We start from the raw sequence: 113386 nt of genomic DNA, 5'->3' as shown, positions 1-113386 counted from the left end.
CCGCTCCTGGCGCTCCATTCGCAGATCGACCCGCTTCTCGATCTCCTCCGGTGGACTGTCCGGCCATGTACTGCTGATCACGGCCCGCGCGTAGTCCCTGGTTTGCAGCGCGCCCGGGATCACATCGGCCTCCCACTCCTTGAGGCTCTCCGCATCCAGATCCAATTCGAGCAGTCCGCCGAAATCACCGAGCACGTCGTTGTAGGAGTGCCACCACCCTCGGCGGCGGGATTCACGAGCGAGCCTGGCCAGGGCGTTCGCCCTGGCCTCCTCCACCCCGAGGGCTTCGCACAGATCGAGGGTGTCGTCGCCGGTGATGCCGATGCGCATGTTCTCGATGCGCGACAGCTTCGTCGGGTCCCATCCGACCCGTTCGGCCGCCTCCTGCACCGACAGCTCGCGGCGCTCGCGTTCCCGTCGCAGCTCGGCCACCAGGCGCTGCCTACGGATCGGTGGCTGTGCCATGGCTACTCCATTCGAGTGTTTTACAGTACTGCGTTATCTGCACGTTTGCATATCCGCCAGGTGTGCTGACAGTATACGAGCTCAACGCTCCGTCAACCGAGGAGGGTGGCCATGTTCTACATGTGGATGTTGCTGATCTTCGCTGTCCCGTTCCTGGCGATCATCCCGTGGCACCGGGTCGGCGTGGCCCTGCGGATGTTCGGGTGGCACCGCGCTGACCCGCCACCGGGTCGGCACCGGATACGGCACGGTCGACGTCGTCGGGAGCTGCTGCTATGAGCGAGGAGTACCAGGTGCGGCTGCTGCCACCGAACCCCAACTCCGGCCCGCCCGTACCGAGCGCCGGGGACATCTGGTCCCGGCACCCCAGCTACACGGAGGCGCTGGCCGAACACGACCGGCTGCGCGACCGAGGCGTACCGCTGGTGATCGTGACCGACGAGTGGGGGCGGGAGATCCCCCGACGACACGAACAAGCGGGGGAGGGAGGTGGCGTGGTGATACTCCCCGAAGATGCGAGAGCCCTCGCCGCAGCCGACGACGCCATCAACGAACTCCTGGAGCGCCACCGCAGCCAAGACCAACGGATGCTGTCCCTGTTCTGCCAGGCGCTCAGCAACCTGCGCGTCGGGGCGCGGTACCTGGCCGAGACCGGCACCACTCGCGGGAGGGGACACGACCCGGGGAGCCGCTAGGTCCCGGAGGGGCCGACCGTGGTCCCTCCGGGATGGGCCCGGTCTCCAGCAGCCCGGCTACACGCGGCCCGCGGTGCGCTCCTTGCTTCCTACGGCGGCCACGCTCACGTGCCCGAGCAGCTGGTCCAGCGCGGCCTCCACGTCTTCCTTCCAGGACAGCCCGGCACGCAGCTCCAGCCGCAGCCTCGGCCAGCGAGCGTGGGCGTGGACGGTCTTGAACCCGACGCTGCGCAGGAAGTCGGCCGCGACCACGCAGGTGTGCTCCCGCTCGCCCGATGTGGTCTCCGGGTCCTCGTCCCCATAGGCCTCGATGGCGGTGACGCCCCGCCGCGTCAGGTCCTGGACCGCGGCCTGCACCAACATCCTGCCCAGACCCGCGCCACGGAACTCGGGCAACACGAAGAAGCTCGTCAGCATGATGGCGTCCGCGCTGACCGGCGCGGTCGGGAAGGCTGTCGAACGGGGCACCGCGCTCGGTGGGGCGTAGAGCACGAAGCCGACCGGAAGCTCCTCACTGTAGGCGATCCGGCCGCAAGAACCCCACTCCAGCAGCACGGCCGAGATCCAAGCCTCTTTCTCGACCTCGGTGTCGCCGTACTCCTCGACCTGTTCCTTCAGGTGCGGGGCCAGCTCCCAGTACACGCATCGCCTGCACCGCTGCGGCAGGTGCTCGAGGTTGTCGAGCGTGATCCCGACTACGTGTCGCGACACGTGACCTCCCAGGGACAGCCATCGGTCGACGTGCTGGCAGCCGCGCAGGCGCGTGGGTGCCGGGCGTCCTGCGGTGGGGCGCTACCGCCTCCCCGGCGAGCCGGGCCTCGCCGGGGAGGTCGCAGACACCGGGACACTGGCAGTCTCGCATACCACCGACCGGAAAGGGGCAGCGCAGGCTCACCCGCGGTGCGACTGTGACACGTGTCCGAGCTGACAGTACAAGCCTGCGGCTGGCCTGGTAGGCACTGGTTACACTCGAATGATGCGCCGCGCCGGTTGCACCGGCTGGCGTCCCCCAGACCCCAGATCGTGTGAAGAGTGCCACATGAACGCGTCCGGACACATCCAGCCCACCGAGGGCAACGATCCGAGCCATCACAACCTCGACCCCCACCTCGACCGTTACGCGGCGCGCACGGAGGGAATGACGGCCTCGGAGATCCGCGCGCTGTTCGCCGTGGCCAGCAGGCCGGAGGTGGTATCGCTCGCGGGAGGGATGCCCAACCTGACGGCGCTTCCCTTGGAATCGCTCGCCGCCCAGATGTCCGACCTCGTGCGCGAGGAAGGGCTCGTCGGGTTGCAGTACGGCTCGGCGCAAGGCGTACCCACGCTCCGTGAACAGATCTGCGAGATCATGGCGCTGGAGGGCATCTCCGCCCATCCGGACGACGTGGTGGTGACGGTCGGCTCGCAGATGGGGCTGGACATGGTGACCCGCCTGTTCTGTGACCCGGGCGACGTGGTCATCGCAGAAGGGCCCTCGTACGTGGGAGCCCTCGGCTCGTTCACCGCCTACCAGGCCGAGGTCGTGCACGTGGAGATGGACGACGACGGCCTGGTGCCCGAAGGTGTGGCCGAGGCGTTGGAACGCGTCGAGCGCGAAGGCAGGCGCGTGAAGTTCCTATACACGATCCCGAACTTCCACAACCCTGCCGGGGTCACCCTGGCGGTGAACCGCCGGGCGGAGATCCTGGAGATCTGCCGCAGGCACGGCGTGCTCGTGATCGAGGACAACCCCTACGGCCTGCTCGACTTCGGCGGCCAGATCTACCCTGCGCTGCGTGCCAGCGATCCCGACAATGTGGTCTACCTGGGCTCGTTCTCCAAGACCTTCGCCTCCGGGTTGCGTGTCGGATGGGTGCTGGCACCTCACGCGGTGCGGGAGAAACTCGTGCTGGCCGCCGAGTCGGCGACGCTGTGCCCCCCGACGCTGAACCAGCTCGTGGTCTCCCGCTACCTCACCAGCCACGACTGGATGGGGCAGATCAAGACCTTCCGGGAGAACTACCGCGAGCGCCGAGACGCCATCATCGGCGCGCTGGAACAGTACATGCCGCCCGGCTGCTCGTGGACCCACCCGTCAGGTGGGTTCTACGTCTGGCTGACCGTCCCTGAAGGCGTCGACGCCAAGGCGATGCTGCCCCGGGCGGTCACGGCACGGGTCGCGTACGCTTCGGGAACGGGCTTCTATGCCAACGGGCAGGGCAGCAGCCAGATGCGACTGTCTTACTGCTACCCGACTCCGGAACGCTTGAAGGAGGGTATCCGGAGACTGGCAGGCGTGCTCGAGTCTGAAATGGAGCTCGTCAACACGTTCGGTACCGTGCATGCCAGAACGAGCTCCGGCCCTGAAACCCCGTCGCCCGACACCGCGTAGCGTGGGCGGCGGCCCGGACAGCGGGCGCGGCGGCACGTCACAACACTGTCCAACTCAGATAGCGCATCCACCGGGAGACAGCACTATGGCCGAACGTACGGTAGCCGTGCTCGCAGGCGGCCTCTCGCATGAACGCGATGTATCGCTGCGCTCCGGGCGACGGCTGTCCGCTGCGCTGCGCTCCGAAGGCCTGCACGTCGAGGAGTGGGACACCGATGCGTCGCTGCTGCCGCGCCTGCGCGGCCAGCGTCCCGACGCCGCGATCGTCGCACTGCACGGGGGCGAGGGGGAGAACGGGTCGATCCAGGCCGTGCTGGAGATGCTGGGGGTGCCGTTCGTTGGGACTGGTGCGCACGCGTGCCGGCGAGCGTGGGACAAGCCGACCGCGAAAGCCGAGATCGCCGAGGCAGGCTACGCCACCCCGGACTGGGTCGTGCTGCCGCACAGCACCTTCCGCGAGCTCGGTGCGCAGGCCATGCTGGATGCCATCGTCGAGTGCCTCGGCCTGCCGCTGATCCTCAAACCGGATCAGGGCGGCTCCGCGCTGGGCACCCAGGTGGTCCGCGACGCGGCCGAGCTGTCCACCGCGATGGTGGGGTGCTTCGCTTACGCCGATGCTGTGCTGGCCGAGCGGTTCATCGAAGGCGTCGAGGTCGCCGTAACCGTGGTGGAGCGCGACGGCGAGCTGGAGGCCCTGCCCCCGGTCGAGATCGTGCCGGAGAACGGGGTCTACGACTACACCAGCCGCTACACCGCGGGCCTGACCGACTTCTTCGCCCCAGCCAGGCTGTCTGACGAGACTGCGGCCGGGGTGGCCGAGCTGGGTATCTCGGCACACAAGCTACTGGGCTTGCGCGACATCTCCCGTACCGATGCGATGATCGATTCCGAGGGCACCGTTCACTTCCTCGAAGTCAACATCTCCCCGGGACTGACCGAGACCTCCACCGTGCCGATGGCCATCGAGGCTTCCGGACGCACCCTCGGCTCCATCTACTCCGACCTCGTGGAGCACGTGACCAAGCGAGGCTGACCGAAGCCAGCCTCGCCGATCAATCATCACCGTGACGAATCGTCCTCGACCGGTGGGCTCTGCACACGGCGAGCCTGGCTGGCACTTTCCGGGTCCATAATCCCGACGATGCGCTCCAGATCATCGACCGAACCGAACTCGATGACGATCCGTCCCTTGCGCCTACCGAGATCCACCTTCACCTTCGTGTCGAAGTTGTCCGAGAGCCGGTCCGCCAGCTCCTGCAAGCCCGGTGCCTGCATCGGCTTGCGCGAGGGAGCCTTCTCCTCCTTCGACTCCGGCTCCGACTTGCTGAGCGTCACCGCTTCCTCGGTGGCGCGCACCGACAGGCCCTCGGCCACGATCCTGCCTGCCAGTTCCTCCTGCCGCTCGGGGTCCTCGATACCCAACAGCGCGCGGGCGTGACCGGATGAGAGCACCCCGGCTGCGACACGCCGCTGGACGGGGAGGGGGAGCCGGAGCAACCGGATCGTATTGGTGATCACCGGCCTGCTGCGACCGATACGGCTCGCCAGCTCCTCGTGGGTGACCTCGAATTCGTCGAGCAGCTGCTCGTAGGCGGCAGCTTCCTCGAGAGGGTTGAGCTGCACCCGGTGGATATTCTCGAGCAGGGCATCCCGCAGCATCGCGTCGTCGGCCGTCTGCCGGACGATCGCGGGCAGCTTCTCCAGCCCGGCCCGCTGTGCGGCACGCACCCGGCGCTCACCCATGACGATCTCGTAGGTGGGCTCGTCCGCTTCGGGTTGCAGCTGCCGCACCACGATCGGCTGCATCAACCCGAACTCGCGGATGGAGTGCTCCAGCTCGGCGAGCGCCTCCTCATCGAAGACCTGCCGTGGCTGCCGTGGGTTGGACGTGATCGCCGCGACGGGAATCTCGCGGTACACCGCGCCCGCGACCTCACCGCTGTGCGGCCGGACGGCACCGTTCGCCGCGAACCAGTCGCCGCCCTGGCCACCGTGATGCGTGGTCCGCTGCTGCCCGTTGGTCTCGCCGTCCTCCACGGGACCGGTCGGGATCAACGCGGCAAGTCCTCTCCCGAGACCACCCTTCCGTTCAGTCATCCTGTCTCCTTCAGGTCACCTACGATGGCGTTCACGCCTGGTGTGCAAGCCGAAGGACTCCTCGGGTACCGGATAGGTACCGAAGGCCCCCTTCGGCTCGCTGCCCGCTCATGAGGCTGCCACTCCGGCGCCGCGCTCGGCGAGCTCACGCGCGGCGTCGACGTAACTCATCGATCCCCGTGAACCGGGGTCGTACGCCAGGACGGTCTGACCGTAGCCAGGGGCCTCCGACACCTTCACGCTGCGCGGGATGACGGTGCGGAGCACGACCTCGCCGAAGTGCCTGCGAACCTCCTCGGCGACCTGGTCGGCGAGCTTGGTCCTGCCGTCATACATAGTCAGCACGATGGTGGAAACCACCAGCTGCGGGTTGAGGTGCGACTGCACGAGCTCGATGTTGCTCAGCAGCTGGCCCAGACCCTCGAGTGCGTAGTACTCACACTGGATGGGGATGAGGACCTCGTGAGCCGCGACCAACGCGTTGACGGTCAGCAATCCGAGCGAGGGCGGGCAGTCGATGAAGACGTAGTCGACATCCAGCTGGTCCAACGCCTGGGTCGTCAGCGCTTCCTTCAGACGCGACTCCCGGGACGCCATCGACACCAGCTCGATCTCGGAGCCGGCAAGGTCGATCGTGGCGGGGACGCAGCTGAGATTGGGGGACTGGTGGCTCTCGACCACGGTTTCGGCAAGGGGAACCTCGCCGATCAACAGGTCGTAGACCGACGGCGTTCCGGAGCGATGATCAACGGTGAGCGCTGTACTGGCGTTGCCTTGCGGGTCCAGATCGATGACGAGCACCTTGATGCCGTGCAGCGCGAGCGCGGCCGCCAGGTTCACCGCGCTGGTGGTCTTGCCAACCCCACCCTTCTGGTTCGCCACGGTGAAAACCCGGCGATGCCGTGGTCGGGGAAGGGTGTGCTCCTCCGGGTGCAGCAGACGCGCCGCACGTACGGCTTCCTCGCCAATCGGGGTCCAACCCGGCCTGTTGTCGGACTCGTCCGAAAGCATTGACGGGTTCACTTGTGTATTGCACCTCCCCGACGTACTCAGACGTCGCTCTCACGATTGCGTGCTGTTTCACGTGGAACATCCCGGCGCGCTGCTGAGCGTCGCGCCGGTCAAGAGTGCGCAGGACGTGAACGAGCACATGGTTCATCTTTCCATGTCACGAAGTCGGTGGTTGGCACTTGTGCCCTTCCTCGCACGGCGTGTCACGCGTTCCGTGTCGAGCGGCCACGCCGACCGCTCCTGCTGGCGCGCCCCCGATTGCCACCACCGCGCCTGGTAACCACAACCACCGTCGCGGTCTCGTCGACTCTATCGCTACCGCACTGCACGATGCGCGGGTCCACCCCTCCTGCGGCGGCCATCTCGTTGCGATCGCGTTCCAGCTCCTCGGCCGCACTCGCTCCCTTGAGCGCCAGCAGCGAGCCGCCCTCCCGAAGCAGGGGGAGGCACCACCGTGCGAGCTTACCGAGAGGGGCCACTGCACGCGCGGTCACCACGTCCGCGCCAACGATCCCCGAACTCTCCACGCGAGCGCGTACGACCTCGACGCGGCCCAATCCGAGCTCGGTAACCATCTCCTGGAGCCACTGCACGCGCCGGGCCATCGAGTCGAGCAGAGTGATCCTCAAGTCCGGCCGCGCCAACGCCAGGGGGATCCCAGGCAGCCCTGCCCCGGAACCCGCATCGACTACGAGCGCGTCTTTAGGAACGAGCTCAGCGATGAGCGCACTGTTGATGATGTGCCGATCCCAGAGCCGATCCAGTTCACGCGGACCGATCACACCCCGGGTGACACCGTGCTCATGCAGCAGCGCCACGAAGCGTTCGGCTTCATCCATCCGGCCCTCGAAGATGCGCCCGGCCACTTCTGGAGCGTCAGCGTGCACGATCCCTACTTCCCCTCGGCTCTCGGCTGCGGGTCCAGTATCCCGGCTGTCCGACATCGATCCCACACCCACCCGGTTTCACGTGAAACCGGGCCACACGTCGCTCACCTTCGCGCCTCCCGTTTCACGTGAAACCGGGTGACGCCGTCGGCGGCGTCGACCACGGCGAACTCATGCACGAAAAAGGGGCGACCCACCCGAAGGTGCGTCGCCCCTGCCGGAGTGCTCCGGCTAGTCGCTCTCGGCGTCCAGCGGGATCACCACAACCCGGCGCTTCGGCTCATCGCCTTCGCTCTCACTCGACACGCCATCCACTGCGGCGACCGCGTCGTGCACGACCTTCCGTTCGAACGGACTCATCGGCTGTAGCCGCTGACGCTCACCCTTCTCCAGCGCACGCCGCGCCGCGGACTCGCCGAGCTCACTCAGCTCGGCACGCCGGTTCGCTCGCCAACCGGCGATGTCTAACATCAACCGGCTCCGGGTGCCGGTTTCCTGCTGCACCGCCAGCCGGGTCAACTCCTGCAACGCCTCCAACACCGAACCGTGCGTGCCGACCAGCTTCTCGAGGTCGTCCCCGCCGTCGATGCTGACGATCGCGCGACCGCGCTCCACATCAAGATCGATATCGCCGTCGAAGTCGAGGAGGTCGAGCAGCCGCTCCAGATAGTCCCCGGCGATATCACCCTCCTGCACGAGGGCCTCCTCGTTCGTCGTCGGGGGAGCCACCTCGCTCTCATCCGTGGCCGCACTCGGCTCCTCAGCCTCGGCATCAACCGCCTGGACCGTATCCGACATCGCTGTGCTCCTTCCCAGGCCTGTGACCTACGCGCCTAGCTTGACGTTCAGCCGCGCTTGCGCCCCGACTTCTTCTTAGCCCCCTGGCCTGACGAGCCCGTGCCACCCGTCCCGTTCTTGCTCGGGTTGGGGCCGGAAGCCTTGCCCTGAGAACCGGTGGATCCGGCCTTGCCGTTACCTGCCGCGCTCGCGCCCTTGCCCGTCGAGTTCGCCTTCCCGCTGGAGCCTTTGTTGGCTTGCTTGCTACCGCTCGAGTCGGTGTTCGCTTTGGCGCCTTGTTTCCCAGCCTGCTTCGCCGAGCCGCCCGACCCCTTGGCGGCACCACTCTTTCCGGCGGCACCGCCCTTGGATCCCTTCGACCCCTTGGCGGCGGCGCCCCCCTGCTTGCCCGCAGCCTGCTTCTTCGGCTGCGATCGCTCGTCGCTTCCTTCGCCCGTCTCGCTGCCCGCGGCCTTCTCTTCGGAAGCAGTCTCCTTCTCACCCTCGGAGCCGCTGTCGGCCTGGCCGCCTGCCGCGCCACTCGACGCCGTCCCGGTCTTCTTCTTCGCCGGACGCTGGCCCGGCTTCGGCGCCAGGTCGCTGCGCTTCTGGGTTGCCGCCTGCTTCTTCTCCTCCTCCTCGCGGTCGATCCACCGGTACACCAGGCGCTGCTGCATCAGCGTCCAGGTGTTGTTCGCCAGGAAGTAGACGAGTAAGCCGAGCGGCAGGAAGGCGCCGAACACGAGTAAGCCGATGGGGAAGATGTACATCGTCAGCTTGTTCATGATCGCGGTCTGCTGCGTCGCAGCAGCGGGGTTCTGCCGCTGCACCGAGTGCCGCGCCGTCAAGTGCGTCAGGAACGCCGCCAGCACCATCATCGGTATCGCCACCGGGAGCGCCGCAGCGTGGAAGCCGGTATTGACCGCCTCGGCTCCGGTGCCGATGGTGGCCATCTCGGTGTTGTAGATGGCCTCACCGAGGTTGGACCCGAAGATGTCGGCCGCGATGTACTGGCTCACACCGTCAGCGCTGAAGAAGTAGTTCCCGGTCCCCTCGTGGTCACTGCTCGCGAACATCCGCAGCACGTGCACCAGACCGATGAACACCGGGATCTGCAGCAGGATCGGCAGGCAGCCGCCCAGCGGGTTGACGCCGTGCTCCCGCTGCAGCTTCTGCATCTCCATCGCCTGGCGCTGCCGGTCGTTGCTGTAGCGCTTCTGGATCTTCTTGATCTCCGGCGCGAAGTCCTGCATCTTGCGCATCGAGCGCACCTGGCTCACGAAAGGCTTGAACAGGATCGCGCGCACGGTGAACGTCAGGAAGACGATGCCCAGCACCCACGAAATGGCCTGCGTCTCACCTAGTACGAACCCGAATACCTTGTGCCAGAACCACAAGATGAACGAAACGGGATAGTAGATGAAGTCGAGCACTGGGCTTACTCCTCGTTTGCTCTATCAGGTCGCTGCGCACGCATCGAGAAGCGATCCGGGACAGGGTCCAGACCACCAGGGTGCCAGGGTGCGCACTTTCCGAGACGCCACAGGGTCAGCAACACACCCTTCGCCGCACCGTGTCGAGTCAACGCTTCCACCGCGTACGCGCTACAGCTGGGGTAGAAGCGGCAGCTCGGCGGCAGCAGCGGTGCCAGCACCCACCGGTACAGCCGTACTGGGAGCAACAACAGCCAGGCCACGGGACTCGGACGCCGATTCGCGCCGTCGGCACGTCGCCCGCCGTCGACGGCGGGGTCACTGCCCGGCTGCGGATTCGCCGCGCATCGCGGCGTCTGGCTGTCATTCACACGGGTCATCTATCGTCGTTACCTGCTTGCCGGCTCGGAATCAACCCCAAGCGGCGCAACGCACTGTCGGTATCCTTGGCGAGCTCACGGCTGGAGGCCGAAGCCGCCGCCGGTAGAGCTCTTATCACCAACGAACTGCCTTCCGGCAGCGTTCCAAGCCTCTCCGCCATGACATGACGCAACCTGCGGGTCACGCGATGCCGCACCACCGAGTTGCCCACAGCCTTGCTCACGACGAAGCCGACCTTCGGCGGGTGACCGCCGCTGCCGTCGCGGAAGGCGTGTACCACGAGTCGGCGCCTGCCTGCCTTGCTGCCGTTGCGCATGACGAACCGGTACTCGTCGCTTCGCCGCAGACGCGCCCACTTCGGTAACACGGTGCCCTCCCGAGGTGTCCTCCCGAAAGCGGCTCGGGAGACCGACACGCCAGCCGTTCGGTGATGTCGCGGCCTGCCGGACAGGCGGACCTCCCGGCTGGGTGCCCGAGATACTCACCGCCGGTACGGCAACTCAGGCGGACAGCCTGACGCGGCCCTTACGACGCCGCGCGGTGATCACGGCACGGCCGGCGCGCGTGTGCATCCGCTGACGGAATCCGTGCTTGCGCGCGCGTCGACGGTTGTTCGGCTGGAATGTGTGCTTACCCTTACTCACGGCTGCCCGCTCCTCAACTCCCAGTTGGTGAACTCAACTACGCTGGCTCACGCTGTGTCACAAGCTCTCGTCTCCGACCGCCACCACGCAGAGGCGGGCGGACGTGGGCACGCTGATGGCCCCGCATCGGCGGCAAAACCGAGGGGAGACCTTACGAGAGTACGCGTCCCGCCCTCGATCGTGTGCACCGGCCCCCACTAGGCCCACCGGTAATCATCCAGGTCCAGGCCACCTGACCGGGTGAGCACCTGCCATAACCGAGTGGCGACACGCCGTAGGCCGTGAAATCCTTGCCCGCATGCGAGTCTTGTGGCACTGCTCAGGCCTTGTTAGCGTGCTTCTTCTCGGGTGGACCAATCGAGCTGCGCCACAGTAAGCGCCCTGCGGCGGCATCACCGCACGTATGCGAAGCTTTCCGGCGCATCCTGGAACCGGTGGCGCCACGAACTGCGCGTGACCGTACATTAGTACACAGTTGTGGATAACTATGTGGACACCTCCCGTGTGAGTGACCACATACCGCTGTGACCGGGGGAGCTGACAGCGCGTCAGCCACGACTACTCAAAGGTCTCTCGAGGGGAGGGAAGCGGTACACGTGTCCGATAATCAGATCAACCTCGCTGAGGTATGGGAACAGGTCGTTCGGGAGCTGTCCACCGGAACGCTGTCCCCGCAACAACGTGCCTGGATGCGTGTCACCCGACCCATCGGTCTGCTCGATGGCACCGCGCTGCTGGCCGCGCCCAGCGACTTCGCCAAGGACGCCATCGAGCGAGCGCTCCGCGATCCCATCACCGAGGCGCTGTCCCGGCACGTCGGCCAGCCCGTCTCGCTGGCGGTGAAGGTCGACAACCTGGAGGAGAGCGACAGCATAGGTGCCGCATCAGCGCAGGCACCCCCGGCTCCCGCACCACGGACGGCGGTGAGCTCGGTGGGTTCGGGAAACTTCGAAGCCACCTTCCCGCCCTCCCACCACGCAGATGCGGTGGCCGCCAGCGGTGCGGCCGCGCCGTCCACCGCGACCTCGGCCGGAGCATCGACCACCACGTCGACTACCTCTGCGACGACCTCGACCGCCACACAGTCGCCCACGCAATCGACGGTGCACCCTGCCGCGCAGCTGAGCTCGGCAAGCAACCACGCCGACCCCGCCGAGCAGGACGACGAGAATCCGGACGAGGAAGTGGACGAGGAGGGCGAAGCGCTGGCCGCGGTCAACGACATCTGGCCGACCTTTTCCGGCAGGCCGGTTGCCGGGCAGCCCTACACTGCCCCCGCCCAACCGCAGACCTCCAAGACGCGGCTCAACGAGAAGTACACCTTCGACACCTTCGTCATCGGTGCCTCGAACCGCTTCGCGCACGCCGCAGCTGTGGCCGTGGCCGAGGCACCGTCGCGCGCGTACAACCCGCTGTTCATCTGGGGAGAGTCCGGGCTGGGCAAGACCCACCTGCTGCACGCTGTCGGCCACTACGCCCAGCGGCTCTTCCCCGGCATGCGGGTGCGATACGTCTCAACGGAGGAGTTCACCAACGACTTCATCAACTCGCTGCGAGACGACCGCAAGGTGGCGTTCCAGCGGCGGTACCGGGACATCGACATCCTGCTCGTCGACGACATCCAGTTCCTGGAAGGTAAGGAAGGGACTCAGGAAGAGTTCTTCCACACCTTCAACACGCTCCACAACGCGAACAAGCAGATCGTGGTCTCGTCCGACCGGCCGCCCAAGCACCTGGAGACGCTGGAGGACCGGCTGCGCACCCGCTTCGAGTGGGGGTTGATCACCGACATCCAGCCCCCCGAGCTGGAGACCCGCATCGCCATCCTGCGCAAGAAGGCGGCCCAGGACCGGCTGGCGGTTCCCGGAGACGTGCTGGAGTTCATCGCCACCCGCATCGAGGCCAACATCCGTGAGCTCGAGGGGGCGCTGATCCGGGTCACCGCGTTCGCCTCGCTCAACCAGCAGGCGGTGGATCTAGGACTGGCCGAGATCGTACTGCGCGATCTGATCCCTGACTCGCAACCACCGGAGATCGACGCGGCTACGATCATGGGCGTCACCGCGGAGTTCTTCGGCGTCAGCATCGAGGACATCTGCGGGCCGGGCAAGACCAAGGCGCTGGCCACCGCGCGGCAGATCTCGATGTACCTGTGCCGCGAGCTGACCGACATGTCCCTCCCGCGCATCGGGCAGACGTTCGGCGGACGCGACCACACGACGGTGATGCACGCAGACAAAAAGATCCGCAAGGAGATGGCCGAACGCAGGCGCATCTACGACCAGGTCCAAGAGCTCACCTCCCGCATCAAGCAGCGCGCCAAGCAGTAACCGGGCGGGCTGGGCGCGGCGACGCCCGCCCGTCCCGCCCGCGGAGCCCGCTCACGCTGTGGCAATCACCCCGCTCCACACCGCGCATGCTGAGCGTTACTGCGCCCAGCAGCGCCGACTACGCCGGGCCGCGGTCGCACGCGTCGACATATACCTCGACACGCCGACGCGTACCGTCACGCCACTCGCCTATACGAGTGATCCCTGTTACCCGTTTAGCTCGCGACCATCTTGGGTACGAATCGGCGCACATCTGGGGAGAACTCTGTGGATAACTGTGGATGACCGGTGGATCACCGTGGGGGTCGCTGAGTTCTCCACCGGAGGCCGTTGGTTGTCACCATATCCACCCCCAGGGAGTCCACACGGAGAAGCCCGTTACGAGCAGCGATAACGGGCTGTTGTCCACACAACCCACAACGCTTACTGCTGTTACGGTTTTCTCTGTTCTCAAGAAGTCCCTTGAACAACAACCCGGTGGATGTTGGGGACAACCGCTCCGCGAAACCCCGACGGTTCGAGCTGCCCCGGATGACGGCGCGCCGCGCGACGTTCTAACGTGGGTGCGCACACACATGGGTCGCGTCGAGCTTGCCTGCACGGGCTCCGGGCGGCCGTAGATCCATCCGGCCGCGGGCACGCCGTTCCAGCAGGACGCGCTCGCGGGCACTGGCTGGCTTCCGCTTCACCGAGTGGTCGGGCGCTGTTGAAAGGATTTGGGGCATGAAGATCCGGGTCGAGCGTGACGGTCTCGCCGATGCTGTTGCCTGGGTGGCGCGTAGCCTGCCGTCCCGCCCGCCGGTTCCGGTACTCGGCGGGGTGCTGCTCGACGCCGGGTCCGAAGCGGGAGGCGACTCGGACGCGCTGACCATCTCCGGATTCGATTACGAGGTTTCGGCCACCGCCGGCATCGCCGCCACCATCGCCGACGGCGGCCGGACGCTGGTGTCCGGCAGGCTGCTCGCCGACATCACTAAGGCGCTTCCGGCCCAGCCCGTCGACTTGTCTGTTGAGGGGTCACGCGTCACGATCACCTGCGGATCGGCGAAGTTCAGCCTCCCGACGATGCCCGTCGAGGACTACCCGCAGCTGCCGAACCAGCCGACGGTGGTCGGTGAGCTGGAAGGCGACGCGTTCAGCAGCGCGGTCGCGCAGGTCGCGGTCGCCGCCGGTAAAGACGACACGCTCCCCATGCTCACCGGGCTTCGGATCGAGATCTCCGGTGAGACCTTGACGATGGTCGCCACCGACCGGTTCCGGTTGGCGATGCGCGAATTCACCTGGCGACCGACCGCCGAAGGCGTCGAGGACACTGCCGTGCTAGTGCCCGCCCGTACGCTCGCCGAGGCCGCCAAGTCGCTCGGTTCCAGCGGCGCTACGCTCCAGCTCGCGCTCGCCAGCGGCGACGGGATGCTCGGGTTGGCAGGCTCCGGTCGATACACCACCACTCGACTGCTGGACGCCGAGTTCCCGCCGTACCGGCAACTGCTTCCCGATCAACACACCTCGCGGGCGGTGCTGGATGTGGCCATGCTCGCCGAGGCGATCAAGCGCGTTTCGCTGGTAGCCGAGCGTGGCGCGCAGGTCCGGATGGAGTTCGCCGACGAGTCGCTGCGGCTGTCCGCGGGCGGGGACGACGAGGGCAGCGCCGAGGAGGAGCTACCGGTCGCCTACGAGGGCGAGCCGGTGACGATCGCGTTCAATCCCGGTTACCTCACCGACGGTCTGGCGGCGCTGAACTCCGACCGTGTCGAGCTGACGTTCACGACGCCGAACCGTCCCGCGTTGATCAAACCGGCCGACGCCGAGGGCGCGGCGATTCCCGGATACATCTATCTGCTGATGCCGGTCCGACTTCCCGGTTAGACGCCGGATCCGGCGGGATTGTGGCGCCCGCGCGGCACCGCCGGTGCCCCATCCCGGTCCGGCACGTGTGTAAGGAGGGTTCGATGACGCAGCTCGGGCTGGTCGGCCTCGGTAAGATGGGGCATGCGATGCGCGGGAGGCTCCGTGCGGCAGGCCATGATGTGATCGGCTATGACCACGACAAGGCGGTCAGTGACACGGATTCCGTAGCCGATCTGGTGTCTCGTTTGGCGAATCCAAGGATCGTGTGGGTGATGGTCCCGCCTGGGGATCCGACAAGGGGTACCGTGGCCGAGCTGGCCGACCTGCTCACCGAGGGGGACCTGGTGATCGAGGGCGGCAACTCACGGTACGACGAGGACAAGGCGCACGCGGATCTGCTCGCCGGTAGCGGGATCGGCTATCTCGACGTGGGGGTCTCCGGTGGGGTGTGGGGAGGCGACGCAGGCTACGCGCTCATGGTCGGCGGCGAGTCCACCGATGTGCAGCGGGCGATGCCGGTCTTCGACGCGCTGCGACCGGAGGGGCCGAGGGCGGAGAGCTTCGTACACGCGGGCGGCGTGGGTGCCGGTCACTTCGCCAAGATGGTGCATAACGGCATCGAGTACGGCCTCATGCAGGCCTACGCAGAGGGATACGAGCTGCTGTGCTCGGCCGAGGCGATCACCGACGTGCCCGGCGTGCTCACCGCCTGGTCACGGGGAACAGTGGTCCGTTCCTGGCTGCTCGACCTGTTGATCCGCGCGGTCTCGGAGGAACCCGATCTGGGGTCGATCCGGGGGTACGTGAACGATTCCGGCGAAGGTCGCTGGACGGTGGAGGAGGCGATCAAACACTCCGTTGCCGCTCCGGTGATCACGGCGGCGCTGTACGCTCGCTTCGGCTCGCGCCAGGATGACTCACCCGCGATGAAAGCGGTAGCCGCATTGCGTAACCAGTTCGGTGGACACGCGGTGAGCACAGTGGACGGCCATGCACCTACGGCACCTACAGCTGACTGATTTCCGATCGTGGCAGCACGCTGACCTCGAACTCGGCGAGGGGCCGATCGTGTTGGTCGGGCCGAACGGCAGGGGCAAAACGAACATCCTCGAAGCCGTCGGTTACCTCGCTACCCTCGGTTCACACCGCGTCTCGGCAGACACCCCGCTCGTGCGGCACGAGTGCCAGCGCGCGTTGATCCGTGCGGCGGTGGTCAACGGCGATCGGGAACTCGTCGTCGAGCTGGAGATCAATCCGGGCAAGAGCAACCGGGCGCGGGTCAACCGCGGTGCTGCCGGGCGGCCGAGGGACATACTCGGGATCGTCCACACAGTACTCTTCGCGCCGGAGGACCTCGCCCTGGTCAAGGGGGATCCGGCGGTGCGGCGGGCATTCCTCGACGATCTCCTCGTCCAGCGCTCGCCGCGGTTCGCCGGGGTGCGTTCGGAGTATGACCGGGTGCTGCGCCAGCGCAATGCGTTGCTGAAGTCCACAGGGAAACGGTCGGGACGCCGGGCGGGCGACGATCCTTACGCGTTGAGCACGCTCGAGGTGTGGGACGGGCAGCTGGCGGAGCTGGGAGCGGAGCTGTTGGCCGCGCGGCTGGACCTGGTTGCCTCGCTGGCCCCGCACACCGCGGCGGCCTACGCGGGGATCGCCGGAACCGGCGGCGAGCAGGACCGCGTCGCCGGTATCAGCTACCGGTCCAGTCTTGGTGAGGCCATGCCCGCGGGCTACGGCAGCGCGGGCTACGGCAGCGAGGGCAGCCAGCGGGCGCAGCCGGAGGAGCTGGCCAAACTGCTGGCGGAGGCCATCGGCGAGCACCGCGACGCCGAGCTGGAACGAGGCGTCAGCCTCATCGGTCCACACCGTGACGACCTCGAACTGACGCTGGGGCAGGCACCGGCCAAGGGGTACGCGAGTCACGGTGAGTCGTGGTCGTTCGCCCTCGCGCTGCGACTGGCCTCCTACGAGCTGCTGCGCGCCGAAGGAAGCGAGCCGATCCTGCTGCTCGACGACGTGTTCGCCGAGCTCGATCGGCACCGGAGGGCGAGGCTGGCCGGGGTGGCATCGCGAGCCGAACAGGTGCTCGTGACGGCCGCTGTGGATGAGGACGTGCCGGTGGAACTCACCGGTGTCCGGTACACCATCGGCGAGGGGACGATCAGCCGTGAATGATGAAACCGGTAACTGGCTCGTTCCGGACGACCCAGGCGACGACCCGGCCGAGCGGGAACGCGCAGAGTCTCACCCAGTTGGGGATAAACCTGTGGATAGTGTGGATAACACGGTCGCGAGTTGTTTACCGAGAGCAACGCCACACCATGACCAGGGCCCTCTGCCCGGGGATCAAGCTGACCGGACGGGGGACGACATCCCCAACAACCCCCTTTCTGTGGATAACTCGTCGGAGGTTGTGGAAAGCGATCAGGGGAGCGGTCGCGATTTGGCTCGCGAGGCGCTGCGCGATGCCCAGCAGCGCGCGCGTGCACGTGGTACACGCCCCGGGCAGCGACGGTCGGAGCAGCAGGGCACACCGGGTGCGGACCGCTCCCGTGCACGCAGGCGCTGGTCGGCAGCTGGTACGGACGATCGCGATCCACAGCCGCTGGGGAAGCTGGCCGCGCGTGTGGCCAAGCAGCGTGGCTGGCACAACCGGCTGGCCAGCGGCAGGGTCTTCGGCCAGTGGGAGTCGCTGGTGGGAGCGGAGGTCGCCGAGCATGCCAAGCCGGTGGCGCTCAAGGATGGCGAGCTCACCGTGCAGGCCGGCTCCACGGCGTGGGCGACGCAGCTGCGGTTGTTGCAGAAGCAGCTACTGGCGAAGATCGCCGCCGGGGTGGGTGACGGGGTGGTCAAGCGGATGCGTATCCAGGGGCCGACCAAACCCAGTTGGCGGTATGGCCCCCGACACATCCCGGGCCGGGGGCCGCGGGATACGTACGGTTAATGGCTCGCCACCGCGCGTTCACACTGTGCCACCTGCCGGTGTGGTCTGCCCGGAATGCGCCGGACCAGCGCTCCCCCGGGTGTCCTTGCGGCGAGTGGATGCAAGGCGGCAAGTAGACTGGGCGAGGTCGAAGCGGGACAGGGCCAGGGGAGAGGTCCTCCCGGGTAAGCGTTCGCTCCAGGCGAGACAGGAGACGCCATAACGGTGGCAGGGAAGAAGAGTGACTACAGCGCTTCGTCCATCACGGTGCTCGAGGGCCTCGAAGCGGTACGCAAGCGGCCCGGCATGTACATCGGCTCGACCGGGGAACGCGGTCTCCACCACCTGATCTGGGAGGTTGTGGACAACGCTGTCGACGAGGCGATGGCGGGACACGCCACCCGGGTGGACGTCACCCTGCTCGCCAACGGTGGCGTGCGGGTCGCCGACGACGGTCGCGGTATCCCGGTGGAGGAACATCCCGTCGAGAAGCGCCCCGCGGTGGAGGTCGTGCTCAGCGTGCTGCACGCGGGCGGCAAGTTCGACGGCAAGTCCTACGCCGTCTCCGGCGGCCTGCACGGTGTCGGTGTCTCGGTGGTCAACGCGCTCTCCAGCGCGCTTACCGTGGAGATCCACCGTGGCGGCACGGTGTGGACGCAGCGCTACGAGAAGTCGCTGCCGGTGGAGCCGCCGCAGAAGCAGGGCAGTACCGACAAGACCGGAACCGTGCTGACGTTCTGGCCCGATGACGAGATTTTCGAGACCACCGAGTACAGCACCGAGACCGTCGCGCGCCGCCTGCAGGAGATGGCGTTCCTCAACAAGGGACTGACGATCACGCTGCGCGACGATCGGGTTCCCGACGAGAACGGCGAGGACGCCACCGGCCAGAAGGCCAGGCTGACCGAGGAGACCTACCACTACCCCGGTGGGCTGTCGGACTTCGTCAAGCACATCAACAGCACGCGCGAGCCCGTCCACCGCAACGTGATCTCGTTCGAGGCCGCTGGGGACGGCGTGCAGGTCGAGGTCGCGATGCAGTGGAACAGCGGTTTCACACCGTCGGTGTACACCTTCGCCAACACGATCAACACGCACGAGGGCGGTACCCACGAGGAGGGTTTCCGTGCCGCGCTGACCCGGGTGGTGAACAACTACGCCAGGGATCGCAAGCTGCTCAAGGAGAAGGACGCCAACCTCACCGGCGACGACGTTCGCGAAGGGCTGGCGGCGATCGTGTCGATCAAGCTCGCCGAGCCGCAGTTCGAGGGGCAGACCAAGACCAAGCTCGGCAACAGCGACGCCAAGACGTTCGTGCAAGCCACCACGCACGAGTGGTTGACCGACTGGTTCGACCGCAATCCGAGCGAAGCCAAGGCGATCATCTCCAAGGCGGTCTCCTCGGCGCATGCCCGGCTGGCGGCCCGTAGGGCCCGCGAGCTGGTGCGTCGCAAGGGTGCGATGGACGTGGGTGGGTTGCCCGGCAAGCTCAAGGACTGCCGGTCGACCAAGCCGGAGGAATGCGAGCTCTACATCGTGGAGGGTGACTCCGCGGGCGGGTCGGCCAAGGAAGGCCGCGACTCGCTGTACCAGGCGATCCTGCCGATCCGCGGGAAGATCATCAACGTGGAGAAGGCACGGATCGACAAGGTACTGAAAAACAACGAGGTGCAGAGCCTCATTACCGCGCTCGGTACCGGGATCCACGACGAGTTCGACATCGGCAAGCTGCGGTATCACAAGGTCGTGCTGATGTCGGATGCCGATGTCGACGGACAGCACATCCAGACCCTGTTGCTGACGCTGCTCTTCCGGTTCATGCGACCGCTGGTCGAGCACGGCTATGTGTACCTGGCCAAGCCGCCGCTCTACAAGATCAAGTGGCCGAGGGCGGAGCCCGAGTACGCCTACAGCGACCGCGAGCGCGACGGCCTGCTGCAAGCCGGTGCCGAGGCGGGTAGGAAGCTGCCGAAGGAGGACGCCATCCAGCGCTACAAGGGTCTCGGCGAGATGAACGCCGACGAGTTGTGGGAGACCACGATGGACCCGGCCAACCGGCTGCTCCGGCAGGTCACGCTGGATGATGCGGCTACGGCCGACGAACTTTTCTCGGTATTGATGGGCGAGGATGTGGAGGCTCGTCGAGCCTTCATCACCCGTAACGCCAAGGACGTTCGGTTCCTGGACGTATAGCGGCAATAACGAGTCAGCCGATTTGTCGACCTCGCGAGCGACACGGGTGCGGGTGATGGCAGACTGACCCTGAGGGTCACACTGGCGGGTGATGGTGTAGTGCGGTAGGCGCTACGTCAGTCAGCGAAGGGAGCTCAAGGCGTGGACGATCGGCCGCGATCGCGACGACCGTCACGCCCGTGGCTCAACCAAGAGTTGGAGACCACGCCCGCGATCCCCCGGGTGCATGGCTCGCCATCCTCACGCGGTGGTGGTTCCGGCGGGCGCTCCGGGCGCGACCGCCGGGGTGGGCCCGCCCTGCGGAGCGCCAAGGTCGCGCTCGCGCTCGTGTCACTGCTCGTGTTCGGCGTCACCGGCTATGCCTGGGCTTCGGTGCAGGGGCTGGGGCAAGGCATGACGATGGCGGATGTGATCCGCGACGGCGGCGACGGCGGCATGGACGGTCCGCGCGACATCCTGCTCGTCGGGCTCGGTGACCGTCGGGACGCCCAAGGCGAGGTGTTGCCCGCCGAGCTGCGGCAGGAGCTGAATATCGGCAGGGACGCCGGGCTCGGCCGGGCCGACACGATCATGCTGATCCGCATACCGGAGGACGGTGACGGCGCGGTCGGCTTCTCCATCCCCAGGGATTCGTACGTGGATATCCCGGGATTCGGTGAGCACAAGATCAATTCCGCGTACGCCAGGGGGAAGGCCGCGGAGCGGAAGCGGCTGGAGCACGAGGAGGGCGTCACCGACCAGAGCGAGCTGGAGGTGCTGTCCAACCAGGCGGGTGCGCGGACGCTGATCGAGAGCGTGGAGGCGCTCACCGGCATCACCATCAACAATTACGCCTCGCTGAACATGTTCGGCTTCTACGAGCTCACCAACGCCATCGGCGGCGTCGAGGTGTGTCTCAACAATGCCGTGCAGGAGCACAACTCGGGTGCCGATTTCGACGCGGGGGTGCAGACCGTCTCGGGGGTCGACGCGCTCGCGTTCGTGCGGCAGCGCCACGGCCTTCCCCGTGGTGATCTCGACAGGGTGGTTCGCCAGCAGGCCTTCCTCGCCGGGTTGGCGCGTCAGATGATCTCCGCGGGAACCCTCGCCAATCCCGGCAAGCTCAACGACCTCATCGATGCCGTGCAAGGCGCGATCGTGCTGGACCAGGACTGGGAGATCATGGACTTCGCGCAGCAGGTCAGCGGCATCAGTGGCGGGAACATCGAGTTTCACACCGTCCCGGTGCTCAGCGCCGCCCTCGACACCGCGGACGGCGCGGCCGTGCAGCTCGATGAACACCAGGTGCGGCAGTTCATCGCCGAACACTCCGGTGAGGGCCTGCCCGATCCGGAAGGCGGCGACCACGGGCAGCAGGACCCGCAGGATCCGCAGGCCAATGCGGGGATCACGGTCAATGTCATGAACACCACGACCACGCCCGGCCTCGCGTCCGAGGTGTCGGAAGCGCTCGTGCAGCAGGGATTCACGCAGGGCATGGTGAGCAACGCCGCGCGACGCGACGACACCGTGGTGCGGCACGCCTCGGGGGACGAGGAGCTCGGGCAGCGGGTGGCCGACGCGCTCGGTGCGCCCGCTCGGGTGGAACCGGATCCGAACCTGGCCGCTGGCCACGTCACCGTGTTGATCGGCGAGGACTACGCCGCCGCGGATCGACCGGGGCGTGTGGACGCGGGTGGCTCCTCGCCGGCGGGCCAGCAGCCGGGTCAGCAGCCGGACCTGCCCGGTGATGACCAGCCGGGCGCCCCGATGCCGGGTGACGACGTCTCCGGGGAGCAGGCCGAGGACGCTCCTACCGACCGGCGTGAGGAACCGATCACGGCGGACGGCATCCCGTGTGTGAACTAGTACGTCTCGTCGTCTGGCGCTGCCGTACCGTGACGATCACGATGATGCGCACGCATGAAGCGTCCTCCCGCGAGCCGGATCCGTCCCAGCTGACCAGCATCGATAGACTGTCCCGGTAAGCAGTGCCCAGCCGAGCGCACACAACCCCAGCCCTGGCGGGCTACTCATAGGTTGTCGTCGGTGGCCGCTGGCGCAGTGGCAGGCGACGACAGGCTGCAGGTGAGGCGCGTAGGTGCGGCGAATTGACGTGATGAGTAGCCCGACTATTGAACCGGACACTGGGTCGGAAGGAAAGTTCGCACCGTGACTGAAACCCTGCCTCCGGACGAGGACCGCATCGAGCCGGTCGACATCCAGCAGGAGATGCAGCGCTCCTACATCGACTACGCGATGAGCGTGATCGTCTCCCGCGCGTTACCCGACGTTCGTGACGGGCTCAAGCCCGTCCACCGCAGGGTGCTGTACTCGATGTTCGACAACGGCCTCCGGCCCGACCGGGGGTACGTGAAGTGCTCGCGCGTCGTCGGGGACGTGATGAGCAACTATCACCCGCACGGTGACTCGGCGATCTATGACACGCTGGTGCGCCTCGCCCAGTCGTGGTCCATGCGGTACCCGCTCGTCGACGGCCAGGGCAACTTCGGCTCCCCGGGCAACGATCCCGCTGCCGCCATGCGTTACACCGAGGCGCGGCTGGCCCCTCCCGCCATGGAGATGCTGCGGGACATCGAGGAAGACACCGTCGACTTCTCGCTCAACTACGACGGTCGGAGTCAGGAACCCGACGTCCTGCCAGCGCGGATCCCCAACCTGCTGGTCAACGGCAGCGGCGGTATCGCGGTGGGGATGGCGACCAACATCCCGCCGCACAATCTGCGCGAGGTCGCCGACGGGGTGATGTGGGCGCTGGACAACTGGGAAGCCACCGAGGAGGAGACCCTCGCCGCGATGCTGCAGCGGATCAAGGGCCCTGACTTCCCGACGAAGGGGCTGATCCTCGGCACGCAAGGTATCGAGGATGCCTACCGTACCGGCCGCGGCTCGGTGAAGATGCGGGCAGTCGTCGAGGTCGAGGAGGACAACAAGGGTAGGCCGATCCTGGTCATCAGCGAGCTGCCCTACCAAGTCAACCCGGACAATCTCATCGAGAACATCGCGAACCTGGTCCGCGACGGCAAGATCAACGGCATCACGGAGATCTCCGACGAGACCAACAGCAGGCGCGGCATGCGGATCGTGATCACGCTCAAGCGTGACTCGGTGCCGAAGGTGGTGCTGAACAACCTCTACAAGCACACCCAGCTCCAACAGAGCTTCGGCGTGAACATGCTCGCCATCGTCGACGACGTGCCACGCACGTTGCGGCTCGACCAGCTGGTGCGGCACTACGTCAAACACCAGGTCGAGGTCATCGTGCGGCGCACCCGGTACCGGTTGCGCAAGAAGGAGGAACGGGCCCACATCCTGCGCGGCCTCGTCAAGGCACTGGACATGCTCGACGAGGTGATCGCGCTGATCCGGCGTTCGCCCACCGCGGACGAGGCCCGGACCGGGCTGATGGAGCTGCTCGACGTCGATGAGCTGCAGGCCACGGCGATCCTGGACATGCAGCTGCGCAAGCTCGCCGCGCTGGAGCGCCAGAAGATCATCGATGAGCTCGCCGAGATCGAGCGGGAGATCGCCGACCTGAAGGACATCCTCGACCGTCCCGACCGGCAGCGGCAGATCGTCAAGGACGAGCTGGCCGAGATCGTGGAGAAGTACGGCGACGAGCGGCGAACGAAGATCATCCCCTATGACGGCGAGGTGTCAGTCGAAGACCTCATCGCCGTCGAGGACGTCGTGGTCACCATCACGCGCACGGGCTACGCCAAGCGCACCAAGACCGACCTGTACCGCAGCCAGAAGCGCGGCGGTAAGGGTGTGCAGGGCGCCACGCTTAAGCAGGACGACATCGTGCAGCACTTCTTCGTGTGCTCCACACACGACTGGATCCTGTTCTTCACCAATAAGGGACGCGTGTACCGCGCCAAGGCCTACGAGCTGCCGGAAGCCAATCGCAGCGCGCGTGGCCAGCACGTGGCCAATCTGCTGGCCTTCCAGCCCGACGAGCAGATCGCCCAGGTTATCCAGATCTCCAATTACGAGGCCGCGCCGTACCTGGTGCTGGCCACCAAGAAGGGGTTGGTGAAGAAGAGCAAGCTCACCGACTTCGACTCGAACCGCTCGGGTGGGCTGATCGGGATCAACCTGCGCGAGGGCGACGAGCTGGTCGGTGCGGTGCTGGCCGCCGCGGAGGATGACCTGTTGCTGGTGTCCTCGGACGGGCAGTCGATCCGGTTCCACGCCACCGACGAGGTGCTCCGGCCGATGGGGCGTGCGACCTCGGGTGTGCTGGGTATGCGGTTCAACGAGGGTGACGAGCTGCTCAGCATGGGCGTGGTGCAGGAGGGCACCTACCTGCTGGTCGCCACGGAAGGCGGGTACGCCAAGCGCACCTCGATCGAGGAGTACCCGGTGCAGGGCCGCGGTGGCAAGGGCGTGTTGACGCTCCAGTACGACCGCAAGCGGGGCAAGCTGATCGGGGCGTTGATCGTCAACGACGATGATGAGCTCTACGCGATCACCTCGACCGGCGGGGTGATCCGTACCCCGGCCAAGCAGGTACGCAAGGCGGGCAGGCAGACCAAGGGTGTTCGGCTCATCAACCTGGACGAGGGCACGACCCTGCAGGCGATCGCGCGCAACGCCGACGAACCGCCGGAGTCGGCATAGTGGTGGCATGCCGAGGCGCCCGCGAACTCATCCGACTCTCGGTATGGAGGTGACGGCGCGCTGTGACACCGGATAAGAACACCGGCCACGACGAACGGTCCGAGCTGGAACAAGAAACGTCCCAGCCGGGTGAGCAGGCGTTCGCTGACATTCCGCAGGAAGACACCACCGCGTTCCTGCCGCATGTCGGCGAGGAACGCTCCAGCGGGGACCTGTTCCGCAGCGGCGTTGACGAACCTGAACACGGTGGGCATGGTGAGTCTCGTAGCGGGTCGTTCCCGTATGCGACAGCGGATGCTGCGGAGCCCGCTCGTGCGTTCGGTTACGGGACAGGCGAGTCGGCGAGGTCCACCGGCGGTGCCGGGGAGAGCGCAACGAGGGAGCGGACGAGAGTGAGCGTGCCCGGTGCGCAATCTCAAAACCGGCCGGAGCCGTCCGCGTTGCGCAGGCCGGGGCGCGGGCCGCGGCGTGCCAGCCTCCAGGTGAAGCGGTTCGATCCGTGGTCCGTCCTCAAGCTCGCGATCGTTCTGGGGATCGCGATGTTCCTGGTGTGGATGGTCGCGGTCGGCCTGCTGTACACCGTGATGGACGGCATGGGGGTTTGGGACAGGGTCAACGGCACCTACGCCTCGCTGGTCGCCGGGGACCCGGTGGATGCCCCTGCCGACCCCCTCATCACCGCGGGACGGGTGTTCAGCGTGACTGCGATCGTCGGCATGGTCAATATCATCTTGATGTCGGCGCTGGCCACGGTGTGCGCGTTCATCTACAACATCTCGGCTGACCTGGCTGGCGGCTTGGAACTGACCCTCTCCGAGCGCGAGTGAACTCGCCGATCGGCCCCAACCCGGTGTCGAAGGGCCAGAGCAAGTCGGGTAGTCTAGGGAACCGCTGAGGGCCTATAGCTCAGACGGTTAGAGCGCTTCGCTGATAACGAAGAGGTCCCTGGTTCAAGTCCAGGTAGGCCCACAGAACGAAACACCGGGACACTGGCTCGCATGAGGGCCAGTGTCCCGGTGTTTCGTCGTTTCGAGGGGGCACTCGGGCAGCGATCAGGCAGCATCGCGGTATCCGGTGGCGGCGCCATCGCCGTCGTGCTCACCGGAGGTACGGCTTATCCTCGGTTGACGAGAACGCGAGTTGGTTGTGCACGGCCACCACACCGGGAATCTCTGCTGTGAGCTCCTCAGCCATGGTGACTTCGCTGCGCCGGTACAACACTCCCGACAACGTGACTTCGCCGTCGGCCACGTCGACCGAGAGTTCGTACGGCATCACCCACAGGGCGCGAACGAGCACCTCGCGGTTGATGGTCGACGCCAGCTGCGCGTCGCTCTGGGTGAAGACCCGCAGCACATCACGCCTGGCGAGGATGCCGATGAGGAAGTTGTCACCGTCGGTCACGAACAGTCGGCGGAGCTTGCCACGGTGTAGGTGGAGCGCGGCGTCGAGCAGGGAGCTGCTCGGGCTGATGGTTCTTACCGGCCTGGTCATGACATCGCCAACCGTTCGCGCGGACGCCTGCCGGAGACGCCGGGCAGCTTTGCCGCCGGTGGGACTGCCGGACGTGTGCTCGCGGCCACGTTCCAGTTCCTTCACGAGGAGGTCGGCTTCAGAAACGACGCCGATCAGCCGCCCACCGGGATCCACAACCGGAACGGCGCTGATGCGATGCTCAGCGAGTAACCGGACGGCGGCCTTGAACGGAGTGGCTCGATCGACGGAGATCACCTCGGTCGTCATGACGTCGGCGACAGCGAGGTCCGACATGACTACCTCCCTTGGTGGATATGCCCGCCATAGCAACAGCCTGACCGGCGGATCAAGCGTCACATCAGCGCCGAATGTCGTCAGTGTCCGGGACCAAGGGCCCGCCTGAACCGCGGACGCGCTCCGATGGTTCCAGCCACCCCGATGGCTGCTCAGCTGCCGGATGTCTCGGTGCTGGCAGAGTCATCGAGCGTGCGTTGTAACAACACGGTGTCCAACCACCGGCCGTGTTTGTATCCGACCCTGGTGAGGATGCCCGCGTCGTGGAAGCCGCAGCGGCGGTGGAGCGCGAGGGATGCTTCGATGGAGCTGGCGACCACCGCGATGACCTCCCGGATGCCGGCTCCGGCTGCACGTTCGAGCAGCTGTTCGAGGAGCGCCCGCCCGCAGCCGCGGCCGACGGCGCTCGGGGCGAGGTAGATGGAATCCTCCACGGTGTGGCGGTAGGCGGGCCGGAGGTTCCACGGGACGCAGTAGGCGTAGCCGAGGATCTCGTTCGCCGTTTCCTGGCCAGGGCCTTCCGCCACGAGGTAGGGGAGCCCCCTGTCGCGGACCGACGCGTACCGTCGCTGCCACTCGTGCGGCTCCGGTGGCACCTCCTCGAAGGTGGCCACGCTGTCATGGACGTAGCCGTTGTAGATCTCGCGTGTCGACGCGAGATCGTCGGGTGTGGCATCGCGGATCGTGACATTGTCGAGCATGACTCGATTATCCCGACCGTCACCCATCCGGTCGTCGCAGTGCCGCTGTGCACGCCGTCACCTGGCGTCCCCCTCGTGATCAGCGCAGAATCGAACTATCCGACAAAGCGCAGTGAGGTGGGAGTCATGAGGCCGCCGGAAGTGTGCATGGCCATTCAGGCGCCGCAACGGCGAGTATGGGCAGCGCTGACGGAACTCGACGAGTTAGAGGCTGTGCTCAGTGATGTCGACACCGTGGAGTTCCTGACCGAACCTGCCTTCAAGGTAGGAGCCCAGTGGCGCCAGTGCAGGCGGAGCGTACGCGGACCGACAAGCGAGATCGTCACGGTGACGGCTGTGCACGCTCCCGTCGCCTACAGCCTGCGAGGGGAGTGCCACGGCATGCAGTACACCAAGACGACCGAGCTGGTCGCCCTGTCCCCCGCACGGACCCAGGTCACGTCCCGGTTGGTGGTGCACCCGGCGAACTCGGCGGGTTTCGCGCGGCGGGGATTCGTCCGCGCGTTCGGCCGGGTCGAAACCAACCAGCTGGTGAAGCGCACTCGGAGTGAGCTGGGGGATATCGCCGAACGGGTGCGGCTCCACCACTGCTGACAGGCCATGACAGGCCGGGCAGTCGGGGAGGTCGAGCCAGGCAGGACTTACGCCCCGACATGGTGACGACCACCCCGTGCAGTAGGATGGCTTGGGTCATCGGCGCGGGTTCGAGGAGGCTTGGCAGATGAAGAAGATCGCGCTACTTGCCGCAGTGGTCGCTGGTGTCCTGTTCGCCATCAAGCGGAGCAAGGACGCCAAGGCGGAGGCCGAACTGTGGCGTGAGGCGACCGCCCCGTCGGGTGGCCCCACCGGAGCTATGAACGTCAACGGCGCGGGCCCTGCGGCTACGAGCAGCAGGGCGGACGCCGCACGGAACAACTGATCGCGCTGGGCCGTTCGCGGCCCACGCACACGGGGCTGTAGCTCAATTGGTAGAGCGCTGCTTTTGCAAGGCAGAGGTCAGGGGTTCGATTCCCCTCAGCTCCACTCTGTGTTGTGTCTCAGGACATCGGCCACGGCCGAACCCTTAATGTTTGGGGTTCGGCCGTTGGTGTTTGTTGGGGGCCGGGTGGTCGGCCGAGGGGCTGGTCGTCGACATCGTGATCGAGGGTGCGGTCGCGGGGGATCGTGCCGGTGGCGGCGGCCGATCTGCCCGCGGGCCGTGACCGCACAGGACGAACCCCATCTCCGTTCCCGACTATCCTGGCTCGTATGGCACCTCCGTCCACCCGCCTGCTTGTGCTGGGAGTCGTCCGGATGCTCCAGCCGGTGCACGGTTACGACGTGCGCCGCGAGCTGATGTCCTGGCGTGCCGAAGACTGGGCGAACATCGCACCAGGTTCCATCTACGGCGCGCTGAAGACCTTGGAGCGCGACAGGTTGATCGAGGTGGTCGATACCAAGCGCCAGGGAGCACGTCCTGCTCGCACGGTCTATCAGGTCACTGACGAGGGCGAGAAGGAATACCACGCCATGCTCCGCAACCTGTGGTGGGAGGCCAAAGCGGGGCCCCATCCGCTGCTACCGGCGGTGGTGCAGCTGCCGTTCTCCCAGCGAGATGATGTCGTCGCAGCACTGAAGGCCCGTATTCATCGGCTCGAAAGCGACCTGACGCTGGCCGAGCGTGACATCGCTCGGATCCTCGAGGGCAGCGGTGACCATCGCTACGACACTCCCTTTCACGCCGCTGAGGTGTCGCGGCTGTCGCATGCGCTCGCGGAGGCCGAGCTGCGATGGACCCGGGACCTGCTGCAGCGCATCGAGTCCGGCGACCTCGATCCCTGGGAGCGGGGCAGCCCGGCGTAACCGCCCTCGGTACGGCACGAGTCACCGCACCTCTCCTTGCCTCGCCAGCATCCCTGCTATATAGTCAACCTTGACCATAAACTCAAGCTTGACTATTCATGACTGGGGAAAGCGTGACTATATCACCACGATGTTGGGATGTGAGGAAGTGCTGTGACTGAGATGATCAAGGGCACCGGGCTGGTGAAGCGCTATGGCACGGTGACCGCACTGGACGGGATCGACCTGTCCGTGCCGGAAGGGACCGTGCTGGGCCTGCTCGGGCCGAACGGTGCGGGCAAGACCACCGCGGTGCGGACCTTCACGACTCTGCTGAAGCCCGACGCGGGCAGCGTCGAGGTGGCTGGTGTGGATGTGCTGGCCGACCCGTATGAGGCAAAGCACCGGATCGGCGTCGCCGGCCAGTACGCCGCGGTTGACGAGCACCTGACCGGGTTCGAGAACCTCGATATGATTGGCCGACTGTATCGGCTCGGTCGGCACCAGTCCCGCCAGCGTGCGCGTGACCTGCTGGCACGGTTCAACCTCGCCGACGCGGGCGACCGGCCGGTCAAGACGTACTCCGGCGGCATGCGCCGGCGCCTGGACCTGGCTGGTGCGATCGTGGCCGAGCCCAAGGTGCTGTTCCTCGACGAGCCCACCACCGGCTTGGACCCGCGCAGCCGAATCGACCTGTGGGAGGTCATCCGCAAGCTGGTGGCGCACGGCACGACGGTGCTGCTGACCACCCAGTACCTGGAGGAGGCCGACCGGCTGGCCGACGACATCGTGGTCATCGACCACGGCAAGGTCATCGCCAGCGGCACCGCCGGCCAGCTCAAGACCGAGGTCGGCGGCGAATGGCTCCAGGTGGTTGTCGAGCAGCGGTCACAGATCCCCGAAGCCGTACCGGCCCTGCGCATGGTGGCGACCGGCGAGGTGCACGTCGACGAGGACCTCCGCACGATCACCGCGCCGGTCGTTGGTGGCGCGAGCGCCCTGCGTGAGGCGCTGCGGCGGCTCGACACCACCGACGCGGAGGTGCTGGATATCGGCCTGCGCCGGCCAACCTTGGACGACGTCTTCCTTGCGCTGACCGGCCACGCTGCCGACGCTGCCTCAGGCAGCGACCGTCACGAGGAGGGGGCGCCCCGATGAATCTCACGTACGTGCTGGCCGACGGGTCGATCGCGGCCAAGCGCAACTTCATCAAGATCAAGCGAGTGCCCGAGGTACTCATCTGGGTACTGCTGTCGCCGATCATGTTCCTGCTGCTGTTTGCCTTCGTGTTCGGCAACGCGATCCCCATCGAGGGCATGGACTACCGCGAGTTCCTCATCGCCGGGATCTTCGCCCAATCAATCGTTTTCGGTGCCATGAACACCGGAACCGGTATCGCCGAGGACATGCAAAAGGGCATTATCGACCGGTTCCGGTCGTTGCCGATGTCGAACTCCGCGGTGCTGATCGGCCGAACCCTGTCCGACATGGTCTACAACGGATTGTCACTGGCCGTCATGGCGCTGACCGGGCTGTTGATCGGCTGGCAGATCCACTCGTCTCCGATCGACGCCGTGGCCGGATTCGCGCTGATCTTGCTGTTCGCGTATGCGGTGTCCTGGGTGTTCGCGTTGATCGGGTTGCTGGCGCCAAGCCCTGAGGTGGTGAACAATGGCTCGTTCATGGTGGTCATGCCGCTGACCTTCATCTCCAATGTGTTCATCCCGATCGAGACACTGCCGACTCCGTTACGAGTGTTTGCCGAGTGGAATCCGGTTTCGGGGGTGACGCAGGCCGCGCGCAACCTGTTCGGCAACACCAGCCCGCACGCACCCGGCTCCGATGCGTGGCCGATGCAGCACGCCGAGCTGTACACGCTGATATGGGTCGCGATCCTGCTCGTGGTCTTCGTGCCACTGGCTGTCGCGCGCTACCAGCGCGCCGCCAGCAGATGAGCACCCGTCAGCTGGCATCCGCGTTCGGTCATCCTCGTTGCTGCCTGCGATCTCTCAGGAGATCACGAACGGGTCGAACCTGTCATGGGTTCGACCCGTGTGGTTGTTCGGGACGTGGGGTCTGGCTGGGATCCACGGGGTTGGTCGTTGCGGGTGGGCCAAGGGTGCGCTCGCGGCGCCGGTGACGCGGAGGTGTCGGCCGGGGATGAGCATCAGCACGGGGGCCGGTGCCGGACCCGATCGCAACACCCGTTCAGTCGCTCGCGTCGCGGTCGGCGTGGCGACTGCTGCTGGTAAATCGTGCCTGCACGGCGGGATGGTCGAGTAGACGGGCCGGGTAGCCGGGGCCGGGGCGGGCGGATGTGAACTCGTGGCGCAGGGGCTGTCCGCAGGAGGAGCACACCACTTCGGCGTGGGTGTCGTGGCCGCAGGTGTGGTGGTGCAACACCACGGGGACACCGCCGTCGTCGGTGAGCCAGCGGTCGCCCCAGGCGTTGAGGGCGGCCAGGACGCTGAAGAAGTCACGTCCCTTGTCAGTTGGCAGGTACTCGTAGCGAGTCGGGTCGGTCTGGTAGGCGCGGCGGTGCAGGATTCTGGCTTCCTCCAGGCGTCGCAGCCGGTCGGTGAGGGTGTTGCGGGCGATGCCGAGCGTGTTGATGAAGCCGTCGAAGTGCGACTGCCCGTAGTAGACCTCGCGCAGCACCAGCAGTGTCCAGCCGTCGCCGAGGACATCCACCGTACGGGCGATCGAGCACGGCCAGTTATCGAACGAGGTTCGTCGCATGCCGCTCACCTTATCAGTTTCATCATACAACCCACTTGTCACGGCAGGCGTTCGAGGCTACCGTCCAGTAAGTCTCATGATGCAACTGAGGAGGTTCTCATGGTGGATCCAACGTCCGCGCGCGAGTCTGCGGTGACCGTTGAGCGCCAGGGGCGCGTGCTGTTGATGGGGTTGAACCGTCCGGCCAAGCGCAACGCGTTCACCCGGGCAATGCTCGCCGAGCTGGCGGAGGCTTACGGTCTGCTGGAGTCGGACGACGAGCTGTGGTGCGGTGTGCTTTACGCCCATGGTGATCACTTCACCGGCGGGCTGGACATGGTCGACGTGGGTGCCGAGCTGGCTTCGGGCGAGTTCCCGCTGCCCGAGGGCGGGCGTGACCCGTGGCGGCTGGACGGACCGTGGTCCAAACCCGTGGTCGCCGCCGCGCAGGGCTGGGTGATGACGCTCGGCATAGAACTGCTGCTGGCAGCTGACATCCGCGTCGCCGCGCGGGACGCGCGCTTCGCCCAGCTGGAGATCCGCCGGGGCATCTACCCGTTCGGCGGCGCGACAGTTCGATTCCCCGAGCAGGCTGGCTGGGGCAACGCGATGCGCTGGGTGCTCACCGGCGACGAGTTCGACGCTGCCGAAGCCCATCGGATTGGCCTGGTCCAGGAGGTCAGCGCCGACGTCGCCGCGGCGCTGGCGCGAGCCACCACGATTGCTACCACCATCGCCGAGAAATCTGCACCGCTGGGCGTGCGGACCACATTGCACTCCGCGCACCTGGCGCGCGAACACGGCGAGAACACCGCGATCGAACGGCTACGCCCCGACATCGCCGGCCTGCTGGCGACCGCCGATGGGGCCGAGGGTATCCAGTCCTTCATCGAACGCCGCGACGCCGTCTTCACCGGCCGCTGATCGCGCCCGATCCCGCCGGTCGGAGCAGCCGGTACGTCCGACCGCTCTCTTGTGCTGGCGCGCGCGACGGCCGAGGATCGAGACTCCCCTGTAGTTCTGGAGGCCGTAGCGATGCTGGCAGCGAAGCAGCATGAGTTGCCCTGGTACCGGCGCACCCCTGTGATCATCGTTTTCGTGGTCGTCGCGTTCGGTATCGGCGTCGGGTCCGGATCGGGCGAGGCAGATGACGCCGCGGAGTTCGAGCGTGAGATTGCCCAGCTGGCAGACGAGCGAGACGAACTCGAGACCGCGTTGGATCAACGACCGTCCGTTTCGGAAGTGGAACAGCTCGAAGAGCGCGTCGCCGAACTCGAAGGCAAGCTCGAACAGGCGAGGGACGAGGCCGATTCCGCTACGGAACCCGAACCGGAACCGGCGACCGGTTCGGCACCGGAAGGTGGCTGCGAGCAGGGGCAGGTGGACATCAACTCAGCGGGTATCCAGGAGTTGCAGCGCATCCACGAGATCGGTCCCGAACGGGCCGGGCAGATCGTCGATCTGCGGCCGTTCGGCTCGGTGGACGAGCTCACCCGGGTGAGCGGGATCGCCGAAGGACGGCTCGGCGGGATCAAGGCGCAAGGACTCGCGTGCGTCGGCTGACGGTCGTGTCCTACCGGGATGAACATCCGTCGAGGTGTTCGGCGACCGCGCGGTACATCGCTTGCCACTCGGCGTTGCCGCTGCTGATGTCGAACCCGTAGCTGCCGGGGTCAACCGGGTCGTCGCCCGCGGAGCGGAAGCTCACCCCGAGGTTGTGGGCCAACCGGACACCGGTCAGGCACTCCTCCGGCGCGACCTCGATGCGCTGCCCCTGGAAGCCGGACGCCGCGTAGCCATCGGGGGTCGCGCCTTGCCACCACTGATACCCGTACTGCCCATCGGAGGTTCCGGTCATGGTGGTGGCTTCACGCACCCACTTCTTGGACACCACCCGGTCACCGTCGGGGACCCGCCCCTCGTTACGGAACAGCTCGCCGAAGCGGGCGAAGTCCGGGGTCGTGGCGTAGAGGCTCTGCGAGGCGATCGCGTCCCCGACCCGGTCGGTGAGGATCTCCGCGTCGGCCGCCATCCCGGTCGGCTGCCACAGCTTCTCGGTGAGCAGCTCGTTGAACGGTTGCTCGTATACCGTTTCCACCAGCCAGGCGAGTACCTGGGTGTTGCCGCTGTTGTAGGAGAACTCGGTGCCCGGTTCGGCGGTGCGCGGCAACGACATGAGGAACTCGTTACGGGTCTTGCCGAGTACGCCGTCGGTGTAGAGGTCGAAAGCCATCTCGATCCACTGCTGTACCTGGGTGTTCTCGGTCAGCAACGGGGTGGTCTCGTCCCAGTGCACGCCGCTTTCCATGTGGAGCAGGTTCGCTATGGTGACGCCTTCCCACGCCGTGCCGCGCAACTCGGGGATGTGGTCCTCGATCGCCTCGTCGACCGAACGCACCAGCCGGTCGTCCACCGCCTGCCCCACCAGGGTCGACGTGACCGACTTGGTTACCGACCACGCCTGGTGACGTTGGTCGGCCGACCACCCGTTGGCGTAGTGATCGGCGACGAGATCGCCGTCGTGCACGAACGCGATAGCGTCCGTCTCGGTATCCCGCAGGAAGTCCGCCACCGTCTTCGTCCGGCCGAGCCACTCGTAGCTGACATCGAGTAGATCCCGGTCGCGGCGCGGCAGGGTGGCGGCATCGTCGCCGGCGTCGACGGGCGCGGTCGGCAGGTACGTCTCTGGCTTGACCGGATCGATCGGTAGGGGCATGACCAGGGTTCCGCCGACGAGTAGCTCGTGGACGTAGTTGAACCAGTACCCCGGGTCGAGCACGATCTCCGCCCGATCGCCGACGATGTCTTCCGGCGACTCCTGCGCGAGCGCATGGCCAGGCAGCTGGCCTATACCCAATGCCGTCGTGAGCGCGATCGCGCCAGCCATCCGTCGTGTCCGTGGCATCGCACTCCTTACCCGAACAGCGAACCAAAAGATGAATAGTATTCTGATTCCTGGGCGGGCTCAATCCGGCGAATGGCGTAGAGCCGCCGGGCCGTCACGCCGTACGGAGCGCGTACAACGCGATGCCTGCGGCGACGCTGACGTTCAACGTTTCCTTCCCGCCGAAGACCGGGATCTGCAGCAGCACGTCGCATTCCTCGCGAAGTACGGGCTTGATCCCGGACACCTCGTCACCGAGTATCAACGCCACCTTCGCGCCTGGTTCGTAGTCGCCGATAACGGCGGCGTCCGGGTCGTTTTCCAGCCCGGCGATCGTATAGCGGGCCTCGCGGAGCGAGGCGAGCAGCTCGTGGACGTCGCCATGGTGTTCCAGCGGCATGGTGCGTTCCGCGCCTGCCGCTGCCTTGGCCATCCGGCGGGTTTGCATGTCCCGCAGCTTGGGGTCGCGCTCGTCGCCCGGGTAGGTGGGATGCGGCGTGAACCCGGTGACGTACACCTTGTCGATGGCGAAGACCTCACCGGTGCGCAGGAGCGAACCGACGTTGTGCACCGAGCGGAGGTTGTGCGCGATCACCACGATGCTGCGCTGCTGGTAGGTATTCACAACGGCGTCAGCCTACCTGTGCCCCCGGTCCCACCCGGTTACCGGACATACGTACGGTATGTCCGGTGATCACGCAGCGGAAGGGGGAAGTCACATGATGGGGCGGACGCATGCGTTGACGGGATGGTGTGCGGGGTTGGGGGTGGCTCCGCTGGTCGGGTCTGGTGCGCTGCATGAGGCGGTGGTTTTCGCGGCGACCACGGCGGGGTTCGCGTTGCTTCCGGATCTGGATCACCCTGGGGCGCGGGCGTCGCGGCTGTTGGGCCCGGCCACCGCAGCGCTGTCGTGGCTGCTGCGGCGGGCGTCGGCCGGGATGTATGCCGTCACCCGGCTGGCAGGCGATGACGATTCCACCGGCACGCACCGGCACCTGACCCACACGCTGGCGTTCGCGGGTGCGGCAGGGGTGGCCACCGCGGCAGGCACCCAGACCGGGGGGATGTATGCGGTGGCGGCGGTGGCGATCGTGGGGTTGCTGCTGGCCGAGAACGCCCTCGGTGACTGGCTGCTTCCGGTGTCGTTGGGCGCGATCGCCTGGTGGGCGGTTACCAGCCCGGGCGGGTTGGCCGAGCTGGCCCAGCTATCCGGTTGGCTGGGCATCGCGGTCGCGCTGGGGTGCGTGGTGCACTGCCTGGGTGATGCGCTCACCGAGTCCGGCTGTCCCTTCCTGTGGCCCATCCCCATCCGCGGACAGACCTGGTACGAGCTGCGCCCACCGGCCTGGTTGCGGTTCCGCACCGGAAAGACCGTCGAGAACGCGCTGATCGCCCCCGCTGCCACCATCGCGGGCGTCCTGCTGCTGCCCGGGGTGATCGACCAGCTCGCCCCCGCCACCGAAGCCGTTCTCTCCCACTTCTGACCGGCACGTACCGGTGTAGCTCACCCGGTGCGCGCGCTGTAGGAGTGCGCACCGGTCCCTGCCAGCGCGCCACCCTCGGCGATCAGGTACTCCTCGCGGATCGGCTTGCCGTCGAACCAGCACTCCAGGATCTCCCGCGTCCCTGCCGCATAGCGGGCTTGTGCCGACAGCGACGTCCCCGAGACGTGCGGGGTCATACCGTGATTCGGCATGGTTCGCCACGGGTGATCGGCCGGGGCAGGCTGTGGGAACCAGACGTCACCCGCGTATCCCGCGAGTTGTCCGCTGCGCAACGCACGTACGATCGCGTCGCGGTCGCAGATCTTCCCCCTCGCCGTGTTGATCAGGTACGAGCCGGGCTTCATCGTGGCCAGCATGTCGTCGTCGAACAGGTGCTCGGTCTCCGGGTGGAGCGGGCAGTTGATGGTCACCACGTCGCAGGCCTTGACCATCGAGGCGACGTCAGGGTGGTACGTCACGCCGAGCTCGCGTTCGACGTCCTCGGGCAGCCGGTGCCGGTCGGTGTAGTGCAGCGTGACATCGAACGGCTTCAGCCTTCGAAGCACCGCGGTGCCGATACGCCCCGCTGCCACCGTGCCGACGTGCATGGCTTCGAGGTCGTAGGCACGTTGCACGCAGTCGGCGATGTGCCAGCCGCCGTCGAGGACCCATTGATGCGAGGGGAGGTAGTTGCGTACCAGGCTGAGGATCATCATCACCACGTGCTCGGCGACGCTGATGCTGTTGCAGTACGTCACCTCGGCCACCGTGATCCCCCGCTCGATGGCCGCGTCGAGATCGACATGGTCCGATCCGATCCCCGCCGTGAGCGCCAGCTTCAAGTTCGGAGCCTTCGCGATCCGCTCCCGCGTGAGGTACGCGGGCCAGAACGGCTGCGAGATCACGACCTCCGCGTCCGGCAGCTCCCGTTCGAACACCGAATCCGGCCCCTCCTTGTCGGAGGTGACGACCAGGGTGTGACCGCGTTCTTCGAGGAAGCGCCGCAGACCGAGCTCACCGGATACGCTGCCCAGCAGCTCACCAGGGGTGAAGTCGATCGCTTCCGGGGTCGGGGTGGTCTGCCCGTCCGGGTAGCCGTTGATGTGCGGGATCGAGCTGCGCGGGTAGGTCGTGGGGTACCCGTCGATCGGGTCGTCGTAGAGGACGCACAGTACCTTTGCCATGACGGGCTCCGTTCGCTCGGTGAGGTTTCCGCTCGGGACGTGACGGACCCGTGTCGTGATGGGTGTCACGGGATAACTTCATGCTGCTGGCATTGCAGGGCGGGGGTCCAACAGTCAGTTCCGAACGGTTGATCGGGCATATCTATCAACGCCCGTGTGGCCTCGGTGCACTACCGCAGCATGGCGTCGAGCTCTTGCTGGACGTCGATCTCGGTGACCACCTCCAGCAGCGCACCAGCCAGCAGGGGCGGTGGCTCGCGTTGCTGCACAATCACTCCGACGGTCGACGATGGTTGCGGCTCGGCCAGCCGTAGTACCCGGGTTCCCGGGGGTGTTCCCAGCAGCCGGAGCCACGCGTGGGGGATCACCGTGGACCAACCGGCGTGGCTGACGTGCGAGCACAGTGTGGATACCGAGTTCGTCTCGATACCCACCTGCGGCGTCGCGTTCACCTCGGCGAACATCGCGTCGATGATGCGGCGGTTCTGCATGTCCGGGGTCAGCAGGCACAGCGGTTGGGCCGCCGCTTCTTCCCAGGTCACGCTGGCGCGTTCCGCGAGAGGCCCGTCGCGGCGGCACAGCAGGAGGTATCGCTCCTCGTACAGCGGGACCGCCCGCAGGTCCGGCGGGGTGTCGGACAGGTAGGTCAGCCCGGCGTCCAGCTCGAACCTGCTGAGCCCGCGGTGGATCTCGCGCGAGGTCAACGACAGGATCGACGCGCGCACCAGGGGATGGCGCTCGTGGAGGGGCTGGGTCAGCATCGACAGCACCGGAAGCGCCGTGGGGATGACGCCGAGCCGGAGCTTGCCGGACAGCCCGTCGCGGAGACTGCCCAGCTCGGCGGCAAGGTTGTCCCGCTCGGCGAGGAGCTGCCGCGCCCAGGCCAGCAGCCGTTCCCCTTCGGGAGTGAACCCTTCGAAGTGGTGCGCCCGCCGCACGATCGCGACGCCGAACTCCTTCTCCAGCTTGCGGATCCCGTCCGACAACGTCGGCTGGCTCACCCAGCAGGACTCCGCGGCACGCCCGAAGTGCCGCTGCTGGTCGAGCGCCACCAGGTACTCCAATTGCCGGAGAAACACCGCGCTCCTCTCCCCGCCAGGCAGCTGCCCTCGGTGCCGTGGCGACCGGTTCGTACCGGCCCCTGCCCTGTATGTTCCCCCCGCGTGCCCGCAGGCGCCACACATCCGGTGCCCGCACCCGCCGTGTGCATCTCTTGGTACCGGGCACCTTGTCCTGTCTGGGCATGATGGACGCATGTATCAGCTGGGTGAGACGGTGCTCGATCTCCTGCTCGACGAGGCCTCGCAGGCGGAGTTCCACGCCGTGCTGCAGCGTGCCGAGGACGATGCTGCCACGGACGCGGAGCGGGAGGCGGTTCGCCGGCTGCTCGAGCGGGCGGGCTCGCTGCGGGCGAGGCTGGATACCTACCGTAGGCGAACGACGGAGCTGACCGCTCTCTACGACACCGCGGGCGATCTCACCGCGCTGCGCGACGTGGACAAGGTCATCGGGGCGATCGTACGGCGAAGCAGGCAGCTGCTCGGCACCGATCTGGCCTATCTCATGTTGATGGACGAGCACCGGGGCGACACCTACATGCGCGCCGCTGAAGGCGCCCTTACCTCCGAGTTCCTCACCGTGCGGCTGCCGCTCGGGACGGGCCTCGGTGGGCTGGTCGCCGAGACCGCCGCACCGATGTGGACGGCGGACTACCTTGCCGACGACCGTTTCGTGCACACGATCGACGACATCATCGCCGCGGAGGCGTTGACATCCATCCTTGGTGTCCCGCTACGGATCGGGCAGCGGGTGATCGGTGTGCTGTTCGCGGCCGACCGGAGCTCCCGCAGCTTTGCCAAGGAAGAAGCTTCCCTGCTCTCCTCGCTTGGCGCGCACGCGGCCATCGCCATCGAGAACGCTGCCTTGTTCGAGGAGGCCCAGCGGAACCTGCGACAGCTTGGTGAGGCGCACGAGGAGATCGAGCGGCAGAACGCGGCGCTGCGGCGTGGCGCGGAGCTGCACGAGCGGTTGACGGCGATGGTGCTGGAGGGGGCGCCGATCTCGGTGCTGGCGAGCGCGGTCGAGGAGGTACTTGGTGGACGCGCCTTCCTGGTTGCCCCGACGGGGCGCCCGCTGACCGACCATGGGGCCGCGTTACCGCCCCCGTGGTCGGCGTTGGACCCGGACCGTGGCCCGGACGTAGGTCCGGATCCCTCGTCCGGCTGGGAGCAGGATGAGCTTCTCGCGGCGTTGGAGCGGGTGGCGAGCCAGCGGCGGTCGGTCGAGACCAGCATTGGCGGGCAGACCTGCTGTATCGCGCCGGCCATGGCCGGGGCGGAGCACCTCGGGTCGCTGGTGTTCACGGGGCGCGCGCTCGACGATGCGGACACCAGGGCGCTGGAGCGGGCGGCGATGGTCACCGCACTGCTGCTGCTTGACCGGCGGGCGAGCGAGGACGCGCGTAATCGTGCGCGGGGCGAGCTCCTCGCTGAGATGATCTCGGGCGAGGTGACCGACCCGGCCGAGGTCCGGCCGCGCGCGGACGCCCTCGGGGTGCCGTTGCACGGTCCAGTGGTCGTCGCCGAGGCCGTGTGCGATGCGGCTGGGCCGATGCTGGCACGCGCGCATGCCGAAGCCAGGGCGGTCGCCGAGTCCGGTCCTGGGCTGGTTCACGCGCAGGGTTCGCGGATCACGGTGCTGGTGCGCGCCGGGAGCGGGCCGGACACGGTCGCGGTGCTCGCACGGAGGTTGACCGATGCCGCAGGGCAGCCGGTCACCGTGGGTGGCTGCGAGCCCTTCGAACGGCTCGACGAGGTTCCCGCGGCGCACCGCCAGGCGAGCCGCTGCGCCAAGGTGCTGCGGCTGGTCGGTCGCACAGGGGAGGGCGCGACACCGGCACAGCTGGGGCTGTACGCCTTGTTGCTCAGCGAGACAGGAAGGGAACAGCTGGATACCTACCTGGACGGTGTTCTCGGGCCGCTGTTGCGACACGACGAGCACCGGGAAAGCAAGCTGGTGCCGACCTTGCAGGCCTACTTCGCCCATGGCTGCCGGGCGGGTGCGACCGCGAAATCGCTCTACATTCACCCGAACACGCTGTACCAGCGGCTGGAGCGTATCGACCAGCTCCTCGGAGATCAGTGGCGTAGCGGCGACCATTTCCTGCAGCTGCACCTGGCGATCATGCTGCACCGGCTGCGCATGGACGAAGAAGGCACCAGCGACCAACGCTATGTGGTATCACCCAAGAGTCACGACCAGTAGTGGGGAATTGCCCATGGATTGACGTGGTATCGGTCACTACGGTCGAGCCTCATGGCAGCGCAGCGAACGGAAAACGGTTCGGCGAGAAAACCTTCGAGTTTCGCGGAGGCCTTCTACGCGCGCACCGATCACGACTCGACGTTCCTCGTGGAGCTCGACCACGAGCACGGCACGCGCCGGGAATGGACCGTGGGCGCGTGGCGCGACAGGGTGACGGCCACCGCGGCTTGGCTCGGCGACAGGGGCATCCGGGAAGGCGACAGCGTGGCAACGCTAGCCGGCAACACCGCGGATGCGCTTGCCGTCGCGTACGCGTGCTGGGTCGCTGGCGCATGCTGCGTCCCGCTGAACCCCCACGAAACAGCCGAGCAGCACGAGTACATTCTGCACGACGCTTCCGCCGCCGTGCTGGTGTACTCGCCGTCGGTTCGCGAGCGGCCGCCCGGCCCGCCAGCACGGGCCGTGCCGGTGACCGACCTGCCGCTGCGGGAGCCGGATCGCGCACGGCAGGCTGGCGCGAGGCGGCAGACACCCGAGGTCGGCGCGGCACCGCTCGACGCCGAGGCCCTGCGCGTGTACACCAGCGGCACCACCGGGGCGCCGAAGGGCGTGGTGCTCAGCGCGGCGAACATCCTCGCGGACTGCGAGGCGTTGGCTCGCGGGCTCGGCTGGTCACGCTCGACCCGCATCCTGACGGTGTTGCCGATCCACCACGTCAACGGACTGATCATCAGCAGCCTGCTTCCCTGGCTGAGCGGCCTGTCGACGGTGCTGTGCGACCGGTTCCGCAGCGACACGTTCTGGCGCGATGCCGATGCGGAGGGGGCCACGGTATGCAGCCTCGTCCCGTCGCTGCTTGAGTTCCTGCTGGATACCGGAGGCGGCGCGCCCACGGGTTTCGATGAGGTGCTGTGCGGCGCCGGTCCGCTGCTTGTGGATACCGTGCTCGCCTTCGAGGAACGTTTCGGTGTTCCGGTCCGGCACCTGTACGGGCTCTCCGAGACCACGGCGGTGGCCACCCTCATGCCGCGGCTACCCGAGCAGCAGCGGCGGACCTGGCATCAGGATCTCGGTTTCCCCAGCATCGGACCGGCATTGCCTTGGCTGGAGGTGCGGGTGACGGACCAGCAGGGCGTGCCCCTCCCGGCAGGGGAGCGCGGCGAGCTGGCGATCCGCGGCCCGGTGGTGATGAGCGGCTACGCAGGTAATCCCGACGCGACCGCCAGGGCGTTCCATGGCGAGTGGTTCCGCTCCGGTGATGAGGGCTTCTGGCATCCGGGGCCGGACGGGCTGCCGTACTTCTTCATCACCGGGAGGCTCAAGGAACTGATCATCCGGGGTGGAGTGAACGTGTCGCCATTCGAGGTGGACGACGTGCTGCACTCCCATCCTGCGGTGCGGCACGGCCTGGCATTCCCCTTCGACAACCGCTACTACGGCGAGGAGATCGCCGCGTACGTCGTGCTCCACGACGGGTCGCAGGTGCGTGAGGACGACATCCTCGCGCACTGCCGCAGCCGGCTCGACCATGCCAAATGCCCCAAGCTCGTGGTGTTCGGTGAGGACGTGCCCTACACCGCCACCGGGAAGGCCAAGCGGCTCGAGCTGGCCCGCGAGCTCGCCCCGACACTCGCCGAGTACCGCGACGTCCGGTTCCGGCGTGAACCCCAGCCGGAGCACCGGTAGCCAGCGCGGCGCAACCTGTCCCGAGCGTCCCTTCCGAGGAGGTCATGGATGCGAAGACACGACCGACCGACCGATCCGCTGGCGTACGCGTTGCTGATCCTGCTCGCGCTCGCCGTCGCGGGCATGCTGACGGCCGACTGGCGGTTGGTGCTCTACCCCACGCTGCTCGCGGTCGGCGTGCTGCTCGCCATGTCCCGCCCGGTCAGGGACCGGCGGCTGGCGGTCGCGCTGCCGACCGTGTTGACGATCCTGCTGCTGGCAGGTTACGGCGCGCTCGACGCGCTGTCGGTGAGCGATCCGGAGGTCACCGGTCTCGTGCTGGGGCTGGCCCCCACCACTGCGCTCTATTTCTTCGGGATCACACCGGTGATCCTGCTCGTCGCCCTCGCCTACGCGGCGACCTTCACCGAGCCGGAGGAGCAGGAAAGGACGGTCGCGTAGATGTTCCAGACCAACCCGACCATCATCGCGATCGTCGCCGCGTACTTGCTGGCCACCGTGCTCATCGGGGTATGGGCGACAAGACGGACCAAGTCGGTGTCCGATTATCTCGTCGCGGGACGGAACCTCGGCATGTTCGTCATGTCGATCGCGGTGTTCGCTTCGATCCAGAGTGGTTTCGGCGTACTCGGTGGCACCGGCATGACGTTCAGCGACGGCCTCGGCTTCGTGACCGGGATCGGCCTCGCCGCGGTGCTCGGCTTCGGACTGGCTTGGTTCCTGGTCGGCAAGCGCATGTGGCGGCTCGCCCGTTCAGGAGAGGTGTACACCCTCGGCGATGTCGCCGAGCGCCGGTACCGCAGCCCAGCCGCGCGCGGCTGGATCGCGATCGCGATCGTGCTCGGCGTGATCGGCTACCTCGGCACGCAGGTGCAGGCCATGGGTGTGGTCATGGGCAGCATCTTCGGCATCGACACCCACACGGGGGCGGTGATCGGCCTGGGGATCCTCGCGCTGTACGCCATCGGCGGGGGAACGATCGCGGCGGTGTACACCGACGCGTTCCAGGGCGTCCTCATGATCGTGGTGTCCGTGGTGATCTTCGTGGGTGCCGTGCGGGTCGGTGGTGGCCTCTCGGAGATCACTACGACCGTGCAGAGCGCCGATCCCGCGCTCGGCACCCCGTTCGGTGCGTTTCCCGCCGTGACGATCGCGTGCTGGATCCTGCTGTTCGCGGTCGGCGCGGCCGCCCAGCCACAGCTGCTGACGAAGTTCCTGATGATTCGTAGCACCAAGGAGCTGAAGTGGGGCGCGGTCACCGCGGGGCTGGCCTACGTCGCCACCATGTTCCTCGTCGTGGGCGTGGGCCTGTCGGCGCTGGCGCTGTCCATCGACGGCGAGTTTCCCGCCGTAGCCAGCGAGGACGAGGCGCTGACCGTGTTCATGACCGAGTACACGCCGGCGATCTTCGCGGGCTTGGTGATGGCGGCGATCCTCTCGGCGATCATGTCGACAGGCGATGCCTTCGCGACGCTCGGTGCCGCCAGTCTGGTGCGCGACCTGCCCCGCGCCTTCGGTAAGCGGGTCCGTAACGAGCTGCTGTGGAGCCGGGTGGCGGTGGCAGCGCTGCTGGTCGCGTCGGTGCTGTTCGCGCTGTACCTCGACACGCTGGTCGCGCTGCTCGGCGTGTTCGGCTGGGGAACGTTCGCCGCGGCGATCTTTCCGGCGATCGTGCTCGGCCTGGTCTGGTCGCGGGGTACCAAGCTCGCCGCGATCTGCAGCATCGTGCTGAGCTTGGCGATCAACTTCGTGCTGGAGATCGGCTCCCTCTACGGCTTCACACCGCTCCCGGACGGTGTGATCAACGGGGCGTTCGCTCTGGCCCTGTCGACGGTGATCTACCTTGCGGTGTCGTTGCTGCCGGGGCGCGGCGGCGCGCGAGCGCAGCACCAGGACGCCGAGCGGGAACGGGGACACAGTTACGCCACCTGATGGCGGGATTCTCCGGCGGGCGAGCATGCCCGGGGGCAGCGGTACCGCCGCTCCCGGGCATCACGGTCGCGTCGCGGGTACTCGACCGTGGCTATACAAACGTCTAACCTGTTGCCATGAGCCAGTCCGAGCACGTGGATGTTCTGATCGTGGGCGCCGGCCTTTCCGGGATCGGTGCCGCATGCCACCTGCGCACGCGATTCAGCCACAAGTCCATCGCGATCCTGGAAGCACGCGAAGCCCTCGGGGGAACCTGGGACCTCTTCCGCTATCCCGGGATCCGCTCCGACTCGGACATGTACACCCTCGGCTACCGCTTCAAACCGTGGGTCGAGCGGGAATCGATCGCCGACGGCCCGTCCATCCTGCGCTACCTGCACGAGACGGCTCGCGAGTACGGCGTCGACAAGCTCATCCGTTACCGGCACCGGGTGGCGCGCGCCGAATGGTCCAGCGTCGACGCCCGCTGGACGGTGACGGTGGAGCGCAGCGACACCGGGGAGACCGTGCAGCTCACCTGCGGCTTCCTGTTCGCTTGCGCGGGCTACTACCGGTACGACCAGGGCTACACACCGGAGCTTCCCGGGATCGAGCATTTTCAGGGCCAGGTCGTGCACCCGCAGCACTGGCCGGAGGACTTCGACTACGCGGGCAAGCAGGTGGTGGTCATCGGTAGCGGGGCTACCGCGGTGACGCTGGTACCCGCCATGGCGCGCGATGCCGCGCACGTGACGATGCTGCAACGCTCGCCGAGCTACATCATCACGATCCCGGGGCAGGACGCGCTTGCCAACGGGATGCGGCGCGTACTGCCTGGCAGGGCCGCCTACGCGATCACGCGCTGGAAGAACGTACTGTTGCAGCTCGGGATCTTCCGGCTCAGCCGGAGGTTCCCGAACCGGATGCGGTCGCTGCTCAAGAAGCTGGTTCGCATGCAGCTGCCGGACGGCTACCCGGTCGAGACCCACTTCGACCCGCCGTATGACCCGTGGGACCAGCGGCTGTGCCTGGTGCCGGACGGAGACCTGTTCAAGAGCATCCGGCGCGGCGACGCCTCCGTCGCCACCGGCCGCATCGACACTTTCACCCGATCGGGTATCCGACTGGGGTCCGGGATGGAGCTCGAAGCCGACATCGTCGTGACCGCCACCGGGCTCAACCTGCTCGCCTTCGGCGGCATCGAGTTCGTTGTGGACGGCCGCGAGATCTCGTTGCCGGAAACCATGGCGTACAAGGGGGTCATGCTGTCGGGTATCCCGAACTTCGCCTACGTGGTCGGATACACGAATGCATCGTGGACGCTCAAGGCCGACCTGGCGTGCGAGTACGTCTGCAAGCTCCTCGAGTACATGGACACCCACGGCTACGACCGGTGTCTCCCAGAGCGCGACCCGTCGGTCGCCGAGGAGCCGTTCCTCGATCTCACGTCGGGCTACGTGCAGCGCGCGCTGCACAAGCTCCCCAAGCAAGGTGATCGCGCGCCGTGGAAACTTCGGATGAACTACCCAAGGGATATCTTCACCCTGCGTCGCGGCGAGGTGGCCGACGAGGGACTCACGTTCGACACCGCACCGGAACGGGCACTTCACTAGGGTGTTAGCCCCTCGGGGGTATGCTGCCGAAGATGACTTCGGATAACACTTCGGACAGCACGGCCCGGGCCGGCGACAACCCGGAGAACGAGCAACAGGACACGCCTGAGGCGGACCGGACAACCGGCACCGACACAGTGGAGGAGACACCGGACGAGGCGCGCGCGGAAGGCGAGCAGGACTCCGGTACGGCTTCCGGCGGTATCGCCGACATCGTGGCCGGGGGCGCCGCCGTCCTCAGTGCGGGCATCGGGCTGGTCTCGATTACCGGTAGTTCGTTCGGTGACATGCTGCGCACGCGCCAGGAGATCATCGGGCAGCTTGAGGCGACACCAGGCGGCGGTGGCGAGATCGAGGCTTTCTACGGGACACCGTGGAACGCCGTGGCGATGCTCAACGGCAGCGCGGCACTGCTCGCCGTGATTATTGGCGCACTGGTGCTCGCGCTGACTCGGAGCGGTTCCGGCTCGGGCACGTGGGTGAAGGCTGTCGCTGTCGGCGGGATCGTGCTCGGTGCGATCGGCGTGATCGTCTCGGCAGGCATGTACTTCGACTGGTTCGCGGGCCAACCCGAGATGCCGGAAATGCCGATGCCGGGAGGCTGACGCCTCCGCGCGCACCCGGCACGCCCGCGCGGTTGCCGGGAATCGTGCCCGCGGGGCTTACGGTGCAACTCGGCACCATGTCCCGTGGGCACGACGTCGTGCGTTTCCGTCCGCGTCCTGTCACGGCCCCTGTCACGGCCGGAGCGCCCTGCCGATCCGGCGCTCCGCCTGCTCGGGGGCGTCCCTGGCACGTTCCTTGCCGAGCAGCAGGTGGGCGAGGGCGGTGAAGAACTCCTCGGAATCGCCGGTGTCCGGGTCGGCGATGTCGAGCAGGCCGTATCCCAGGCAGAGGGCGACGAAGGCGCGGGCGTCACCGCTCGCGGACGGAGCGCCCAGAGCTTGCAGCGCGCTACGCGCGCCTTCCTGATAAGCGTCCAGTCCGTGCCGCGCGGTCTCGGCCAGCTCGGGAAACCGCTGCGCGTTGACGAGGATCTCGAAGAAGGCGATCCGCTGCTGCCGTGACGAGTCCCGGAACAGCGAGACCAGCCACTGCCCGAGCTCCGCCGGTGTCGAAGCCGAGTCGCGGTCGAGCGGCGTGGCCATCTCGGCCACCCGCTCCCGTACGAACTCGTGCAGTGCCTCGGAGATCAGCTCGTCGATGGACGAGAAGTAGTAGCTCACGGTCGCCAGCGGCACCCCGGCGCGTTGCGTGACAGCGCGGTGCGTGACCCCGGATATACCCTCCTCGGCCACGACCTCGACGGCGGCTTTGAGCACGGCGTCGCGCCGTGGTCGCTGGCGGGAACGGCGGCGTGAGGAAGGCGGCATGCCATCCACGGTATGTGACAGCGCCCGGCGGCGAGGCTTGCGACCACCGGATCGCCACGAGTTTGAACATTCTTCTTGAACAAGTTTCTTGTTTGTTTGTACTCTTCCGGAGTAGCGTGCCGACCACAGCCGGGTGGAACCCGGATGAGCTGCGAAGGAGGAGGATGACATGCGCAACGGCATGCGAGCGCTCTCGCTGGCCGCCGCGTCCGCACTCGCCGTGGCCCTGATCGGCCCGGCGGCAGCGGCGGCCGCGCCAGGACAGGCAGCGCACGCAGGACAGCCAGTGCACGCAGGACAGGCGACCACCGACACGTTCCAACGGTCCGACGCCTCGACGCCCCCGCCGATCCGGGAGGACCCGGCGCCGCTTGGCGCGAACGACTGGGACTGCGAGCCCACAGAGGAGAACCCGCGCCCGGTGATCCTTGCCCACGGTTTCGGTGCACCCGCAGCCGGGCACTTCAGCGCATACTCGCCCTACCTGTCGGCCAAGGGCCACTGCGTGTTCACCGGAACCTACGGCTCGGTGGACCTCCCGGTCGCCGGGCTGCTCGGCGGGTTCAAGCCCATCGAGCACTCGGCCGAGCAACTCAGCGCCTTCGTGGACAAGGTTCTCGAAGAGACCGGAGCCGAGAAGGTCGACATCGTCGGTCACTCGCAGGGCGGAGTCATGCCCCGCTACTACCTCAAGAACCTGGGCGGCACCGAGAAAGTGGACAACTTCGTCGCGTGGGCAGCGCCGAACGACGGGTTGACGTTGTCCGGGCTTTACACGCTCGCCCAGAAGATCCCGGGTTTCGAGGAAGAGCTGCTTCCCAGGGTGTGCGAGGTCTGCTCCCAGCTCACCAACGCCACGGGTTTCCTCGATGAGCTCAATGCCGGTGACCCCGCGCCGGGCGACGTCGACTACACCATGGTCGCCAGCAGGTCCGACGTGCTGGTCACCCCGTACACCACGAGTTTTCTCGAGGGAGACAACGTGGACAACATCCTGATGCAGGAGGAGTATCCCGGTGCGATCATCGGGCACATCCAGATGGCCTACGACCCGCGGGTCTGGAAGGTCACCGACCGGGCCCTGCAACACGACTGATTCGAGCCGCGCGAGAGTCAAGGGGGCCGTCCGGATTCCGCAAGCGATCCGGACGGCCCCAGCGTTCTCCGCGGACGGTGCGAGCGGGAACCTCCCGCACCGAGGGCACGTGCGAGAGTCCACAGCGGATCCGCCAGGGAGGGGAGGTCCGCTACTCGTGTCCATGATGGCATCGGTGTGGCTTCGTCACGGCGGGCGCCGGCCGCTGCGGCACCATCAGTAACCGTCACCAGCCAGGGGCTTTCCGCGGATTGAGAGGGACTGTATTCGCCGCAGGCGCGTGCGTACGCTGGGGCGCGTGCCCGAGCAGCACAAGGCCGGTTCTGGTGACGGCCGCGCAGCGCGATGGGCCGGCCAGCGCAGTAAGCGACGTGCCGAGATGGTGGATGCGGCCGTCGCTGCCATCAGCGTGCACGGGCCCGGAGTGTCGACCGGGCAGATCGCCGCGCAGGCGGGGGTGCCCCGACCCAGGTTGTACCGGCATTTCGACGATGCCGACGATCTTTACCGCGCGGTGGCACGTCGCGCGGCAGACCTGCTGTCCACGTCGATGTCGCCGGTGCTGGAGTACCGAGGGGGAACCGCATGGGAGCTCATCGAGACCGGGGTGCGCACGTTCGTCATCTGGCTGAGTGAGCACACAGATCTCTACCGTTACGTCATGCATCGCGCCGTACAGGACACCGAGGGAGTCGGCGCGATGGTCACCGACATCCGGGCGGCGTTGGCCGCACGGATCAGCGAGATCCTGCGTGCGTACTTGAATGTGCTGGGGCTCGACACGAGAATCGCCGACCCGGCGGCGTTCGGTTTGATCGGTCTGGTCGAGTCCGCGGCACGGCGATGGATGAACGAACCGAACGCGCTGTCGCGCGAGGAGTTCATCCATACGGTCACCGGCTGGGTCTGGGGAGTGGTGCACCACACATTGCGGGATGCGGGGGTCGAACTGGATCCACACGAGCCACTGCCATCGCTCCCAGACTAGCCCTTTTGGGCGATAACTGTGTGACCTTTGGCACAGACTCTGCCGTATGTGTGGTACAGTGATGTACCCGTTACTTCGAAGTGACGACGGTGACGAGGGAGAATGGCAGGGGAGTCGCATCGGCCGTTGGACCACCTTTGGTCCAACGGCCGATCGGCATGCGACCCTCACGATGCTCGTCGCGAGAACTTAAAGAGGACGGGGAAGCATTGCCGGAGTCAACTGAGTACCGCGCGTGGCTGGACGAGACCGAGCGCGAGGCCTACGAGATGATCGCGCGCCGTTACGACGAGGGGCGTGCGGCATTGGACCTGCGGACTGACGAGGACGCTGCCGACCAGGATGGCAACGGCGAGTCCGAGGGAAGCCAGCGGCAGGGCGAGGCCTCCTAAGCCCGACAGCCGGTCGGCCGAGGATTCACCAGAGTCTCGGCGACCTCTCGGTGCGCGCATAACGGACACTACGACCCACACGATGGGCACCGCATCGCCCTGCCCGGCGCAGGGCGATGCGGTGTTGGGATACGCCAGGCCGGTAGGTGGGCTCCCCGGTCGTGTCACGCGTCGGGGTGAGGTAACGGTACGGTTTCCGGCGTGGTCGGGTCGACGGTTCTTGGCGGACGCTACGAGCTGGGTGCCTCGCTCGGTGCGGGCGGCATGGCGCAGGTCTATGCCGCCCGTGATCGCACGCTCGACCGCGACGTGGCGATCAAGCTCATGCACGACCACATCGCGGGCGAGCCGACAGCCCGGGAACGGCTGCTGCGCGAGGCCAGGGCGGCGGCAGCCCTGCAGCACCCGAACACGGTGTCGGTCTACGACGTGGGGGAGGACGCAGGCAGGCCGTTCATCGTCATGGAGCTGGTCGCCGGTCGTAGCCTGGAACATCGGCTGCGTGACGAAGGCGGGCTCGCTGTCGCGGAGGCGGTGGAGATCGCCGATGCCACGCTGGGCGCGCTGGCTGCGGCCCATCAACGGGGCCTGGTGCACCGGGACGTGAAACCGTCGAACATCCTGCTGCCCGACGCGGGTGGGATCAAGCTGGCTGATTTCGGGATCGCGGCGGCGTTGGCCGCGAACACCAGCCGGCTGACAAGCACCGGCATGATGATCGGCACGCCCCGCTACGTCGCTCCGGAGCAGGCTGCCGGTCGACAGCCGAGTGCTGCCGGTGACGTCTACTCGGTGGGTGTCGTGTTGTACGAATGCCTGACCGGACGCGCGCCGTTCGAGGCGGAGACCCCGGTGGCAGAGGCGCTGGCGCACCAGCGCGACCCGGTACCGCCGCTGGCCGAGGTGGCACCGCACGTGCCAGCCGGGGTGGCCTCCGTGGTCGAGCGGGCACTGGCGAAGGACCCGGCCGAGCGGTACGGCGACGCTGATGGGATGCGGCGCGCCCTGGCCTCCGGAGGCACCGCGCCCCGACCGCGGGTCACCAAGATGCTGCCCGCCGCCGCGCAGCCGTACGGATCGCCGCCCGCGACCGGATCCGGACGGCGCCGGTGGGCGCTGATCGCGCTGGTGGCGGTGGTTGCCTTGTTCGTCGCGGCCGCGCTGGCGGCACCCGAGCACCGCATCGCGGGCGAGGCCTCACCCGCGGAGCGGATCAACCCGGCTGCCGGGGAGAACGACGAGCCAGACGATGCGGCGGACGAGCCGCACGGATCCGGTGAGGAACGGGCCGAGCCGGACCCCGACGACACCGGCGTCGCGGCCGCGCCTGACGACTTGAACGAGCTCATCGCCGAGGTGGCTCGGGACCCTGAGGCGGCTGGCGAGCGCGGTGACAAGCTGCTCGACAAGCTGCGCGACGTGCGGGATGCCGACGAGGATAAGCGGCCCGAACGGGCGCGTAAGCTGGTCACCGACGTGGCAGAATGGCTGGCCGACGGGAAGGTGGAACCCGTGCTGGGCAGGCAGTCGATCACGGTGCTGGAACGCGAGGGCCGCCCGCAGTCGCCGGAACTCGCCAGGACCAGCGGGCTGTTCGCCGAGATCGCGAGGGATATGCAGGCTTGGGGCGCCGAAAGTGACAGCTTGCTGTCCGATATCGAGAGCTTGCTCGGCGAGGAGGACCAGGAGGACTGGGCCGAGGACGCCGACGATCTCATCGAGGACCTCGAGGAATGGATCGATGACGGCGATATTCATCGCGAGCGGGGTGGGCAGGCACTGTCGGTCCTCCGCCCGCTCAGCGACAGCGACTGATCCCGCTGGGTTACGCCGCCGCTGCTCTGCGGTGCGTGCCCTATCCTTGGCGGTGATGACCGAAGCGCCCGACTCCGTGATCTGCTCCGCCAAGGGCTGCACCGCCGTAGGCGTCTACGCCGTGGTCTGGAACAACCCCAAGATTCACGATCCGGATCGGGAGAAGACCTGGATCGCCTGCGAGGAGCACCGCCAGTACCTCTCCCACTTCCTCGACCGGCGCGGTTTCCTCCGTCGGGTGGACCGGCTCGGCCAGGGGGAGTGAGCCGAAGGGGTCCTCGGCTACCGGATATGTACCCAAGGGGCCGCTCGGCTCCGTCGGCGACCCGTGCTCGGGGCGAGGCTTTACGTCGAGGCACGGTCCCGGTAGATCAGATGGCGTAACAGCGCGTCCGCCGGACCACGCCGTTGCGCTCGCTCCAGCAGGACCGATAGCGCGACTCCGGCCAACCAGGCGGCGACCGCGACCAGCGCGGCACCGGTGGCGTGGACCGGACCACCTACGTCGAGCGCGACAGGCGACATGACGACGAAGATCAGGGCGGACTGTAGCAGGTAGCAGGTCAGCGAGCGCTGACCGGTTGCCGTGAGCGACCGCACCAGCACGCCACTGCTGTGCTGTAGCCGGGCCCCGAGGAGGCCGAACAAGGCGGCGTAGCCGAACCCTCCGAAGACCCCGGTGGCAATGTGCAGGGAGAGTAGGACCGTGCCCGCTGTGGCGCCCGGGTGCCAGAGTTCCGCACCGATGAGCGCCGCAGGAAGGGCTCCGGCGAGCGAGACGCCGATGCCGACAGTGGCGATCCTGCCGAGCGAGCGGCTGTGTTCCGCAGGTCGATGCAGCAATGCGCGTTTGCCCGCCCACGCGCCGAGCAGGATCGCCAGCACGATCGGGAAGAACACTACGTTGAACACCAGGGCGAACGGGTACGCCGCCGCCTGCATCAGCACGGTCTCGGGATACGTGCCTAGTGAGTTCTCGCCGAACTCGCCTCCCGAGCGCATCATCACACCGATGACCGGGATAGTGACCAGGTAGATCGGCGCGATCGCGGCGACAGCTTTCACCAGGGTTCGATTGTCCCGGAACAGCAACCAGCCGATGAGCAATCCCGCCACAGCGTAGGGGCCCAGAATCTCTCCAGGGTAGATCAACGCGCCGTGCACGAAGCCGAACAACAGCAGTGCCAGGCTGCGGCGCCGGAGCCGCATTCGTACCTCGGATTCGGCGGTTCCTGCGGCGAGCTGCCTGCTGACCAGCACAGCCATCCCGTAACCGAAGAGCGCGGCGAACAACGGGTAGGCGCGATTGTCCAGGAGCAGCAAGCTCGCGAAGTTGACGGCATTGTCGACTGTGCTGCCGCCGCCAGGGCGAAGCCAGAATCCATCGTCCACATTGGTTAGATATGTCGGGGCGTACGCCAGCGCTATCAGCAGCAGCATCAGACCGCGCGCGAGGTCAGGTGCGATGGCGCGTTCGGCACGCGACACTGGGCCGCCGAGCGTCACCCCTGGCTGGGTTGGGGACATGAAGATTCCTTTCGGTACCGATGCCCGTCAGGCCGACCGCCCGGCCTCGCCGATGCGGGGGAAGGGACGGGTGGAGAACACCGCCTCGACCGGGACCTCGAAGTGCTCGGCGATGCGGAGCGCCAGCGCGAGGCTCGGGCTGTACTCGCCGCGTTCCAGATACCCGACCGTCTGGTAGTGCACCCCCAGCGCCTCGGCGAGTTGCCTGCGGGAGATGCCGCGCTCGGCTCGCAGCACCGCCAGCCGGTTGTAGATGGTGTCGCTCATGCTTGCCGCCTCATGGTCGCCACTGCTCCCTCGCGCGGTGATCATCAGATACGCTGCGCCGCCTCGTGCCTGCGGGCCTCGACAGCGGAGCCGGACTCGTGGCGGGCCATCCGCCGGAGCACCACCGGTGCCAGGGCCAGCCCGATGATCGACCAAACTCCTAGCACGCCGAGCATCTCCAGCGTCCGCCATGACTCGCCGATCTCCACCGCCGCCGCCTCGTCCGGCAGGAAGATCGAGCGCATGCCCAGCCCGATCCAGTACACCGGGAAGATCTGCGCGAGCACCTGCAGCCAGGCGGGCAGCATGATGATGGGAAAGAAGATCCCGGAGATCGCGGCGAGGCCGCCGGTGGTCAAGAAACCCCAGCCACCGATAGTGCGTGGGTTCCTGGCCAGCGAGCCAATGATGAACCCGATCGGCAGGCTCGACAGCAAGCCGAGCAGGACCATGGGCGGGAGGAGCAGCCAGCCGGTCGGCCCGCCCGACATGACTCCGTCGAACAGCAGCAGCGTGGGAACCAGGAGCAGCACCATCGGAACCAGCGACTCCAGCACCGATCCCAGCACCCGGCCGCTCACGTAACCGGTCATGCCGTGCGGCAGTGCCTTCATCCGCAGCAGGGTGCCGTCCTCGCGTTCGGCGGCCAGCGAGTACGCCGGGCTCATCATCGCGAGGTAGGCCACCATGATGCCGAGTACACCAGGGATGGACAGCACGGCCAGCGACAACGGTGTGCCCTCGACCTCGGAGTTGCGCTGGAAGTACAGCACCACCAACAGGATTCCCGGCATGATCAGCATGAATGACATATCAGAGGCGTTGGTCAGCATCTGACGGAACTCGATGAGGCCGCGTGTCAGACCGGTACGCGCGGCATGTGCCTTCGGGTTCATGACCCCCCTTGCCTGTGGTCGGTCCGGCCGGTGAACTCGGCAACGGCCTGCTCGGCGTCGCCGGATTCGTGCCGCTGCACCATCGTGATGTAGGTGTCCTCCAGCGATGCCCGCCGGACTTCCAGGTCGGTGACGCGGTCACCGTGCTGCTCGAACAGCTGCCGGACGAACGGGGTGGCCTCGGTGGTGGCGTGTACGTGCCGCTGCCCGTTCACGCTCCAGCGCACCTCGGCCTGCCCGGATACCTGCCGTGCCAGGGCGTCAGGGCTGCCGTCGGCGACGATCCTGCCACCTGCCAGGATCAGCACCCGGTCGGCAAGCTTGTCCGCCTCGTCGAGGTCGTGGGTGGTCAGCAGGATCGTGGTGTCCTCCAGATCCGACAGCCGGTGGATGAGGTCGTGGAACTCGCGCCGCGCGTGCGGGTCGAAACCCGCCGTTGGCTCGTCGAGGATCAGCAGTTCCGGCCTGCCGACCAGGCCGACGGCCACGTCCAGCCTGCGCCGTTGCCCCCCGGAAAGCGCGGAGATCTTCTTCCGCTCGTGCCCGGTCAGCCCGACCCGCTCGATCAGCTCGTCCGTGGGTATCGGTCGCTGGCGGTCGGGTGTGGCGTACGGCGCGTAGTAGCGGCCGAGGTGATGCAGCAGCTCGTGCACGCGCCACTTGCCGTGGTCGCGCCAGGACTGGAGCACCACACCGAACCGGGCGCGCCAGTCCTCACCCGCCGTCGCCGGGTCCGAGCCGAGCACCGTGACGTCTCCGGCCGAACGCATCCGGAATCCCTCGAGGATCTCGATCGTGGTGGTCTTGCCCGCCCCGTTCGGGCCGAGCATGACCAGCACCTCGCCACACCGGACGGTGAAGTCGACGCCCCGCAGCACGTCGACCGTTCCGTAACGCATCCGCAGGTCGCGCGCGTCGATCACGGAGTCGTTCGTGATCGATGGGCCTGCCGCGGACGCGGACGGTTCGGAAACCGCTCGCATCGTCACTATCTCCCTAATCGCAGATGTCTGCCGTAATGTAGCATACATACTACGATAAGCAAGACTTATACGATGGCAAGCTGTCGGGATTGCGCCACCAGCACCCCACCCGAGTCCCAGATCTCGGCGTCCTCCTCGTGGTAGCCGGACATCCGGTGCCGGGTACGAGACCGGCAGGCCAGCCATCCGGCAGCCGGTCGCGCTCGTACGTGAACAGTCAGCTCGACCGTGACCGAGGTGGCTTCACCGATCTCCCACACCACCGGTGGGGCGGCATCGACCAGCAGCGGCAGCGCGAGCACGTCCGTTGGCCTGCCGTCGGCGAAGCGCATCCAGTACGCCACATCCGCGACGTCGTCCGAGCGACCGAGGCGCCAGGCGGGTAGTTCGGCGAACCTGATCTCCACCTGCTCGGCGATGCTGGCCCCGCCGAGTTCGATCCCGCTGGTCGCGGACACGCAGCGCTCCGGGGCAGGCAGCTCGGGAGGACTGTTGCGCAGCCGCGTCCGGCCCGCGGGGTTGCCGAGGTCGGCGAACGTGGCGACCACACGCAGCGCGCGCTGCTCGTCCTGGCTCAGCAGGCAGTCGGCCACGGCCATGCGCCTGCCCGCGCGCAGCACCTGGGTGGCCAGCTCGGCTTCGCCCACCCGCCCGGGCCGCAGGAAGTGGCCCGACACCGCGATGGGGTCGGGGAACGGGAGTTCGCCAGCCAGCGCGCGGACGCAGGTGGCCAGCAGGTAACCACCGTTCGGAACGCCCGCCCGGACACTCCAGCGGTCCGAGAGCGCTGCCCGCCACCGTGCCCGCCCGTCCGGCACGCAGCCGGTGTCGCTGTCGAACACGCTCGCCTCCGGCGCATCGCCACGCCGGTCACTGACATCGACCATCGGATTCCCCTTCTCCCGTCCACAGGTGCGTTCTTCGCGTCCCAGCCTTTCCGCGATCGCGCCGGGTGTCGATGACCTCCGAGGTAATGGACCCCGTGCGGAACCGTCCGTACTGTCCGGAATATGACGACAGGGCAAGCCACCGATCCCGCCCTGCGGGAGGGGGCGAGTGTAGGGGAACTGCTCCGCGCGTGGCGGCTGCGACGCAAGTTCAGCCAGCTCGAGCTCTCGCTCCGAGCTGGCGTGTCCACACGGCATCTCAGCTTCATCGAAACGGGACGGTCGAAGCCGACCAGCACGATGATCGACACGCTCGCCACGTCGTTGGAGCTCGCATTGCGCGAGCGCAACCGGCTCTTGCTGGCAGGCGGGTACGCACCCCGCTACACCGAACGCGCCCTCGACGAGCCCGGGATGGACGCGATACGCGCCGGGATCCGGCAGGTGCTGCGCGGGCACGAGCCGTACCCGGCCGTCCTGGTGGACAGCGACTGGAACCTGGTCGAGGCCAACGCGACGGTTTCGCTGTTCACTGTAGACGCCGCGGAGCACCTGCTCGAACCGCCGCTGAACGTGCTGCGACTGAGCCTGCATCCGGACGGGATGGCGCCGCGGATCCTGGGAACTCGCGGGGTACCCCGCCGGGAGATCGGAACCCGACACGTTGCCCGGCGATCAGCTGGTCGTCCCGCTACGGTTCCGCTCGGCCGCGGGGGAGGTGCGGTTCGCGAGCACCACGACGGTGTTCGGTAATCCGGCGGACGTCACGCTGGCCGGGCTCGCCATCGAGGCTTTCTTCCTCGCCGATCACGCCAGCGCGTGGGCGCTCACTCAGCACTTGCTCGCGGACTGACCGGCGGCCGTGTCGAGACTCCCTGTCGGCGGAAACGAGACACGGTATAAAGTTCCGCGCGTGCTCGGCGTTCGGGTAGCGGGGAGGCAGGCGAGGGGGATCGCCCGGCCGGGAGTACAGTGCGTCGCTGCGCGATCGCGGGCCCGAAACCGGCAAAGCGTCCACATCGGAGCTGTCGCAGCCGATCAGGGCGTGTCCAGCGATGCACGGGAGCCAGAAGGGCCGTCACGGGGAGGCCGGCGACGGCCGGATGACTAGTGACGAACCGATACGCAGGAAACACGGGAAAGGACACAACAGACGTGGCTGCAACGCTGAAGGAGATCCTGCTCGACGAGAGCAACCGCCCCACCGTCGTCGCGGACATGCAGCAGCTGATCGACGACGAGGTCGACAGCAAGAGCGGAATGTCGGGCACGGCCATCAAGGGTGGCTACGGCGTGGTGAAGAAGATCAAGCCGGGCATCATCGGTGAAGCGGTGGACAGCCTGCTCGACGACTTCACCGCCAGCCTGGAGCCGTTCTACACGGACTACCGCGAGACAGGCGGTGGCTCGCTGGCCGAGTACTTCGACGGGCGTTCCGACGAGATCGCCGACGCCCTGCTCGGCGTGACCGACTCCCGCGCGCAAGCCTCCCGGCGGGAAACCATCAAGAAGGTGTACGACAAGCTGCGCCCGCAGGGCAAGAACCACGTGGAGGCCGCGCTGCCGCGGCTGGCCGAGTTGCTGACCAAGCACGGCGCCCAGTAACCAGCGGGCGCCGCGGCAGGCATACCGCAGCGCCCGAAACGTGGCTGACCCGTACGGTCAACCCGCGCAACGCACGATGGGCCGGGGATCGTGATCGATCCCCGGCCCATCGTCTGCGGCGCGAAGGGCGCTGTCAGCTCTTCTTGTTAGCCCCGGACTGCCGGTCCTCGTTGGCGCTGCGCTGCTGCGGGGTGTCCTTGGAACCGGATTGCGCGGACTTGTCCTGCGCGGAGGCGCCGGAGCCGGACTGCTTGCCCGCAGCCGAGCTCGACTCCGACTTGGAGCCGCTCGCGCTCGGCGACGCCGACGAGCCGGCCGACGTGCTCGCCGACGAGCCGCCAGCGGAGCCGGACGAGGTCGCCGAGGAAGCGGCGGACGGCGTGGTGCTGGCCTCCGGAGGTGCCGGGTGCTGCCCGTCGGAGCGCGGCGGAACCGGGGCGAGCGGCGGCTCCGGCTTCGGCCGCATCGCGTAGGCCACGCCCGCGGCCACGGCCCCGAGGCCGAGCACCCACGGCCAGCGACGACGCTTGCCGTCCTTGGCCTGGGCGGCGACCGCCTTGGCTTCCTTCTTGGCCGCCTTCGCCTGCTTCTTGCTCTCCTTCAAGTCCTTCTTCGCCTGCTTCTTCGACGTGCCCGCCTTCTTGGCCGTCTTGATAGCCTCCTTCTTGTCCTTGCGGGTCGGCTTCGCCGCGTTGGCCTTGATGGCCTCCGCTTCCTGCATAGCGGCTTCCTTTCGTGCCTTCTCCGCACCGCGAGCGAGGTCCTTGCGCGCCTGCTTCGCCTTACGCTCTAGCTGCTTGCGGGCGCGGCGCGTGCCCTTGGTGACCTCCTTGCGGGCGGTATCTGCTCCTTCAGAGACCGACTCAGCCAACTGTGCAGGGCTCATGCCGTGCTCGGCAAGCTTCCGGTCGGCAACGGCCGCGGCGTTGGACGTCACTTCCGCGCCTACCTTGCCAGCTTCTGAGGCCCGCTGGCGCACTGAATGCAAGCCGCTCTTGACAGACTCACCCATCGAATCTGGGCCTCGAGACATGGCCTTCACCTCATCATCCGTCGTTGTGTGGTGTTGTCCCTCACCCAATACTGCCCCCTGAGCGCGCTGTGTGCCCGCTACAGGACACCAAGATCACGCGTGTAGGGAACGCGGAGCGTCCCTGGTCGTACCCACTCGCCGTCGTACGTATCCGTGTCGGTTCGGGGTCAGCCCGGACGAGCCGGAGCTGGCCCGACTATGACGCCACAATACAAGGTGGCACGATGTTCGAGTGACTGAAAGCAACGAATCCCCCGTTGGAGCGTCCCTCGAGGCCACGCTGCACACGACCATGGGCGATATCCGCCTCACCCTGTTCGGTGACCACGCGCCGAAAACGGTCGCGAACTTCGTGGAGCTCGCCGAAGGGACCAAAGAGTACACGCAGCCCAATGCCAAGGGCGAGATGTCGGGACCGTTCTACGACGGATGCATCTTCCATCGGGTCATCGACGGCTTCATGATCCAGGGCGGCGACCCGACCGGCACCGGTCGCGGCGGGCCCGGATACAAGTTCGGCGACGAGTTCCACCCCGAGCTACAGTTCAACCGGCCGTACCTGCTGGCGATGGCGAACGCGGGGCCGAACAGCAACGGCTCGCAGTTCTTCATCACGGTCGGACCCACGACGCACCTCAACTTCAAGCACACGATCTTCGGTGAGGTCGCCGACGAGGACTCCCGCCGGGTCGTGGACGCCATCGCGACCACACCCACGGGGCCCGGGGACAAGCCGCTCGAAGACATCGTGATCGAGCGCGTGAGCATCGACCGAAGCTGACGGAAAGGCGTCCTGCGAGGTGGATGGTCCGGTGAATGAACCCCCACAGCAGCCGGGGCAGGCGGGCGCGTCGCCGTCACGAACCTGCTGGTGGCACCCCCAACGGGCCACCGGGTTGCGGTGCGCGCGCTGCGAGCGGTTCGCCTGCCCGGACTGCCTGCGGGAGGCCTCCGTCGGCTATCACTGCGTGGACTGTGTCGCCGCCGCGCGCAAGGAGCAGCAGGCGCAGCGGGCGCGATACCGCAAGTCGGAGTTTGGCTACCGCACCATCGCGGGCGCCAGGATGCCGCGTTACCCGACGGTCACCTACGCGCTGATCGCCATCAACGTCGCCGTGTTCGCCGTGACCGCGGCGCAGGCGCAGGACGTGATGCGCAACTTCGAGTCGCGGGTGATGGAGCTCGGCGTGCTCTGGCCGCCCATCGTGGCCGCAGGCGAGTGGTGGCGCCTGATCACCTCCGGGTTCCTGCACTTCGGGCTGATGCACCTCGCCGTGAACATGCTCGCGCTGTGGATCCTCGGCAGGGAGCTGGAGCGGCTGCTCGGCCCCACCCGCTACCTCGCGCTGTACGGGTTGGCGCTGCTCGGCGGCAGTGCCGCAGTGTTCGCGTTCTCCGACCTGGGCACCCAGACGGCGGGTGCCTCGGGTGCCGTGTACGGCGTGCTCGGCGGGATCCTCATCGCGGTGCTGCGGTTGCGGCTGAATCTCACGCCGATTCTCGGCATCATCGCGATCAACCTGGTGATCAGCTTTGGTGTCCCGCAGATCTCCTGGCTTGGTCACCTCGGCGGGTTGGTCATGGGCGCGCTGGTGTGCCTGGCCATGGTGTACTCCCCCGAGCGCCACCGCACCCGCTGGCAGGCGGGCGCGGTCGTGCTGCTGCTCGTCGCGCTGCTCGGGGTGTTCGCGGTCCGCTTCGCGCAGCTCGACACCTTCGTGCTGTACTGAACGTCGGCACCAATCCGCATCCGCGCCCGCTGGCTAGCGGCGCGGCGAGCTGGGCTCGAACATCCGGAGCTCGGCGGGCAGGACCACTACCGACGGTCCCGGCGAGCGCAGCGCAGCGCCGAGGTCATCGCGGATCGAGGCCAGGCTGGCTACCGTGGCGGGCACCCCGAACGAGCGGGCCAGTGCCGCGAAGTCAGGGCGCGCCAGCTCGGTGGCCGTGGTGTGGCCGAACGTGGCGGTCTGGTACTCGCGGAGGATCCCGTAACCGCCGTCGTCGATGATCAGCCAGGTGACATCGAGCTGATACTCCACCGCGGTGGCCAGCTCCGCCACCCCGTATGCCGCGCCGCCGTCGCCGGAGACGGCAAGCACGCCACCCGCGTGTGCGGCCGCACCCAGCGCCGCGGGAAGGCCGTAGCCGAGCCCGCCGGTGCCCTGTGCGGTATGGATCGGCGCGCTGTCCGGATTCCACGCCGACCACGCCCAGTACCCGAGAATGGTCATATCCCAGTAACTCGGCGTTCCTTCCGGCAGCGCGGCGCGTACGTCGGCAAGCAGCGATCGCTCGCGCTCCAGGTCCTGCTCGGCGAGCCTCGCGTCGACCAGCCGCAGCAGCTCGACGGCTGAGCGCTCCGCCTCGCCATCGGGTTGGTGGGACGGAAGTAGCTGGTACAGCGCGGCCAGTGCGGCGGCGGCATCGGCGTGGATACCGAGCGACGGGTGCGCCGCGCCGAGTGTGGCGGCATCGGCCTCGATGTGGATGACCCGGCCGCGCGGGGCGAAGCTGTGGTAGTTGCTGGACAGCTCGCCGAGCCCGGACCCGACCACCAGCAGCACATCCGCCGCCTCCAGGTACTCGGTGGTGTGGCCGTCCTCCAGCCAGGACTGCGCGGAGAGCGGGTCGTTCCAGCCGAAGGCACCCTTGCCGCCGAACGTGGTCAGCACCGGCGCCCGCAGCGCTTCGGCCACCGACCGGAGCTCGGCCTGCGCACCGCTGCGCAGCACGCCGCCACCGGCCAGGATCACCGGTCGCTTCGCGCGGGCCAGCAGCTCGGCCGCGGCCTCGATGAGCTCGGGCAGCGGCGCCAGCCGACCGGGATCGGCCCGTAGCGAGGTAACCGGCGGCAGGCTCGCCGGAGCGAGCAGCACGTCCTGCGGGATCTCCAGCCACACGGGGCCGTACGGCGGGCTCGCCGCGGACTCCCAAGCGGCACGGACCGCGCTGGGGATCTGCGCGGTATGCCTGACCAGCCAGGTTCCCTTGACCACGTCACGGAAGCTCGCCTGCTGGTCGGGCAGCTCGTGCAGGTAGCCGCGGCGGGCGCCGCCCAGCCCGTCCAGCGGCACCTGGCTGGAGATTCCCAGCACCGGTACCGACGCTGCCATCGACTCCTGTAGCGCGGGCAACGTCAGCAGGGCACCGGGGCCGGTGGAGACCAGCAGCGGGGTGACAGGCACCGGGCAGTCCCGGTCCGTGGCACGCGCGGCCAGGCGGGCGCGGGCGAAGCCATCAGCGGCGAACGCCAGGTTGTTCTCCACCCGGCCGCCGAGCAGCCGCATCTGTGGGGTACGGCGCAGCGACTCGAACAGGCCGAGGGCGTGCTGGCCAGGAAGTCCGAAGGCGGTGTCCGCGCCGAGCGCCCGTAGCGACTCGACGACGAGATCGCCGCCGATCCGGCTAGCGTTCGCGCTGTTCATGGCTCCCCGCTGCGTACCGGTCGCCGCGCGAGGCCAGCAGGCACACCAGGTCGTAGGCCACATGTGCCGCGGCCAGCGCCGTGATCTCGGCGTGATCGTAGGCAGGAGCGACCTCGACGACATCGGCGCCGACCAGGTTGCAGCCCCGCAGCCCGCGCAGGATCTCCAGCAGTTCCCTGCTGGTCATGCCGCCTGCCTCTGGCGTGCCGGTTCCCGGCGCGTGGGCGGGATCCAACACGTCGATGTCGATCGAGATGTACAGCGGCCGGTTACCCACCCGGCCGGCGATGGTGGCCGCGATCTCGTCCACTCCACGCCGCAGCACATCCGAAGAGGTCACGATGCCGAAGCCGAGCCGCTCGTCGGACTCGAGGTCGAACGGCCCGTACAGTGGCCCGCGGATGCCGACGTGGGTCAGCGCCGTGGTGTCGAGCACGCCCTCCTCCACGGCCCGGCGGAACGGGGTTCCGTGGGTGTACGGCTGGCCGAAGTAGGTGTCCCAGGTGTCGAGGTGGGCATCGAAGTGCAGCAGCGCCACCGGGCCGTGCTGCTTGGCCACCGAGCGCAGCAGCGGCAGCGCGATGGTGTGATCGCCACCAATGGTGACCAGCGTGGTTCCCTCGGTCGCGAACCGGTCAGCCGCACCTTCGAGGGTGGCCACCGCCTCGCCGATGTCGTACGGGTTCATGGCGACGTCACCGGCGTCGGCGACCTGCTGGTTCGCGAACGGCGACACCCGCATGGCCGGGTGGTATGGCCGTAGCAGCCTGCTGGCCTCTCGGACCGCGGACGGTCCGAATCGTGCACCTGGCCGGTAGGAGACACCGGTGTCGAACGGCGCGCCGACCACGGCGACGTCGGTAGCAATGCCATCGTGCGCCACGTCCTCGGCGCGGGGTAGCCGTGCGAAGGTGGCGATCCCGGCGAATCGGGGAACGGCCGAGGAGTCGATCGGCCCTTGTGGGGCCGGGTGGTCCGCTGGTCCCGTCACTGCTGCTCCCTTCTGGTGTGCGCGGTGTTGGCGGCCTCGATCGGATCGTCGACTGCGGACCGCCGGTTGTGATCCTGCTGCCCGCGCAGTCGCCGCTGCCACGCCCGCAACACCGGCTCCGGGGTCGGCGGGGTGAGCAGGCTGACGGTGACATAGGCGATCAGGCTGGCGGCCAGGCCGTAGTAGATCGGCTCGTTGGCATCCAGACCTTCGGTGATCATCGAGCCCAGCACCACGACGGTGCCGACCACCATCGATACTAGAGCGCCCTGACGCGTGCCGCGCTTCCACAGCAGCGCCCCCAGGATCGCCACGAGCAGCCCGCCAACGAGGATGTTGTACGCGATGGTGAGCGCGGTGACCACATCATCGACCACCATGGCGATGCCGATCGCGGCGAGTCCGAGGATGAGCGTGGCGGCACGGTTGGTGCGCACCTCGCTGCCGTTACCTTCGTGCGGTTGCTGGTTCCCGGCTCGGCGGGCGCCACCGCGGCGCCGGAACAGCTCGAGGATGTCGTTCGTGCTCACCGTGGAACACGCGATGAGCGCGCCGCTGGCGGTGGACATCAGTGCGGACAGCGCGGCGGCGAGCACCAGTCCCCTGAGCCCGGCCGGCAGCAGATCCTCCACGATGGTGGCGAAGGCGTTGTCGGGGTTGTCCAGGTTCGGGTACAGCGTTCTGGCCGCGGTACCGATGAGCGCGCCGGCCAGCGCGTAGCCGAGGCAGTAGATTCCGGAGCCGATGCCGCCCACGGTGGCGGTCTTCGCCGACCGCGCGGTGAACACCCGCTGCCAGATGTCCTGGCCAATCAGCAGCCCGAATCCGTAGATCAGGGCGTAGGTGGCGATGGTGCCGCCGCCGATGCTGTCGATCTGGAAGTAGCTGGCATCCAGTGAGGCACGCATCTCGCCGAACCCGCCTGCCGCGGTGATCGACACCGGCAGCAGGATCACAAGAAAGCCCAGCGTGGTGATCACGAACTGGGTCATGTCGGTCAGGGTGATCGACCACATTCCGCCCAGCGCCGAGTAGGCCACCACTACGCCGCCGCCGATGGCGATGCCGAGCGCGCTCGGCATGTCGAGCAGTACCGAGAACACCGTCGCGAATGCCAGCGTCGAGGTCACCGCCAGCATCAACGTGTACCCCCACATCACCACCCCGGAGATCGCGGACGTGGAGCCGCCGTAGCGGAGGTTGAGCATCTCGGAGACGGTGTAGACGCGCAGCCGGACAAGACGCCGTGCGAACAGCGCGTGCAGCAGCAGAATGCCGGTCCCGATGGTCAGCACCAGCCATGCCCCGGAGATCCCGTGGCTGTAGCCGAGCGCCACGCCGCCGATGGTGGACGCGCCGCCGAGTACGACAGCTGCCATGGTGCCGGAGTACATGATCGGGCCCAGTCGCCTGCCTGCCACCAGGTAGTCCTTCTTGGTCTTGGTCAGGCGCAGGCTGTACCAGCCGAGCGCGACCATCCCGCCGAGGTACAGCGCGATCACGGAGATATCGAAGGGCATGCCGTCCTCCTCCCTGGGAGGGTGCTTGGTATTGGCGTCACCCTACGGTCGCTCGCAGTCGGCGGAGAATTGGATATTCTGGCCCAGTTCCTTGTAATCTTCGGCAGAAATGGCCAAAACGCAAGGGGTGGCTACCGGCGAGGTCACCGTCCCGTTACGCACCGTCTCTGAGCATCCGGATCTCGCCGTCGAGGTGGTCGCGGAGACGTTGCGGCCGGGTGCGCTCGAGCTCCCGGTCCGCTGGGCGCACGTGAGCGAGCTGCGCGACCCCGCGCCGTACCTGCTCGGTGAGGAGCTGCTGCTGACGGCGGGTGTCAACCTGCCGGACGAGCAGGAGGCGGTGGACGGCTACGTGCGTGATCTGCGAGCCGCCGGGATCACCGCACTCGGGTTCGGCATCACTCCGCCGATGCATGAGGAGCTGCCGGAGCCGCTGCGGCATGCCTGCGTGCGGCACCGGCTGCCGCTGCTCGTGGTACAGCCTGCTACCCCGTTCCTGGCGATCAGTAGGGCTGTCGCGGTGGCCCTCGCTGATGCGCACCAGCGCGAGCAGCAGCGGCTGACCGCGGCGCGCGAAGCGCTGACCAAGCAGGCCGTGGACGGGCCGGGGGAAGTGACCCGCGGCCTCGCCGAGCGGGTCGGCGGCTGGGCCGCGCTGGTCGGTCCGGGGGATGCGGTGCTCGCCGAACACCGCGTGCCCTGGCCGCTGCCCGCCGAGGTGCGCGTGCTGCTCGGCAAGCTCCGCGGCGGCAGGGGTATCCGTAGCGCCACCACGGAACTGCCGTCCGGCACGGCCGTGCTCGCCCAGCCGGTCTACCCGCAAGCGAGCGCGGTGCACATGCTGGTGATCGGGACGCCGCATCGGCTCGGCACCGTGGACAGGAACATCGCCGATGCCGCGGCGGCCCTGCTCGGGCTGGTGGGGCGCGCCAGCGCGGACGCAGCCCGGCTCGGCCAGGCAGCCACGTCCTGGCTGCTCGGCAGCCCAGCCGGTGGTGCTGCTGGCACTGCGGGTGAACCGGCAGGGGAGGCTGGGGCCAGCGGGCCGGTGCTGGGCCGGTTGCTGCCCCCGGGCCCCTACCGCGTAGTCGCCGGTGCGCCACACGGCAACGGTCCGCGCGAGGTCGAAGCCGGTTACGACTGGCTGCGCTCGCGGCTGGACACCCCGCTGGTGGCTGTGGGCAGCGGGCCGGAGTTCACCGCGATCACCGCCCCGGCACCGGACGCGGAGCAGCTGGCCGACCTGCTCGAGGCGGGCTGGCTCGCGGTGGTCGGCAGTGCACGTTTCGCGGGCGAACTGCACGGTGCGCGTGCCGAGTTGGCCGCCCTGCTGCAGCGCGCGCAGTCGGTCGGCAGGCCGGTGACGGCTGGGCAGGACAGCGGGTTGGCCGGGGTGGTCGCACCGGAGGCGGCGAGGGATTTCGCGCACCGCATGCTGGCACCGCTGCACCGCGCCGACGCCGAGCGCGGCCACGGACTGCTGGTTGGCACGCTACGGGCCTGGCTGGCGCAGCACGGGAACTGGGACCGCACCGCGGCCGCCCTCGGCGTGCACCGCAACAGCGTCCGCCACCGCATCCGTCAGGTGGAGCGCGTCCTCGAGGCCGATCTTGGCGATCCCGAGATCCGCATGCGGCTGTGGTTCGCCCTGCAGTGGGAGGGTTGGGGCTGAACGTGACGTTCAGCGCCCTCTATGGAACCGAAGCCACGTTCAACCCTCTGGGTCTCCCTGTGGCGGTTGAGCCTTGGCGATCAGCGTGCCAGGCTGATGAATCGTGCCGCATGATGCTGCTGAGCCCGATCACACGGAGCCGCTCGCGGGTGCCCATGTCCTACTGACCGGTGGCACCGGGTTCCTGGGGCAGGCGTTGCTCGCGCGGATCCTGGAAAGCTACCCGAACACGCGGATGACCCTGCTGCTGCGCGCCAAGGGTAGCGCCACCGGCGCCGACCGGCTGGACAAACTGCTCCGCAAACCGGTCTTCTCCCGGCTGCGCGCCCGCTGGGGTGAGGCGGGCCTGCGTGCCGAGGTGGCCGAACGCGTCGCCGTGGTGGAGGGCAGCCTGGACTCAGGAGAGGAGCTCGCGCTGCCGGACGACCTCACGACCGCGGTACACGCTGCGGGAACGGTCTCCTTCGATCCGCCCATCGACGACGCGTTCGCCACCAACGTGACGGGGGTGGGCCTGCTGTACGAGGCGCTGCGGCGCCTGCCGTCCGCCCCGCACGTGGTGCACGTGTCCACCGCCTACGTCGCGGGTTCCCGGCGCGGCACGGTGCCGGAGCGCTCGCTGGACCACGATGTGGACTGGCGCACCGAGCTGGCCCACGCCACCGCAGCCAGGGAGGAGGTGGAGGCTGAGTCGCGGCATCCCGACTTGCTGCGCCGTGCGCTGGACGAGGGGCAGCGCGAGCACGGCAAGTCCGGCCCGCAGTCGGCAGCCGAGGCCTCCGAACGATGGCGCCGCGACTGGGTCGGCGAGCAGCTCGTCGAGCGCGGCAGGCTTCGTGCCCGCACGCTCGGTTGGCCCGATGTATACACCTTCACCAAGGCGCTCGGCGAGCGTGTGGCCGAGGAGAAGCTCACCGGCGCGCTGCCGCTGTCGGTGCTGCGGCCCGCGATCGTGGAGAGCGCGCTTCGCTACCCGTATCCCGGCTGGATCGACGGCTTCAAGATGGCCGATCCGCTGATCGTCGCGTTCGGCAGGGGCACGCTCCGCGAGTTTCCCGGCCTGCCGGACGGCGTGCTCGACCTGATCCCGGTCGACCTGGTTGTCAACGCGATCCTGGCAGTGGCGGCGAACCCGCCTGGCGACCAGCCCGCCTATTACCATGCGGGTTCCGGTTCGCGGAACCCGCTGACGTTTCGCGAGACGTACGACAACGTCCGCGAGTACTTCACCAACCACCCGATGCCGGACGGCGACCGGGGTCAGGTGAAGGTGCCGTCGTGGGAGTTCCCTGGGGCCCGCCGCGTGGAGCGGATGCTGCGCACCGGGGACCGGGTGCTGTCGGCGGCACAGCGGGCATTGCTGGCCGCACCCGGCGGGGTACGCACCCGGCGCTGGCAGGACGACCTCACCCGCGAGCGCGACACGCTCGACTTCCTCAGGTACTACGCCGACATCTACGGCGTCTACACCGAGACCGAGGTGATCTATACCGACGCTCGGCTGCTGGCGTTGCACCGGTCTCTGCCTCCCGAGCGGGTGGCCGAGCACGGCTTCGATCCCGCCGTCATTGACTGGCCACACTACCTGCAGCGGGTGCACTTCCCGGCGATCACCGAGACGATTCGCAGGCGGGACGGCACACGCCGGGCGCGCACCGGTTCCGCGTTGCCGGAGCCTACGGAGTCCGCGGTGGGCGAGACGTTGGCGGTATTCGACATGGAGGGCACCCTGGTGGCCTCCAACATGATCGAGACCTACCTGCTCGCCAGGCTCGCTGACCTGCCGCGTTCGGCGTGGCTGACCGAACTGGCCGACCTGGCCAGGGCGTTGCCCCGCTACCTCGCCGCGGAGCGGCGCGACCGGGGCGAGTTCCTGCGGACCTTCCTGCGCCGTTACGCCGAGGTCGACGAGTCCGGGTTGCGGCGGCTGGTTACCGACCGCCTCGGTGACGCGCTGCTGCGCAGGGCGTTCCCGCAGGCGCTGCGCCGGATCCGCAAGCACCGCGCCGCGGGGCACCGCACGGTGTTGATCACCGGTGCCGTCGATGTGCTGGTTGAGCCGCTGGCCCCGCTGTTCGACGAGGTCGTCGCCAGCCGCATGCACGCCAGAGGCGGCCGCTACTCGGGTTTCCTCGACTCGCCGCCGCTGGTGGGGGAGGCACGCGCGGCCTGGCTGCGCCATTACGCCGAGAACGCGGGCGTCGAGCTCGGCCGGTCGTACGCCTACGGCGACAGCTACTCGGACCGGCCGCTGTTGGAAGCGGTGGGTCACCCGGTGGCGGTGAACCCCGACCCGCAGCTCTACCGGCATGCCAGGGCCAACCACTGGCCCGTGGTGTCGTGGTCCCGGCACTCGCTGAGCGCGGCCGACTCCTTCGTGGAGGCGGTCGGATGATCCTGACCCTGGAGTATCACCGCTCGCCGGTGCGGTACATGACCAGCCGCACGGCGACCGGGTCGGCCATCGGTGGCCGCGCCGCCGGTGTGCTCGCGGCCAACCTGTCGCCGTTGCGGCTGCTCAACCGTCCCGAACCGCGCAGGCCCGCAGGCGACTGGACCCGGGTACGGCCGCTGCTGTCCGGCATCTGCGGCTCCGATATGGGGTTGCTGACCGGGCGGAGCTCCCCGTATCTGTCCGCGCTGGTGACGATGCCGTTCACGCCGGGACACGAGGTGGTGGGCGAGACCCTCGACGAGCTGGACGACCTGCCGCGCGGTACCAGGGTGGTGATCGACCCGGTACTTGGCTGCGTTCCCCGCGACGTCGAGCCGTGCGAGGGGTGCGCTTCGGGAGCGCACAATCGCTGTGATCGCGTCACGGCCGGTGCGATCCCGCCAGGTATGCAGACCGGCTTCTGTGGCGGCACGGGCGGTACCGGTGGCGGGTGGAGCCGCATGCTGGTGGCGCACCGCAGCCAGCTGCACCCGGTGCCGGACGGGCTCGACGATCGGGAGGCGGTGCTGGTCGAGCCGCTGGCGTGCGCGGTGCGTTCGGTGCGCCGCGCGCCGATCATTGAGGGCGCGGGCGTGTTGATCGTGGGGGCAGGCACCGTCGGTTTGCTGACCCTGCTGGCGTTGCGTGAGCTCACCCCTGCAGGGCCGGTGTCCGTTGTGGCCCGGTACGGCCACCAGCGGGAGCGGGCGCGCGAGCTCGGTGCGACGGAGGTGCTCTCGCCTGACCGCGCTGCGCGCGCGTTGCGACGCACCACGGGTGGTTTCCTCGCCACCCCGGACCGTGGGTCGGAGTTCCTGCTCGGCGGGGCCGAGGTGGTGTTCGAGTGCACCGGCGGCTCCGGATTGGACACCGCGCTGCGCGTGGCGAGTGCGGGCGGCACGGTGGTGCTTTCCGGTATGCCGAACCGCGAGGTGGACCTGACACCGGCATGGTTCCGCGAGTTGAGCCTGGTGGGCGCCTATGCCTCGACCGCAGAGGACTTCGCCGACGCGTTGTCGCTTGCGCAGGTTCCTGCGGTCCGGGGGTACACGGATGCGGTCTACCCGCTGTCACGTTGGCGTGACGCTGTCGGGCACGCCAGCGACGCCGGGAGGCTCGGCACCGTGAAAGTGGCTTTCGACCCGAACCGGGATTGACCGTGACCGACTTGCACAGACGGCAACGACAGTAGGGAGCGCGGGTGAGCAGGCCAGGATTCGTGCTCGAAGTAGACGACCGTACGCCGGCGTTGCTGGTGCACGAGGGTGAGGGCTTCCGGCTGGAGCGGCTTCCGCTGGGGAGCCGGGTGATTTACCCGCCGGAGTCGCTGCCGCCGTTGGAGGATCTGGACGGCAGCATCCACGAGGCGCTCACCTATCCGCTCGGCAGTGAACCGTTACCGGAGCTGTTGTGGCCGGGCATGCGGTTGACGATCGTGTTCGACGACCTCTCGTTGCCGCTGCCTCCGATGGCCGCGCCGGATGTCCGGCAGCGCATCATCGAGCACGTGTTGGAGATGGCGGCCGCCGCGGACGTCGACGATGTCGAGCTGCTCGCGGCGAACGCGCTGCACCGGCGGATGACGCCGGACGAGCTCAAGCACATTGTCGGCGACCGGGTGTTCCGCTCGTTCTTCCCGGACCATCTGCGCAATCACGACGCGGAGGATCGCGACAATCTCGTCGAGGTGGGTCACACCCGGCACGGGGAGGTCATCGAGATCAATCGCCGGGCCGCGGAGAGCGACCTGATCGTCTACGTCAACATCACGCTGACCGCCATGAACGGCGGGCCGAAGTCGGTGTCGGTTGGCCTGGCGTCGTACCGCAGCCTGCTACATCACCACAACGTGCACACGCTGCGGCACTCGCGCTCGTTCAACGACCCACCGAACTCGGCGATGCACCATTCCTACCACCGCATGGCTGGGGTGCTCGGCGACAACCTCAAGATCTTCCAGATCGAGACGACGCTGAACAACGACACCTTCCCGTCCCAGCTCGGATTTCTCACCAAGCGTGAGTGGGAGTGGACGCTGCGGGACCAGACCGCGTACCTCGCGGCGAAACGGGGCAACGACCTGGTTCCCGCGAAGCGGCGCAGGTGGTTGTGGCACCGCACCGTCGCTCCGTACGGCGTCACCTCGGTCACCGCGGGCGATCCGGCCGAGGTACACGACGTGACGCTACGCAACGTCCACCGGCAGCAGCTGACCGAAGTGGATGGCCCAGCCGATGTCGGGATCTTCGGCCTTCCCTACATCTGCCCGTACAACGTGAACTCGATCATGAACCCGATCCTGGTGATGTCCCTCGGGCTCGGCTACTTCTTCAACATGTACCGCGGGCAGCCGATCGTGCGCCCCGGCGGGGTGGCGATCTACTACCACCCGGTGCGCAACGAGTTCCATCCCGTTCACCACCCCAGCTACATCGACTTCTTCGAGGAGGTGCTGGCGGAAACCACCGATCCGGCCGCGATCGAGGCCAAGTACGAGGAGCAGTTCGCGACCGACCCGTGGTATATCCACCTGTACCGCAACAGCTACGCCTACCACGGGGTGCACCCCTTCTACATGTGGTACTGGGGGGCGCATGCGCTGGAACACCTCGGCGAGGTCATCTTCGTCGGCGGTGACCGGCACACGACCTCGGTGATGGGTTTCCGCACGGCGTCCACACTCGACGACGCGCTGGAGATCGCCAGTGAGCGGGTGGGCCGCAGTCCCAGCATCAACTACCTGCACGCGCCGCCTATGACGATGGCCGATGTGCGGTAACGGCAGCGAGGTACCGGGACAGGAGGGAGGCAGCGGATGGGACTGATCGGTGAAGCGCGGCTGCTCGCTCGGGGACGTGACTGGCGTGGCCGCTCCCGCACCCCCAAGTCGGCGGTGGAGCACCAGAACCACGAGCGGCCGGGGGAGTTCCCCACCAGCTGGGCGCGGACCCCTGCCGCTCGCTCGACGCGCCGCGCGATCCAGCGGACCGTGCTGACCCCGCTGGTGTGGCAGCAGACGCGCCCGCAGATCGACGGGCTCGACCGGCTGGCGGGGTTGACGGGTCCGGTGGTGTTCGTCGCCAACCACAGCAGCCACCTGGACACCCCGCTGATCCTTGGCTCGCTGCCGCCGCGACTGGCCGAGTGGCTGGCAGTGGGCGCGGCCTCCGACTACTTCTTCGACGCCCGATGGCGCGCCGGGTTGACCGCGCTGGTGTTCAACGCGTTCCCTGTGGAGCGGTACAGCTCCCGCAGGCTGCGCAGTCTCGCCCCCCGGCTGGTGGACAACGGGTGGAACCTACTGCTGTTCCCGGAAGGCACTCGCAGCGACGACGGGTGGATGTCGCCACTGCGGCTCGGCGCGGCCCAGCTGTGCATCAGCAGGGCGGTGCCCGCGGTACCGGTTGCGTTGCGTGGCACGTACGCCGCGATGCCACGAGGTAGGAATTGGCCCATCCCTGGCAGGCCACGCGTGGTGGTGCGGTACGGCTCGCCGCTGCGGCCGGAGGAGAGGGAGGACGCCCGGTCGTTCAACGCGCGGATGGCTGACTCGATCGCCCGGCTCTGGGCCGAGGACACTATGGGTTGGTACGGCTCGCTGCGCGCGCAGGCGCGTGGTGAGCTCTCGCTGCCGACCGGTCCACCTGCCGCGAGCTGGCGCCGCATCTGGGAGGCCAGCCGCCCGCTGGCCCGTACCGACGGATCCCGCGCCTGGCGGCGGGGGTGAGCGGCGGTACGGGGGTGAGCGTGCCTGCTAGACCGTTAACGGTGCAGCAGCTCGTTCATGGAGCCGGAGCGGAACGGCTCTACCACCAGCGGCAGGTCTTCGAAACCCGCCTCGCGGATCGCGGTGCGCAGCGCGTGATGGTCGCGCGCCACCGCCACCGCCTCGGCGTCGACCTCCAGCCGCACCGCGTCGCCGAGATCGCGAACCCGCAGGTTGCGCACGCCGTGCTCGGCGAGCAGCGCGCGGGCGGCGGACTCCGCGCGCTCGACACGGGCCAGTCGGGCTGGCGTGATGGTCAGCCCGTAGGCGATGCGGCTGGACAGGCACGCGGATGCGGGTTTGTCACTGGTCGGCAGTCCCCACTCCGCCGCGATCGCGCGGACCGCCGCCTTGTCCAGGTCGAGGTCGGCGAGGGGGGTCCGGGCTCCGCCCTCGGTGGCCGCGCGGATGCCCGGCCGGAAACCCTCCGCGACATCGGAGGCATTGGTGCCGGTCGCGATCGTGGTGTAGCCCCGCTCATCTGCCAGCCGGGTTGCCGCCGCCATCAGCGTCTGCTTGCAGAAGTAGCAGCGCTGCGAGCCGTTCTCCCGGTAACCGGGCACGTCCAACTCACTGGTCGTCACGGTGTGATGCGTGACGCCGATCCGGGTGCAGAACTGTCTCGCCGATGCCAGCTCGGCCTCGGGCAGCGAGGGCGACACCGCGGTGACGGCTGCGGCGTCGGCGGCGAGCGCGCGGGCGGCGGCTGCGAGCACAACGCTGGAGTCGACTCCCCCCGAGAACGCCACCAGCGTCGGCCCGTAGTCGCGGAGGGTTGCTGTCAGCTTGGCCGCAGGCGACATAGAGTCCACTGAGGAGCTCCCATTTCGACGGAGGTGCCGATGACCGAACCGTACCCGGACACCCCGGCGGTCACCAACATCGAGTTCGCCCAGCTGGATACCCAGCGCAGGGCCCGTACCGGTGATCCCGAGGTGGTGTTCGGCACCGGGAAGACCTCGCACCAGGTGGTCACCTCGCTGCGGGAGCTGCGCCGTGCCCATCCGGACAGCGCCATCCTGGCCACCAGGCTGTCCGACGAGGCGCTGGCACGGTGTCGGGAGGAGCTGCCCGGGGTGGAGGTGGACGCCACGGCCCGGGTGGCCGTGCTCGGCGAGCCACCGCCGGGTCGGGGTCGGGTCACCGTGATCGGCGCGGGCACCGCGGACCTTCCCGTGGTGCGGGAGTGCGTAACCACCGTCCGGGTGTTCGGCGCCGAACCCGTGGAGGTCGTGGATGCGGGTGTGGCAGGCCTGCACCGGTTGCTCGCCTGCAAGGACGAGATCGACGCCGCGGACGTCGTGGTGGCCGTCGCCGGGATGGAGGCTGCGCTGCCGTCTGTGGTCGGCGGGCTCACCGGCGCCGTGGTGATCGCGGTACCGACCAGCGTCGGCTACGGCTGGCACATGGAAGGGCTGACGGCGTGGCTGGCGACGCTCAACAGCTGCGCGCCAGGGGTGGTCACGGTGAACGTGGACAACGGCTTCGGCGCCGGCGTCGCCGCTGCCCGTATCGCACGCGGCAGCGCGGCAGCGGCGGGCGCGCCCGGCGAGGCCGTGGGCGAGGAGGTGCGATGACCGGCTCGGCAACGGCCCGGGAGAGGGTCCTGTGGATCGACGCGGGCAACGGGGCGGCTGGCGACATGCTGCTTGCGGCGCTGCTCGACGCGGGAGCGGACGCGGATACGGTGCGCGCGGGGCTGTCCCGGTTACGGGTGGAGCCGGTTGAGCTCGGCGTGCAGCCGGTGCGCAGACGGGGCTTCCGTGCCACCTACGTGACCGTCGACGCATCGGAGAGCCACGTGCATCGTGGCCTGCCGGATGTGACAGCGGTGATCCGTGCGGCGGAGTTGCCGGAACCGGTCACCCGATTCGCCTGCGAGGCTTTCACCCGGCTCGGCGAGGCTGAGGCCCGGGTGCATGGCGTGACGGTCGACCGGGTGCATTTTCACGAGGTGGGGGCGCTGGACGCGATCGCGGACGTGGTGGGGTGCGCACTGGCGCTGCACGATCTCGGGTTGCTGGCCCAGCAGAGCCAGCAGAACCAGGCGCTGGTCAACGCGGTGGTCAGTCCGGTCGCGGTCGGCTCGGGGGTCGTGCGGGGGGCGCACGGTCGTATGACGGTACCGCCGCCTGCCGTGTTGGAGCTGCTTACCGGGGCGGCGGCGCCACTGGCCGCTCACCCTGCCGAGATGGAGCTGTGCACACCTACGGGGGCAGCGCTGCTCACCACGCTGGCCGCGCGGTGGGGGCCGCCGCCTGAGTGCACACCGCGCGCGATCGGGGTGGGTGCGGGCACGGCCGACCCGGACAGCCACCCGAACCTGCTGCGGGTGCTGCTCGGTGAGTCCAGCGCCGCTGGTGCGGGGCATTGGCGGGAGGAGTCGCTGTATCAGGTGGAGACGACGGTGGACGACATGGACCCCCGGATCTGGCCGGATCTGCTGGAACGGCTCCGCTCGTCCGGTGCCGTGGATGCGTGGACCACGCCCGCGCTGATGCGCAAGGGACGGCCGGGGCAGGTGCTGACGGCGCTGGTTCCGCCTGGGGAGGTGGACCGCATCTGCCGCGAGGTGTTCGAGCACACCCCCAGCCTCGGCGTGCGGGTGCAGCAGCTGACGCGCCGCGCGCTGGAGCGCGACCGGATCGAGGTGCCGGTTGCGGGTGGCACGGTCCGGGTAAAGCGGGGTTTCGTCGCCGACCGGGTGGTGACGGTGCAGCCCGAGTACGCCGATGCCGCCGAGCTGGCCGAGCGCACCGGCACGCCGGTGGCCGACGTCATCGCCGCTGCCAGGCAGGCGGCCGGGACAGCGGGAGACCAGGGGTAGCCGGGGTCGTCGCTTGCCTGGGTCAGGCGCGCCGCTGTTCGAGCTCTTCGAGCACTTCGTGCGGGTCGGCGCCGAGCTCCAGCTCGCCGAACACCACGAGCTCGTCGTCGTCGGCAACGGTGTCGGCGGCGATGTCGATCTCCAGCGTGCGCACGTTGCGCCCGAAACGCCGCGTGGTCGCGACCCGGCACTGCACCCGGCGCCACGGCGCCCGGTACTGGCCCCCGAGGGTGCGTACCGTGACTCCACTGGGTTCGGCCAGTAGCCGGGGCCGGATCACCGTGCCGTGCAGGGTGGTGCCCCCGAAGAACACGGCGATCACCCCGAACAGCACCGCACCAGGTGGGTCGCCTGCCAGCGCGAACCAGGTGGCGGCGGTCGCGGCGAGCAGCGCCACGACTCCGCTGAGCGCGACCATCGCGGGCTTCGGCGCCCAGGTCAGGCGCTCGCTGCCTGCGGAAAGGGAACCGTCCACAGAGTTATCCACAAGTGGGGAAGAGTTACACCGGTGTGAGTAAGATTTGATTGCCCCTCGCGGTGTGCGGGTTGCGCGGAGACTAGCGCCAGCGCATCGTCATGAGCAAGCCGGTGATCATCAACGCGAAGCCGATGGCGAAGTTCCAGTTGCCGAGCTCCGCCATGAGTGGGATCTCGCGGCCCGCGAGGTAATTGACGATCAACCACACCAGGCCGAGCAGCATGAGGCCGAACATCACGGCCTTGTAGACCGGGTGTGTCGGCCCCTGCGCCCGAGCCGCTACCGGTGTCTTCCTGTCGGTTCCAGGGGTGTACGCGGTCTTCTTGCGCACCTTGGACTTGGGCATCGGTGGTCCTCGCGCAGTCGGCTGTCGTCGGCGGCTTCTGTGCTTGTGTTCCTCAGGTGCCTTCCTGCCGCGGCGGCCCGCCGGGACGGGTGTTGGCAGGGAGGCGGTACCCGGCGGGTACACCTCTACGTTAACGCAACAACGGGCGTTCCAGGAGTGGGGTACGGGGCGCACTAGGATGTGCGATCAGGTCCGCCTGCGAGAGGAGTGAGCGTGTCCCAGCGCCAGGAGCCCGGCACCGACGGCGGGCGCGGTGCAGGCTATCTCGTGGTCAGGACGTTCGGCGAACTCCTGGTCACGGCGGGGATCGTGGTCTTGCTGTTCGTGTTCTACGCACTGTACGTGACCAACTGGACGTCCGCTCAATTGCAGAGCGAGTCCGACGAGGCGTTGACCGAGCGGTGGCAGGAGGACCCGGGGCCTGGGCAGGGCACCAGCGTGCTGCCTGGCGAAGCGTTCGCGAGGATCTACATTCCCGCCCTGGGCGAGGACTACCGCTACACCATCCAGTCGGGCGTGGACGCCGACGCCCTCGAAATAGGGCCGGGCCACTACCCGCAGACCGCGCAGCCGGGTGAACCGGGCAACTTCGCCGTCGCCGGGCACCGCAACGGCCAGGGCGCGCCGTTCAACGCCCTCGACGAGCTGGTCTCGTGCGATGCCATGGTGATCGAGACGGACCGGGACTTCTTCGTGTATCGGGTGCTGCCGCTGGCCGACGAGGTCGGCGATTGGGACGTGGTTCGGGACGGGCGGCCGGAGTGCGCGGGCGTGCCGTCACTGCGCAGCGTGGGAGACAACGAGCCGTACGGCGACACCATCGGCCGGAAGATCGTCACGCCGGATCGCGCCGACGCGGTCGCGCCGGTGCCGTACCGGCCGCAGGACACGCTCTCGCGGATCGACCAGGCGGCACTGATCACGCTGACCACCTGTCACCCGCAGTTCTCCGACCGGGAGCGCCTGATCATCCACGGGGTGCTGACCCAGCAGATCCCGAAGAACCAGGTGAACGGTGACTACCACCGGCTGCTCGACCATATCGGGGAGGCCTGATGTACGCCTGGATCTGGCGGCACCTGCCGGGACCGACTCCGCTGCGCGCGCTGATCGCCGTACTGCTGATCGCGGCCGTGATCGCGCTGCTCATGCTGGTGATCTTTCCCTGGCTGGAGCCCATGCTGCCGTTCAACCAGGTCGCCGTGTGAGCCCTCGCGGGGTGTGGCGGCTGGTGCTCAGCGGAGGGCGTCGAGGAAGCCGCGCCAGGCGCGTGTCGGCAGCACCAGCGCGCCGCTCGCGGGAGCTTTGGAGTCCCGCACGCCCACGGCGTGGTCGGTGAGCGCGACCTCGACGCAGTGACCGGCGTCGCTGCTGTAGCTGCTCGTCCGCCACTGGGCTGCGGTGAAGTCCGCCGCGACCATGCATGCACCTCCGGTCTGGTCCGGTACGGCCGGGGCCGAGCGCCGCCCGGGGGCTCACGGCTTCTCAGCCGCGTCCACTCGCCGGGCGAACTCGGCGATCAGCTCGGTTGAGCGCTGGGGCGGCAGCGCCTTGGCGCTGATACGCTCCCATGCCAGCCTATAGCGCTCGATATGCGGCTCCTCCTCCAGGAAGGTGCTCTGCACCCGGTTCTCCAGGTAGATGAGTGTCGGGTCGGACTCGAACTCCATGATCATGAACGGGCCCTCCAGCCCGGGGTGCGGCCCAGTCGCCAGCGGCACCACCTGCACGGTGATGCGGGGCCGCTGCGCCATCTCCACCAGGTGCCGCAGCTGCGCGGCCAGCACGCCCGGTCCACCGACAGGAACCCGCAGCGCCGGTTCGTAGAGCAACGCGTGCAGGCTCGGGGGCATGCCCGGGACAGCACGGTCTGCCTACCCAGCCGCGCGGCGGTCTCGGCGAACCCGGATATCTGCATCCGTACCCGAGTTGCGGACAACATCGTCGCCGAGATGGACCAGTTTCGCGGATCCGGAGTCACCGCGTTCCGGTTTGTGGATGATCTGCTCCTCGGAGCCAAGCGCGTCATCGCGACGATGATGGAGGCGTTCACGACCGAGCGGGTCGGAGAGTGGGCCAAGTGGGATGCCACCGGCCGCATCAACGTCAAGGGCTACTTCATCCTCGGCTTTCCCACCGAGACCGAAGATGAGATCCACCAGACTGTCCGCTTGGTCCGCGACCTGTGGGCCATCGCCGGCAGCCAGCCAGGCACCTTTCGCGCCTCCGCGTTCGAGTACCGACCATATCCCGGCACACCGGACTGGGCGCGGCTGATGAACACCGGGCGCTATACCGCTGATCAGTTGCTCAACTACACGGCCGTCGATCTCACCAGCAGTGGTGAGGAGGCCGCGATGCGGGAGCGCGACGAGTTCAACTTCTCGGTCAATATCCAGCTCTCCGAAGCGTCCGTTGACCACGTACGCCGCACCCTCATCGCCCTCAGCCGCGAACAGTACGAACGGAAGGTCTCCGCGTGACCAGCATCAACCCCAACCTCCTCGTCACGATCGACGGCAAGGTGGGTTCGGGCAAGACCACCCTCGTCAGCCTGCTTGGCCCATACCTGTGAATCCTCGGCTACCAGGTTCACACTCAGCGTCCTACCTGCCTCAGCTCGGGGCCCCGCCGTGGCGACGATCGACACTACGAGCGCGGAACCGGAGCACATCGTGGGCGTGATCGCGGAGCGGATCACCGAATCCCCCGAGATCCCAGCGGTCAGGAAGCTGCCGCGTAAGCTACGGCCGTGCCCGACCGCCATCTCGTCGACGTCCACGTGCTGCTGGTTCGCGATACCGAACTGCTACTCACCAAGAGGCGTGGCGGGGCATTCAACGGAATGTGGCACCTCCCATCCGGCAAACTCGACGCGGGCGAAGACGTGCTCAGCGCTGCCGCCCGCGAGGCCGAAGAAGAAGTCGGCGTGCTCATCGACCCCCGGGCCCTCACCCACGTCCACACCATCCACGTCAACGGCTCCGGCCCCGAACCCCGCCTCGGCCTGTTCTTCGCCACAACCCGCTGGATCGGCGAGCCGTCGAATCGTGAGCCAGCGAAGTGCTCGGGGATAGGTTGGTTCGAGGTTCGGAGCCTGCCCGGTGACCTCATCGGCTACCCGGCCGCCGGGATCGACGCCTACCTTCGTGGAGTCCCGTTCTCCGTCATGGGCTGGACGGAAGAAGAACACCCAGCTGCCGTCGTGCTGTGACCCGGTCACGGGAAGTAGCGGGTTGCTCGTCCAGCCTGACCACGACTGCGGCGCGCGCTGCGCCGCATGAGCAACGAGCGGAGCTACGGGTATCAGGCTGCGGCCGAAGTGCTGGCCGAGACCGATGTAGAGATCGGCGACTGATGCCGCAGGCCAACCTGTGGCAGGTCTTGTGGGTCGACGTCAACCCTCAGATCGGCCACGAGCAAGTGGGGGTGCGCCTCCCGGTTGCCGTGGGCACCGAGTTCGCCTGCGCCATCCCCCAATGCCCTGGTGTTCGTCGTGTCCTGCGCGAGCATCGATCGGGATCTGCCGAACCAACCCCGGCTGGACAGTTCGCACCGGCCCTCCTCACCTACCGCCGCCTGCTCGGCGGGTGGTCCGGGGCGCCGTCGAGCACGGTGAACGTGATGCCGGTGCGACGGAGCCGGTCGATCAGCGCGTCTCCCATGGCCTCGGCGGTAGTCACCTGGCCGGCAGTCTCCGGCAGGTCGTCGAAGGCGAGTGCCAGCGCTGACTCGGCCAGCATCACCGACGTCTCGCCGTAGCCGGGGTCACTACCGGAGACCTCGGTCACCACTTCCCGGTTGCCCGCGACACCGTGGAAGCGCACCGTGAACCACCCCTGGGCGCGCTGCTGCTCGCTGGGACCCTCCCCCGGCGAGCGGAGCGAGGCCAGCCGCCTGCGCGCCGGTGGGATCTGGGCGAGCGCGGCGAGCGCGCCCGCGCCCGCCATGCCGCCGATCGCAACCGGGAGCCGCTTGACGGCGGCGTAGTGGCTGTAGCGGAAATCCGGTCCGTACTGCTCCAGCGCGCGGGCCGAGCGCGTGACGATCATGGGATCCAGGGTGGGTAGCGGTAGCACCCAGGCACGGGCGACGCGGTCGAAGCGCGGCTTGCCTGCAACCGAGCGGACGCGCCTGCCGGGCGCCTGCGGCTCGCGTGCCTTGCGTTCGCGGGCCGCGGCGCTGGTCTGCTTCGGCCGCGACATCACCTCCAGCGCGGTGGCCAGGGTGCCGCCGGAGGGCCGCCCGCCTGCGCGCACGAACCCCTCCAGCCGGATTGGCCGGTCGCTGGGCAGCTGCGAGACGGTGAAGTACGCCCCGAGGTCGTGCGGTATCGAGTCGAAGCCGCAGGCGTGCACGATGCGGGCTCCGCTGGCTACCGCGCTTTCGTGGTGCCGGAGGTACATGCGGTCGACGAACTCGGGTTCGCCGGTGAGGTCGACGTAGTCGGCGCCTGCCTCGGCGCAGGCGGCGACCAGCGGTTCACCGTAGAACAGGTACGGCCCGACCGTGGTGGCCACCACCGAGGTGCTGCTGGCGAGCTTGCGCAGCGACTCGGGATCGCTGGTGTCGGCGTGCAGCAGCGGGAGCTGCTCGCACGCCGGGTTGATCGCCGCGAGTCTCGCCCGCACCGACTCCAGCTTCTCCTGGTTGCGACCTGCGATGGCCCAGGAGCATCCCTGCGGGGCGTTGCTCGCGAGGTATTCGGCCACCAGGGCGCCGGTGAAACCGGTGGCGCCGAACACGACGACGTCGTACGTGGCGTTGCGTTCCCTGGCGCGAGGCATGGGCATGACTCCTTTTTTGATCCGGCACACGATGCGGGCGCGCGAATAGCGTACCGGTGGTTACGCTGGACGTATGCGCGTGCTCGTGGTCGATAACTACGACAGCTTCGTCTACAACCTTGTCCAGTATCTTGCCCAGCTCGGTGCCGAGTGCACCGTGCAGCGCAACGACGTGGTCGAGCTCGACAGCCTTGGTCACTACGACGGGGTGCTGGTCTCCCCCGGGCCGGGAACCCCGGACCGTGCGGGGCAGAGCATGGTGGCGGTCCGGGAATGCGCGCGGCAGCGCATCCCTGTCCTCGGTGTCTGTCTCGGCCACCAGGCGATCGGGGCGGTGTGGGGCGCGACCGTGGAGCGCGCCTCCGAGCTGCTGCACGGCAAGACCAGTGAGGTGTATCACGAGGGTGCCGGCGTGCTCGCTGGGCTGCCCTCGCCGTTCACGGCCACGCGGTACCACTCGTTGACCGTGCTCGCCGACACCATCCCGCTGGACGAGTTCGAGGTGACTGCCAGGACCGGGTCGGGCATCGTGATGGGCATGCGCCATCGCGAGCTGCCGCTGGAAGGGGTGCAGTTCCACCCCGAGTCGGTGCTCACCCAGTACGGGCACCGCATGCTCGCCAACTGGATGACGGGCAACGGTCACCCGGTAGCGGCTTCGGTGGTGGACGACCTGGAGGAAGCCACGCACGCCCTGCAGCGCGCCGCTGCCCCGTAACGGACCCCGTTTCGGGGTGGCGTTCCGGGAGCCCGCGCCGCGTCGGGCTCCCGGCTACCGGCTTCAGTTCCGCGGGCGGCCCTGGTCGAAGATGCCGTTGTCGTCGTCATCGTCGTCGTCATCGTCGCCGGGGTTGAACTCGCCAACGGCCAAGGTGACGCCGGAGGAGCGTGTCATCTCGTCACCGGCGTCCGGGTTGCTGGCGATGACCTCCCCGTCCTCCCGCGGGTCTCGCACCTCCCGGGTCACGACCTGTACCTCGCCGATGTGCCCCGCGTCGTCGAGCGCGGAGCGGGCGTCTCCCTCGGTCATGCCGATCACGTCGGGCATGTCCATGGACTCATCGGCGCCGGTGGACACCTGGACGGTGACCTCGGAGCCCGCGACGGCCTCACCGCTGCGTGGGGACTGGTCGACGACTGTGCCCTCGGGCTCGCTCGAGTCGACGTCCTGCCGGTTGACCTCGAACCCGGCGGCTTCGAGGCCGGTGCGGGCGATGTCGAAGGTCTCGCCGACGTAGTCGGTGACCTCCACCATCTCCGGTTCGGCATACACCGAGAGGGTGACGACCTCGCCCTGTTCAGTGGCTTCACCCGCTTCGGGGGTGTGCTCGGCGACCTGGCCCGCGCGATCCGGGTCGTTGTTGTCGATCTCCTGCTGGGTCGGATCCAGCAGCAGGTCGTGCTCATCGACGACCTGCTCGGCCTCGTCGGCACTCATCCCGGTCAGATCCGGCATGTCGAAGACCTCGGGCGGTGCGCCCACCTGGACGACGATCTCGGTGGTGACCGGGTGCGTGGTGCCCTGTTCGGGATCGGTGTCCACGACCTTGCCGACGTCGTCGGCCGTGCACGGCGGCTCCTCACCGTAGGCCTGTGGCCAGCAGGGCACGGACTGGCGGTCGAGGTCGTTGAACCCGGCGTCGCGAAGGCTGCGCTCTGCCGAGCTGTACTCCTGACCGACCACCATCGGGATCTCGGCGTCGCGCTCGCCCACGTCGAACAGCCCGGCCAGCCACATGATGAAGGCGATCGCGGCGATCGCCACCGCAGCCAGCACCAGCAGCATGCGATTGCGCCGCTTGCGCCGTTCCTCCTCGTCGAGCTCGTCGTAGTCGGTGTCATCCGGCTCGCTCGAACCGGCGGCCAGCACCTGGGTGCGATCCTCGTCGGTCATCACCGCGGGTGCGACTGGCCGCTCGTTGGCCAGCACGCGCACCAGGTCGGAGCGCATCTCCGCAGCCGACTGGTAGCGGTTGGCAGGGCCTTTGGTCAGCGCCTTGAGTACGACGGCGTCCAGCGAGGGGTTGACCTCGGGGTTGATCGTCGACGGCGGTACCGGGTCCTCCCGCACGTGCTGGTAGGCCACCGACACCGGCGAATCCCCGGTGAACGGCGGCTGCCCCGCGACGAGCTCGTAGAGCACGCACCCTGCCGCGTAGACGTCGCTGCGCGCGTCCACGGAATCGCCCCTGGCCTGTTCGGGGGAGAGGTACTGGGCGGTGCCGATCACCGCGGCCGTCTGCGTCATCGCGGCCTGGCCGTCGTGGATGGCCCTGGCGATGCCGAAGTCCATCACCTTGACAGCGCCGTTGTTGGTGATCATGACGTTCGCGGGCTTGACGTCCCTGTGCACGATGCCGTGACGGTGGGAGAAGTCGAGCGCGGCGCACACGTCGGCCATGACCTCCATGGCGCGCTGCGAGGACATGGGGCCCTCGGTCTTGACGATGTCGCGCAGCGTCCTGCCGTCGACGTACTCCATCACGATGTACGGCAACCTGCCGCTGTCACTGGCGGTCTCGCCGGTGTCGTAGACGGCGACGATCGCGGGATGGTTCAGCGCGGCAGCGTTCTGCGCCTCGCGACGGAACCGCTCCTGGAAGATAGGGTCCCTGGCGAGGTCCTCGCGCAGGATCTTGACAGCGACCTCGCGGTCGAGCCGTACATCGTGCCCGTGGTACACCTCGGACATGCCGCCGTAGCCGAGCGTGTCACCGAGCTGGTAACGGTCGGACAGCAGGTTGGCTGTGCTCATCTGGGTAGGCCCGTTCTCACTCTCGCAGCAAAGCTAGCTTGCTCCTCTACCAGCCCCACAGGGTTAACGCGCAGGACAACCTCTCGGGTTCGCCGGCGATCCCGGCCGATTCTGGTTCCCTGCAGGATGCCCGTCCTTCACTCTGTTGGATGAATCACGTCCTTACTCTGACAGTTCGTACTCGGTGGCGCCTGCCGGGGCCTCGTCCCGTGGCGTGTCACCGCCGGAATCGAGCGCGAGGAACACCGCGATGGCGAGCACCACCACCAGCACCGCGGCGACAACCACGACGGTCACCCACGGCCAGGCGTTGCCTTGCCGCCGGGGAGACGGCACGCCTCCCGGCATGACACCGCCGAGCTGCCTCGGATCCCGCTCGGCCCGCCATACCGGTTCCGCGCCCTCGGGGTGTGGCCGGGGACCCGGCCCGTCGGCCCGCCTGCCGCCTGCCCGGCCGCCCGGTGGTCCGCTGGCGAGCCGTTCCATCCCCTGGGGCGGGGTGGGTGGGGATTGCGGTGGAGGCGTCGCCCTCGGGTACGGCAGCGGCGGGACCGCCACCGGCCGCATGCGTGGCCGCGTGTCCGGATGTGCCAGCCCTGTGGGCAGCGGCGGTGGCCCGCCCGCGCGTACCGCCGCGACCGCGGCGGCGAACTCGCCGCCGTCACGGTAGCGCTGCGCCGGGTCCTTGACCAGTGTCCGCTCGATGAGGGTGCGCACCGTGGGCGGCACGTCGGCGGGCAGCGCAGGTGGTGCCTCCCTGATGTGCATCATCGCCACGGTCACCGCGTTCTCGGACAGGAACGGGCGATGGCCGGTCAGACACTCGTAGCCGCAGACCCCGAGCGAGTACACATCGCTGGCAGGCTCGGCATCGTGCCCGATGGCCTGTTCCGGCGCGATGTAGTGCGCCGTACCCATGACCATGCCGTTACGGGTGACGGGGGCGGCGTCGGCCGCCTTGGCCACGCCGAAATCGGTGAGCTTGACGGTCTCGGTGCCGTCCGCGCTGCGCACGACCAGGATGTTGCCCGGCTTGACGTCCCGGTGCACCAGGCCACGCGAGTGCGCGGCCTGCAGCGCGCGGCCGGATTGCTCCAGTATGGGCAGCAGCCGCTCGGTGGGGATACGGCCCAACTTCGCGAGGATGCCTGCCAGCGGCTCCCCGTCGACGTACTCCATCACCAGGTAAGCGATGTTGTCCTCACCGCCGTCGAATGCGCTCGCCTCACCGTAGTCGTGCACGGCGGCGATCCCGGCGTGATTCAGGGCCGCGGTGGTGCGTGCCTCGGTGCGGAACCTGTGCACGAACTCGGCGTCCCCGCACAGTTCCGCCTTCAGGATCTTCACCGCGACGGTGCGGTCCAACCTGGTGTCGTTGGCCTGCCAGACCTCGCCCATGCCTCCCACGGCGATCCGACCGGTGAGCAGGTACCGGTCCGCGAGCAGCTTGCCGGAGGTGATCATTCCTCGCCACCTCCCAGCGCGACGTCGATGGTGAGCCTGCCGACCTCGGCGGCGACCGTGCCACCGGTAGCGGCGAGCCCGTGGTCGCCACCGCTTTCCACCAGCACGGCCACCGCGATCTCCGGGTCGTCGGCCGGGGCGTAGGCGGTGTACCAGGCGTGTGGCGGGGTGTTCTTCGGGTCGGGGCCGTGCTCGGCGGTACCGGTCTTGGACGCGATGGTCAGGTCGTCGCGTTTGCCGCCACCGGCGGTGTTCTCCTCCGACTCGAGCATCATCTCGTGCAGGATCTCGGCGTTCTCCGCCGACATCGCCGGGTCACCGGTGAGCTCGTCGTCGCCGAATTCCTCGATGGTGGACAGGTCGGGAGCCAGCAGCGAGCTCACCACGCGCGGTTGCATCGCCACGCCGTCGTTGGCGACGGTGGCGGCGAGCTGGGCCACCTGCAGCGGGGTCAGGCGGATGTCACGTTGGCCGATCCCGCTCTGGTACAGCTCGGCCTGCCCGTCGAGCTCACCGAGGCTGGAGCGGGCCACCCGCATCGGGATGTCGAGATCGGAGTGTCCGATGCCGAAGTTCTCCGCGGTGGCACGCAGTTTCTCCGCACCCAGCTCGCCGGCGATCTCGGCAAAGGCCGTGTTGCACGAGTAGGCGAGCGCGGCCTGCAGGGTCGTGCCGGGGCAGCTCTGCCCCGCGAAGTTCTGCAGCTGGGTTTGGGTGCCGGGCAGGGTGATGCTCGACGCCCCGTTCACTTCGGTGTCGGCGTCGGCGCCGTCTTCCAGCGCCGCCGCGGTGGTGACCAGCTTGAAGGTGGATCCAGGGGGATACGTCTCCCGGATGGCGCGGTTGGCCATCGGCTTGGCCGGGTCCTCGGACATCGAGGTCCACGCCGTTTCCTGCGCCTCGCCGTCATGGGTCGACAGCTCGTTGGGGTCGTAGGACGGTGTGGACACCAGCCCGAGGATCTCGCCGCTGTTCGGTTCGAGGGCGACCACCGCACCCGTGTAGCCGCGCTGGCTCATCAAGTCGTAGGCGGTGCGCTGCACCTCAGGGTTGATGGTCACCTGGACGTGGCCGCCGCGCGGGTCGCGGCCGGTGATCATGTCGGAGAGCCTGCGCACGAACAGCCGGGCGTCGTTGCCGCTGAGGATGTCGTTCTGCGCGCGTTCCAGGCCGGCCGCACCGTACCGCCACGAGTAGTAGCCGGTCACCGGCGCGTACATCGGCCCGTTGGGGTACGTGCGCAGGTACTGTAGCCTGCCGCCGGTGCGCTCGCCGTGAGCCAGCACCTGACCGTCGAACTGCGACACGATCTGCCCCCGCTCGCGCGAGTACTCGTCCAGCAGCACCCGTTGGTTGCGCTGGTCGGCGCGATACGAGTCTGCCTTGAACACCTGGATATAGGTGGTGTGACCGAGCAGCAGCACGATCATCGCGAGCATGGCGATACCCACCCGTCGGAGCGGCGTGTTCATGACGGCCGCTCCACGAGCACGGTTCCGGTATCCGACAGCGGGGTGCGCTGCGCGTCGGCGCGCGGCTTGGCGGGTGTCTGCGGTCGGCGCGCCGCATCGGAGATCCGTAGCAGCAGCGCCACCAGGATGTAGTTGGCCAGCAGCGAGGAACCACCGTAGGAGAGGAACGGCGCGGTCATGCCGGTCATCGGAATGAGGCTGGTGACCCCGCCGACCACGACGAACACCTGCCACAGCAGCGCGAAGGCCAGCCCGCCACCGAGCAGTTTGCCGAAGGTGTCCCGCACCGCGAGCGAGCCGCGCAACCCGCGCATCGCGAGGATCAGGTAGACCATGAGCACACTGGCCAACCCGATGAACCCGAGCTCCTCGCCGATGGCGGCGGAGATGAAGTCCGTCTTGGACAGCGGCACCATCTCGGGCCTACCCGCGCCGAGGCCGGTCCCGGCGACCCCGCCGGTCCCGAGCCCGAACAGGGCCTGCGCGTTCTGGTAACCCCCGCCGGGGTCGTCATAGGTGGCGAACGGGTCCAGCCAGTTGTGGGCGCGCTGCTGCACGTGGGTGAACATCTGGTAGGCGATCACGCAGCCCACCGCGAACGGTGCGAGGCCGAGGAAGATCCAGATAGCGCGCTCGGTGGCTACGTAGATCATCATCAGCACGACGCCGAACAGCAGCAGCGCGGGACCGAGGTCCTTCTTCAACACGAACAGCGCCAGCGCGACACCGGTGGCGAGGATGACCGGGCCGAGATCGCGCGGGCGGGGAAGCTCGACGCCGAAGATGCGCCTGCCCGCGGACATGAACAGCTCGCGCTTGGACACCAGGAACGCAGCGAAGAAGATCAGGAGCAGGATCTTGGCGAACTCGCCTGGCTGGATGCTGAACGGTCCGAACCGGATCCACACCTTCGCGCCGTTGACCTCGGAGATCGACGCGGGCAGCAACCCCGGAGTGGCCAGTGCGATGATTCCGACCAGACCGCAGGTGAACGCGTACTTGGTCAGCATGCGGTGGTCCTTGACCAGGTACAGCACAGCCAGGAACAGCACGAGCGCGATCGCCGTCCACGCCACCTGCCGGGGAGCGTCCGGCGAGAAGGCGAAGTCCTGCTGCGCGGCCCGCTCGGCCATCGCCAGATCGATCCGGTAGATCATCACCAGACCGATGCCGTTGAGCAGCGCGACGCAGGGCAGGATGAGCGGGTCGGCGTACGGCGCCCACCACCGCACCGCGAGGTGCGCGACGGTGAGCATGCCGAGGTAGGCCAGCCCGTACCAGACGATGGACAGGGTGAGTTCCTGCTCCTGGTTGGCGTCGACCAGCACCAGCGCCAGGGTCACGATCAGCGTGGCGAAGCCGAGCATCAGCAGCTCGGTGCCGCGGCGGGTGGGCGGCTTGCGTGTCGGGCCGCTGCTGCCGCTGCCTGGTGAGGTGTCGACCGGTGACGACATCAGCTCTCGCCACCTGCCGTGTCATCCGGATCGCAACTGACCTCGCCCCGTGCCTGCGGGTCCGGGTCATCGAGCACCAGGTTCTCCCGGAGCGTCTGGATGAAGTTGCGCGCACCCTGCAGGTCGTCCTGTTGTACCCCCCTGCAGACCTCGAAGCGGGCGGCGTCCTGCAGTTCGGCGAGGTACAGCGGGTCGCACAGCGCGTCGCCGGGGGCGCAGGAGCCCTCGGAGCGCGAGCTGAACTCCATGCCGAGAAAGCTGCCGGTGACTCCCTGGTAGATCGCGACCTCGTTGTCCTCGTCCACCCCGACGTAGTACTGCTGCATCACGAAATGCCGCGTGGCCAGCGCGGCCGAGGCGATCACCACCAGGACGAGGCCGAACAGCGCGGTGAAGGTCAGTACCTTGCGCACCCGGCTGCGGCCGGTGTCCTCGTCCTGCGGGGGTTCAGCTGGCTCGGCGGGCTGTTCCTGCTGGGGCGGCGTGGTGAGGGCCTGTGCCCGTGCCGCTGGGGAGTCTCCTTGCGGTCCTTCGTCGGTGCCGTCACCCGCCGCGCCACCGACGATCGGGGCGTCCTCGCCGTAGTCGACGTCGACGACGTCGGCGACGACCACGGTGATGTTGTCGGTGCCGCCGCCCTTGAGCGCGAGCTCGATCATCCGGTCGGCGCATTCCTGCGGGTCGCCCGTGGCCACCGCCTCGGTGAGTGTGTCGTGGGAGACCATGCCGGACAGGCCGTCGGAACACAGCAGGTAGCGGTCACCAGCGCGCGCCTCCCGCACCGTCAGGTGCGGCTCGACCTCCTGGCCGGTGAGGGCTTTCAGCAGCAGCGCCCGCTGTGGGTGGCTCTCGGCCTCCTCCTCGGTGATGCGCCCTTCGTCCTGGAGCTGCTGGACGAATGTGTCGTCGTGGGTGATCTGGCTGAACTGGCCGCCGCGGTAGAGGTAGGCACGCGAGTCGCCGACGTGCACCAGCCCGAGCTTGCTGCCCGCGAACAGGATCGCGGTGAGCGTGGTGCCCATGCCTTCGAGTTCGGGGTCGTTCTCCACCAGCTCGGCGATCGCGTTGTTGCCGCTGATGACGCTGTCGCGGAGCTGGGAGAGCAGATCCTCGCTCGGTTCGTCGTCGTCCAGTGGCGCAAGGGCGGCGATAACCACCTTGCTGGCGACTTCCCCGGCGGCATGGCCGCCCATGCCGTCCGCGAGGGCGAGTAGGCGTGGCCCGGCATAGACGGAGTCCTGGTTGTTGGAGCGAACCAGGCCGCGATCACTGCGGGCGGCGTAGCGAAGGACAAGGGTCATGGGCGCAGCTCGATCACCGTCTTGCCGATCCGTATGGGGACGCCGAGTGGCACTCGGAGGGGTGCTGTGACTTTAGCCCGATCCAGGTAGGTTCCGTTGGTCGATCCCAGATCTTCGATGTACCAGTCGGATCCTCGCAGGGATAGTCGGGCATGCCTGGTGGAAGCGTAATCGTCGTCGAGGACCAAGGTGGAGTCGTCCGCCCGCCCGATCAGGATCGGCCGATCGTCGAGCGTGATCCGGGTACCGGCCAGTGCGCCGTGCGTCACGATCAGCTGCCGTGGCTGCTTGCCGCCTCCACCGCCGCGCGCCTTGGGCTGCTTGCCGCGTTTGGCAGGCGGGAGCTCGGTGCGCAGGCCAGATGCCGCGTAGAGGTCCGAACGCACCACCCGCAGCGCGGCGAGCACGAATAACCAGAGCAGGGCCAGAAACCCTGCTCTGGTGAGTTGTACCACTAGTTCTGGCACCGCCTACGCCCACTCCCGCTTCGTAGTGCCCTCGTTTGCGCTTGTCGACCCAAGGTGTGGCAGGTGGGCTGCTATCCCTGGGTGCGGAAGGTCAGGGACGAGTGTCCCACCCTGATCACATCACCATCGGCCAGCTGCCACGTCTGTACCGGTGTGCCGTTCACGGTCGTTCCGTTGGTGGATCCGATATCGGCCAGTGTGGCGCTCTGCCCGTCCCAGGTGATCTCCAGGTGGCGGCGCGACACGCCGGTGTCGGGCAGCCGGAAGTCCGCGTCCTGGCCACGCCCGATCACGTTACTGCCCTGTTTGAGCGTGTAGCTGCGGTTCGACCCGTCGTCGAGCTGCAGCGTGGCGTTCAGCTGGCGTGGCGCCTGCGGGCCGGGCGGCCCCGGTGGCCCCTGCGGCGGGTAGCCCGGCTGGCCGTACCCGCCCATGCCGGGGTTCCCGCCTGGAGGTGTGCCCGGTGGGCCGTAGCCCGGTGCCGCGCCGGGTGCGCCGTAGTTGGGGTCGTAGCCGGGTGCTCCGCCCGGCGGGGTGCCGGGTGCGCCGTAACCGGGGTCATAGCCCGGTGCCGCGCCGGGTGCGCCGTAGTTGGGGTCGTAGGCGGGTGCTCCGCCCGGCGGGGTGCCGGGTGCGCCGTAACCGGGGTCATAGCCCGGTGCCGCGCCGGGAGCGCCGTAACCGGGGTCGTAGCCGGGTTGGCCCTGGCCGTAGCCGTACGGGCCTTGTCCGTACGGGTCGCCCTGGTCGTACTGGCCGTAGCCGGGCTGGCCATAGCTGTCGTAACCGGGTTGCCCGTAGTTGGGGTCGTAGCCGGGTTGGCCCTGGCCGTAGCCGTACGGGCCTTGTCCGTACGGGTCGCCCTGGTCGTACTGGCCGTAGCCGGGTGGCTGACTCATTGCTCGGCCTCCTGCGTCGCGGGGTGGTGTTGACTCTGCTGCGCTCGATGCACTGTGCGCCGACACATCCGGGTCGACGGCTGATCGGGTCCGGAACTGTCCGGTGCGTAGCGCTCCGTTGCACTCAAGCGAGACTACGACGTCACCATATGTATCCCATCCGTGTTCCGCGAGGTGTTCGGCGACGGCATCGGCCAGGATGCGGGTGACGCGGTCCTGCGAGCTCGCCATGTGGTCGTAATCTGTCGAGCCCAACGACACGATGTAGTGGTTGGGTGCGAGCCACCGACCACCGGCGAGCTCACGGACGTTGTCCTCGCTTTCCCGCTCGAGCGCATGCGCAACTTCCTGGGTCACGACCTTGCCGCCGAACAAGCGTGCGAAGGCATTACCCACGATGCCCTCGAGGCGCCGATCAAAGCGCTGAACGCGGCCCACCGATCTCGGCCTCCTTCGCACGTCCTCTTACCGTTCGATCGTATCTGTGTGTACGTGGTAAGGCACTGTGCCTTCGGTAAAACTCGTCTCGCCCGGTTCCCAGGGTGCCCGGATCCGGTCCCCGGCCCTGTGGCATCCCACCTTCGCCAGCCTGCTACAGTGGTCCCGCTCGCGCAGTCGCCAGGGCGAGTGGCGGAATGGCAGACGCGCACGGTTCAGGTCCGTGTGTCCGAAAGGACGTGAGGGTTCAACTCCCTCCTCGCCCACCGAACGAAGGCCCCATCCCGATCGGGATGGGGCCTTCGTGCTGCGCCGGCTCCCTCGGAACCGGATGTGGCGTTCAGCTCACGCGCGGGCCATCCGGGGGTGGGAGCTGAACGTGACGTTCGGTGCCGTAGAAGGAACCAACGCCACGTTCGGCTCCACCGCTACGTCATTGCTCCGCCAGTGCCAGCACGCGGCGCGCGTTGTCGACGTGCAGGTTCTCGATCATGCGGCCGTCTACCGTGACGACGCCCCTGCCCTCGGCGCTGGCCTGCTCGAACGCCTCGATGACCTTCCTGGCGTTGGTGACCTCCTCCTCGGAGGGGGTGAACACCCGGTTGCACGGCTCCACCTGGCTGGGGTGGATGAGGGTCTTGCCGTCGAATCCCAGCTGCCGCCCCTGCACGCACTCGGCTTCGAACCCCTCGGCGTCGGCGACGTCGTTGTACACGCCGTCGAGGATGACCTTGCCTGCCGCCCGCGCGGCCAGCAACGCCAGCGACAGCCCGCCGAGCAGCGGCGCGCGTCCGGGGACGAACTCCGCGTGCAGCTCGTTGGCCAGATCGTTGGTGCCCATGACCAGCACGCTCAGCCGGTCGCTCGCGGCGGCGATCTCCTCGGCGTGCAGCATCGCCGTGGGCGTCTCGATCATCGCCCAGATCGCCGTGTGCGGCGGCGCACCCGCGAACTCCAGTGCGCGCTCGATGGTGTGCACCTGCGCGGCTGAGGACACCTTCGGCACGACGATGCCGTCCGGCCCGGCCTTCGCCGCCGCGCGCAGATCGGCCTCGTGCCACTCGGTGTCGAGGCCGTTGACGCGGATGGTCACCTCCCTCGAGCTGTACTCGCCCGAGGCCGCGGCGGCGCACACTCGTTCGCGCGCCTCCTCCTTGACCCCGGGCGCGACGGCGTCCTCGAGGTCGAGGATCAGTGCGTCCGCCGGGAGTGTCTTGGCCTTTTCCAATGCGCGCTCGTTGGCGCCGGGCATGTACAGCACCGAGCGTCGCGGTCGCGGGGTCTGCCGGTCGGTCATTCGGCCATCACTTTCTCGGTCGCGGCGTCGTAGGCCTCGGCAAGTTCCCTGTCGCGCGCCGCCAGCTCGTCGGCCAGCTCGGCGACCACGCGGCACTGCTTGACGGTGGCGTCGTCCTGCATCTTCCCATCGATCATGACGGTGCCGGTGCCGTCACCCATGGCCGCGATCACCTTGCGAGCCCAGGCAACGTCTTCCGGGGCCGGGGAGAAGACCTTCTTGGCGATCGTGATCTGCTTCGGGTGCAGGCTCCATGCCCCCACGCAGCCCAGCAGGAAGGCGTTGCGGAACTGGTCCTCGCAGCCGACCACGTCACGGATGTCGCCGAACGGCCCGTAGTAGGGCAGGATGCCGTGCATCGCGCAGGCGTCGACCATGCGCGACACCGTGTAGTGCCACAGGTCCTGCTGGTACGTGGTGCGGCCCTCGTGCACTCCGGTCTCGTCCTCGCGGGACGGGTCGGTGCGGACCAGGTAGCCGGGATGCCCGCCGCCGACCCTGGTGGTCTTCATCCGCCTGCTGGCGGCCAGATCGGCTGGGCCGAGCGAGATGCCCTGCATCCGGGGGCTGGCACCGGCGATCTCCTCGACGTTGGCTACGCCGCTGGCCGTTTCGAGGATGGCGTGTACCAGGAGTGGCCTGCGCAGGCCCGCGCGCGCTTCCAGCTGCGCGAGCAGCTGGTCGACGTAGTGGATGTCCGCGGCGCCCTCGACCTTGGGGACCATGATCACGTCGAGCTTGTCGCCGACCTCGGTGACCAGCGTGATCAGATCGTCGAGGACCCAGGGGGAGTCCAGGCTGTTCACCCTGGTCCACAGCTGGGTATCGCCGATGTCGGCGGTCCTGGCGACTTCGACCAGGCCGGCTCGGGCGGTCTCCTTGCGGTCGGTGGGAACGGCGTCTTCCAGGTTGCCGAGCAGCACATCGACCTCGCGGGCCATGTCAGGCACCTTGCCGCGCATCTTCTCGTTGCTCGGGTCGAAGAAGTGGATCATCCGTGATGGCCGGAACGGGATCTCCCGGACCGGGTCCGGAGCGCCGACGGCCAGCGGCGCGAAGAAGTCCTTCGGTGGACGCATGGAACCTCCGTGCATGAATGCCAGCAGCCACGCGGCAGTGCCCCGCGTGGCTCGGTGGGGTTACCGCTCACCTTAGATCCCCGGGGCGTCATCGCCGGGGTGTGGCGGCGGCGGTGTGGGTCACCTCGCAGCGCGTAGCGCCGGGGCGCTCCCGCCACAGGGTCACAGTGAAATTGCTGACCGTAGCTAGCTCCGTGCGTGCAGCGGTCGCACATCACCCATCTGGTCGTACCGTCGGACTGAAGTGGGTGTACCGCCCACCGACCGGTCACCGACCGTTCGCTGCCGTCGGTCGCATGCTCGTCGACAGGAGCAGACGCGCGCGATCACCGCCTGATAGCTAGATAGGTGTACGCGCTGCACGCCCCGGCTCGTCGGCGAGTCGGGAGCTTGAAACCGGAGGAGGCTGACTTCGTGGCGGTGACACCTGGTCGCACCGGATCGACGTCGATCGCTGGGGGGTCGCAGGGAGTTGACGCATGCCCGAAGCGGGCGGTGCCCCCTGGGCCACTCCCGGACGACACCCACGCCGTGGCGCGTGCGGCCGCGAGCGCTCTCGGCTGGAACGGCGAGGTGTTGACCGAAGCACGCGTGCTCGGCAGGAAGATCCACATGGTGGCGCGGTTGCGCCCCGAAGCGCACGCCGAGCGGATCGCGAACGACTATGGCCCGGTCATCGACCGCACCGAGGTGGCAACCTGGACCTGGCCCGAGCTGGCCGACGTGGCACCCTCGCCCGCTGTCGACATCACCGGTGTGGTCGTGGTGACGCGGCACTGGCGCACGGCGCTGGCCTCGGTGGTGCCGTTCGCGCGTTACTTCGACGCAGCGATCGTGCTGCCTGCCGAAGCGGCCGTGACGCATGACTACGTGGATAACTGCTTGCCGCGCGCTCGCGCCTACGGCGTCTCGCTGTTGACCGTGGACGGTGACGAGCACGTACACCGTGACCTGTCGGGCAGCACCGAGCGCATCATGCTGGGCACGGACCCGATCTCGCGGTGGTGCCAGGAACTGGCCTACGAGCAGATCCTCGACGCTACCGACCTCGAGGCGAGCGCGCCGTAACGGAGGTGCGCCGCCGACCGTTTCGCCGCACCCGGGCGTGCGATGGCTGGCGCGCTGACGTGCCAGCCGGTCGCTAGGGTGAAGCCATGATGCGAGTGGTGATCGCCGGTGGCCATGGGTTGATCGCACTGCGGCTGGCACGGTTGCTGTCCGAGCGGGGCGATGCCGTGCGCGGCATCATCAGGAACCCGACGCACGAAAGCGATGTGGCCGCGGCAGGCGCCGACAGCGCGGTGCTCGACCTGGAAAGCGCCGGTGTCGATGCGGTCGCGGAGGTGCTGTCCGGCGCGGACGCCGTGGTGTTCGCCGCGGGTGCCGGACCGGGCAGCGGGGCCGCCCGCAAGGAGACGGTGGATCGAAACGCCTCGATCCTGCTGGCCGATGCCGCCGAGCGCGCGGGCGTGCGGCGGTTCGTGCAGATCAGCGCGATGGCGTTGGAGCGGGCGGACGATCCCGAGGTGGGTGAGGTGTTCGCGGCGTACCTGCGTGCGAAAGCGGCCGCCGAGGAGGATCTGCGCTCGCGCGAGCTGGATTGGACCATCCTCCGCCCAGGGCGGTTGACCAATGCCCAGGGTACGGGCCTCGTTGAACTGGGCGAGGGCGTCGAGCGCGCGGAGATCTCCCGCGACGATGTCGCGGCCGTACTCCGCGCCCTGCTCGACGCCCCCCACACCATCGGCAGGACCCTCGAACTGGTCGCGGGCGATGTCCCGGTCGCCGACGCCGTCGCCGCCGTTGGTGGGCACTGAACGTGGCGTCGGTGTCGTCTAGGGCACTCGGTCACGTTCAGTGCCCACCAACCGGACCGAGGACGTGGTCGGTGTATGGGTTGCTGAACACGCCGGTGGGGTCGAGCTGGTCACGCAGCCGGAGGAAGTCGTCGAAGCGGGGGTAGAGCTCGGCAAGGGCGGTAGCGTCGAGCGAGTGCATCTTGCCCCAGTGGGGCCTGCCGCCCGCGGCGGTCATGATGGCCTCGAAGGCGGCGAAGTATTCTCGGTAGGGCATCCCGGCGTACTGGTGTACCGCGATGTAGGCCGAGTCCCGCTGGTGCGCGGTTGACAGCCAGATGTCGTCGGCGGCGGCGAACCGCACCTCCACAGGGAAGGACACCGGATCGCGCAGCAGCGGGACGACCGCGCGCAGCTCGGTGAGCACGTCGCCGACCGCGGCTCGCGGGATGGCGTACTCCGACTCGACGAACGGCACCGACCGGCGGGTCACGAAGACGCGGTGCGAACGATCGCGGTACTGCCTGGTCGACAGCATCCGGTCGGTGACCGCACCCAGCGGCCGCACCAGGCCCGGTACGGCCTTGCCGAGCCGGCACAGCGCCTCGAAGGCGCGGTTTTCCAGGATCTCGTACTCCAGGAACTCGCGCAGCGGGCCGAGCGGCTGCGGCGGCGTGCCGGGAGGTAACCGGTTGTTGCGCTTGACCACGACGTGCTCGCCGTAGGGGAACCAGTAGAACTCGAAATGATCGTTACCCGCGATCTCGTTGTCGAGCCGGGGCAGCAGCCGGTCGAGCGGTTCGGGTCGCTCCTGCGCGGCGAGCACGAACCCCGGCACGCACCGCAGCGTCACGGTACTGATCACGCCGAGCGCGCCGAGCCCGATCCGTGCGGCCTGGAACAGCTCGGGACGCTCCACGGGTGAGCAGGTGACGACGGAGCCGTCCGCCAGCACGAGTTCGAGCTCGACCACCTGCGTGGCCAGGCCGCCGAACGAGGCTCCGGTGCCGTGCGTGCCGGTGGCGATCGCCCCGGAGATCGTCTGGGCGTCGATGTCCCCGAGGTTGACCAGGGCGAGGTCGAGCGCGTCGAGGATGGTGTTGAGCTGGCGCAGCGTGGTTCCCGAGCGCACGGTGACCAACCCTGCCTCCATGTCCACGCGGGTGACCCCGGTGAACCCGGATAGGTCGATCGCCTGGTCGTCGGCTACCGCGGCGGGGCTGAACGAGTGACCGCTGCCCCACGGCCGGATCCGGCCACCGCTGGCTGCCGCGCCGGAAACGGCGTGGGCGATTTCCGCCGTGCTGCGCGGCCGGTGCACCACGCGCGGTGCGGCGTGCGCGGTGCCTGCCCAGTTCGTCCACGTTGTATCGCTCACAGGGGCTTCCTACCTCACCGGTTGATCGTTGACCACAGCGGATACCGGAGTTGTGGCCACCACGATACGTGAATAATGTTCGCGTTTTTCGGCCAGGTGGCGTACCGTGCGGGGTGTGACGGCCATGCGATCAGGCGAAACGGCGAGCGGTGGGTTGCGGGAGCGGTACGGATCGGCCACCGCGCACCTGCCCGCGCCGCTGGCCGTCGTGGACCTCGATGCCTTCGACGCGAACCTCGACAGTCTCGCCGGCCGCGCGGCCGGGCTGCCCATCCGGTTGGCGAGCAAATCCCTACGATGCCGCTACCTACTCGAACGGGCACTCGGTTCCGCCGCCGTGCGCGGGGTGCTGTGCTACTCGCTCGCCGAGGCGCTGTGGCTGTCCCGTGCCGGGGTGAGCGAGGATCTGGTGGTCGGCTACCCGACCGCCGACGAGCACGCGCTGGCCACGCTGGCCGCCGACCAGGCCGCCCGCGAGCGCGTCACGCTGATGGTCGATTCGGCGGCCCACCTCGACGCGGTGGAGGACGCGCTGCGCTCGGCCCCGGAGGGGCCCGCGGTGCGGGTGTGCCTCGAGCTGGACGTGTCCTGGCGTCCGCTGCCCGGCCTGCACATCGGTGCGCGCCGTTCCCCAGTGTTCACCGCACGCCAGGCCGCGGAGCTTGCCCGTACCGTGGTGCGGCGCGGCGCGTTCCGGCTGACCGGGCTGATGGGCTACGAGGCCCAGATCGCCGGAGTCGGTGACGCGGCGGGCAACCCGGTGCGTGCCGGCGCTATCCGCCTGATGCAGCGCATGTCGGCGCGCGAGCTCGCCGCCCGGCGTGCGGCGGCGGTGGCGGCGGTCAGCGAGATCTGCCCGTTGGAGTTCGTCAACGGGGGCGGCACCGGCAGCATCGAAACCACCGGCGCGGACACTTCGGTGACCGAGGTCGCCGCCGGATCCGGGCTGCTGGGTCCAGCGCTGTTCGACGGCTACTCCCGGTTCCGTCCCCGCCCGGCTGCGCTGTTCGCGCTGCCGGTGGTCCGCAAACCCACCCAGGAGATCGCCACCCTGTTCGCAGGCGGGTATCTCGCCTCAGGCACGGCCGATGCCTCGCGCCTTCCCTCGCCATACCTGCCACGCGGGCTGCGGCTCACGCCGCTGGAAGGGGCAGGGGAAGTGCAGACCCCGGTGACGGGCCCCGCCGCGCGTCACCTCGCGGTCGGGGATCGGGTGTGGCTGCGGCACGCCAAGGCGGGTGAGCTGGCCGAGCGTTTCGAGACGTACCATCTCGTCGCCGGGCAGCGGCTGGAGCGCTCCGTGCCGACCTACCGAGGCGAGGGCGCCACCTTCGGCTGAGCCGTCCCGTTCCGGGTCAGGGCAGGGCGTCAAGGAAGCCCCGCCAGGCGCCGGTCGGCACCACCAGCGTCCCGTTGCCGGGGGCCTTGGAATCCCGCACTCCAACCACGCGTTCGCTCAGCGCCACCTCGACGCAGCTCAGCGAGTCGCTGCTGTACCCGCTCTTCCGCCACCGGGCCGTAGTCACTCCCGCAGCGCTCATGCGAGCACCTCCGGTTTCGGGCTTCACGGTCGTTCCGCCTGGGCCGCGTGCCTGGCGAACTCGGTGATCAGTTCCGCCGAGCGAGCTGGCGGCAGCGCCTTCGCGCGGATGCGCTCCCATGCCAGCCTGTAGCTCTCTACATGCGAGGCCTCTTCGAGGAAGGTGCTCCGCGCCCGGTTCTCCAGGTGCACCAGCGGCGGGTCCGACTCGAACTCCATGATCATGAATGGCCCCTCCAGACCGGGATGCGGACCGGCAGCCAGCGGCACCACCTGCACCGTGACGCGGGGGCGCTTGGCCATCTCCACCAGGTGCCGCAGCTGCGCGGGCAGTACCTCCTGCCCGCCGACCGGCACCCGCAGGGCCGGTTCGTAGAGCACCGCGTGCAGGCTCGGTGGCCACGCCCGGGAGAGCACGGTCTGCCTGCCCAACCGCGCGGCGACCATGGTGTCCAGTTCGGATTCCGAGAGCGTTGTCTCGGACGCGTCACGGATGATCGTTCGCGCGTACTCGGCCGTCTGGAGCAACCCGGGAATGGTGAGTGGCTGGAAGTTGGCCAGTGCCGAGGTGGTGCCCTCCAGCTCGATCAGGTCCTGCCACTGGGCTGGCAGGCCGCTGTGGTGCGCCCGCACCCAGCCGGGTTCGGCGGCGCTGCGCACCAGGTCGAGCACTTCGTCCCGCCGTTGCTGCGGCACGTGGTAGAGGCCGAGCAGCGCGGCGACCTCTTCCACCTGCAGGCCAAGCTGGCCGTTCTCGATCCGGCTCACCTTGCTCTGCGAGACCCCGAGTCGCTTACCCACCTCGCCGGTAGTCAGGCCTGCCTCCTTCCTGCGCCGCTTGAGCTCGGCGGATACCTGCCGCGAGCGCACGGTCGGCCTACCCCCATTGCCTGCTGGCATGCTATTTCCTGTCCTCCATGCTGATTCGGTACGTGCATGTGCGAGCACGAGCAGTCATCACCTGCCACACTCTTGCGCAGGATTGCGGATGACACAACAGCATCAATGCATGTACATCGACATGGCGGAGAACCGTGACCCTGTTCCTGTCGAACGGGATCTCGGTCGAGGCCCTCGCAGGCCGAGTCCGCTGAAGGCGGCAGGCCGGGTCAGTAGTTGCGCCAGGACAGCGGCGGGGTGTCGGGCGCGACTTCGGCGATGCGGCGGGCGGTGTCGGTGGACAGCGACTTGCGCGCGGTGGCCATCCACTCGTCGACCTGGGTGATGCCGGTGCTGGCGTACTCGACGGCCTGCAGCAGCATCTCGAGCTTGTCGGCGTCGCGAGCGCAGCGGGCTTCGAGGCTGGTGGCGGACTCGTACTCGTCGACCGCATCGCGTACCGACTCTGCCGAGTTCGTGGGCAGGGTAGCCGTCTGGTCGGCGGTGATCGCCCGAGCATCGGGCTTGGTGACGTACGGCCGGGCCGCGCGCGGCAGGTCGCCGGTGCGGGCTTCCTGGATGTCGTGCCACAGTGCGAGGTAGGCCGCTCGCGCTGGATCCGCGCCCTCCTCGGCGGCGAGTAACCCCGCCAGCTGCGCGGCCCGCAGGCTGTGCTCGGCCACCGACTCGGGGTCGCGGACTCCGGCATGCCACCATCCCGCGCGTCTCATACGCTTGAGCACGCCCAGCTCGTAACCGAAGGTGGCCAGGGCGGCATCGGTGTCGGACACGCTCGCTCCCCTCGTGCTCGGATCTCCCGCTCCGGTACTCACCCTACGGCCCGGTCACCGGGCACGAGGCAGCCCGGGCGAGGTCAGCCCCCGAGCTTGCCCTCCAGGTAGCCCCTGATCAGCTCCTTGGTCTCGTCGAGGACCGCCTGATCACCATCGGGGCTGACGCGGAAGGCGTACTTCAGCAGCGCGTCTGTGGCCTCCACGGCGAGCTTGATCGGCAGGTCGAGGCGTTCGGCAGGCAGGTCGAGTAGCTCGTCGAGCATCGCGATCAGCGAGTCGGCGACTACGGCGTTGTTGTCCCGCTGCTCGTCGAGCAGGTGGGTATCCACCACATCACCGAAGTGCACTTGGGCGAACCCCGGCAGCTCGCGGTGCATGCGCACGTAGATGTCCAGCACCGAGTCGACCACGTCCCACCAGTGCGTGTGATCGACCGCGTTCAGCCGTTGCCGCACCACTTCGAGGAAGTGGTCGAAGTTGCGGTGGGTCAGTGCCTGCACCACGGCGCGCTTGTCGGGGAAGAACTGGTAGAGCGACCCAACAGCGACCCCGGCGCGCCGCGCGATCATCGTAGTACTGAGCGCCTCGTATCCGACCTCGTCGAGCAGCTCCGCGCAGGCGTCGAGCATCAGCGCCACCCGCTTCGCGCTGCGCTGCTGCACGGGCTGGCGGCGGAACGGCGTGGGCTCCGTAGGCGCCGATGTCGAACGTGCCGGGGCAGTGCTCTGTGATTGGGCCACGTACCACTCCTAGCAAGTACCTGTGGGCCACGACCGGGGGGTCGAGAATAATCATGTTACCCACAAGTAAGCGTTACGCAAGGTCATACGTAGATCGTTCCCGTAACGCGGGATGTGAGGAGTGGAACCGCGGGCCGGTGCCGGTCGGGGGAGGGGGTGCACAGCACCGGCCCGCGGAGTATGGGGCCTTCTGTCGGGCGGGGAACTCAGCCGGATGGCGCACTACCCGCGTTCGCGAAGCGGTCCGTGCCGGTGGCCCTGGCCTTCCCGGCAGGCCTGCGAACCTGCTCCGGTGCGAGGCCACCGGCCACCAGATGCTCGTACGCCGCGTCCCACACGGCGCACGGTGCGGTACTGCGGTGCCACCGGGTGGAGCACGTCGGGCAATCACCGTGCTCGTCGGGCTCATGGGAACGCAGGATGGTGCGCCATTCCGCCACGATCCGAGGTAGCTCCGCCGGAGCGGACCAGGCCGCCGGGTCGGGGTGTGCGGCCTGGTCGGCGAGTATCTCCAACCGTTCCCACACCGCGCTGCGTAGCACATGCGCGAGAATGCCGTCCACAGCGATTCACCGGTACCTTTCCGCCAGTGTGTTGGCCTCGTGCAGCGCCACCCGCAGCCGGTCGAGCTGGTCGGGCGACAGGCGCGCGGTTTCGCCCGGCGGGCATGCCAGCACGACCTCACCCGAGTCGACGTACACCGTGATACACCGGCCCCGGTTGATCATGTCGCCGCATTGGACACGCCACACCGTGTGCTCGCCCTCGTGGCTGCGGAGCATCCCCTCATCGTTCGACTCCGGCTCGGAGACGTCGGCGACGGGCGGAACGCTCGGTGCCGCTGCCTGCCGGGTGGGGCGCTCGGCCACAGCCGCGCGCCGGGTGGCGATCGAGTCGACGAGCTCCATCGGCGTCACTGCCCTTCTTGCCTTCCAGGTCGTACGGAACGTCGGGAACCCAGACGTCCCGCTTCCTCTGCTCCAGCCGGATGCCGCCGGGTGCGGCTCGCCTGCCGCGGCCGGCTCGCCTGCCGAGCTGACAGCGCCCGTACAGGAGGGCTACTTCCTACGGTGATGGGTACGGCGCGTGAAGGGGAGCGGTGAGCGTTAACCGGCCGAAGTTCACCGGTAAGCGGTCAATCGAGTTCACTTGCACCGATCAGACTCCACAAAGTGGGGGTTAGCGCGGTTGAATGGAGGCGCTTAGTCTTCCCCATGAAGCCCAGATGGAGTAGTGAGGTCCGCATATGGGCGACAGCGAAACGAACAGTGCTTCCGGAGCCTCTCCAGCCGCGGGCGTGCACAGCGTCGAGGGAGGTCAGGCGCACCCCGTCCCCGCAGCCGTGTGGGAGAAGCGGGAGATGCGATCGGCCCTCGCGGACCGGGATGTCAGCGGTGTGTACCGGTTGCTGCGGAAGGAAGGCGTATCGCAACGCCAGATCGCTGCGCTGACCGGGCAGTCACAGTCCGAGGTCTCCGAGATCCTCAAGGGCAGGCACGTCATCGCCTACGACGTGCTGGCCCGGATCGCGGACGGCCTCGGTGTGCCACGGGGCTACATGGGTCTCGCTTACGACGAGACGACAGCGACGAATGTCGTCGGTGCCGGGCAAGAGGGCGCCGACGAACGGTCCGAGGAGGACGAGTCGGTGAAACGACGCAGGTTCCTCGCGCACGCGGCCCAGGTCACCATGGGTGCGGCAGTGCTTGGTACCGAGTCAGGGCCGATCGCGGCCGCGAGCCCGGGGACCACGCCGGCGCCGGGCCGGATCGGCATGGCTGACGTGCGCCAGGTGGAGGCCGCCACCCGGGCCTTGCGTGCGCTCGATTACCAGTACGGCGGTGGGTTCTGCCGTGACGCCGTGATCGCCCAGCTTTCCTGGGGGCAGCAGCTCCTCGACGCGGGAGCGGCCGAAGGCGTGAAGTCCCGGTTGTTCATCGCGCTGGCCGACCTGCACAGCGTGGCGGGATGGACATCCTTCGACACCGGGCTGGTCGATTCGGCGCGGGGACACTTCTCCAATGCGCTCGAGCTGGCCAAGCAGGGCGGCAACGAGCACCTGGTGGCCAACGTGCTCTACCGGATGGGCCGGGTCTACCTCCACCAGGAGTCCGCCAATGACGCGCTGAAGCTCTTCCAGCTCGGGCAGATCGCCGCCCAGGAGTCCGGTTCGGAGCTGGCGGTCGCGGTGCTCTGCGCGAACGAGGCGTGGGCCTACGCGCTGCTCGGCAACTCCGAGCAGGCCGTCAAGCTGCTCGGCAGGACGCGGGACGAGTTCGCGCGCGCCGACCTGGCCAACGCCGAGTCCTGGGTGCAGTTCTTCACCGAGACGGACGTGTACGCGATGGTGGGTACGGTGCACACGGTGCTGGCGCAGACCGTGGACAAGTCGCACACCAAGTACGCCATCCCGGCACTGAGCAGGGCGGTGGAGAACTACGGCGACGACATGGCGCGCAGCAAGGCGTTCAACCTGAGCTCGCTGGCCACGAACCACTTGATCGACGGCGATATCGACCACGGGTCCAGGGTGGGCCGCTCGGCGCTGGACACGGCCGAGGGGCTGAAATCCTCACGAGTGCGGGACCGGATGCGCCCCATGCAGAAGGAAGCCCAGCGCAGGGTCAACAACCTGGACGCGCGGGAGCTCGTGGAGCGGATCAACGAGTTCTACGCGGCCTGATACGGGGGTTGGGTGCGCGAAGCCCGCTTCACCAAGGCCAAGCTGGACGACGCGCTCGCGCGGCTGTGCGGACGGCTCGGCCTCGACCACCGAGGGGCCCGGCTGGTGCGGTTCACCAACAATGCCGTTTACCTGCTGGCAGGCGCCCCGGTGGTGGTTCGTTTCGTGGCCTCACGCAGGCTCCGGCATCGCGTCTACAAGGTGGTCGCGGTGGCCAGGTACCTCGCAAGGAACGGGGTACCAGCTGTGCGGCTCTACCCCGGGCTAGACCAGCCGTTGATCGAGGGCGAGCACCTGGCGACGGTCTGGTCCTCGGTCCGTGAGAGCGACCGGCGGGCCACCCCTGGCGAGCTCGGCCGGTTGTTGCGCGCGATGCACGCGTTGCCCGTGCCACCCGGCGTGGCGCGCTGGGACCCGCTGGACGACGTCCAGGCGCGTATCGCCGATGCCGAGCACCTCGATGACGACGACCGGCAGTTCCTGCTGTCGCACTGCGCCTCGGTCCGCGCGGCGCTGAACCAGCTCGAGTTCCCGCTGCCGCGCTCGTTGATCCACGGCGACGCGCACGCGGGCAACGTGCTCGTCGGGCCTGATGGCCCGGTGCTGTGCGACTTCGACTCGGCATGCGCGGGCCCGCCGGAATGGGATCTGGTGCCGCTGGCGGTGGGAGTGCTGCGGTTCGGCGACGACATGGCGGGCTACCGGGCGCTGGCCGACGCGCTGGGGTTCGACGTGATGTCGTGGGAAGGGTTCGGGGTGCTGCGCGCCGCGCGCGAACTCAAGCTGACCACCAGCGTGCTCCCGATCCTGCGGAGCAATCCCGGGGTCACGGCCGAGTTCCGCAGGAGACTGGCCGATATGCGTGCCGGGCGGGACGACGCTCAGTGGCAGCGCTACCGGTAAGGCTCCGGTGTTCCCGCCGGTGGCCGGTTGCCTATGCGGGATCGCCGGTCGCCGACCGTGCGAGACGACCGGTCGCCGACGCGCGAGCACCGTTCAGCGCTTCGGCGCTCTGTTCCATTTGTCCCTTTTTTTGACGGAGTTCGGCAGGGCTGAAGCGTGGCCCTGCCGGGCGCGACGGGTGTTCCGGCGTCAGCCGCGTCAGCCGAGCGGGGTCCGGCTGAGCACCGCAGCCAGCCCGAAAGCGACCGCCATGAGGGCCAGTTCGAGGCTCGCCCAGCCGGTGAACGCGGTCCTGCTGTGGCGCGCGATGCGGGGGAGAAGCGCGGTGCGTAACCGCGCGCCGACGAGCGCGATACCGAGCAGGCACACCGTCTTGGCCAGCAGGAGATGGCCGTAGCCGGTGCCGAACACCCCCTCGGCAAGGTCCATCGTGGGGTGCTCGCTCAGCTCGGCGAACGCGCTGAGGACTCCGGTCAGCGCCGTGACAGCCAAGCACGCGGTGGCCAGCACGGAAAACCGGGGGAGTGCGCCAGCGAGCAGCGTGCGGCGGGTAGCCAGCAGCGTCACGATCGCCCCGAGACCCCCAGCCCAGACAGTCGCGGCGAGGACGTGCAGCTCGATGGCGACCAGCAGGTACTCATGCCGGGTCCACGTCGCGGCGTGCCCGGTCACCGGAACCGGGAGCAGCGCGAACAGCGCCAGCCCCGTGCGGACCTCGGCGGGAACCCGCTCACCGGAACGCACCGCCAGCACACCGAGTGCCGCGTGGGCGGTGGCGAGTGCCACCACGATGAGCAGCGCGGTGCCCGACGGCACCTCGGTGGCGTAACGGCGGACCTCCGTAGGCGACGGGATGTCCGAGCCGTGCAGTTCGGCCGCCTGCAGTGCCAGTACGACCGTGGCTGCCAGCGCCCAGCAGGCGGCGGTGACCACGGCCGCCCGGCGAGCGAGGTCGAGCACCGGCTCGGTGCGGGAGGCGCGCTCGCGGCGGAGCATCAGGGGTAGCAGGGACAGCCCGACGGTGGCGATCGCGGCCACGGCCAGCAGTGCCCGCGCCACCGGGACGCCCGCGGTGACGGCGGCTCCGGGGCCGGAGATACCGGTCACGGCAGGAACGCCTGCCAACGCGATACCGGCCAGCGCCCCGGCCTGCGCCGCGGTGATCGCGAGGATCAGCGGCGCAGGCCGGAGACCGGGTGCGGTACGTCCGCGTGGCACGGTCAGCTGCTGCCCCTGCCGAGACGCAGCACGAGCGCCACCCCGGCGGCCAGCAAGCCACCGGCGGCCACCAGCCATGCCCAGGTGGGCACCGCGGGAAGGGCACCGTCGTCGCCGGCAGCTTCGCCCTGCTCATCGCTGCCTGCGTCATCGGCGGTGTCGCCCTCGGTGTCGCCCTCGGTGTCGCGGACATCGGGGTCCTCGCCTACCGGGGTGCCGGACTCCTCGGCGGTCAGTGTGAAAGGGACCTCGCCGGCTACCGGATGACCGTCGGCCGAGAGGATGCGGTACCCGATGATGTACTCGCCCGCGGTGCCGAGCTCACCGAGCGGGACGCTCACCTCGTTGCCGTCGATCTCGGGAGGCTGGTCCACCCACTGCCCGCCCTCGGGGCCGGTCACGGCGATCTCGTTGATGTCGCCTTCCCGCACGGTCTGATCGAAGGTCAGCGTGACGTTGCCAGGGCTGGCATCGAGGCTGGCACCTTCCTCGGGATCGGATCCGATCAGCACGTTGTGCGCGGCGGCGGGCGCGGCCAGCACGAGGAGCGCACACGCCGTGACGAGCGCGGTCAGCACCGGTGCCAGCGCGGCTGCCGGTGCCTTCCGCCGGAGGACTGCGTTCGTCATGGCTGCTCACCACCGGTGGCGTCGTTACCGTCCTCGTGCCGCTGCCCGTCCGCGGCCTGCCTCGAGCGCCGCGCGGTAACGGCGGCGCCGACGCCGGCACCGGCACCGAGTGCGCCGAGGGCCAGCCCCGCACCGGCGAGCCAGCGTGCCGTACTGTCCGTGGCAGGCTCCTCGCCCGTGGCATGCTCATCGCCGTCGGCGCCATCGGTGCCCTCGGCATCGTGGCTGTGCCCGTGTCCATCATCGCCGGGCTCGGCCAGCGGTACGACCGGAGCGGGGTGCGATGGCTCGTCCTCACCCTCGGCCGGTGGCGGTGCGTCCCAGTCCACGACGTCGCCGCCCTCATAGACCTGCGCTGCTGGCAGCACCAGCTCGCTGGTGTCGCCGGGCAGCGGGCCCGCGGAGAACGCGAACTCCTGGTACTCGGTCATCCCGGCGGAGATCTCGTTGCCGGGTTCTGCCTCCCAGACGATTCCGGTCACGATCTCGGTGACCTCGCTGCCGTGCGGCCCCGCGACGGGCTCGTCGAGCTCGGTGGTGATCACCTCGGCCGACCAGCCGGGAACCGGTTTGGTCCGCACCGACGGGATGGCGTACTCCTCCGGGATGGTCAGCTCCAGCCCGATCGTGCCGTGATCGGGGTCCTCGTTGGGCACGCGGAGCGTGACCGCCCCGTATCCTTCCTGCTCCGGCGTGTCCCCGTAGGTATGCGCGGTGACGTGCGCCATGGCAGGGGTGGCCGCGAGCAATCCGGCGACCGAGATGGCCCCGGCGAGCACGCCTGCGCGGTAGACATTACGTGTTGTCGACATAGCACTACTCCTGACAGTTCTCGAAGGTCCTGACAGTCGCCATGGGCCGCCGTGGCATACCCCTGTCGGGTAGCCCGGGCGGCGCGGCGACCGGCGTGAAGCTCCGCGGCTGCGGAGCGGTCAGGGCAGTGCTGGTGGGCCGCGTCTGCCGCAGATCCTGCGGAAGTGCACCCGGTAGGCGGGCAGCAGGAAACCGCCTGCGAGGACGGGAACGCCCGCGGGCACGGCGGCGGGCACCGGGGGTGGTGACTGCCACACCCGCGGGAGGATCCGGCGCAGGCTGCTGCACACCAGCCGGATCCCGCGCTCCGCCCTGGTGAGCAGCAACGCGGTCAGCAGCGTGGCTGCGGCGTGCGCGGCGGCCATTGCCACGGCGCCGGCGGTGGTCGCGGCTTCGTGGTGGCCTCCGTGGGGTCCGAGCACCGTGAGGGCGCCGTGCATGACCAGTTGCGCGGTCCCGAGGACCGCCACCGTGGCCGGTACCCCACGAGCCCGATCGGCCAGCGAGGTCGCCGCCCAGCCGATCAGTGCCAGCACGACGACGGTGACCGAGGCGTCAGGCAGGCCGCCACCCGCCGCGGCGTGCGCGGCGATACCCAGCGTGGTGGCGCTGGCGGCGAGCAGCACCCTGCGTGCGCGTCGCTCGATCCGCCTGTCCTGTCGCTGGGTCACACGGCCAGCATAGGTTGCCCCCTTCGAGGGGTCCGTGCCCACCGTGATGCCCGCGGCTCGACAGACGCACTCGCCACCGGCTATGGGGCGAGTCAGGAAACCCCGAGGTAGCCGAGCAGGCTGCGCTCGATCCGGTCGAGCTCACGTGCCACGGCGGTGTTAGCCGCCTTCCTGCGCGCCGCGGGCATCCGCTCCGCCGCCCGCACCGCGGAGGCGAGCTGCCGCAAGGTGGACTCGGTGGCCTCGGCGAAAGCCACGGCATCGGCATCCGACGTGCGGGCACGCAGCTCCGCGATCTCGGTCGCGAGCCCGCCGATCCTGGCGTGCAACCGGGCACCGCGCCCGGTGTACTGCCCGATCACGTCCACGCTGATGCCGAGCCTTCGTGCCCGGAATCGGTCGAACGCCTCGCGCATCGCACTGGCGGCGCGCACCGCTAGCGGTGCGAGTACCGGGATGATCGCGGGAGCGACGACCCGGATGACGCCGATCGCGTTGCGCGCCTTGGCAGGCGTGATGCGTGGCTCGGGTGAGGTGTCCGTACCCTTCGTTCCCTTGCGCGCCATGGCCCCAACGTACTCGCTCTCGCCGCCGCACGATCGGCGTACCCGCCAGTGCGAATGTGGTGTGTGACGTCGGGTTGTTCACAACCGGCCGTGGTAGCCGAGCGCGCTGTCGGGCACGGCGCTTACGCTGGGGATATGTGCTCATATGCGGTTCCTGCCGCGTCGGACGGGGCAGACGAACCCGAGGTGCTGCTCGACGCGGGCGCGGTAACCCGCTGCCGCAGGCGGGTGCACCTCGAGCACGACCCGAACGCCCCCGCGGGCGAGCGGCTACCGCTGGATGCCGGAACCAAGCAGCGCATCGCCGATGCCAGGGCGCACCGAGAGGAGGTCACGGCGCGGCTACGTGACGCGCGCGGCGGCGCTGGGTGGGTCACGGTACGGCCCGGCGCGCCGCCCACGGAGAGGGTCGCGGCCACCGAGGCCGCGCTGGCTGAGTCGGCGGAGGTGATCTCCGGCGCGCTGCTGCCCTCGGACGGTGCGGGAGGCAGGCGTGGCGGCAGCGAACTGTTGGTGCGTACCGGGTACGGGTACGTCCCGATTATCGTGGTGCGGCACAAGGTCACCGATCCCTGCTCGGGGCCGAACGCGGCACGGACCACGCCCTTCGGCGAGCTGGATCCGGAGCGCGCGCGGCCGGACAGCGCTCGCAAGCTGCGTTCCCAACCGCGCGACCAGCTGCGGCTGGCGCATCTGCTCGAGTTGTTGCGTGCGGCGGGATACGCGGAGACCGGCCGTGCGCTCGGCGGTGTGATCGGCGTCGACGCCGACGTGATCGTCTGGCACGACCTGACGGCGCCGACGTTTCCCGGCGGGCTCAGCGCTCTCGACGAGTACCGCAGGCGGTTCGCCGACCGGCTCGCGGTGGCCACCGCTGCCGCGACCGGTGCGACCCCGCTGGCGCAGCCCTCGCGCGTGCTTGAGTGCCGTAGCTGCCCGTGGTGGTCGGTCTGCGAGCGGGATCTGCTGCGGGCGCGGGATGTGAGCCTGGTGGTTCGGGGCGACGACGCGGTCGAGCTTCGCAAGGCTGGTGTGGCCACGGTGGACGATCTCGCCGCGCTGGACCCGAACGGGCAGGAACCCGTCCTGGTGAACAACGGCACCAACCTCGGTCACCTCGTGGCGCTGGCGCAGGCATGGTGCGCAGGGCACAGTGTGGTGCGCAAGGTCGACACCGTCCGTGTGGCGCGCGCCGACGTCGAGGTGGACGTGGATATGGAGAGCTACTCGGACCGCGGCGCGTACCTGTGGGGGGCGCTACTGTCCGGTGCGGATATCGGCGTCGCCCGTGGTTATCACGCGTTCGCCACCTGGGAGCCGTTACCTGACGAGGATGAGGCGCGCTCGTTCGCCGAGTTCTGGGCCTGGTTCCGCGAGGTCCGGGAACGGGCCGCGGCTCGGGGGTTGAGCTTCCGCGCTTACTGCTACAACGCGCGGGCCGAGAACCGGTGGCTGCTGTCCTCGGCGCAGCGGTTCGCGGGCAGACGGGGCATCCCGACGGTCGACGAGGTGGACGCCTTCGTGGGTTCCGAGCAGTGGGTGGACCTGTTCCGGGCGGTGTCCGACAGCTTCCTGTGCGTGCGAGGCAAGGGACTGAAGGTGATCGCGCCGCTGGCCGGGTTCTCCTGGCGTGACCCGGACGCCAGCGGGGAGGCGTCGATGCAGTGGTACCGGGAGGCCGTCGGGCTGGATACCCGGATGCCCGACCGCGCGCAGCGCGGCAGGTTGATGCGCTACAACGAGGATGACGTACGCGCCACCGCCGCGCTGCGCGAGTGGATGTCCGGCCCGGCCATGACCCGCATCCCGCACATGGACTCCCTCGCGAGCGAGTGAGCGTGTCCGGGCGCAGGCACTCCATGCCCCGGGATCGGGCACCGGCCCCCGGACGGTCACTCAGCGGGGGGCCATGCGCAGCGAGCCGTCCAGCCGGATCACCTCGCCGTTGAGGTAGTCGTGCTCGATCAGGTCGAGCGCGAGCTGGGCGTACTCGTCGGGCCTGCCGAGCCGCTTCGGGAACGGCACCCCGGCCGCCAGCCCCGCGCGGAACTCCTCGTCGACCCCCGCCAGCATCGGGGTGTCGATGATCCCGGGGGCGATCGTCACCACCCTGATGCCCGACGAGGCGAGGTCACGCGCGGCAGGCAGGGTGAGCCCGGCGACACCGGCCTTGGACGCGGCGTAGGCCGCCTGCCCGATCTGCCCGTCGAAGGCTGCGACCGAGGCGGTGTTGATCACGACGCCGCGCGCGTCATCGGCCAGCGGTTCGGTCTTGGCGATCGCCTCGGCGGCGAGCGTGGTGACGGTGAAGGTGCCGATCAGGTTGACCTCGATGACCTTGCGGAAGGTCGCCAGGTCGTGGGTTCCCTTCTTGGAAAGGATGCGCGAGGCGGTTCCGATCCCGGCGCAGTTGACCACGGTTCGCAGCGGCAGTCCGGATCCCGCCGCCTCGTCGACCGCGGCCTGCACCTGCTCGCCGTCGGTCACGTCCGTGGCCACGTAGCGCACGCCCTCGTGTTGCTCGGCGCTCGCGAACGCCGAGTCCAGGTCGAGCGCGAAAACCCGCGCTCCCTTGGCTGCCAGCGCCGCGGCCGTGGCTGCCCCGAGCCCGGAGGCTCCGCCGGTGACGATGGCCGCTGTCTGGTTGATGTCCATCCTGATCCGCTCCTCGTGGTGATCGCGCTACCCGGTGGGATACTCGCACCGAGGTTAACGGACGCTTACGCCTCGCTGTGGACAAGAGTGTGCGTTATCTTGCTAGCAGGTTGTCAACAGAAAGGGGTCGAGGTGTGACGTCCCCGGCGGATCAGCCCACCGTGCGCAGGCACACCTGCACGCTGTGCGAGGCGGGGTGCGGGATCACCGTCACCGTCGGCGGCGGGAACGTGCGGGACGTGCGCGGTGACCCGGACGACCCGGCCTCGCGGGGCTACATTTGCCCGAAGGCGACGGCGCTGGCCGACCTGCACCACGATCCGGACCGGCTGCGTAGCCCGGTGGTGCGCACGGCCGACGGGTGGCGGGAGATCGGCTGGCGAGAGGCCTTCGATCTGGTCGGCCGCCGTATCAACGCGGTACGGGCCGAACACGGCCGGGACGCGCTCGCGGTGTACCAGGGCAACCCGACCGCGCACAATCTCGGGCTGCTCACCTTCGGGCAGTTCCTGTTCCGCAGCCTCGGTACCCGCAACGTGTACTCGGCGACCTCCATCGACCAGCTCCCACACATGCTGGCGGCATACCTGATGTTCGGCCACCAGATGCTCATGCCGGTCCCGGACATCGACCGGACCGAGCTGTTCGTCTGCCTCGGCGGCAACCCGGCGGTGTCCAACGGCAGCATCATGACCGCACCGGATATGCGCAGAAGGCTCAAGGCGCTCGCAGGCCGGGGCGGCAAGGCGGTAGTGATCGACCCGAGGCGCACCGAGACCGCCGAACTGGCAGCTGAGCACCACTTCATCCGGCCCGGCACCGACGCGATGCTGCTGCTGTCGATCGTGCACGTGCTCTTCGCCGAACAGCTGGTGCGCACCGGCCACCTGCGGGAGCTGCTGACGGGGTGGAGCTCGCTGTCGGCCGCGGCAGCGGAGTTTCCGCCGGAGCGCACCGCCTCGGCCACCGGCCTCGCGCCGGAGGTCGTGCGCGGGCTGGCTCGCCAGCTCGCGACGACCGATCGTGCCGTGCTGTACGGCAGGGTGGGCACCTGCACCCAGGAGTTCGGCGGGCTGGCGGCGTGGCTGCTTGTGGCGATCAACGCGCTCACCGGGCACCTCGACACCCCGGGCGGGGCGATGTTCACGACCCCGGCGATCGATCCGATCCCCGCGGCGAGCATGGCTGGCTACGCGGGCAGTTTCGGTACGTTCCACAGCAGGGTCCGTGGGTTGCCCGAGTTCAGCGGGGAACTCCCGGTTTCGGCGTTGGCCGAGGAGATGGACACCCCCGGTGACGGCCGGATCCGCGCGTTGATCACCTCGGCGGGTAACCCGGTGCTGTCCACTCCGAACGGCGACCGGCTCGACCGCGCGCTCGGCGGGCTGGACTTCATGGTCTCCATCGACCCGTACATCAACGAGACCACCCGCCACGCCGATGTCATCCTGCCGCCGACCGGCCACCTGGAACGCGCGCACTACCCGCTCGCGCTGGCCAACTACGCGGTGCGCAACACCGCACGGTTCTCGCCCGCAGTGTTCCGGCGCGGCGCGGATCAGCGACACGACTGGGAGATCTGTGCCGAGCTGGCGAGCAGGCTGCTCGAGCCACGCCCGCCACTGCTGCGCGGGCCCGCGCGGCTCGGCTGGCGGGCGCTGCGCGCCCTCGGCCCCGAGGCGATCCTCGAACTGGGGTTGCGCCTCGGGCCACACGGCCTGCGCGCAGGCAGGCGCGGGCTCTCGCTGCGTTCGTTGCGGCGCAATCCTCAGGGGGTGGATCTCGGGCCACTGGAGTCCAGGCTCCCTGAACGATTGCCCGGCCGCTCACCCGCGATCGACCTGGCCCCTGCCGAGTACCTCGCCGATCTCGACCGGTTGCGCGAGCGGATCGCCGCGATTCCCGGTGACGGGTTGGTGCTGATCGGGCGTCGCCAGCTACGTAGCAACAACTCGTGGATGCACAACAGCCCCCGACTGGTGAAGGGCAAACCGCGTTGCACCTTGCTGATGCATCCCGCGGATGCCACCGAGCGCGGGCTCGGCGACGGAGATCAGGCGACACTGTCGACGCGTGCAGGCGAGATCGAGGTCGATGTGGAGGTCAGCCAGGCGATGATGCGCGGCGTGGTGAGCCTGCCGCACGGATGGGGCCACGGCAGGCCCGGGGTGCGACTGTCGGTGGCCACTGCCCATCCCGGTGTCAGCGTGAACGACGTCACCGACGAGTTCAGGGTCGATCGGTTGACCGGCACGAGTGCGGTGTCCGGAGTGCCCGTTGACGTGCGTGTACGGCGGGTCGACGCCGCCAGGACGTGACGTCCCGGTGACACCACGCGAAACTTGTGGCAGCTGCCCGTGACGCTCGAAACCCCTGTGATACGTTGACCCCACTATCGGGGGACGACCAAGCAATCGTTTCCTAACGCTGTGGAAGGTATCGGGGGCGTTCCACAGTCGAGAGACAGCGCACCAGAGGGGTTCACTGTGGCGGATGAGGATGTTTCGGGTTCGTCGTCTCGGCTGGTGAGGCGGTGGCCGCTGCTGCTGTCGTCGGTGGTCGCTGGCGTGCTGGTGGTGGGGCTGGTGCTGGCCGGGATGATGTGGTTGTCGGGTTCGGAGGAGCCGGGGCAGCCGCAGGCGGCGGATGCGCCGGAGCCGGTTGAGG

General features: G+C 68.5%; 111 protein-coding genes, 3 tRNA genes and 1 pseudogene (1 of these 115 cut by a window edge). 60 read left to right on the top strand and 55 right to left on the bottom strand.

All coding sequences use genetic code 11. The annotated features are described in order from the left end of the window. Positions 1-465: the 5' portion of a helix-turn-helix transcriptional regulator gene (locus F8178_RS00575; RefSeq protein WP_317492582.1), read on the bottom strand. It extends 384 nt beyond the left edge of the window; only the first 465 of its 849 coding nucleotides appear in the window; its start codon is at positions 463-465; its stop codon lies beyond the left edge, outside the window. Between the two features lie 111 nt (positions 466-576). Between F8178_RS00575 and F8178_RS00570 the strand changes: the two genes are divergently transcribed. Together F8178_RS00570 and F8178_RS00565 are read left to right on the top strand one after the other, a co-directional pair. Further along, positions 577-744 carry a hypothetical protein gene (locus F8178_RS00570; protein ID WP_317492581.1) on the top strand — a complete coding sequence of 56 codons (168 nt, stop codon included), beginning with the start codon at positions 577-579 and terminating at the stop codon, positions 742-744. Continuing rightward, complete coding sequence (locus F8178_RS00565) at positions 741-1160, top strand: hypothetical protein (protein ID WP_317492580.1); 420 nt, start codon at positions 741-743, stop codon at positions 1158-1160. The genes F8178_RS00570 and F8178_RS00565 overlap by 4 nt, the downstream gene beginning before the upstream one ends. Before the next feature lie 57 nt (positions 1161-1217). On the opposite strand, the gene F8178_RS00560 is transcribed toward F8178_RS00565, so the two are convergent. Beyond that, on the bottom strand, positions 1218-1871 hold the full coding sequence (locus F8178_RS00560; protein WP_317492579.1) for a GNAT family N-acetyltransferase: 654 nt from the start codon (positions 1869-1871) through the stop codon (positions 1218-1220). 328 nt (positions 1872-2199) lie between these two features. On the opposite strand from F8178_RS00560, the gene F8178_RS00555 reads away from it, so the two are divergent. Both F8178_RS00555 and F8178_RS00550 read left to right on the top strand, forming a co-directional pair. Continuing rightward, a complete protein-coding gene (locus F8178_RS00555) occupies positions 2200-3531 on the top strand; it encodes a PLP-dependent aminotransferase family protein (protein WP_317492578.1) in 1332 nt (443 codons plus the stop codon). An 85-nt stretch (positions 3532-3616) separates the two neighbouring features. Then, complete coding sequence (locus tag F8178_RS00550; protein ID WP_317492577.1) at positions 3617-4564, top strand: D-alanine--D-alanine ligase; 948 nt, start codon at positions 3617-3619, stop codon at positions 4562-4564. A gap of 26 nt (positions 4565-4590) precedes the next feature. Here F8178_RS00550 and F8178_RS00545 read toward each other — a convergent pair whose 3' ends face one another. The 8 genes and pseudogenes from F8178_RS00545 to rpmH all read right to left on the bottom strand — a co-directional run bounded on the left by F8178_RS00545 (position 4591) and on the right by rpmH (position 10761). After that, the gene (locus F8178_RS00545; protein WP_317492576.1) at positions 4591-5628 is read right to left on the bottom strand and encodes a ParB/RepB/Spo0J family partition protein; all 1038 of its coding nucleotides are present in this window, start codon (positions 5626-5628) and stop codon (positions 4591-4593) included. A 108-nt stretch (positions 5629-5736) separates the two neighbouring features. Beyond that, entirely contained in the window at positions 5737-6639 is a 903-nt protein-coding gene (locus F8178_RS00540) for a ParA family protein (RefSeq protein ID WP_317492575.1), read from the bottom strand. Positions 6640-6842: 203 nt separating this feature from the next. Continuing rightward, a complete protein-coding gene (gene rsmG, locus F8178_RS00535; protein ID WP_396344946.1) occupies positions 6843-7526 on the bottom strand; it encodes a 16S rRNA (guanine(527)-N(7))-methyltransferase RsmG in 684 nt (227 codons plus the stop codon). Between the two features lie 231 nt (positions 7527-7757). Further along, entirely contained in the window at positions 7758-8324 is a 567-nt protein-coding gene (locus F8178_RS00530) for a R3H domain-containing nucleic acid-binding protein (protein ID WP_317492574.1), read from the bottom strand. Between the two features lie 275 nt (positions 8325-8599). Further along, positions 8600-9736 (bottom strand): annotated as a pseudogene (gene yidC / locus F8178_RS00525) (membrane protein insertase YidC); the annotation flags it as partial. 5 nt (positions 9737-9741) lie between these two features. After that, on the bottom strand, positions 9742-10116 hold the full coding sequence (gene yidD / locus F8178_RS00520; protein WP_396344945.1) for a membrane protein insertion efficiency factor YidD: 375 nt from the start codon (positions 10114-10116) through the stop codon (positions 9742-9744). Then, positions 10113-10484: a ribonuclease P protein component gene (rnpA, locus tag F8178_RS00515; RefSeq protein ID WP_317492573.1), complete on the bottom strand. Its 372-nt coding sequence runs from the start codon at positions 10482-10484 to the stop codon at positions 10113-10115. The genes yidD and rnpA overlap by 4 nt, the downstream gene beginning before the upstream one ends. A 133-nt stretch (positions 10485-10617) precedes the next feature. Then, positions 10618-10761 carry a 50S ribosomal protein L34 gene (rpmH, locus tag F8178_RS00510; protein WP_317492572.1) on the bottom strand — a complete coding sequence of 48 codons (144 nt, stop codon included), beginning with the start codon at positions 10759-10761 and terminating at the stop codon, positions 10618-10620. Between the two features lie 596 nt (positions 10762-11357). Here rpmH and dnaA point away from each other — a divergent pair. The 10 genes from dnaA (at position 11358) to F8178_RS00460 (ending at position 25650) form a co-directional block, all read left to right on the top strand. After that, positions 11358-13091 carry a chromosomal replication initiator protein DnaA gene (gene dnaA / locus F8178_RS00505; RefSeq protein ID WP_317492571.1) on the top strand — a complete coding sequence of 578 codons (1734 nt, stop codon included), beginning with the start codon at positions 11358-11360 and terminating at the stop codon, positions 13089-13091. Between the two features lie 723 nt (positions 13092-13814). Next, entirely contained in the window at positions 13815-14957 is a 1143-nt protein-coding gene (dnaN, locus tag F8178_RS00500; protein ID WP_317492570.1) for a DNA polymerase III subunit beta, read from the top strand. 83 nt (positions 14958-15040) lie between these two features. Further along, on the top strand, positions 15041-15958 hold the full coding sequence (gnd, locus tag F8178_RS00495; RefSeq protein WP_396344944.1) for a phosphogluconate dehydrogenase (NAD(+)-dependent, decarboxylating): 918 nt from the start codon (positions 15041-15043) through the stop codon (positions 15956-15958). Next, positions 15930-17117: a DNA replication/repair protein RecF gene (gene recF / locus F8178_RS00490; RefSeq protein ID WP_317492568.1), complete on the top strand. Its 1188-nt coding sequence runs from the start codon at positions 15930-15932 to the stop codon at positions 17115-17117. The genes gnd and recF overlap by 29 nt, the downstream gene beginning before the upstream one ends. 217 nt (positions 17118-17334) lie before the next feature. Beyond that, positions 17335-17886, top strand: coding sequence for a DciA family protein (locus F8178_RS00485; protein ID WP_317492567.1), 552 nt, complete (start codon positions 17335-17337; stop codon positions 17884-17886). Positions 17887-18090: 204 nt separating this feature from the next. After that, positions 18091-20058: a DNA topoisomerase (ATP-hydrolyzing) subunit B gene (gene gyrB / locus F8178_RS00480; RefSeq protein ID WP_317492566.1), complete on the top strand. Its 1968-nt coding sequence runs from the start codon at positions 18091-18093 to the stop codon at positions 20056-20058. A 141-nt stretch (positions 20059-20199) separates the two neighbouring features. After that, positions 20200-21906: an LCP family protein gene (locus tag F8178_RS00475; RefSeq protein WP_317492565.1), complete on the top strand. Its 1707-nt coding sequence runs from the start codon at positions 20200-20202 to the stop codon at positions 21904-21906. A gap of 303 nt (positions 21907-22209) precedes the next feature. Continuing rightward, positions 22210-24681 carry a DNA gyrase subunit A gene (gyrA, locus tag F8178_RS00470; RefSeq protein WP_317492564.1) on the top strand — a complete coding sequence of 824 codons (2472 nt, stop codon included), beginning with the start codon at positions 22210-22212 and terminating at the stop codon, positions 24679-24681. Between the two features lie 62 nt (positions 24682-24743). Continuing rightward, positions 24744-25508, top strand: coding sequence for a DUF3566 domain-containing protein (locus F8178_RS00465; protein WP_317492563.1), 765 nt, complete (start codon positions 24744-24746; stop codon positions 25506-25508). Positions 25509-25576: 68 nt separating this feature from the next. Then, a tRNA-Ile gene (locus F8178_RS00460) sits at positions 25577-25650 on the top strand. Between the two features lie 129 nt (positions 25651-25779). Here F8178_RS00460 and F8178_RS00455 read toward each other — a convergent pair. Together F8178_RS00455 and F8178_RS00450 are read right to left on the bottom strand one after the other, a co-directional pair. Further along, positions 25780-26451, bottom strand: a complete 672-nt coding sequence (locus tag F8178_RS00455) for a CBS domain-containing protein (protein ID WP_317492562.1) — start codon at positions 26449-26451, stop codon at positions 25780-25782. Positions 26452-26603: 152 nt separating this feature from the next. Then, positions 26604-27152 carry an N-acetyltransferase family protein gene (locus F8178_RS00450; protein ID WP_317492561.1) on the bottom strand — a complete coding sequence of 183 codons (549 nt, stop codon included), beginning with the start codon at positions 27150-27152 and terminating at the stop codon, positions 26604-26606. A gap of 126 nt (positions 27153-27278) precedes the next feature. Between F8178_RS00450 and F8178_RS00445 the strand changes: the two genes are divergently transcribed. The 6 genes from F8178_RS00445 to F8178_RS00420 all read left to right on the top strand — a co-directional run bounded on the left by F8178_RS00445 (position 27279) and on the right by F8178_RS00420 (position 30928). After that, a complete protein-coding gene (locus F8178_RS00445; RefSeq protein ID WP_317492560.1) occupies positions 27279-27746 on the top strand; it encodes an SRPBCC family protein in 468 nt (155 codons plus the stop codon). Positions 27747-27873: 127 nt separating this feature from the next. Next, a complete protein-coding gene (locus F8178_RS00440; RefSeq protein ID WP_317492559.1) occupies positions 27874-28071 on the top strand; it encodes a DLW-39 family protein in 198 nt (65 codons plus the stop codon). A gap of 31 nt (positions 28072-28102) precedes the next feature. After that, positions 28103-28175 (top strand) — tRNA-Ala (locus F8178_RS00435). A 225-nt stretch (positions 28176-28400) separates the two neighbouring features. Continuing rightward, the gene (locus F8178_RS00430) at positions 28401-28994 is read left to right on the top strand and encodes a PadR family transcriptional regulator (RefSeq protein WP_317492558.1); all 594 of its coding nucleotides are present in this window, start codon (positions 28401-28403) and stop codon (positions 28992-28994) included. A 162-nt stretch (positions 28995-29156) separates the two neighbouring features. Further along, positions 29157-30131 carry an ATP-binding cassette domain-containing protein gene (locus F8178_RS00425; protein WP_317493037.1) on the top strand — a complete coding sequence of 325 codons (975 nt, stop codon included), beginning with the start codon at positions 29157-29159 and terminating at the stop codon, positions 30129-30131. After that, positions 30128-30928, top strand: a complete 801-nt coding sequence (locus tag F8178_RS00420; protein ID WP_317492557.1) for an ABC transporter permease — start codon at positions 30128-30130, stop codon at positions 30926-30928. Before F8178_RS00425 ends, F8178_RS00420 begins: the two co-directional genes overlap by 4 nt. 253 nt (positions 30929-31181) lie before the next feature. On the opposite strand, the gene F8178_RS00415 is transcribed toward F8178_RS00420, so the two are convergent. Further along, positions 31182-31712: a helix-turn-helix domain-containing protein gene (locus F8178_RS00415; protein WP_317492556.1), complete on the bottom strand. Its 531-nt coding sequence runs from the start codon at positions 31710-31712 to the stop codon at positions 31182-31184. Positions 31713-31811: 99 nt separating this feature from the next. Between F8178_RS00415 and F8178_RS00410 the strand changes: the two genes are divergently transcribed. After that, positions 31812-32615, top strand: coding sequence for a crotonase/enoyl-CoA hydratase family protein (locus F8178_RS00410; RefSeq protein ID WP_317492555.1), 804 nt, complete (start codon positions 31812-31814; stop codon positions 32613-32615). A 111-nt stretch (positions 32616-32726) separates the two neighbouring features. Beyond that, positions 32727-33254, top strand: a complete 528-nt coding sequence (locus F8178_RS00405) for a helix-hairpin-helix domain-containing protein (RefSeq protein WP_317492554.1) — start codon at positions 32727-32729, stop codon at positions 33252-33254. A gap of 10 nt (positions 33255-33264) precedes the next feature. Here the strand turns inward: F8178_RS00405 and F8178_RS00400 are convergent, their stop codons facing one another. Continuing rightward, positions 33265-34596, bottom strand: coding sequence for a serine hydrolase domain-containing protein (locus F8178_RS00400; protein WP_317492553.1), 1332 nt, complete (start codon positions 34594-34596; stop codon positions 33265-33267). Between the two features lie 94 nt (positions 34597-34690). Further along, positions 34691-35200 carry a TrmH family RNA methyltransferase gene (locus F8178_RS00395; protein ID WP_317492552.1) on the bottom strand — a complete coding sequence of 170 codons (510 nt, stop codon included), beginning with the start codon at positions 35198-35200 and terminating at the stop codon, positions 34691-34693. A 94-nt stretch (positions 35201-35294) separates the two neighbouring features. Here F8178_RS00395 and F8178_RS00390 point away from each other — a divergent pair, with 94 nt between their 5' ends. Then, on the top strand, positions 35295-36059 hold the full coding sequence (locus F8178_RS00390) for a metal-dependent hydrolase (RefSeq protein ID WP_317492551.1): 765 nt from the start codon (positions 35295-35297) through the stop codon (positions 36057-36059). Positions 36060-36079: 20 nt separating this feature from the next. On the opposite strand, the gene F8178_RS00385 is transcribed toward F8178_RS00390, so the two are convergent. Next, a complete protein-coding gene (locus tag F8178_RS00385) occupies positions 36080-37243 on the bottom strand; it encodes an NAD-dependent formate dehydrogenase (RefSeq protein ID WP_317492550.1) in 1164 nt (387 codons plus the stop codon). Positions 37244-37413: 170 nt separating this feature from the next. Continuing rightward, entirely contained in the window at positions 37414-38322 is a 909-nt protein-coding gene (locus F8178_RS00380) for a LysR substrate-binding domain-containing protein (RefSeq protein WP_317492549.1), read from the bottom strand. A gap of 175 nt (positions 38323-38497) precedes the next feature. Between F8178_RS00380 and F8178_RS00375 the strand changes: the two genes are divergently transcribed. The 6 genes from F8178_RS00375 to F8178_RS00350 all read left to right on the top strand — a co-directional run bounded on the left by F8178_RS00375 (position 38498) and on the right by F8178_RS00350 (position 46322). After that, entirely contained in the window at positions 38498-40507 is a 2010-nt protein-coding gene (locus F8178_RS00375; RefSeq protein WP_317492548.1) for a helix-turn-helix domain-containing protein, read from the top strand. Between the two features lie 51 nt (positions 40508-40558). Further along, positions 40559-42193 carry a class I adenylate-forming enzyme family protein gene (locus tag F8178_RS00370; RefSeq protein ID WP_317492547.1) on the top strand — a complete coding sequence of 545 codons (1635 nt, stop codon included), beginning with the start codon at positions 40559-40561 and terminating at the stop codon, positions 42191-42193. A gap of 48 nt (positions 42194-42241) precedes the next feature. Next, entirely contained in the window at positions 42242-42634 is a 393-nt protein-coding gene (locus F8178_RS00365) for a hypothetical protein (RefSeq protein WP_317492546.1), read from the top strand. After that, entirely contained in the window at positions 42635-44125 is a 1491-nt protein-coding gene (locus F8178_RS00360; RefSeq protein ID WP_317492545.1) for a sodium:solute symporter family transporter, read from the top strand. A 116-nt stretch (positions 44126-44241) separates the two neighbouring features. Then, a complete protein-coding gene (locus tag F8178_RS00355; protein WP_317492544.1) occupies positions 44242-45717 on the top strand; it encodes an NAD(P)/FAD-dependent oxidoreductase in 1476 nt (491 codons plus the stop codon). A gap of 32 nt (positions 45718-45749) precedes the next feature. Next, the gene (locus tag F8178_RS00350; protein ID WP_317492543.1) at positions 45750-46322 is read left to right on the top strand and encodes a hypothetical protein; all 573 of its coding nucleotides are present in this window, start codon (positions 45750-45752) and stop codon (positions 46320-46322) included. A 132-nt stretch (positions 46323-46454) separates the two neighbouring features. On the opposite strand, the gene F8178_RS00345 is transcribed toward F8178_RS00350, so the two are convergent. Continuing rightward, positions 46455-47090 (bottom strand): TetR family transcriptional regulator, encoded by a 636-nt coding sequence (locus F8178_RS00345; protein WP_317492542.1) that lies wholly within the window; start codon positions 47088-47090, stop codon positions 46455-46457. Between the two features lie 169 nt (positions 47091-47259). Here F8178_RS00345 and F8178_RS00340 point away from each other — a divergent pair, with 169 nt between their 5' ends. The 5 genes from F8178_RS00340 (at position 47260) to F8178_RS00320 (ending at position 51646) form a co-directional block, all read left to right on the top strand. After that, positions 47260-48186 (top strand): alpha/beta fold hydrolase, encoded by a 927-nt coding sequence (locus tag F8178_RS00340; protein WP_317492541.1) that lies wholly within the window; start codon positions 47260-47262, stop codon positions 48184-48186. 298 nt (positions 48187-48484) lie between these two features. Next, the gene (locus F8178_RS00335; RefSeq protein WP_317492540.1) at positions 48485-49174 is read left to right on the top strand and encodes a TetR/AcrR family transcriptional regulator; all 690 of its coding nucleotides are present in this window, start codon (positions 48485-48487) and stop codon (positions 49172-49174) included. 209 nt (positions 49175-49383) lie between these two features. Further along, on the top strand, positions 49384-49566 hold the full coding sequence (locus F8178_RS00330; RefSeq protein ID WP_317492539.1) for a hypothetical protein: 183 nt from the start codon (positions 49384-49386) through the stop codon (positions 49564-49566). 201 nt (positions 49567-49767) lie between these two features. Then, complete coding sequence (locus F8178_RS00325; protein WP_317492538.1) at positions 49768-51381, top strand: protein kinase domain-containing protein; 1614 nt, start codon at positions 49768-49770, stop codon at positions 51379-51381. 55 nt (positions 51382-51436) lie between these two features. Next, complete coding sequence (locus tag F8178_RS00320; RefSeq protein ID WP_317492537.1) at positions 51437-51646, top strand: hypothetical protein; 210 nt, start codon at positions 51437-51439, stop codon at positions 51644-51646. Between the two features lie 80 nt (positions 51647-51726). Here the strand turns inward: F8178_RS00320 and F8178_RS00315 are convergent, their stop codons facing one another. The 5 genes from F8178_RS00315 to F8178_RS00295 all read right to left on the bottom strand — a co-directional run bounded on the left by F8178_RS00315 (position 51727) and on the right by F8178_RS00295 (position 55941). Beyond that, positions 51727-52908, bottom strand: coding sequence for a DUF418 domain-containing protein (locus tag F8178_RS00315; protein ID WP_317492536.1), 1182 nt, complete (start codon positions 52906-52908; stop codon positions 51727-51729). 27 nt (positions 52909-52935) lie between these two features. Beyond that, on the bottom strand, positions 52936-53175 hold the full coding sequence (locus tag F8178_RS00310) for a helix-turn-helix transcriptional regulator (protein ID WP_317492535.1): 240 nt from the start codon (positions 53173-53175) through the stop codon (positions 52936-52938). Positions 53176-53219: 44 nt separating this feature from the next. Further along, entirely contained in the window at positions 53220-54071 is an 852-nt protein-coding gene (locus tag F8178_RS00305) for an ABC transporter permease (protein WP_317492534.1), read from the bottom strand. Further along, complete coding sequence (locus tag F8178_RS00300) at positions 54068-54970, bottom strand: ABC transporter ATP-binding protein (protein WP_317493036.1); 903 nt, start codon at positions 54968-54970, stop codon at positions 54068-54070. The genes F8178_RS00305 and F8178_RS00300 overlap by 4 nt, the downstream gene beginning before the upstream one ends. Before the next feature lie 149 nt (positions 54971-55119). Further along, positions 55120-55941 (bottom strand): thioesterase family protein, encoded by an 822-nt coding sequence (locus F8178_RS00295; protein WP_317492533.1) that lies wholly within the window; start codon positions 55939-55941, stop codon positions 55120-55122. Positions 55942-56064: 123 nt separating this feature from the next. Between F8178_RS00295 and F8178_RS00290 the strand changes: the two genes are divergently transcribed. The 3 genes from F8178_RS00290 to F8178_RS00280 all read left to right on the top strand — a co-directional run bounded on the left by F8178_RS00290 (position 56065) and on the right by F8178_RS00280 (position 57546). Beyond that, positions 56065-56694 carry a helix-turn-helix domain-containing protein gene (locus F8178_RS00290; protein ID WP_317492532.1) on the top strand — a complete coding sequence of 210 codons (630 nt, stop codon included), beginning with the start codon at positions 56065-56067 and terminating at the stop codon, positions 56692-56694. After that, positions 56660-56794 (top strand): hypothetical protein, encoded by a 135-nt coding sequence (locus tag F8178_RS00285; protein WP_317492531.1) that lies wholly within the window; start codon positions 56660-56662, stop codon positions 56792-56794. Before F8178_RS00290 ends, F8178_RS00285 begins: the two co-directional genes overlap by 35 nt. Before the next feature lie 302 nt (positions 56795-57096). Further along, positions 57097-57546, top strand: coding sequence for a DUF6918 family protein (locus F8178_RS00280; RefSeq protein ID WP_317492530.1), 450 nt, complete (start codon positions 57097-57099; stop codon positions 57544-57546). A 133-nt stretch (positions 57547-57679) separates the two neighbouring features. Here the strand turns inward: F8178_RS00280 and F8178_RS00275 are convergent, their stop codons facing one another. Next, the gene (locus F8178_RS00275; protein ID WP_317492529.1) at positions 57680-58579 is read right to left on the bottom strand and encodes a hypothetical protein; all 900 of its coding nucleotides are present in this window, start codon (positions 58577-58579) and stop codon (positions 57680-57682) included. 232 nt (positions 58580-58811) lie between these two features. On the opposite strand from F8178_RS00275, the gene F8178_RS00270 reads away from it, so the two are divergent. After that, complete coding sequence (locus F8178_RS00270; protein ID WP_317492528.1) at positions 58812-59360, top strand: peptidylprolyl isomerase; 549 nt, start codon at positions 58812-58814, stop codon at positions 59358-59360. Between the two features lie 31 nt (positions 59361-59391). Further along, positions 59392-60309 (top strand): rhomboid family intramembrane serine protease, encoded by a 918-nt coding sequence (locus F8178_RS00265; RefSeq protein ID WP_317492527.1) that lies wholly within the window; start codon positions 59392-59394, stop codon positions 60307-60309. A gap of 33 nt (positions 60310-60342) precedes the next feature. On the opposite strand, the gene F8178_RS00260 is transcribed toward F8178_RS00265, so the two are convergent. Genes F8178_RS00260 through F8178_RS00250 form a run of 3 tightly spaced genes read right to left on the bottom strand, consistent with a single transcriptional unit; the run spans position 60343 to position 64518 of the window. Then, positions 60343-62007: a thiamine pyrophosphate-binding protein gene (locus F8178_RS00260; RefSeq protein ID WP_317492526.1), complete on the bottom strand. Its 1665-nt coding sequence runs from the start codon at positions 62005-62007 to the stop codon at positions 60343-60345. Then, positions 61988-62998 (bottom strand): agmatinase, encoded by a 1011-nt coding sequence (gene speB, locus F8178_RS00255; protein ID WP_317492525.1) that lies wholly within the window; start codon positions 62996-62998, stop codon positions 61988-61990. The genes F8178_RS00260 and speB overlap by 20 nt, the downstream gene beginning before the upstream one ends. Further along, positions 62995-64518 (bottom strand): sodium:solute symporter, encoded by a 1524-nt coding sequence (locus F8178_RS00250; protein WP_317492524.1) that lies wholly within the window; start codon positions 64516-64518, stop codon positions 62995-62997. The genes speB and F8178_RS00250 overlap by 4 nt, the downstream gene beginning before the upstream one ends. 109 nt (positions 64519-64627) lie before the next feature. Here F8178_RS00250 and F8178_RS00245 point away from each other — a divergent pair, with 109 nt between their 5' ends. The 5 genes from F8178_RS00245 to F8178_RS00225 all read left to right on the top strand — a co-directional run bounded on the left by F8178_RS00245 (position 64628) and on the right by F8178_RS00225 (position 72351). Continuing rightward, positions 64628-66190 (top strand): PucR family transcriptional regulator, encoded by a 1563-nt coding sequence (locus F8178_RS00245; protein WP_317492523.1) that lies wholly within the window; start codon positions 64628-64630, stop codon positions 66188-66190. A gap of 103 nt (positions 66191-66293) precedes the next feature. Continuing rightward, positions 66294-68585, top strand: a complete 2292-nt coding sequence (locus F8178_RS00240) for an HAD-IB family hydrolase (RefSeq protein ID WP_317492522.1) — start codon at positions 66294-66296, stop codon at positions 68583-68585. Further along, on the top strand, positions 68582-69781 hold the full coding sequence (locus F8178_RS00235) for a zinc-binding dehydrogenase (RefSeq protein WP_317492521.1): 1200 nt from the start codon (positions 68582-68584) through the stop codon (positions 69779-69781). The genes F8178_RS00240 and F8178_RS00235 overlap by 4 nt, the downstream gene beginning before the upstream one ends. Before the next feature lie 44 nt (positions 69782-69825). Beyond that, on the top strand, positions 69826-71403 hold the full coding sequence (locus F8178_RS00230) for a lactate racemase domain-containing protein (protein ID WP_317492520.1): 1578 nt from the start codon (positions 69826-69828) through the stop codon (positions 71401-71403). Positions 71404-71439: 36 nt separating this feature from the next. Continuing rightward, on the top strand, positions 71440-72351 hold the full coding sequence (locus F8178_RS00225; RefSeq protein ID WP_317492519.1) for a lysophospholipid acyltransferase family protein: 912 nt from the start codon (positions 71440-71442) through the stop codon (positions 72349-72351). Between the two features lie 35 nt (positions 72352-72386). On the opposite strand, the gene larE is transcribed toward F8178_RS00225, so the two are convergent. Next, positions 72387-73193, bottom strand: coding sequence for an ATP-dependent sacrificial sulfur transferase LarE (gene larE, locus F8178_RS00220; protein WP_317493035.1), 807 nt, complete (start codon positions 73191-73193; stop codon positions 72387-72389). 39 nt (positions 73194-73232) lie between these two features. Here larE and larB point away from each other — a divergent pair, with 39 nt between their 5' ends. Beyond that, positions 73233-73967, top strand: a complete 735-nt coding sequence (gene larB / locus F8178_RS00215; RefSeq protein ID WP_317492518.1) for a nickel pincer cofactor biosynthesis protein LarB — start codon at positions 73233-73235, stop codon at positions 73965-73967. Then, a complete protein-coding gene (gene larC / locus F8178_RS00210) occupies positions 73964-75217 on the top strand; it encodes a nickel pincer cofactor biosynthesis protein LarC (protein WP_317492517.1) in 1254 nt (417 codons plus the stop codon). Before larB ends, larC begins: the two co-directional genes overlap by 4 nt. A gap of 22 nt (positions 75218-75239) precedes the next feature. Here larC and F8178_RS00205 read toward each other — a convergent pair whose 3' ends face one another. Further along, positions 75240-75692, bottom strand: coding sequence for a PH domain-containing protein (locus F8178_RS00205; protein ID WP_317492516.1), 453 nt, complete (start codon positions 75690-75692; stop codon positions 75240-75242). A gap of 82 nt (positions 75693-75774) precedes the next feature. After that, complete coding sequence (gene crgA / locus F8178_RS00200) at positions 75775-76041, bottom strand: cell division protein CrgA (protein WP_317492515.1); 267 nt, start codon at positions 76039-76041, stop codon at positions 75775-75777. A 213-nt stretch (positions 76042-76254) separates the two neighbouring features. On the opposite strand from crgA, the gene F8178_RS00195 reads away from it, so the two are divergent. Both F8178_RS00195 and F8178_RS00190 read left to right on the top strand, forming a co-directional pair. Next, a complete protein-coding gene (locus F8178_RS00195; RefSeq protein ID WP_317492514.1) occupies positions 76255-77097 on the top strand; it encodes a class E sortase in 843 nt (280 codons plus the stop codon). Next, entirely contained in the window at positions 77097-77249 is a 153-nt protein-coding gene (locus tag F8178_RS00190; protein ID WP_317492513.1) for a hypothetical protein, read from the top strand. Before F8178_RS00195 ends, F8178_RS00190 begins: the two co-directional genes overlap by 1 nt. Positions 77250-77276: 27 nt before the next feature. On the opposite strand, the gene F8178_RS00185 is transcribed toward F8178_RS00190, so the two are convergent. Together F8178_RS00185 and F8178_RS00180 are read right to left on the bottom strand one after the other, a co-directional pair. Then, positions 77277-77462 carry a DUF397 domain-containing protein gene (locus tag F8178_RS00185; protein WP_317492512.1) on the bottom strand — a complete coding sequence of 62 codons (186 nt, stop codon included), beginning with the start codon at positions 77460-77462 and terminating at the stop codon, positions 77277-77279. 54 nt (positions 77463-77516) lie between these two features. Next, a complete protein-coding gene (locus tag F8178_RS00180) occupies positions 77517-77894 on the bottom strand; it encodes a DUF5753 domain-containing protein (protein ID WP_317492511.1) in 378 nt (125 codons plus the stop codon). Between the two features lie 99 nt (positions 77895-77993). Here F8178_RS00180 and F8178_RS00175 point away from each other — a divergent pair, with 99 nt between their 5' ends. Then, complete coding sequence (locus tag F8178_RS00175; RefSeq protein ID WP_317492510.1) at positions 77994-78524, top strand: hypothetical protein; 531 nt, start codon at positions 77994-77996, stop codon at positions 78522-78524. Between the two features lie 269 nt (positions 78525-78793). After that, complete coding sequence (locus tag F8178_RS00170; protein WP_317492509.1) at positions 78794-79255, top strand: NUDIX domain-containing protein; 462 nt, start codon at positions 78794-78796, stop codon at positions 79253-79255. 355 nt (positions 79256-79610) lie between these two features. On the opposite strand, the gene F8178_RS00165 is transcribed toward F8178_RS00170, so the two are convergent. Continuing rightward, positions 79611-80828: a saccharopine dehydrogenase NADP-binding domain-containing protein gene (locus F8178_RS00165; RefSeq protein WP_317493034.1), complete on the bottom strand. Its 1218-nt coding sequence runs from the start codon at positions 80826-80828 to the stop codon at positions 79611-79613. Positions 80829-80901: 73 nt separating this feature from the next. On the opposite strand from F8178_RS00165, the gene F8178_RS00160 reads away from it, so the two are divergent. Next, on the top strand, positions 80902-81546 hold the full coding sequence (locus F8178_RS00160) for an aminodeoxychorismate/anthranilate synthase component II (RefSeq protein WP_317492508.1): 645 nt from the start codon (positions 80902-80904) through the stop codon (positions 81544-81546). A 63-nt stretch (positions 81547-81609) separates the two neighbouring features. On the opposite strand, the gene pknB is transcribed toward F8178_RS00160, so the two are convergent. The 7 genes from pknB to F8178_RS00125 form a co-directional block, all read right to left on the bottom strand. Continuing rightward, entirely contained in the window at positions 81610-83583 is a 1974-nt protein-coding gene (gene pknB / locus F8178_RS00155; RefSeq protein ID WP_317492507.1) for a Stk1 family PASTA domain-containing Ser/Thr kinase, read from the bottom strand. A gap of 162 nt (positions 83584-83745) precedes the next feature. Then, entirely contained in the window at positions 83746-85047 is a 1302-nt protein-coding gene (locus F8178_RS00150) for a serine/threonine-protein kinase (RefSeq protein ID WP_317492506.1), read from the bottom strand. Beyond that, positions 85044-86519 (bottom strand): penicillin-binding protein 2, encoded by a 1476-nt coding sequence (locus tag F8178_RS00145; protein WP_317492505.1) that lies wholly within the window; start codon positions 86517-86519, stop codon positions 85044-85046. The genes F8178_RS00150 and F8178_RS00145 overlap by 4 nt, the downstream gene beginning before the upstream one ends. Further along, entirely contained in the window at positions 86516-87973 is a 1458-nt protein-coding gene (locus F8178_RS00140; RefSeq protein ID WP_317492504.1) for an FtsW/RodA/SpoVE family cell cycle protein, read from the bottom strand. Before F8178_RS00140 ends, F8178_RS00145 begins: the two co-directional genes overlap by 4 nt. Further along, entirely contained in the window at positions 87973-89274 is a 1302-nt protein-coding gene (locus F8178_RS00135; protein WP_317492503.1) for a PP2C family serine/threonine-protein phosphatase, read from the bottom strand. The genes F8178_RS00140 and F8178_RS00135 overlap by 1 nt, the downstream gene beginning before the upstream one ends. After that, positions 89271-89741 (bottom strand): FHA domain-containing protein, encoded by a 471-nt coding sequence (locus F8178_RS00130; RefSeq protein ID WP_317492502.1) that lies wholly within the window; start codon positions 89739-89741, stop codon positions 89271-89273. The genes F8178_RS00135 and F8178_RS00130 overlap by 4 nt, the downstream gene beginning before the upstream one ends. Before the next feature lie 71 nt (positions 89742-89812). Further along, a complete protein-coding gene (locus F8178_RS00125; protein ID WP_317492501.1) occupies positions 89813-91078 on the bottom strand; it encodes a DUF3662 and FHA domain-containing protein in 1266 nt (421 codons plus the stop codon). A gap of 183 nt (positions 91079-91261) precedes the next feature. Here F8178_RS00125 and F8178_RS00120 point away from each other — a divergent pair. Beyond that, positions 91262-91344 (top strand) — tRNA-Leu (locus tag F8178_RS00120). A 167-nt stretch (positions 91345-91511) separates the two neighbouring features. Here the strand turns inward: F8178_RS00120 and F8178_RS00115 are convergent. Together F8178_RS00115 and F8178_RS00110 are read right to left on the bottom strand one after the other, a co-directional pair. Then, positions 91512-92375, bottom strand: a complete 864-nt coding sequence (locus F8178_RS00115) for a CoA ester lyase (protein WP_317492500.1) — start codon at positions 92373-92375, stop codon at positions 91512-91514. Continuing rightward, the gene (locus F8178_RS00110) at positions 92372-93454 is read right to left on the bottom strand and encodes a CoA ester lyase (protein WP_317492499.1); all 1083 of its coding nucleotides are present in this window, start codon (positions 93452-93454) and stop codon (positions 92372-92374) included. Before F8178_RS00110 ends, F8178_RS00115 begins: the two co-directional genes overlap by 4 nt. 414 nt (positions 93455-93868) lie before the next feature. Between F8178_RS00110 and F8178_RS00105 the strand changes: the two genes are divergently transcribed. After that, on the top strand, positions 93869-94522 hold the full coding sequence (locus F8178_RS00105; protein ID WP_317492498.1) for a hypothetical protein: 654 nt from the start codon (positions 93869-93871) through the stop codon (positions 94520-94522). An 89-nt stretch (positions 94523-94611) separates the two neighbouring features. Next, positions 94612-95271, top strand: coding sequence for an NAD(P)H-binding protein (locus tag F8178_RS00100; RefSeq protein ID WP_317493033.1), 660 nt, complete (start codon positions 94612-94614; stop codon positions 95269-95271). A 37-nt stretch (positions 95272-95308) separates the two neighbouring features. Here the strand turns inward: F8178_RS00100 and F8178_RS00095 are convergent, their stop codons facing one another. Then, entirely contained in the window at positions 95309-96628 is a 1320-nt protein-coding gene (locus tag F8178_RS00095; RefSeq protein WP_317492497.1) for a D-arabinono-1,4-lactone oxidase, read from the bottom strand. Positions 96629-96752: 124 nt separating this feature from the next. Here F8178_RS00095 and F8178_RS00090 point away from each other — a divergent pair, with 124 nt between their 5' ends. Beyond that, positions 96753-97967, top strand: a complete 1215-nt coding sequence (locus F8178_RS00090; RefSeq protein WP_317492496.1) for an alanine racemase — start codon at positions 96753-96755, stop codon at positions 97965-97967. 16 nt (positions 97968-97983) lie between these two features. On the opposite strand, the gene F8178_RS00085 is transcribed toward F8178_RS00090, so the two are convergent. The 6 genes from F8178_RS00085 to F8178_RS00060 form a co-directional block, all read right to left on the bottom strand. After that, a complete protein-coding gene (locus tag F8178_RS00085) occupies positions 97984-98169 on the bottom strand; it encodes a DUF397 domain-containing protein (protein WP_317492495.1) in 186 nt (61 codons plus the stop codon). Positions 98170-98192: 23 nt separating this feature from the next. Next, entirely contained in the window at positions 98193-99068 is an 876-nt protein-coding gene (locus F8178_RS00080; RefSeq protein ID WP_317492494.1) for a helix-turn-helix transcriptional regulator, read from the bottom strand. Between the two features lie 209 nt (positions 99069-99277). Continuing rightward, positions 99278-99838 (bottom strand): HD domain-containing protein, encoded by a 561-nt coding sequence (locus F8178_RS00075; protein ID WP_317492493.1) that lies wholly within the window; start codon positions 99836-99838, stop codon positions 99278-99280. Positions 99839-99921: 83 nt separating this feature from the next. Next, a complete protein-coding gene (locus F8178_RS00070; protein WP_317492492.1) occupies positions 99922-100581 on the bottom strand; it encodes a TetR/AcrR family transcriptional regulator in 660 nt (219 codons plus the stop codon). A 206-nt stretch (positions 100582-100787) separates the two neighbouring features. Then, entirely contained in the window at positions 100788-101144 is a 357-nt protein-coding gene (locus tag F8178_RS00065; protein ID WP_317492491.1) for a hypothetical protein, read from the bottom strand. A gap of 6 nt (positions 101145-101150) precedes the next feature. Next, complete coding sequence (locus tag F8178_RS00060; protein WP_317493032.1) at positions 101151-101489, bottom strand: hypothetical protein; 339 nt, start codon at positions 101487-101489, stop codon at positions 101151-101153. A 452-nt stretch (positions 101490-101941) separates the two neighbouring features. Between F8178_RS00060 and F8178_RS00055 the strand changes: the two genes are divergently transcribed. Together F8178_RS00055 and F8178_RS00050 are read left to right on the top strand one after the other, a co-directional pair. Then, entirely contained in the window at positions 101942-103264 is a 1323-nt protein-coding gene (locus tag F8178_RS00055) for a helix-turn-helix transcriptional regulator (protein ID WP_317493031.1), read from the top strand. Between the two features lie 12 nt (positions 103265-103276). Next, the gene (locus tag F8178_RS00050; protein WP_317492490.1) at positions 103277-104167 is read left to right on the top strand and encodes an aminoglycoside phosphotransferase family protein; all 891 of its coding nucleotides are present in this window, start codon (positions 103277-103279) and stop codon (positions 104165-104167) included. A 198-nt stretch (positions 104168-104365) separates the two neighbouring features. Here F8178_RS00050 and F8178_RS00045 read toward each other — a convergent pair whose 3' ends face one another. From F8178_RS00045 to F8178_RS00025, 5 genes are all read right to left on the bottom strand, one after another. After that, entirely contained in the window at positions 104366-105385 is a 1020-nt protein-coding gene (locus F8178_RS00045; RefSeq protein ID WP_317492489.1) for a CopD family protein, read from the bottom strand. A 2-nt stretch (positions 105386-105387) separates the two neighbouring features. Further along, positions 105388-106014 (bottom strand): copper resistance protein CopC, encoded by a 627-nt coding sequence (locus tag F8178_RS00040; protein ID WP_317492488.1) that lies wholly within the window; start codon positions 106012-106014, stop codon positions 105388-105390. After that, positions 106011-106826, bottom strand: coding sequence for a YcnI family protein (locus tag F8178_RS00035; RefSeq protein ID WP_317492487.1), 816 nt, complete (start codon positions 106824-106826; stop codon positions 106011-106013). The genes F8178_RS00040 and F8178_RS00035 overlap by 4 nt, the downstream gene beginning before the upstream one ends. A 120-nt stretch (positions 106827-106946) precedes the next feature. Continuing rightward, on the bottom strand, positions 106947-107498 hold the full coding sequence (locus F8178_RS00030) for a hypothetical protein (RefSeq protein WP_317492486.1): 552 nt from the start codon (positions 107496-107498) through the stop codon (positions 106947-106949). 92 nt (positions 107499-107590) lie between these two features. Continuing rightward, positions 107591-108064, bottom strand: coding sequence for a DUF6474 family protein (locus F8178_RS00025; RefSeq protein ID WP_317492485.1), 474 nt, complete (start codon positions 108062-108064; stop codon positions 107591-107593). A 135-nt stretch (positions 108065-108199) separates the two neighbouring features. On the opposite strand from F8178_RS00025, the gene F8178_RS00020 reads away from it, so the two are divergent. Then, a complete protein-coding gene (locus F8178_RS00020; protein ID WP_317492484.1) occupies positions 108200-109900 on the top strand; it encodes a TM0106 family RecB-like putative nuclease in 1701 nt (566 codons plus the stop codon). 60 nt (positions 109901-109960) lie between these two features. Here the strand turns inward: F8178_RS00020 and F8178_RS00015 are convergent, their stop codons facing one another. Continuing rightward, a complete protein-coding gene (locus F8178_RS00015) occupies positions 109961-110719 on the bottom strand; it encodes an SDR family NAD(P)-dependent oxidoreductase (protein WP_317492483.1) in 759 nt (252 codons plus the stop codon). A 134-nt stretch (positions 110720-110853) separates the two neighbouring features. On the opposite strand from F8178_RS00015, the gene F8178_RS00010 reads away from it, so the two are divergent. Then, positions 110854-113037 carry a molybdopterin oxidoreductase family protein gene (locus tag F8178_RS00010; protein ID WP_317492482.1) on the top strand — a complete coding sequence of 728 codons (2184 nt, stop codon included), beginning with the start codon at positions 110854-110856 and terminating at the stop codon, positions 113035-113037. A 168-nt stretch (positions 113038-113205) separates the two neighbouring features. Beyond that, positions 113206-113386: hypothetical protein (locus tag F8178_RS00005; RefSeq protein WP_317492481.1), on the top strand; the 181-nt coding region annotated here is incomplete at its 3' end.

The organism is Haloechinothrix sp. LS1_15, assembly GCF_033042135.1.
Lineage (GTDB): Bacteria > Actinomycetota > Actinomycetes > Mycobacteriales > Pseudonocardiaceae > Haloechinothrix.
The sequence above is the reverse complement of the archived record's forward strand: the minus strand, read 5'-3'. Positions and strand labels throughout refer to the sequence as shown.

Coding starts and splice junctions, on each gene's coding strand:
- F8178_RS00570 (WP_317492581.1), top strand. CDS start 577: ATGTTCTACATGTGGATGTTGCTGATCTTCGCTGTCCCGTTCCTGGCG.
- F8178_RS00565 (WP_317492580.1), top strand. CDS start 741: ATGAGCGAGGAGTACCAGGTGCGGCTGCTGCCACCGAACCCCAACTCC.
- F8178_RS00555 (WP_317492578.1), top strand. CDS start 2,200: ATGAACGCGTCCGGACACATCCAGCCCACCGAGGGCAACGATCCGAGC.
- F8178_RS00550 (WP_317492577.1), top strand. CDS start 3,617: ATGGCCGAACGTACGGTAGCCGTGCTCGCAGGCGGCCTCTCGCATGAA.
- F8178_RS00545 (WP_317492576.1), bottom strand. CDS start 5,628: ATGACTGAACGGAAGGGTGGTCTCGGGAGAGGACTTGCCGCGTTGATC.
- F8178_RS00540 (WP_317492575.1), bottom strand. CDS start 6,639: ATGCTTTCGGACGAGTCCGACAACAGGCCGGGTTGGACCCCGATTGGC.
- F8178_RS00530 (WP_317492574.1), bottom strand. CDS start 8,324: ATGTCGGATACGGTCCAGGCGGTTGATGCCGAGGCTGAGGAGCCGAGT.
- yidD (WP_396344945.1), bottom strand. CDS start 10,116: ATGACCCGTGTGAATGACAGCCAGACGCCGCGATGCGCGGCGAATCCG.
- dnaN (WP_317492570.1), top strand. CDS start 13,815: ATGAAGATCCGGGTCGAGCGTGACGGTCTCGCCGATGCTGTTGCCTGG.
- gnd (WP_396344944.1), top strand. CDS start 15,041: ATGACGCAGCTCGGGCTGGTCGGCCTCGGTAAGATGGGGCATGCGATG.
- recF (WP_317492568.1), top strand. CDS start 15,930: ATGCACCTACGGCACCTACAGCTGACTGATTTCCGATCGTGGCAGCAC.
- F8178_RS00455 (WP_317492562.1), bottom strand. CDS start 26,451: ATGTCGGACCTCGCTGTCGCCGACGTCATGACGACCGAGGTGATCTCC.
- F8178_RS00450 (WP_317492561.1), bottom strand. CDS start 27,152: ATGCTCGACAATGTCACGATCCGCGATGCCACACCCGACGATCTCGCG.
- F8178_RS00445 (WP_317492560.1), top strand. CDS start 27,279: ATGAGGCCGCCGGAAGTGTGCATGGCCATTCAGGCGCCGCAACGGCGA.
- F8178_RS00440 (WP_317492559.1), top strand. CDS start 27,874: ATGAAGAAGATCGCGCTACTTGCCGCAGTGGTCGCTGGTGTCCTGTTC.
- F8178_RS00430 (WP_317492558.1), top strand. CDS start 28,401: ATGGCACCTCCGTCCACCCGCCTGCTTGTGCTGGGAGTCGTCCGGATG.
- F8178_RS00425 (WP_317493037.1), top strand. CDS start 29,157: ATGATCAAGGGCACCGGGCTGGTGAAGCGCTATGGCACGGTGACCGCA.
- F8178_RS00420 (WP_317492557.1), top strand. CDS start 30,128: ATGAATCTCACGTACGTGCTGGCCGACGGGTCGATCGCGGCCAAGCGC.
- F8178_RS00415 (WP_317492556.1), bottom strand. CDS start 31,712: ATGCGACGAACCTCGTTCGATAACTGGCCGTGCTCGATCGCCCGTACG.
- F8178_RS00410 (WP_317492555.1), top strand. CDS start 31,812: ATGGTGGATCCAACGTCCGCGCGCGAGTCTGCGGTGACCGTTGAGCGC.
- F8178_RS00405 (WP_317492554.1), top strand. CDS start 32,727: ATGCTGGCAGCGAAGCAGCATGAGTTGCCCTGGTACCGGCGCACCCCT.
- F8178_RS00400 (WP_317492553.1), bottom strand. CDS start 34,596: ATGCCACGGACACGACGGATGGCTGGCGCGATCGCGCTCACGACGGCA.
- F8178_RS00390 (WP_317492551.1), top strand. CDS start 35,295: ATGATGGGGCGGACGCATGCGTTGACGGGATGGTGTGCGGGGTTGGGG.
- F8178_RS00385 (WP_317492550.1), bottom strand. CDS start 37,243: ATGGCAAAGGTACTGTGCGTCCTCTACGACGACCCGATCGACGGGTAC.
- F8178_RS00375 (WP_317492548.1), top strand. CDS start 38,498: ATGTATCAGCTGGGTGAGACGGTGCTCGATCTCCTGCTCGACGAGGCC.
- F8178_RS00370 (WP_317492547.1), top strand. CDS start 40,559: ATGGCAGCGCAGCGAACGGAAAACGGTTCGGCGAGAAAACCTTCGAGT.
- F8178_RS00365 (WP_317492546.1), top strand. CDS start 42,242: ATGCGAAGACACGACCGACCGACCGATCCGCTGGCGTACGCGTTGCTG.
- F8178_RS00360 (WP_317492545.1), top strand. CDS start 42,635: ATGTTCCAGACCAACCCGACCATCATCGCGATCGTCGCCGCGTACTTG.
- F8178_RS00355 (WP_317492544.1), top strand. CDS start 44,242: ATGAGCCAGTCCGAGCACGTGGATGTTCTGATCGTGGGCGCCGGCCTT.
- F8178_RS00350 (WP_317492543.1), top strand. CDS start 45,750: ATGACTTCGGATAACACTTCGGACAGCACGGCCCGGGCCGGCGACAAC.
- F8178_RS00345 (WP_317492542.1), bottom strand. CDS start 47,090: ATGCCGCCTTCCTCACGCCGCCGTTCCCGCCAGCGACCACGGCGCGAC.
- F8178_RS00340 (WP_317492541.1), top strand. CDS start 47,260: ATGCGCAACGGCATGCGAGCGCTCTCGCTGGCCGCCGCGTCCGCACTC.
- F8178_RS00320 (WP_317492537.1), top strand. CDS start 51,437: ATGACCGAAGCGCCCGACTCCGTGATCTGCTCCGCCAAGGGCTGCACC.
- F8178_RS00315 (WP_317492536.1), bottom strand. CDS start 52,908: ATGTCCCCAACCCAGCCAGGGGTGACGCTCGGCGGCCCAGTGTCGCGT.
- F8178_RS00310 (WP_317492535.1), bottom strand. CDS start 53,175: ATGAGCGACACCATCTACAACCGGCTGGCGGTGCTGCGAGCCGAGCGC.
- F8178_RS00305 (WP_317492534.1), bottom strand. CDS start 54,071: ATGAACCCGAAGGCACATGCCGCGCGTACCGGTCTGACACGCGGCCTC.
- F8178_RS00300 (WP_317493036.1), bottom strand. CDS start 54,970: ATGCGTTACGGAACGGTCGACGTGCTGCGGGGCGTCGACTTCACCGTC.
- F8178_RS00295 (WP_317492533.1), bottom strand. CDS start 55,941: ATGGTCGATGTCAGTGACCGGCGTGGCGATGCGCCGGAGGCGAGCGTG.
- F8178_RS00290 (WP_317492532.1), top strand. CDS start 56,065: ATGACGACAGGGCAAGCCACCGATCCCGCCCTGCGGGAGGGGGCGAGT.
- F8178_RS00275 (WP_317492529.1), bottom strand. CDS start 58,579: ATGTCTCGAGGCCCAGATTCGATGGGTGAGTCTGTCAAGAGCGGCTTG.
- F8178_RS00260 (WP_317492526.1), bottom strand. CDS start 62,007: ATGAACAGCGCGAACGCTAGCCGGATCGGCGGCGATCTCGTCGTCGAG.
- F8178_RS00250 (WP_317492524.1), bottom strand. CDS start 64,518: ATGCCCTTCGATATCTCCGTGATCGCGCTGTACCTCGGCGGGATGGTC.
- F8178_RS00245 (WP_317492523.1), top strand. CDS start 64,628: ATGGCCAAAACGCAAGGGGTGGCTACCGGCGAGGTCACCGTCCCGTTA.
- F8178_RS00235 (WP_317492521.1), top strand. CDS start 68,582: ATGATCCTGACCCTGGAGTATCACCGCTCGCCGGTGCGGTACATGACC.
- F8178_RS00225 (WP_317492519.1), top strand. CDS start 71,440: ATGGGACTGATCGGTGAAGCGCGGCTGCTCGCTCGGGGACGTGACTGG.
- larE (WP_317493035.1), bottom strand. CDS start 73,193: ATGTCGCCTGCGGCCAAGCTGACAGCAACCCTCCGCGACTACGGGCCG.
- larB (WP_317492518.1), top strand. CDS start 73,233: ATGACCGAACCGTACCCGGACACCCCGGCGGTCACCAACATCGAGTTC.
- larC (WP_317492517.1), top strand. CDS start 73,964: ATGACCGGCTCGGCAACGGCCCGGGAGAGGGTCCTGTGGATCGACGCG.
- crgA (WP_317492515.1), bottom strand. CDS start 76,041: ATGCCCAAGTCCAAGGTGCGCAAGAAGACCGCGTACACCCCTGGAACC.
- F8178_RS00190 (WP_317492513.1), top strand. CDS start 77,097: ATGTACGCCTGGATCTGGCGGCACCTGCCGGGACCGACTCCGCTGCGC.
- F8178_RS00185 (WP_317492512.1), bottom strand. CDS start 77,462: ATGGTCGCGGCGGACTTCACCGCAGCCCAGTGGCGGACGAGCAGCTAC.
- F8178_RS00180 (WP_317492511.1), bottom strand. CDS start 77,894: ATGCCCCCGAGCCTGCACGCGTTGCTCTACGAACCGGCGCTGCGGGTT.
- F8178_RS00175 (WP_317492510.1), top strand. CDS start 77,994: ATGGACCAGTTTCGCGGATCCGGAGTCACCGCGTTCCGGTTTGTGGAT.
- F8178_RS00165 (WP_317493034.1), bottom strand. CDS start 80,828: ATGCCTCGCGCCAGGGAACGCAACGCCACGTACGACGTCGTCGTGTTC.
- F8178_RS00160 (WP_317492508.1), top strand. CDS start 80,902: ATGCGCGTGCTCGTGGTCGATAACTACGACAGCTTCGTCTACAACCTT.
- pknB (WP_317492507.1), bottom strand. CDS start 83,583: ATGAGCACAGCCAACCTGCTGTCCGACCGTTACCAGCTCGGTGACACG.
- F8178_RS00150 (WP_317492506.1), bottom strand. CDS start 85,047: ATGATCACCTCCGGCAAGCTGCTCGCGGACCGGTACCTGCTCACCGGT.
- F8178_RS00145 (WP_317492505.1), bottom strand. CDS start 86,519: ATGAACACGCCGCTCCGACGGGTGGGTATCGCCATGCTCGCGATGATC.
- F8178_RS00140 (WP_317492504.1), bottom strand. CDS start 87,973: ATGTCGTCACCGGTCGACACCTCACCAGGCAGCGGCAGCAGCGGCCCG.
- F8178_RS00135 (WP_317492503.1), bottom strand. CDS start 89,274: ATGACCCTTGTCCTTCGCTACGCCGCCCGCAGTGATCGCGGCCTGGTT.
- F8178_RS00115 (WP_317492500.1), bottom strand. CDS start 92,375: ATGACCGACCGGCAGACCCCGCGACCGCGACGCTCGGTGCTGTACATG.
- F8178_RS00110 (WP_317492499.1), bottom strand. CDS start 93,454: ATGCGTCCACCGAAGGACTTCTTCGCGCCGCTGGCCGTCGGCGCTCCG.
- F8178_RS00100 (WP_317493033.1), top strand. CDS start 94,612: ATGCGAGTGGTGATCGCCGGTGGCCATGGGTTGATCGCACTGCGGCTG.
- F8178_RS00090 (WP_317492496.1), top strand. CDS start 96,753: ATGCGATCAGGCGAAACGGCGAGCGGTGGGTTGCGGGAGCGGTACGGA.
- F8178_RS00085 (WP_317492495.1), bottom strand. CDS start 98,169: ATGAGCGCTGCGGGAGTGACTACGGCCCGGTGGCGGAAGAGCGGGTAC.
- F8178_RS00080 (WP_317492494.1), bottom strand. CDS start 99,068: ATGCCAGCAGGCAATGGGGGTAGGCCGACCGTGCGCTCGCGGCAGGTA.
- F8178_RS00060 (WP_317493032.1), bottom strand. CDS start 101,489: ATGGAGCTCGTCGACTCGATCGCCACCCGGCGCGCGGCTGTGGCCGAG.
- F8178_RS00055 (WP_317493031.1), top strand. CDS start 101,942: ATGCGATCGGCCCTCGCGGACCGGGATGTCAGCGGTGTGTACCGGTTG.
- F8178_RS00040 (WP_317492488.1), bottom strand. CDS start 106,014: ATGACGAACGCAGTCCTCCGGCGGAAGGCACCGGCAGCCGCGCTGGCA.
- F8178_RS00035 (WP_317492487.1), bottom strand. CDS start 106,826: ATGTCGACAACACGTAATGTCTACCGCGCAGGCGTGCTCGCCGGGGCC.
- F8178_RS00025 (WP_317492485.1), bottom strand. CDS start 108,064: ATGGCGCGCAAGGGAACGAAGGGTACGGACACCTCACCCGAGCCACGC.
- F8178_RS00020 (WP_317492484.1), top strand. CDS start 108,200: ATGTGCTCATATGCGGTTCCTGCCGCGTCGGACGGGGCAGACGAACCC.
- F8178_RS00015 (WP_317492483.1), bottom strand. CDS start 110,719: ATGGACATCAACCAGACAGCGGCCATCGTCACCGGCGGAGCCTCCGGG.